This is a genomic window from Faecalibacillus sp. H12 (assembly GCF_013361255.1).
In the GTDB taxonomy this organism is placed as follows: Bacteria; Bacillota_I; Bacilli_A; order Erysipelotrichales; family Coprobacillaceae; genus Faecalibacillus; species Faecalibacillus intestinalis.
In genome coordinates, this window is the sequence record NZ_JABWDK010000002.1 from 1 (window position 1) to 115,343 (window position 115,343).

Annotated in this window: 117 protein-coding genes, 2 tRNA genes, 2 pseudogenes and 1 other annotated feature (1 of these 122 running past the window's edge); of the genes and pseudogenes, 82 read left to right on the forward strand and 39 right to left on the reverse strand. The window is 28.8% G+C overall.

The window, feature by feature from the left end; genetic code table 11:
- Positions 1–144: 144 nt before the first annotated feature.
- Both HUU89_RS03035 and HUU89_RS03040 read left to right on the forward strand, forming a co-directional pair.
- Positions 145–354, forward strand: coding sequence for a cold-shock protein (locus HUU89_RS03035; RefSeq protein ID WP_022002898.1), 210 nt, complete (start codon positions 145–147; stop codon positions 352–354).
- 39 nt (positions 355–393) lie between these two features.
- Positions 394–1,251 (forward strand): DMT family transporter, encoded by an 858-nt coding sequence (locus HUU89_RS03040; RefSeq protein ID WP_175300966.1) that lies wholly within the window; start codon positions 394–396, stop codon positions 1,249–1,251.
- Here HUU89_RS03040 and HUU89_RS03045 read toward each other — a convergent pair.
- The 4 genes from HUU89_RS03045 to HUU89_RS03060 all read right to left on the reverse strand — a co-directional run bounded on the left by HUU89_RS03045 (position 1,248) and on the right by HUU89_RS03060 (position 10,767).
- The gene (locus HUU89_RS03045; protein ID WP_175300967.1) at positions 1,248–2,378 is read right to left on the reverse strand and encodes a glycerate kinase; all 1,131 of its coding nucleotides are present in this window, start codon (positions 2,376–2,378) and stop codon (positions 1,248–1,250) included. The two genes, HUU89_RS03040 and HUU89_RS03045, sit on opposite strands and share 4 nt — an antisense overlap.
- Before the next feature lie 9 nt (positions 2,379–2,387).
- Positions 2,388–5,984: a UvrD-helicase domain-containing protein gene (locus HUU89_RS03050; protein ID WP_175300968.1), complete on the reverse strand. Its 3,597-nt coding sequence runs from the start codon at positions 5,982–5,984 to the stop codon at positions 2,388–2,390.
- Positions 5,971–8,754 carry a PD-(D/E)XK nuclease family protein gene (locus HUU89_RS03055; protein ID WP_175300969.1) on the reverse strand — a complete coding sequence of 928 codons (2,784 nt, stop codon included), beginning with the start codon at positions 8,752–8,754 and terminating at the stop codon, positions 5,971–5,973. The genes HUU89_RS03050 and HUU89_RS03055 overlap by 14 nt, the downstream gene beginning before the upstream one ends.
- Before the next feature lie 108 nt (positions 8,755–8,862).
- On the reverse strand, positions 8,863–10,767 hold the full coding sequence (locus tag HUU89_RS03060) for an NAD(+) synthase (protein ID WP_175300970.1): 1,905 nt from the start codon (positions 10,765–10,767) through the stop codon (positions 8,863–8,865).
- A 104-nt stretch (positions 10,768–10,871) separates the two neighbouring features.
- Here HUU89_RS03060 and HUU89_RS03065 point away from each other — a divergent pair, with 104 nt between their 5' ends.
- The 4 genes from HUU89_RS03065 to HUU89_RS03080 all read left to right on the forward strand — a co-directional run bounded on the left by HUU89_RS03065 (position 10,872) and on the right by HUU89_RS03080 (position 13,520).
- Positions 10,872–11,657 carry a ZIP family metal transporter gene (locus HUU89_RS03065; RefSeq protein ID WP_032090504.1) on the forward strand — a complete coding sequence of 262 codons (786 nt, stop codon included), beginning with the start codon at positions 10,872–10,874 and terminating at the stop codon, positions 11,655–11,657.
- A 12-nt stretch (positions 11,658–11,669) separates the two neighbouring features.
- Positions 11,670–11,885 carry a hypothetical protein gene (locus HUU89_RS03070; protein ID WP_022002891.1) on the forward strand — a complete coding sequence of 72 codons (216 nt, stop codon included), beginning with the start codon at positions 11,670–11,672 and terminating at the stop codon, positions 11,883–11,885.
- Positions 11,886–11,971: 86 nt separating this feature from the next.
- Positions 11,972–12,934: a helix-turn-helix domain-containing protein gene (locus tag HUU89_RS03075; protein ID WP_175300971.1), complete on the forward strand. Its 963-nt coding sequence runs from the start codon at positions 11,972–11,974 to the stop codon at positions 12,932–12,934.
- Position 12,935: 1 nt separating this feature from the next.
- The gene (locus HUU89_RS03080; RefSeq protein ID WP_217498410.1) at positions 12,936–13,520 is read left to right on the forward strand and encodes a methyltransferase family protein; all 585 of its coding nucleotides are present in this window, start codon (positions 12,936–12,938) and stop codon (positions 13,518–13,520) included.
- Positions 13,521–13,528: 8 nt separating this feature from the next.
- Here the strand turns inward: HUU89_RS03080 and HUU89_RS14880 are convergent, their stop codons facing one another.
- The 5 genes from HUU89_RS14880 to HUU89_RS03100 form a co-directional block, all read right to left on the reverse strand.
- Positions 13,529–13,693: a hypothetical protein gene (locus HUU89_RS14880; protein ID WP_227391476.1), complete on the reverse strand. Its 165-nt coding sequence runs from the start codon at positions 13,691–13,693 to the stop codon at positions 13,529–13,531.
- 197 nt (positions 13,694–13,890) lie between these two features.
- Positions 13,891–14,106, reverse strand: a complete 216-nt coding sequence (locus HUU89_RS14885) for a GNAT family N-acetyltransferase (protein ID WP_227391477.1) — start codon at positions 14,104–14,106, stop codon at positions 13,891–13,893.
- Positions 14,103–15,467 (reverse strand): MATE family efflux transporter, encoded by a 1,365-nt coding sequence (locus HUU89_RS03090; RefSeq protein WP_032090501.1) that lies wholly within the window; start codon positions 15,465–15,467, stop codon positions 14,103–14,105. The genes HUU89_RS14885 and HUU89_RS03090 overlap by 4 nt, the downstream gene beginning before the upstream one ends.
- A complete protein-coding gene (locus HUU89_RS03095; RefSeq protein ID WP_147579523.1) occupies positions 15,451–15,894 on the reverse strand; it encodes a MarR family winged helix-turn-helix transcriptional regulator in 444 nt (147 codons plus the stop codon). Before HUU89_RS03095 ends, HUU89_RS03090 begins: the two co-directional genes overlap by 17 nt.
- 71 nt (positions 15,895–15,965) lie before the next feature.
- The gene (locus HUU89_RS03100; protein WP_175300972.1) at positions 15,966–16,514 is read right to left on the reverse strand and encodes a hypothetical protein; all 549 of its coding nucleotides are present in this window, start codon (positions 16,512–16,514) and stop codon (positions 15,966–15,968) included.
- 92 nt (positions 16,515–16,606) lie between these two features.
- On the opposite strand from HUU89_RS03100, the gene HUU89_RS03105 reads away from it, so the two are divergent.
- Positions 16,607–17,374, forward strand: coding sequence for a formate/nitrite transporter family protein (locus HUU89_RS03105; protein ID WP_175300973.1), 768 nt, complete (start codon positions 16,607–16,609; stop codon positions 17,372–17,374).
- Between the two features lies 1 nt (position 17,375).
- Here HUU89_RS03105 and chbG read toward each other — a convergent pair whose 3' ends face one another.
- Positions 17,376–18,104: a chitin disaccharide deacetylase gene (chbG, locus tag HUU89_RS03110; protein WP_175300974.1), complete on the reverse strand. Its 729-nt coding sequence runs from the start codon at positions 18,102–18,104 to the stop codon at positions 17,376–17,378.
- Between the two features lie 89 nt (positions 18,105–18,193).
- Between chbG and rdgB the strand changes: the two genes are divergently transcribed.
- The 3 genes from rdgB to HUU89_RS03125 are packed head-to-tail and all read left to right on the forward strand — an operon-like array spanning position 18,194 to position 19,955.
- A complete protein-coding gene (gene rdgB, locus HUU89_RS03115; protein WP_119363677.1) occupies positions 18,194–18,778 on the forward strand; it encodes an RdgB/HAM1 family non-canonical purine NTP pyrophosphatase in 585 nt (194 codons plus the stop codon).
- Positions 18,779–18,790: 12 nt separating this feature from the next.
- On the forward strand, positions 18,791–19,300 hold the full coding sequence (locus tag HUU89_RS03120; protein ID WP_032090495.1) for a tRNA (cytidine(34)-2'-O)-methyltransferase: 510 nt from the start codon (positions 18,791–18,793) through the stop codon (positions 19,298–19,300).
- Entirely contained in the window at positions 19,290–19,955 is a 666-nt protein-coding gene (locus tag HUU89_RS03125) for a TIGR01906 family membrane protein (protein ID WP_175300975.1), read from the forward strand. Before HUU89_RS03120 ends, HUU89_RS03125 begins: the two co-directional genes overlap by 11 nt.
- Here HUU89_RS03125 and HUU89_RS03130 read toward each other — a convergent pair.
- The gene (locus tag HUU89_RS03130) at positions 19,924–20,595 is read right to left on the reverse strand and encodes a restriction endonuclease (protein ID WP_119363675.1); all 672 of its coding nucleotides are present in this window, start codon (positions 20,593–20,595) and stop codon (positions 19,924–19,926) included. The two genes, HUU89_RS03125 and HUU89_RS03130, sit on opposite strands and share 32 nt — an antisense overlap.
- Positions 20,596–20,634: 39 nt before the next feature.
- Here HUU89_RS03130 and HUU89_RS03135 point away from each other — a divergent pair, with 39 nt between their 5' ends.
- Positions 20,635–21,237 carry a transglycosylase domain-containing protein gene (locus HUU89_RS03135; protein WP_175300976.1) on the forward strand — a complete coding sequence of 201 codons (603 nt, stop codon included), beginning with the start codon at positions 20,635–20,637 and terminating at the stop codon, positions 21,235–21,237.
- A 10-nt stretch (positions 21,238–21,247) separates the two neighbouring features.
- On the opposite strand, the gene HUU89_RS03140 is transcribed toward HUU89_RS03135, so the two are convergent.
- Both HUU89_RS03140 and HUU89_RS03145 read right to left on the reverse strand, forming a co-directional pair.
- Complete coding sequence (locus HUU89_RS03140; protein WP_175300977.1) at positions 21,248–21,646, reverse strand: transcriptional repressor; 399 nt, start codon at positions 21,644–21,646, stop codon at positions 21,248–21,250.
- Positions 21,647–21,701: 55 nt separating this feature from the next.
- Positions 21,702–22,610 carry a hypothetical protein gene (locus HUU89_RS03145; RefSeq protein WP_147579531.1) on the reverse strand — a complete coding sequence of 303 codons (909 nt, stop codon included), beginning with the start codon at positions 22,608–22,610 and terminating at the stop codon, positions 21,702–21,704.
- Positions 22,611–22,650: 40 nt separating this feature from the next.
- Between HUU89_RS03145 and hflX the strand changes: the two genes are divergently transcribed.
- Positions 22,651–23,856, forward strand: coding sequence for a GTPase HflX (gene hflX, locus HUU89_RS03150; RefSeq protein WP_175300978.1), 1,206 nt, complete (start codon positions 22,651–22,653; stop codon positions 23,854–23,856).
- A gap of 20 nt (positions 23,857–23,876) precedes the next feature.
- Here hflX and HUU89_RS03155 read toward each other — a convergent pair whose 3' ends face one another.
- Positions 23,877–25,361, reverse strand: a complete 1,485-nt coding sequence (locus HUU89_RS03155; RefSeq protein WP_032090489.1) for a DUF1846 domain-containing protein — start codon at positions 25,359–25,361, stop codon at positions 23,877–23,879.
- A 123-nt stretch (positions 25,362–25,484) separates the two neighbouring features.
- Between HUU89_RS03155 and argF the strand changes: the two genes are divergently transcribed.
- The 3 genes from argF (at position 25,485) to HUU89_RS03170 (ending at position 28,120) form a co-directional block, all read left to right on the forward strand.
- Positions 25,485–26,483 carry an ornithine carbamoyltransferase gene (gene argF, locus HUU89_RS03160; RefSeq protein WP_175301102.1) on the forward strand — a complete coding sequence of 333 codons (999 nt, stop codon included), beginning with the start codon at positions 25,485–25,487 and terminating at the stop codon, positions 26,481–26,483.
- 73 nt (positions 26,484–26,556) lie between these two features.
- The gene (locus tag HUU89_RS03165) at positions 26,557–27,315 is read left to right on the forward strand and encodes a metallophosphoesterase (protein ID WP_175300979.1); all 759 of its coding nucleotides are present in this window, start codon (positions 26,557–26,559) and stop codon (positions 27,313–27,315) included.
- Complete coding sequence (locus HUU89_RS03170; protein ID WP_175300980.1) at positions 27,308–28,120, forward strand: MurR/RpiR family transcriptional regulator; 813 nt, start codon at positions 27,308–27,310, stop codon at positions 28,118–28,120. The genes HUU89_RS03165 and HUU89_RS03170 overlap by 8 nt, the downstream gene beginning before the upstream one ends.
- A gap of 21 nt (positions 28,121–28,141) precedes the next feature.
- On the opposite strand, the gene argH is transcribed toward HUU89_RS03170, so the two are convergent.
- A complete protein-coding gene (argH, locus tag HUU89_RS03175; RefSeq protein ID WP_032090485.1) occupies positions 28,142–29,518 on the reverse strand; it encodes an argininosuccinate lyase in 1,377 nt (458 codons plus the stop codon).
- Between the two features lie 39 nt (positions 29,519–29,557).
- Positions 29,558–30,769: an argininosuccinate synthase gene (locus HUU89_RS03180; RefSeq protein WP_032090484.1), complete on the reverse strand. Its 1,212-nt coding sequence runs from the start codon at positions 30,767–30,769 to the stop codon at positions 29,558–29,560.
- Positions 30,770–30,955: 186 nt separating this feature from the next.
- Positions 30,956–31,166: a binding site (T-box leader), on the forward strand.
- 39 nt (positions 31,167–31,205) lie between these two features.
- Here HUU89_RS03180 and argC point away from each other — a divergent pair.
- Genes argC through argB form a run of 3 tightly spaced genes read left to right on the forward strand, consistent with a single transcriptional unit; the run spans position 31,206 to position 34,364 of the window.
- The gene (gene argC, locus HUU89_RS03185) at positions 31,206–32,243 is read left to right on the forward strand and encodes an N-acetyl-gamma-glutamyl-phosphate reductase (protein ID WP_175300981.1); all 1,038 of its coding nucleotides are present in this window, start codon (positions 31,206–31,208) and stop codon (positions 32,241–32,243) included.
- Between the two features lie 13 nt (positions 32,244–32,256).
- Positions 32,257–33,480: a bifunctional ornithine acetyltransferase/N-acetylglutamate synthase gene (gene argJ, locus HUU89_RS03190; RefSeq protein ID WP_119363666.1), complete on the forward strand. Its 1,224-nt coding sequence runs from the start codon at positions 32,257–32,259 to the stop codon at positions 33,478–33,480.
- 11 nt (positions 33,481–33,491) lie between these two features.
- The gene (argB, locus tag HUU89_RS03195) at positions 33,492–34,364 is read left to right on the forward strand and encodes an acetylglutamate kinase (RefSeq protein WP_175300982.1); all 873 of its coding nucleotides are present in this window, start codon (positions 33,492–33,494) and stop codon (positions 34,362–34,364) included.
- Positions 34,365–36,101: 1,737 nt separating this feature from the next.
- On the opposite strand, the gene HUU89_RS03200 is transcribed toward argB, so the two are convergent.
- Positions 36,102–38,003, reverse strand: coding sequence for a BglG family transcription antiterminator (locus HUU89_RS03200; protein WP_032090480.1), 1,902 nt, complete (start codon positions 38,001–38,003; stop codon positions 36,102–36,104).
- Between the two features lie 310 nt (positions 38,004–38,313).
- Here HUU89_RS03200 and HUU89_RS03205 point away from each other — a divergent pair, with 310 nt between their 5' ends.
- The 6 genes from HUU89_RS03205 to HUU89_RS03225 are packed head-to-tail and all read left to right on the forward strand — an operon-like array spanning position 38,314 to position 41,935.
- Complete coding sequence (locus HUU89_RS03205; RefSeq protein WP_032090479.1) at positions 38,314–38,715, forward strand: PTS sugar transporter subunit IIA; 402 nt, start codon at positions 38,314–38,316, stop codon at positions 38,713–38,715.
- An 18-nt stretch (positions 38,716–38,733) separates the two neighbouring features.
- Complete coding sequence (locus tag HUU89_RS03210) at positions 38,734–39,210, forward strand: PTS system mannose/fructose/N-acetylgalactosamine-transporter subunit IIB (protein ID WP_032090478.1); 477 nt, start codon at positions 38,734–38,736, stop codon at positions 39,208–39,210.
- 13 nt (positions 39,211–39,223) lie between these two features.
- Entirely contained in the window at positions 39,224–39,976 is a 753-nt protein-coding gene (locus HUU89_RS03215; protein WP_032090477.1) for a PTS mannose/fructose/sorbose/N-acetylgalactosamine transporter subunit IIC, read from the forward strand.
- 1 nt (position 39,977) lies between these two features.
- Positions 39,978–40,394 (forward strand): PTS system mannose/fructose/sorbose family transporter subunit IID, encoded by a 417-nt coding sequence (locus HUU89_RS14655; protein ID WP_217498412.1) that lies wholly within the window; start codon positions 39,978–39,980, stop codon positions 40,392–40,394.
- A complete protein-coding gene (locus HUU89_RS14660; protein ID WP_317992320.1) occupies positions 40,366–40,800 on the forward strand; it encodes a PTS system mannose/fructose/sorbose family transporter subunit IID in 435 nt (144 codons plus the stop codon). Before HUU89_RS14655 ends, HUU89_RS14660 begins: the two co-directional genes overlap by 29 nt.
- 1 nt (position 40,801) lies before the next feature.
- Positions 40,802–41,935 (forward strand): mannitol dehydrogenase, encoded by a 1,134-nt coding sequence (locus HUU89_RS03225; protein ID WP_175300983.1) that lies wholly within the window; start codon positions 40,802–40,804, stop codon positions 41,933–41,935.
- 87 nt (positions 41,936–42,022) lie between these two features.
- Here HUU89_RS03225 and HUU89_RS03230 read toward each other — a convergent pair whose 3' ends face one another.
- The 3 genes from HUU89_RS03230 to HUU89_RS03240 form a co-directional block, all read right to left on the reverse strand.
- Complete coding sequence (locus HUU89_RS03230; RefSeq protein WP_032090474.1) at positions 42,023–42,841, reverse strand: metallophosphoesterase; 819 nt, start codon at positions 42,839–42,841, stop codon at positions 42,023–42,025.
- Positions 42,841–44,613: a ribonuclease J1 gene (rnjA, locus tag HUU89_RS03235; protein ID WP_022002864.1), complete on the reverse strand. Its 1,773-nt coding sequence runs from the start codon at positions 44,611–44,613 to the stop codon at positions 42,841–42,843. The genes HUU89_RS03230 and rnjA overlap by 1 nt, the downstream gene beginning before the upstream one ends.
- A 123-nt stretch (positions 44,614–44,736) precedes the next feature.
- On the reverse strand, positions 44,737–45,594 hold the full coding sequence (locus HUU89_RS03240) for a DegV family protein (RefSeq protein WP_032090472.1): 858 nt from the start codon (positions 45,592–45,594) through the stop codon (positions 44,737–44,739).
- Between the two features lie 126 nt (positions 45,595–45,720).
- On the opposite strand from HUU89_RS03240, the gene trxA reads away from it, so the two are divergent.
- The 3 genes from trxA (at position 45,721) to HUU89_RS03255 (ending at position 48,194) form a co-directional block, all read left to right on the forward strand.
- Positions 45,721–46,026 carry a thioredoxin gene (trxA, locus tag HUU89_RS03245; protein WP_147579543.1) on the forward strand — a complete coding sequence of 102 codons (306 nt, stop codon included), beginning with the start codon at positions 45,721–45,723 and terminating at the stop codon, positions 46,024–46,026.
- Positions 46,027–46,051: 25 nt separating this feature from the next.
- On the forward strand, positions 46,052–46,651 hold the full coding sequence (locus HUU89_RS03250; protein WP_175300984.1) for an HAD family hydrolase: 600 nt from the start codon (positions 46,052–46,054) through the stop codon (positions 46,649–46,651).
- 103 nt (positions 46,652–46,754) lie between these two features.
- Complete coding sequence (locus HUU89_RS03255) at positions 46,755–48,194, forward strand: L,D-transpeptidase family protein (protein ID WP_175300985.1); 1,440 nt, start codon at positions 46,755–46,757, stop codon at positions 48,192–48,194.
- A gap of 35 nt (positions 48,195–48,229) precedes the next feature.
- On the opposite strand, the gene HUU89_RS03260 is transcribed toward HUU89_RS03255, so the two are convergent.
- Positions 48,230–48,430, reverse strand: a complete 201-nt coding sequence (locus tag HUU89_RS03260) for a cold-shock protein (protein WP_022002859.1) — start codon at positions 48,428–48,430, stop codon at positions 48,230–48,232.
- A gap of 223 nt (positions 48,431–48,653) precedes the next feature.
- Here HUU89_RS03260 and HUU89_RS03265 point away from each other — a divergent pair, with 223 nt between their 5' ends.
- The gene (locus HUU89_RS03265) at positions 48,654–48,995 is read left to right on the forward strand and encodes a phenylpyruvate tautomerase MIF-related protein (RefSeq protein ID WP_022002858.1); all 342 of its coding nucleotides are present in this window, start codon (positions 48,654–48,656) and stop codon (positions 48,993–48,995) included.
- 23 nt (positions 48,996–49,018) lie between these two features.
- Here HUU89_RS03265 and HUU89_RS03270 read toward each other — a convergent pair whose 3' ends face one another.
- On the reverse strand, positions 49,019–49,846 hold the full coding sequence (locus HUU89_RS03270; protein WP_175300986.1) for an alpha/beta hydrolase: 828 nt from the start codon (positions 49,844–49,846) through the stop codon (positions 49,019–49,021).
- A gap of 2 nt (positions 49,847–49,848) precedes the next feature.
- On the reverse strand, positions 49,849–50,616 hold the full coding sequence (locus HUU89_RS03275) for a class I SAM-dependent methyltransferase (RefSeq protein WP_117831859.1): 768 nt from the start codon (positions 50,614–50,616) through the stop codon (positions 49,849–49,851).
- A 130-nt stretch (positions 50,617–50,746) separates the two neighbouring features.
- On the opposite strand from HUU89_RS03275, the gene HUU89_RS03280 reads away from it, so the two are divergent.
- From HUU89_RS03280 to HUU89_RS03340, 13 genes and pseudogenes are all read left to right on the forward strand, one after another.
- Positions 50,747–50,822, forward strand: a tRNA-His gene (locus HUU89_RS03280).
- Between the two features lie 28 nt (positions 50,823–50,850).
- A tRNA-His gene (locus HUU89_RS03285) sits at positions 50,851–50,926 on the forward strand.
- A 52-nt stretch (positions 50,927–50,978) separates the two neighbouring features.
- Entirely contained in the window at positions 50,979–51,440 is a 462-nt protein-coding gene (locus tag HUU89_RS03290; protein ID WP_175300987.1) for a GNAT family N-acetyltransferase, read from the forward strand.
- A gap of 75 nt (positions 51,441–51,515) precedes the next feature.
- A complete protein-coding gene (locus tag HUU89_RS03295; protein ID WP_175300988.1) occupies positions 51,516–51,908 on the forward strand; it encodes a hypothetical protein in 393 nt (130 codons plus the stop codon).
- 70 nt (positions 51,909–51,978) lie between these two features.
- Positions 51,979–52,644, forward strand: a complete 666-nt coding sequence (locus HUU89_RS03300; protein ID WP_175300989.1) for a response regulator transcription factor — start codon at positions 51,979–51,981, stop codon at positions 52,642–52,644.
- The gene (locus HUU89_RS03305; RefSeq protein ID WP_175300990.1) at positions 52,632–53,588 is read left to right on the forward strand and encodes a sensor histidine kinase; all 957 of its coding nucleotides are present in this window, start codon (positions 52,632–52,634) and stop codon (positions 53,586–53,588) included. The genes HUU89_RS03300 and HUU89_RS03305 overlap by 13 nt, the downstream gene beginning before the upstream one ends.
- A gap of 54 nt (positions 53,589–53,642) precedes the next feature.
- Positions 53,643–55,946, forward strand: coding sequence for an ABC transporter permease (locus HUU89_RS03310; RefSeq protein ID WP_175300991.1), 2,304 nt, complete (start codon positions 53,643–53,645; stop codon positions 55,944–55,946).
- 1 nt (position 55,947) lies between these two features.
- Complete coding sequence (locus HUU89_RS03315; protein ID WP_175300992.1) at positions 55,948–56,631, forward strand: ABC transporter ATP-binding protein; 684 nt, start codon at positions 55,948–55,950, stop codon at positions 56,629–56,631.
- 179 nt (positions 56,632–56,810) lie between these two features.
- Complete coding sequence (locus tag HUU89_RS03320; protein ID WP_022002849.1) at positions 56,811–56,981, forward strand: hypothetical protein; 171 nt, start codon at positions 56,811–56,813, stop codon at positions 56,979–56,981.
- A 139-nt stretch (positions 56,982–57,120) separates the two neighbouring features.
- Positions 57,121–57,366, forward strand: a pseudogene (locus tag HUU89_RS15410) (cupin domain-containing protein); the annotation flags it as partial.
- A gap of 118 nt (positions 57,367–57,484) precedes the next feature.
- Positions 57,485–58,978, forward strand: a complete 1,494-nt coding sequence (locus HUU89_RS03330) for a UDP-glucose--hexose-1-phosphate uridylyltransferase (protein WP_147579555.1) — start codon at positions 57,485–57,487, stop codon at positions 58,976–58,978.
- On the forward strand, positions 58,975–60,249 hold the full coding sequence (locus tag HUU89_RS03335) for a galactokinase (protein ID WP_119363641.1): 1,275 nt from the start codon (positions 58,975–58,977) through the stop codon (positions 60,247–60,249). Before HUU89_RS03330 ends, HUU89_RS03335 begins: the two co-directional genes overlap by 4 nt.
- 1 nt (position 60,250) lies before the next feature.
- On the forward strand, positions 60,251–61,267 hold the full coding sequence (locus tag HUU89_RS03340; RefSeq protein WP_175300993.1) for an aldose epimerase family protein: 1,017 nt from the start codon (positions 60,251–60,253) through the stop codon (positions 61,265–61,267).
- A 19-nt stretch (positions 61,268–61,286) separates the two neighbouring features.
- On the opposite strand, the gene HUU89_RS03345 is transcribed toward HUU89_RS03340, so the two are convergent.
- Positions 61,287–62,267 (reverse strand): LacI family DNA-binding transcriptional regulator, encoded by a 981-nt coding sequence (locus HUU89_RS03345; RefSeq protein ID WP_119363640.1) that lies wholly within the window; start codon positions 62,265–62,267, stop codon positions 61,287–61,289.
- Between the two features lie 128 nt (positions 62,268–62,395).
- Between HUU89_RS03345 and HUU89_RS03350 the strand changes: the two genes are divergently transcribed.
- The 6 genes from HUU89_RS03350 to HUU89_RS03375 all read left to right on the forward strand — a co-directional run bounded on the left by HUU89_RS03350 (position 62,396) and on the right by HUU89_RS03375 (position 68,576).
- Entirely contained in the window at positions 62,396–65,263 is a 2,868-nt protein-coding gene (locus HUU89_RS03350; protein WP_175300994.1) for an insulinase family protein, read from the forward strand.
- A gap of 14 nt (positions 65,264–65,277) precedes the next feature.
- Positions 65,278–66,021: an alpha/beta hydrolase gene (locus HUU89_RS03355; protein ID WP_175300995.1), complete on the forward strand. Its 744-nt coding sequence runs from the start codon at positions 65,278–65,280 to the stop codon at positions 66,019–66,021.
- An 11-nt stretch (positions 66,022–66,032) separates the two neighbouring features.
- On the forward strand, positions 66,033–66,635 hold the full coding sequence (locus HUU89_RS03360) for a methyltransferase domain-containing protein (RefSeq protein WP_022002841.1): 603 nt from the start codon (positions 66,033–66,035) through the stop codon (positions 66,633–66,635).
- Positions 66,636–66,641: 6 nt separating this feature from the next.
- On the forward strand, positions 66,642–67,067 hold the full coding sequence (locus tag HUU89_RS03365; RefSeq protein ID WP_118462777.1) for a GNAT family N-acetyltransferase: 426 nt from the start codon (positions 66,642–66,644) through the stop codon (positions 67,065–67,067).
- Between the two features lie 9 nt (positions 67,068–67,076).
- Positions 67,077–67,640, forward strand: a complete 564-nt coding sequence (gene yqeK / locus HUU89_RS03370; RefSeq protein WP_175300996.1) for a bis(5'-nucleosyl)-tetraphosphatase (symmetrical) YqeK — start codon at positions 67,077–67,079, stop codon at positions 67,638–67,640.
- 81 nt (positions 67,641–67,721) lie between these two features.
- Positions 67,722–68,576, forward strand: a complete 855-nt coding sequence (locus HUU89_RS03375; protein WP_175300997.1) for an AraC family transcriptional regulator — start codon at positions 67,722–67,724, stop codon at positions 68,574–68,576.
- Between the two features lie 28 nt (positions 68,577–68,604).
- Here the strand turns inward: HUU89_RS03375 and HUU89_RS03380 are convergent, their stop codons facing one another.
- Positions 68,605–69,036, reverse strand: coding sequence for an NUDIX hydrolase (locus HUU89_RS03380; protein ID WP_175300998.1), 432 nt, complete (start codon positions 69,034–69,036; stop codon positions 68,605–68,607).
- 107 nt (positions 69,037–69,143) lie between these two features.
- Between HUU89_RS03380 and HUU89_RS03385 the strand changes: the two genes are divergently transcribed.
- From HUU89_RS03385 to HUU89_RS03395, 3 genes are all read left to right on the forward strand, one after another.
- Complete coding sequence (locus HUU89_RS03385; RefSeq protein ID WP_032090454.1) at positions 69,144–69,767, forward strand: NUDIX hydrolase N-terminal domain-containing protein; 624 nt, start codon at positions 69,144–69,146, stop codon at positions 69,765–69,767.
- A 66-nt stretch (positions 69,768–69,833) separates the two neighbouring features.
- The gene (locus HUU89_RS03390; RefSeq protein ID WP_032090453.1) at positions 69,834–70,523 is read left to right on the forward strand and encodes a M24 family metallopeptidase; all 690 of its coding nucleotides are present in this window, start codon (positions 69,834–69,836) and stop codon (positions 70,521–70,523) included.
- A gap of 24 nt (positions 70,524–70,547) precedes the next feature.
- Positions 70,548–71,123, forward strand: coding sequence for a hypothetical protein (locus HUU89_RS03395; RefSeq protein WP_032090452.1), 576 nt, complete (start codon positions 70,548–70,550; stop codon positions 71,121–71,123).
- Between the two features lie 24 nt (positions 71,124–71,147).
- Here HUU89_RS03395 and HUU89_RS03400 read toward each other — a convergent pair whose 3' ends face one another.
- The 4 genes from HUU89_RS03400 to HUU89_RS03415 all read right to left on the reverse strand — a co-directional run bounded on the left by HUU89_RS03400 (position 71,148) and on the right by HUU89_RS03415 (position 74,829).
- Positions 71,148–72,008, reverse strand: coding sequence for a Cof-type HAD-IIB family hydrolase (locus tag HUU89_RS03400; protein ID WP_032090449.1), 861 nt, complete (start codon positions 72,006–72,008; stop codon positions 71,148–71,150).
- Positions 72,009–72,142: 134 nt separating this feature from the next.
- Positions 72,143–73,351 carry an MFS transporter gene (locus HUU89_RS03405; RefSeq protein WP_032090448.1) on the reverse strand — a complete coding sequence of 403 codons (1,209 nt, stop codon included), beginning with the start codon at positions 73,349–73,351 and terminating at the stop codon, positions 72,143–72,145.
- Positions 73,338–73,895, reverse strand: coding sequence for a TetR/AcrR family transcriptional regulator (locus HUU89_RS03410; protein WP_032090447.1), 558 nt, complete (start codon positions 73,893–73,895; stop codon positions 73,338–73,340). Before HUU89_RS03410 ends, HUU89_RS03405 begins: the two co-directional genes overlap by 14 nt.
- 388 nt (positions 73,896–74,283) lie before the next feature.
- The gene (locus tag HUU89_RS03415) at positions 74,284–74,829 is read right to left on the reverse strand and encodes a hypothetical protein (RefSeq protein WP_032090446.1); all 546 of its coding nucleotides are present in this window, start codon (positions 74,827–74,829) and stop codon (positions 74,284–74,286) included.
- 309 nt (positions 74,830–75,138) lie between these two features.
- On the opposite strand from HUU89_RS03415, the gene HUU89_RS03420 reads away from it, so the two are divergent.
- From HUU89_RS03420 to HUU89_RS03505, 18 genes are all read left to right on the forward strand, one after another.
- Positions 75,139–75,693: a Sir2 family NAD-dependent protein deacetylase gene (locus HUU89_RS03420; RefSeq protein ID WP_032090445.1), complete on the forward strand. Its 555-nt coding sequence runs from the start codon at positions 75,139–75,141 to the stop codon at positions 75,691–75,693.
- Positions 75,694–76,010: 317 nt separating this feature from the next.
- Positions 76,011–76,994: a DUF4365 domain-containing protein gene (locus HUU89_RS03425; RefSeq protein WP_032090444.1), complete on the forward strand. Its 984-nt coding sequence runs from the start codon at positions 76,011–76,013 to the stop codon at positions 76,992–76,994.
- Positions 76,995–77,279: 285 nt separating this feature from the next.
- The gene (locus HUU89_RS03430; protein ID WP_032090443.1) at positions 77,280–78,068 is read left to right on the forward strand and encodes a hypothetical protein; all 789 of its coding nucleotides are present in this window, start codon (positions 77,280–77,282) and stop codon (positions 78,066–78,068) included.
- A 39-nt stretch (positions 78,069–78,107) separates the two neighbouring features.
- Positions 78,108–78,563 (forward strand): hypothetical protein, encoded by a 456-nt coding sequence (locus tag HUU89_RS03435; protein WP_107028958.1) that lies wholly within the window; start codon positions 78,108–78,110, stop codon positions 78,561–78,563.
- A gap of 16 nt (positions 78,564–78,579) precedes the next feature.
- The gene (locus HUU89_RS03440; RefSeq protein ID WP_217498413.1) at positions 78,580–79,479 is read left to right on the forward strand and encodes a hypothetical protein; all 900 of its coding nucleotides are present in this window, start codon (positions 78,580–78,582) and stop codon (positions 79,477–79,479) included.
- A gap of 64 nt (positions 79,480–79,543) precedes the next feature.
- Positions 79,544–79,816, forward strand: coding sequence for a GNAT family N-acetyltransferase (locus HUU89_RS03445; RefSeq protein ID WP_032090440.1), 273 nt, complete (start codon positions 79,544–79,546; stop codon positions 79,814–79,816).
- Positions 79,817–79,942: 126 nt separating this feature from the next.
- Positions 79,943–80,122 (forward strand): 30S ribosomal protein S21, encoded by a 180-nt coding sequence (gene rpsU / locus HUU89_RS03450; protein ID WP_022002829.1) that lies wholly within the window; start codon positions 79,943–79,945, stop codon positions 80,120–80,122.
- Between the two features lie 120 nt (positions 80,123–80,242).
- The gene (locus tag HUU89_RS03455) at positions 80,243–81,505 is read left to right on the forward strand and encodes a dihydroorotase (protein ID WP_032090439.1); all 1,263 of its coding nucleotides are present in this window, start codon (positions 80,243–80,245) and stop codon (positions 81,503–81,505) included.
- Between the two features lie 9 nt (positions 81,506–81,514).
- Positions 81,515–82,267 (forward strand): dihydroorotate dehydrogenase electron transfer subunit, encoded by a 753-nt coding sequence (locus tag HUU89_RS03460; protein WP_032090438.1) that lies wholly within the window; start codon positions 81,515–81,517, stop codon positions 82,265–82,267.
- On the forward strand, positions 82,260–83,177 hold the full coding sequence (locus HUU89_RS03465; protein ID WP_032090437.1) for a dihydroorotate dehydrogenase: 918 nt from the start codon (positions 82,260–82,262) through the stop codon (positions 83,175–83,177). Before HUU89_RS03460 ends, HUU89_RS03465 begins: the two co-directional genes overlap by 8 nt.
- A gap of 73 nt (positions 83,178–83,250) precedes the next feature.
- Positions 83,251–85,401 (forward strand): ATP-dependent helicase, encoded by a 2,151-nt coding sequence (locus HUU89_RS03470; protein WP_175300999.1) that lies wholly within the window; start codon positions 83,251–83,253, stop codon positions 85,399–85,401.
- A 70-nt stretch (positions 85,402–85,471) separates the two neighbouring features.
- Positions 85,472–87,466 carry an NAD-dependent DNA ligase LigA gene (gene ligA, locus HUU89_RS03475; RefSeq protein WP_147579574.1) on the forward strand — a complete coding sequence of 665 codons (1,995 nt, stop codon included), beginning with the start codon at positions 85,472–85,474 and terminating at the stop codon, positions 87,464–87,466.
- Positions 87,467–87,502: 36 nt separating this feature from the next.
- Positions 87,503–88,549, forward strand: a complete 1,047-nt coding sequence (locus tag HUU89_RS03480) for a CamS family sex pheromone protein (protein ID WP_107028963.1) — start codon at positions 87,503–87,505, stop codon at positions 88,547–88,549.
- Between the two features lie 41 nt (positions 88,550–88,590).
- Positions 88,591–89,319, forward strand: a complete 729-nt coding sequence (locus tag HUU89_RS03485; RefSeq protein ID WP_119363627.1) for a hypothetical protein — start codon at positions 88,591–88,593, stop codon at positions 89,317–89,319.
- A gap of 31 nt (positions 89,320–89,350) precedes the next feature.
- Entirely contained in the window at positions 89,351–90,703 is a 1,353-nt protein-coding gene (rlmD, locus tag HUU89_RS03490) for a 23S rRNA (uracil(1939)-C(5))-methyltransferase RlmD (protein ID WP_175301000.1), read from the forward strand.
- A gap of 90 nt (positions 90,704–90,793) precedes the next feature.
- On the forward strand, positions 90,794–91,411 hold the full coding sequence (locus tag HUU89_RS03495) for a flavodoxin family protein (RefSeq protein ID WP_175301001.1): 618 nt from the start codon (positions 90,794–90,796) through the stop codon (positions 91,409–91,411).
- Position 91,412: 1 nt separating this feature from the next.
- Complete coding sequence (locus HUU89_RS03500; RefSeq protein ID WP_175301002.1) at positions 91,413–92,219, forward strand: HAD family hydrolase; 807 nt, start codon at positions 91,413–91,415, stop codon at positions 92,217–92,219.
- A 1-nt stretch (position 92,220) separates the two neighbouring features.
- The gene (locus HUU89_RS03505) at positions 92,221–92,919 is read left to right on the forward strand and encodes a pseudouridine synthase (protein WP_254697690.1); all 699 of its coding nucleotides are present in this window, start codon (positions 92,221–92,223) and stop codon (positions 92,917–92,919) included.
- Between the two features lie 5 nt (positions 92,920–92,924).
- Here the strand turns inward: HUU89_RS03505 and HUU89_RS03510 are convergent, their stop codons facing one another.
- A complete protein-coding gene (locus tag HUU89_RS03510; RefSeq protein WP_117849692.1) occupies positions 92,925–94,109 on the reverse strand; it encodes an MFS transporter in 1,185 nt (394 codons plus the stop codon).
- Between the two features lie 168 nt (positions 94,110–94,277).
- Between HUU89_RS03510 and HUU89_RS03515 the strand changes: the two genes are divergently transcribed.
- The 5 genes from HUU89_RS03515 to HUU89_RS03535 all read left to right on the forward strand — a co-directional run bounded on the left by HUU89_RS03515 (position 94,278) and on the right by HUU89_RS03535 (position 98,158).
- Complete coding sequence (locus HUU89_RS03515; protein ID WP_175301003.1) at positions 94,278–95,069, forward strand: SDR family NAD(P)-dependent oxidoreductase; 792 nt, start codon at positions 94,278–94,280, stop codon at positions 95,067–95,069.
- A gap of 94 nt (positions 95,070–95,163) precedes the next feature.
- Positions 95,164–96,402 (forward strand): aminotransferase class I/II-fold pyridoxal phosphate-dependent enzyme, encoded by a 1,239-nt coding sequence (locus HUU89_RS03520; protein WP_175301004.1) that lies wholly within the window; start codon positions 95,164–95,166, stop codon positions 96,400–96,402.
- Positions 96,403–96,424: 22 nt separating this feature from the next.
- Positions 96,425–96,694, forward strand: a complete 270-nt coding sequence (locus HUU89_RS03525) for an acylphosphatase (RefSeq protein WP_175301005.1) — start codon at positions 96,425–96,427, stop codon at positions 96,692–96,694.
- Between the two features lie 9 nt (positions 96,695–96,703).
- Positions 96,704–97,681 (forward strand): asparaginase, encoded by a 978-nt coding sequence (locus HUU89_RS03530; RefSeq protein WP_032090426.1) that lies wholly within the window; start codon positions 96,704–96,706, stop codon positions 97,679–97,681.
- Positions 97,682–97,894: 213 nt separating this feature from the next.
- The gene (locus HUU89_RS03535; protein ID WP_175301006.1) at positions 97,895–98,158 is read left to right on the forward strand and encodes a type II toxin-antitoxin system HicB family antitoxin; all 264 of its coding nucleotides are present in this window, start codon (positions 97,895–97,897) and stop codon (positions 98,156–98,158) included.
- On the opposite strand, the gene HUU89_RS03540 is transcribed toward HUU89_RS03535, so the two are convergent.
- Positions 98,116–99,540 carry an alpha-amylase gene (locus HUU89_RS03540; RefSeq protein WP_175301007.1) on the reverse strand — a complete coding sequence of 475 codons (1,425 nt, stop codon included), beginning with the start codon at positions 99,538–99,540 and terminating at the stop codon, positions 98,116–98,118. The genes HUU89_RS03535 and HUU89_RS03540 overlap by 43 nt on opposite strands.
- 91 nt (positions 99,541–99,631) lie before the next feature.
- Between HUU89_RS03540 and HUU89_RS03545 the strand changes: the two genes are divergently transcribed.
- The 4 genes from HUU89_RS03545 to HUU89_RS03560 all read left to right on the forward strand — a co-directional run bounded on the left by HUU89_RS03545 (position 99,632) and on the right by HUU89_RS03560 (position 103,574).
- Complete coding sequence (locus tag HUU89_RS03545) at positions 99,632–100,930, forward strand: ATP-binding protein (protein WP_032090421.1); 1,299 nt, start codon at positions 99,632–99,634, stop codon at positions 100,928–100,930.
- 2 nt (positions 100,931–100,932) lie between these two features.
- Complete coding sequence (locus tag HUU89_RS03550) at positions 100,933–101,442, forward strand: nitroreductase family protein (RefSeq protein WP_118469618.1); 510 nt, start codon at positions 100,933–100,935, stop codon at positions 101,440–101,442.
- A gap of 10 nt (positions 101,443–101,452) precedes the next feature.
- Complete coding sequence (locus tag HUU89_RS03555; protein ID WP_175301008.1) at positions 101,453–102,139, forward strand: Bax inhibitor-1/YccA family protein; 687 nt, start codon at positions 101,453–101,455, stop codon at positions 102,137–102,139.
- 70 nt (positions 102,140–102,209) lie between these two features.
- Entirely contained in the window at positions 102,210–103,574 is a 1,365-nt protein-coding gene (locus HUU89_RS03560) for an MATE family efflux transporter (RefSeq protein ID WP_175301009.1), read from the forward strand.
- Positions 103,575–103,731: 157 nt separating this feature from the next.
- Here the strand turns inward: HUU89_RS03560 and HUU89_RS03565 are convergent, their stop codons facing one another.
- The 4 genes from HUU89_RS03565 to HUU89_RS03580 form a co-directional block, all read right to left on the reverse strand.
- A complete protein-coding gene (locus HUU89_RS03565; protein ID WP_175301010.1) occupies positions 103,732–105,639 on the reverse strand; it encodes an FtsX-like permease family protein in 1,908 nt (635 codons plus the stop codon).
- A gap of 1 nt (position 105,640) precedes the next feature.
- Positions 105,641–106,399, reverse strand: coding sequence for an ABC transporter ATP-binding protein (locus HUU89_RS03570; RefSeq protein WP_117849712.1), 759 nt, complete (start codon positions 106,397–106,399; stop codon positions 105,641–105,643).
- Positions 106,400–106,501: 102 nt separating this feature from the next.
- Positions 106,502–107,473, reverse strand: a complete 972-nt coding sequence (locus HUU89_RS03575; RefSeq protein ID WP_175301011.1) for a sensor histidine kinase — start codon at positions 107,471–107,473, stop codon at positions 106,502–106,504.
- On the reverse strand, positions 107,455–108,138 hold the full coding sequence (locus tag HUU89_RS03580) for a response regulator transcription factor (protein ID WP_175301012.1): 684 nt from the start codon (positions 108,136–108,138) through the stop codon (positions 107,455–107,457). Before HUU89_RS03580 ends, HUU89_RS03575 begins: the two co-directional genes overlap by 19 nt.
- A 100-nt stretch (positions 108,139–108,238) precedes the next feature.
- Here HUU89_RS03580 and HUU89_RS03585 point away from each other — a divergent pair, with 100 nt between their 5' ends.
- The 5 genes from HUU89_RS03585 (at position 108,239) to HUU89_RS03605 (ending at position 113,648) form a co-directional block, all read left to right on the forward strand.
- The gene (locus HUU89_RS03585) at positions 108,239–108,568 is read left to right on the forward strand and encodes a cupin domain-containing protein (protein ID WP_022002797.1); all 330 of its coding nucleotides are present in this window, start codon (positions 108,239–108,241) and stop codon (positions 108,566–108,568) included.
- Positions 108,569–108,635: 67 nt separating this feature from the next.
- Positions 108,636–110,030 (forward strand): ROK family protein, encoded by a 1,395-nt coding sequence (locus HUU89_RS03590; protein ID WP_175301013.1) that lies wholly within the window; start codon positions 108,636–108,638, stop codon positions 110,028–110,030.
- 107 nt (positions 110,031–110,137) lie between these two features.
- The gene (gene nadA, locus HUU89_RS03595; protein ID WP_175301014.1) at positions 110,138–111,043 is read left to right on the forward strand and encodes a quinolinate synthase NadA; all 906 of its coding nucleotides are present in this window, start codon (positions 110,138–110,140) and stop codon (positions 111,041–111,043) included.
- A gap of 9 nt (positions 111,044–111,052) precedes the next feature.
- Positions 111,053–113,080 (forward strand): L-aspartate oxidase, encoded by a 2,028-nt coding sequence (locus HUU89_RS03600; protein ID WP_175301015.1) that lies wholly within the window; start codon positions 111,053–111,055, stop codon positions 113,078–113,080.
- Between the two features lie 22 nt (positions 113,081–113,102).
- Positions 113,103–113,648, forward strand: coding sequence for a transcription repressor NadR (locus HUU89_RS03605; protein ID WP_032090410.1), 546 nt, complete (start codon positions 113,103–113,105; stop codon positions 113,646–113,648).
- Between the two features lie 53 nt (positions 113,649–113,701).
- On the opposite strand, the pseudogene HUU89_RS15415 reads toward HUU89_RS03605, so the two are convergent.
- The 4 genes and pseudogenes from HUU89_RS15415 to tnpA form a co-directional block, all read right to left on the reverse strand.
- Positions 113,702–113,770 (reverse strand): annotated as a pseudogene (locus HUU89_RS15415) (IS3 family transposase); the annotation flags it as partial.
- A gap of 139 nt (positions 113,771–113,909) precedes the next feature.
- A complete protein-coding gene (locus HUU89_RS14665) occupies positions 113,910–114,611 on the reverse strand; it encodes a transposase (protein ID WP_254697691.1) in 702 nt (233 codons plus the stop codon).
- Positions 114,569–114,991 carry a hypothetical protein gene (locus HUU89_RS14670; protein ID WP_217498415.1) on the reverse strand — a complete coding sequence of 141 codons (423 nt, stop codon included), beginning with the start codon at positions 114,989–114,991 and terminating at the stop codon, positions 114,569–114,571. Before HUU89_RS14670 ends, HUU89_RS14665 begins: the two co-directional genes overlap by 43 nt.
- 9 nt (positions 114,992–115,000) lie before the next feature.
- On the reverse strand, positions 115,001–115,343 hold the 3' portion of the coding sequence (gene tnpA, locus HUU89_RS03615) for an IS200/IS605 family transposase (protein WP_217498416.1). It continues 50 nt past the right edge of the window; 343 of the gene's 393 nt are visible here — the last part of the coding sequence; its start codon lies beyond the right edge, outside the window; its stop codon occupies positions 115,001–115,003.

A 115,343-nucleotide genomic window follows, 5' to 3' on the forward strand; every position in this document is an offset into this window, starting at 1 on the left:
AAGACTAAAATCCACTTTGTCATATCTAAAGTGGAATTTAACTTTTCACTTTAGAATGTTTTAATTTTAGAATAATGTGGTTGTCTAGATAAGCAATATGATGTAAAATATTAAGTAGATAAAAAAGAAGGAGAAGAAGTGTTCATGGCTATTGGTATTGTAAAGAATTTTAACAAAGATAAAGGTTTTGGATTTATCAACATGGAAGGTGAAGAAAGAGATATTTTCTTCCACTATTCACAACTTGTTCAAGAAGGATTTAAAACAATTGATCCTGGACAAAAGGTTGAGTTTGAATTAGTTGAAGGAGATCGTGGTCTTCAAGCACATCAAGTTGTTAAAATTACTGAATAAGGACAGTGTCCTTATTCTTTTGTTTTAAGGAGGTATTTTATGAACGATACAAAAAAGGGAATGTTATTTATTATGATGGCAGCATTATTTTTTGCAAGTATGAATGTTTTTGTTAAGTTATCAGGTGATTTATCATCTATTCAAAAAAGTTTTTTTCGTAATTTAATTGCAGCACTTTTTGCATTTATTATTCTAATTAAAAGTAAAGAAGGTTTTACCTATCAAAAGAAGGATATACCGATGTTGCTTTTACGTTCTACTTTTGGAACGATAGGTATCTTATGTAATTTTTATGCAGTAGATCATTTATTAGTAAGTGATGCATCTATGCTTAATAAGTTATCACCATTTTTCGTTATTATCTTTTCTTCATTATTTTTAAAAGAAAAAGCAAATACGATTCAAAAAGTAACAGTTGTGATTGCTTTTATAGGAAGTTTATTTGTAATTAAACCTTCTATTCATTTTGTAAGTAATATAAATTCGTTTATTGGAGTTTTAGGAGCGATGGGAGCAGGGATTGCTTATACCTGTGTTAGAAAATTAGGACAACAAGGTGTTGCTGGAGCAAAAATTGTTTTCTTTTTCTCATTATTTTCATGTTTATCTGTTGTACCTTATTTAATTTTTCATTTTCAACCTATGACACTTCAACAAATTGGTTGTTTACTCATGGCAGGATTAATGGCAGCAGGAGGACAATTTTCAATTACGAATGCTTATACATATGCACCTGCTAAAGAAATATCGATTTATGATTATACACAAGTTATTTTTGCAGCTCTACTTGGATTTTTCTTATTAAATCAAGTACCTGATGTTTATAGTGTAATCGGTTATATAATTATCATTGGAGTTGCTTTTTGGAATTTTATGAAACAAAAAAGATGCGTTTAGTGACGCATCTTTTGCCCTAATTGGATACTTCTTGCAAGCCTAAAAGCAGCTTTATAAACATTTTCACCAGCATTTTCTAAAGCTTCTTCTAAAGGACAACAATGATCGATACAACTTTCAATCGTGGTAATACAATCATAAATATCACCAACATTTTCTCCAATAGAGCCAACAATACAAACTGTGTCAACACCATATTTTTTTGCTCTTTGACTCACTCCAGTAGGTACTTTTCCATACATTGATTGATGATCAATACATCCTTCACCGCTAATAACAAGATCACAATCTTTGACGTATTCATCAAAATGAACAACATCTAAAACAGTTTCAATTCCACTTTGTAGTTTAGCATTTAAAAACGTCATTAAACTAAATCCCAAACCACCAGCAGCTCCAGAACCAGCTTCTTCACTATAATCTTGATAGCCTTTTTTAATACATATTTCTACAAGATGTTTTAACCCTTGATCTAAAAATTGAATATCCTTTTCATTAGCTCCTTTTTGAGGGCCATAGATAGTACTGGCACCTGTTTTACCACAAAGTGGATTTGTTACATCACACATGACGATGATTTGTGTATCTTTTATTCGAGAATCAAGTTGATGAGTATCAATATCTTCAATGAAAGGTAAGTTTTCAGGAATAGGTTCTAAAACTTGGTGATTTTTATCTAAAAAACGAATTCCTAAATGATGAGCCATTCCAATCCCACCATCATTGGTAGCTGAACCGCCAATTCCAAGATAGATTTTTTGACAATGACGATCTAGTGCATCTTTAATAAGTTCACCAGTTCCTTTTGTATTTGCTTCTCTAATTTTCTTTTCTTTAACAAGAGGCAGTCCAGAAGCACTTGCCATTTCAATAATAGCTCCTTGACTAGTGATACCATAGCTTGCTTGAATAGGCTCTTGTAAGGCATTATGACAGTCAATTGTTATATATTGACCATTTAAGGATTCAACAATAGCTTGTGTTGTTCCTTCTCCTCCATCAGCCATTGATAGCGTTTTAAAAGAAACATCTTCAAAAACTTCTTTAAATCCTTTTTGAATACTTTTAGATACTTCTAAAGAAGATAAACTTCCTTTATAAGAATCACTTGCAATTAATATTTTCATAGAAACCTCCTAAAGTGTAACATAACGATGAATGTGTAAATAATAAACAATAGCTTCCACTTCTTTATTTGGAAACATTTGCTTCATAATCTTTTTATAATAATACATTTGACCTTGATGAAGTTCTTTTAAGAGTTCATCAGAACTATTTTTAGCTAATGTATCTGTCTTATAATCAATGATTGTTATTTTATCTTCGTTAATACATAAAACGTCAAAAATACCATGAATAATTTGTTTATTTTCATTTAAAAATGAAAATTCTTTTTCTTTATAACAATATGAACTTTTTAACATCAATTGATAAATATCACTTTCAATAAAGCTTTCTAAATGAACCTTATATTGATTTAAAAGAGTTCTCGCTTCTTCATTAAATAAAGATCTTTGTATAATATTTTGAAAACATTCTTCAAAATTTAATTCTTTATCTAAAGGATATAATTCTAAAAATAAATGAACAAGAGTTCCTCGATCAGTTGCTTTCATTGATGATTCATTTTCTTCATCATCTCTTTCAAAAAAACGATTTCCATCATCAATAATAGAAGTAACTGCTACTGTTTTATCAAAAGGTTCTTTGTTTTGATAATTAAATTGACTATTTTTTAAATAAAGTTCTCGATCATTATTTTCTATTTGACTTGTTGGATAGATATATTCATCAATTGTATGAACATCAACAATTGATGTATGAAATTTAGAATGACAGGTATTAAGTTGCATCGTGTTTTCTTGATAAAGTTTTAATTGTAAAGCGTTATTTTTTACTTGATCCAAATCATAATAATTTTTAATTTTTTCATCAAATAATGATAAATCAATACATTGTTGAATAAAATCAGGATGACGTATTAAAGCAAGCATGATCCAATTCAACATTTGATTTGATTTACGAATCGTTGCAGGTAAAAGATGACATGAAGCATCCAGCGCATAATCAATGACTTGTTTTTGCCATTTTTCAATCATATTAATCTCTTTTAAACCCCCCGTTAAAATCAACTTTTGAGATGCTCTTGTAAGAGCTACATAAAGAATACGCATTTCTTCATTAATGGTTTCATTATCAAGAACTGTTGAAAAGATACCACGTAAAGGATGTGGATATTCAATAAGGACATTTTGAAAATCTCCTAAATCTTGTTTTTGATGAGGATTTAAAATGATTCCTAAATTTTTATCTTGAATTAAAGGTGCTTTTCCATCAGCAAAATTAAATTGATGGTTCATTTGATTAACGATTACGATAGGAAATTCAAGTCCCTTTGATTGATGGATCGTCATAAAAGTAACAGCATCACCATCACTTGAAAGGGTAGCAGGTTTATAATCAATTCCTAAAGTCATTGTTTGTTCAAATTTATGAACAATTTGATATAAAGAAAGATCTTCATCTGCTTTCAACATTTCAATTAAAAGTTGAACATTGGCATAGCGTTGTTTACCATTATAAAGAGAACTGATAAATAGATCATATTCGTTTTCTTTAATAAATTTTTCTAAAACTTCATATACTGGATGATTTCTAGCAAATTCTTGCATTTTATGATAATAGTTTAAAAAATCAATCGCTTCTTGATCGGCTGCTTGTTTTAAAGATTCATACATAGATGTATTTTCTATTTTATGAAGGTAAAGCCAGTTTTCATCAAAGCATGTTTTTTTATAATTTCCTTTAAGCAATGAAATAAGTGCCAAATCATCTAAACAATTATCTAATGCTTTTAAAAAGTAAACACAATCTAAAATTTCATTACTTTCAAAAAATCCTTTAGTAAGAACAATTAAATTCGGAATAGAAATAGCATCAAAGACCTTTTTATAAGTTATAAAATTAGCAACATTTCTCATCAAAACAACAACATCTTGATACTTTGCCAAACGATTTCCAGTATAAAAATCAAGTTCAAGATGACCAACCATCTCATGAATTTTTTTTCCAATCATTTTTGCTTCATATTCAATCATATCCACTGTTTCATCTTCGGGTTTTAAAACCAGCATAATTTCACTATCGAAACGTTTTTCTTGATCGTAACGTAACATGGCTTGTTGTAATTTTTCATCAGTATCACATTTTTCTTTTCGTAAAAAGTCGTAATTTAGTTGGGCATGAGGATCATTGTCGTATTCCAAACCACCATAACGACGATCCATAATCGCATTAAAGATATAGTTAATACTATCTAAAACAATTTTATTTGAACGATAATTGAATTTTAAATCGATTCTTTGATTATTATCTTCAAGACCATAAGTGAGATATTTTTCATTAAAAATATCTAAATCCGCTTTTCTAAAACGATAAATCGATTGTTTCATATCCCCAACCATAAAACGATTAATTTCAGGTTCTTGAAAACGAGAAATTAATAAAATCAAATTTTCTTGAATTTCATTTGTATCTTGGTATTCGTCAATCATAATTTCATGAAATTGTTGATAAAGAGTTTGAGCAACCCCTTGATTTTCACTTAATAATTGAAGGGTATATTGTTCAAGGTCATTAAAATCTAAATAAGAAAGAGATTTTTTATAAGCTTGGTATTCTTTTTGAAATTCTTTAAGATATTTTAAATAGATTTCTAAATGGCGATAAGAAACTTTTAAAACCTCACTTAATTCTTCAATCGAAGAAGGCATACATTTTTGATAAGCTTTACTAAAAGTGTTTTTAGTTTGATCTAATAAGGATTTATATGTTTCTTTGATTGAATCATCAACATCTTTATAACTAGCTGCGCGATGTTTTTCAATTTCTATACCCATTGAAAAATATTTTCCTTGATTAAAACATTCTTTTAAATTTTGAAAATAATTTTCTAAAACAGTATGTGGTGCAGGTAATTTCTTTGTTTCTTCAAAGTAAAAACCTAAACCATATGTTTGACAATAATCTTCAAGCTTTAAATAACTATCATAGGCTTCTTGAAAAGCTTCGTGTAATATTTTTTTTAATGGTTTTTCAAAAGGCGTATCTTCAATTGTTTGATCATTGATGACACGATCATAAAGTTTTATTTTCACTTGATCTAAATAATCATCAAAATGATAAACAGTATGTGATAAATTATCTAATTGAAAAAGAATTTCTTTAAAAGAATTAAATTGATAACCAGTATAATTTTCTTGATAAAAATCATAAAATTCTTTTTCTTGAACCCATTTTTCAAGACATTGATTTAAAATATTTTCTTTAATTAAAGTAGGGTTTTCAAGAATTTCAAACTTAGAATCCAAATGAATTGTATAGCCATATTGACTTAATAAATCACTACAAAAAGAATGGAAATTTGTAATATAAGCATCATTTAATAATATCTTTTGTTTTTCTAAATGTACTTTTAAAGAATCATCAACAATATGAATTCTTTTATTTAAACTTTCTACGAGTCTTTGTTTCATTTCTAAAGCAGCTGCTTTCGTAAAAGTTAAAACAAGTAAAGAATCTACACTTACATGATCATCTTCAATTAAAGACATCATACGATTAACAAGAATTTTTGTTTTTCCAGAACCAGCAGGTGCTGAAACTAAAATAGAACTTCCACGACTATAAACAGCGAGATTTTGTTCATCATTTAAACTTTTATCTTTCTTCATTTTGACCTCCTAATTCAATTTGATGATCTTCATTATAGAAAATATCATAATTACAAATGGCTTTATAATGACAAAAACGACAAGGATTAATATGCATATCAATGTTTGGATTATCACTACGTGTTGGATAAATACGAATATCTCCAGTAATCATTTGTTGGTAAAGACTTTGAATGTGTAAAGTGATTTCTTGTAAAAGGGTATCTAATTCATCATGAGAAATAATTTTAGCGTTACTATAAGGACTACCATCTTTTTTAAGTTTGATCTTGATAATATCACTTTCTTGTTCCATTTCATGATCAATTTCTAAATAAGTGTCATCTACACTATAGCCATCCATTTTATAAAGTTTAAAAAAACTTTCAGGATCTTGTTTTTCTAAAATAGAAATCTCACTTTTTAACATTCTTTTCTTTGTATTAAAATACAAAACAGCGCCTTTATCATAGTTTTTATTCTTTGATAACATTTCTAAATAAATCAACATTTGCATATTAAATCCTAAACGTGCTAGTTCTAAATTCAATACTTTATTCGAAGATTTATAATCAATGACTTTTAAATAATTTTGATATAAATCTACACGATCAATAAAACCTTTAAGTTCAATATCTTGAATCTTATCATAAACTCTTTCTTCACAAGCAGAGAGTTCAAATAAACCATGTTGCATCTGTTTTGCTAGAACAATAATTGTATTATATAAATCATCTTCAATCAGTTTTAAAAAGAATTGATTTTTTTTCAAAGTATATTTCTTTAACATATGAGTCTTTAAATAGTTTTGAATATTTAAATGAATATCTTCTTTTAAGGAATCAAAGTTTTTAGCTTGATAGTTATTGAAATAATGATGATTTTTTTCTAAAACATAATGAACTAAAGTACCGATTTCATTACTTTGTATTAAAGAATTATTTATAGAATCTACTTTTAACATATATTGTAGATAGTATTTATAAGGGCATTGGTTATAGACCTCTAATTTACTTGCGGAAAGAGGATTATGTTGATGATTGATATGCATTGGTAATACTTGATGATGGGATTGTTTGTAAACCAAGAGATGATGATTTAAAACAGATAACGAATCATCTTGATGTCCTTTTAAATAATAATCTTCTTTTAATGAAGGATGAATAAGTATATGTTTTTTAAAAGTTGGTATCGTAAATAATTTCGTTAATTTTTGAATAATCGATGAAACAACCAAATCTCCACCATTTAAATCTCTTAATGCATAACTTAAAATGATTTTTTGATGGTGACAAGAAAAAAGATGTCTTAAAGTATTTTGATGTTTATTTAGTGCATCATAGGTTGTAGGATACTTTAATGCAAGTGCTTCTTGATTTAAAAGTAAATTGGTATTTTTAAATTCTTGAGGAATAATTGTTTCATTTAAACCTAAACAATAAACATATTTTGCTTGTAAGAGTTCACTGTAAGGTTGATTGTAATTAAGTAAATAAAGACTGTCATAGCTTTCCTTAAGAGAATGTGTTTTTTTAGAAAACATTTCTTGAAGTAAACTTAAATATTCTTTTAAAGAAAGAGGTTCAGTTCCTTCAAGTTTTAAACTTGAAAGTAAAGCATAAACAAGTTCATTTTTACAAAAAGAGTGTTCAATAAAATCAATCAAAGATAAAGAATAGGATGATAAATCATGACCTTGAATCTTTAAAACTGCTTTTTTTAATGCTCGATAATTTTCATCATCAATAAAACCTTGTAAAGTATATAAATTTTTTAAATAAGATACATATTGATGATCTTGAAAATTTAATAAATATAAAGAACTGATTGCATCTAAAAGATATGTTTCATCTTTACTTAGGCAATATTGTAAAAGCATATTAACGACTTGAAAAGCTTGATTAGTGATTGTTTCTTTTCGATTATATGCAAGGTTAAATTGATCTAAAATACGACAAAGATGACGATAATAATCATCATTTGGGTAATAAATCACAAAATCACGTAAAGCATTTTCTTTAAGTAATGTATTAATATCAAAAACAACTTGTTTGACTTCTTCTTGAATCGTTGATGCTTTTAAGATTTGATAAGGATGTTCAAAATCACTTTTTGTATGTGATGAATCAAATAAATGATTTGTGACATAACCTGTATAATCAAGAATTTCATTTTCTTTTGTATCTTGATAAATAAAAACATGACCATATTGATCAAGCTTTTGAATAAGTGCTTGATTTTTAGGAATTGTTATTTGATTTGTTAGAAAATAATAATAATTGTGGCACTTTTCATCAATAAGTGAATAAATAAGATCATGTTCTAAAAAATGAGTTTGATCAAATTGATGATATAAATTGAAAAGTGTTTTAATTTTTTCTTTTGATAAATCTGGTAACTCTTTTGTTGTTTCTTGAATATTATAAAGATAGAAATTTTTAAAAATATCTAATATTTGTTTAGCTGTTAAAACATGATTAGCGCTTAAATGAAATAAAGAAGAGGTATCTTCTTTATTCATTTTAATAATTTCTAAAAGATTTTGAATATCTGTTTTTTTTCTAAAATCTTGATGATATATTTGTAGAATCTTTTGATAAAACGACGATAATGTCATGAGTTCAATATTAAAAAGGGTATCTGTACATTTTAAGAAAATTTCTTCGTAATATTTAGGATCATCAACAATGACGTAATGAATAGCAAAAGGATTTTCTTTTGCAGAGTGTAAACAATCATTTATGATTTGTTTCATTGTTGAACTATAGTGATTTGAGTTATAAATATGCATAATGTCACCTCTTGCTTTATTTTATCATAGATAGATTTAAATATTTAGTGAAAACTCTTATTAAAAGGATAAAATACGGAGTTAATAAAAAAAGAACTGCAAGCAGTTCTAAATTCTTTCGACTTCATCAAGCCATATTTGAACATTGGCATCACTTGGCATACGCCAATCACCACGAGGTGATAAAGCGACAGATCCAACTTTTGGACCATCGGGGATACAACTACGTTTAAATTGTTGACTAAAGAAACGCCAGTAGAATAAACGTAACCATTTTTTAATTGTATCTTTATCATATTTATCTTTGAAGGCAAGTTTTGTCTTTTTATAAAGTTTACGAGGTTCATCACCAAAACGTACCATATGATAAATAAAGAAATCATGGAGTTCATAAGGACCAACGATATCTTCTGTTTTTTGAACAATTTTATCATCTTCTTGAGGAAGAAGTTCAGGAGATACAGGAGTATCTAAAACATCTTGTAAAATTGTTTCAAGAACTTGACCTTTATAAAGAGAAGAAACATAGTCCACAAGATAACGCACAAGTGTTTTAGGAACTGAAACATTGACAGCGTACATGGACATATGATCACCATTATAAGTTGACCAACCTAAAGCAACTTCACTTAAATCACCTGTTCCAATGACAAGTCCACCAATTTGATTTGCTTTATTCATTAAGATTTCAGTACGTTCACGGGCTTGAACATTTTCATAAGTAACATCATGTACATTTTCATCTTGATCAATATTTTTAAATTGCATTCTTACAACTTCAGCAATATTGACAGTTTGACTTGTCACTCCAAGTTCTTCCATGAGACCTAAAGCGTTATTTTTTGTACGTGATGTTGTTCCAAAACAAGGCATGGTAATTGCATAAATATTCTTTTTATCATAACCTAATTTTTCAAATGCCATGACACAAACAAGGAGTGCAAGCGTTGAATCTAAGCCACCTGAAATACCAATTACGACTTTATTTATATGAGTAGCTTTTAATCTTTGCATTAAACCTCTTGTTTGAATTTCAAAGACTTCTTTACAACGTAATTCTCGAAGGGCAGGATTACTTGGTACAAAAGGATGAGGATCATAGTAATGATTTGTTTCAATATCAATCAAATCCATATCAAAGTAAACATAGTCATAATCATGATGAGATTGATAAGTTGTCATCTTTCTTCTTTCACTAATAAGTTTTTCAACATCTAAATCACCATAAATCACTTCAGCATCAAAACCAGTACTTTCATTAATAATCATTCCATTTTCACAAATTAAATGATGCCCAGAGAAAACTACATCGGTTGTACTTTCTCCACTTCCTGCATTACTATAAACATATCCTGAAACAAGTTTTGCTGATTGCATTGAAACAAGGTTTCTTCGATAATCTTTTTTAGCAGTTAATTCATTGCTGGCAGATGTATTGCAAATGACCGTTGCTCCATTTAAAGCAAGTTCATTACTTGGCGCATTTGGAAGCCATAAATCTTCACAAATTTCTACACCTAATGTAAAACTTGGTAAATTTTGACAAGCAAAAACTACTTTACGACCAAATAAAACAATTTGTCCAAAAAGCTCAATTTCAATATTATCTTCAAAACAAGGTGTAAAACGTCTGCCTTCGTAATATTCATTATAATTTGGAATATGATATTTAGGAATAATTCCTAAAATATTTCCATCATATAAAACAGCAGATACATTATATAAATTATTTTGATAATGAAAAGGTAAACCAATAACGACAATTTGTTGATGTCCTTTTGTATCATGCATAATTTCTTCTAATTGAACAAGACATTCATTTAAAAGACGATTTTGTAAAAATAAATCTTCTAAAGTATAACCACTTAAAACAAGTTCAGGAAAAACAACCACTTGTGCTTTCTTTTCTCTTGTTTCTTTTAAGACCTTTTTAATTTCATTAGCATTATGTTTAACATTGCCAATAAGTGTATCAATTGATGCACTGGCAACTCTTATATATCCATCTTTCATAAAATTCCTCCATTTGTCCTTATTATAACAAAAACATAATTATTTTAGCATATCATTATGCAAAATATTCAAAATCTTTATAATAAAAGAAGAAGGAGAAATTTATGAATACATTATTATATCCATTATTTGGAACCTTATTTACATTTTTAATGACTACTTTAGGAAGTGCGTTGGTTTTTTTCTTTAAAGATGAAATCAAAGATTTTTATCAACAACTTTTTTTAGGATTTGCGGCAGGTATTATGATTGCAGCCTCTGTTTGGTCTTTATTGATTCCTTCCATGGAAATGGCGGAAGCCAATGGTCAAAATAGTGCGCTTATTTTAGGTGGAGGATTTATCATTGGAGCTTTATTCTTGCTTTTTTTAGATCATGTGATTCCACATCAACACTTAAATGAAGACAAGCCTGAAGGACCTAAAAGTATGTTGGGGAAAAATACCATGCTTGTTTTAGCAGTCACTTTACATAATATTCCTGAAGGATTTGCGGTAGGTTTGACTTTTGCGATTGCAGCAAGCAATTCGAGCATTACATTTGCTTCTGCACTTGCTTTAGCTCTTGGAATTGGACTTCAAAACTTACCTGAAGGAGCAGCTATTTCTCTTCCTTTAAAACAGGAAGGAATGTCACGTACAAAGGCTTTTGTTTATGGAAGTCTTTCAGGAATTGTTGAACCTATTGCAGGAGTTATTGCTGGTTTTACAATTCATATTATGCAAACAATATTACCTATTTGTTTGTCATTTGCTGCAGGAGCGATGATGTATGTTGTAGTAGAAGAACTCATTCCAGAAGCACAGCTTGGTAAACATAGTCATGTCGGAACTTTTGGTGTTTTGAGTGGTTTTGTGATCATGATGTTAATGGATGTTTTTTTAGGATAAGAGGAGATTAAAATGTTCTATTTTTTATTTATGATTTTGATGTTTTACATTTTTGGAAAATTATTTTTCTTTGGCTTAAAGGCAGCTTGGGGACTTTCAAAATTTGTTTTAACGATTATTTTATTGCCGATTACTTTAATGGTGATGGTCTCATGTGGTTTGCTTTATTTTGCCTTTGTTTTATTAATTGTTGTAGGAATTATAAGCTTTTTTAAAACAAATATCTAAATGTCAACTGATAGTTGACAAAACGAAAAGTAGAGTTGGTAGTACTTTTTGGATAATTGTTCTAAGATAGAAACAGGAGGGAAGTTATGAATTTATCAGAAAAAATAATGATGTTAAGAAAAAAAGAAGGGTGGTCACAAGAAGAACTGGCTAACCATCTTCAAATCTCAAGACAAGCTGTTTCAAAATGGGAGTCAGGTCAATCGATGCCTGATACCGATAAAATTATTCAACTTAGCCAACTCTTTCAAGTAACGACAGATTATCTATTATTAGATCAGGAAAATGAAGGGAATATTCAAACAGGGATTTATTTATCTTTGACACAAGTACAAGAATATTTAAAGATTAGAAAACAATCATCTTTAAAAATTGCCTTTGCAACCTTTTTATGTGTGATTTCACCTATTCCATTAATTGGTTTTACAACGCTATGTCAGTACCAACGATTTTATATGGCAGAAAATTTAGCAATAAGTATAGGTCTTAGTTTTTTAGTTATTTGTATTACGATAGCAGTTATCTTATTTTGTTTATGTGCTTTTAAAGTTAAAAAATATGATTTTTTAGAAAAAGAAGATTTTTCTCTTGAAAATAGTGTGAAAGAATACGCAGTTAAAGAAAAAGAAGCTTATCAAGATCACTATCACCGTTATCAAATTCTAGGCATTGCTCTATGTATTTTATCAGTTTTACCTATTTTTATCTTTTTAAATTATGAATTTTTAGAAAGTATTGCTGTTTGTTTTCTTTTATTGTTTGTAAGTATTGGTTGTTTTTTTCTTGTTTTAGCAGGAACTTATCAAAATGCATTGGATAAGATTCTACAAACAGGGGATTATACACCTGAACAAAAAAAGAAAAATGCTTTAAAATCAAAAATAAGTGCCATCTATTGGCTTGTTGTGACCGCTATTTTTCTTTATTATACTTTTGGTGAAAATGGTAATGGACAAATACAATATAGTTGGATTATTTGGGCAATAGCTGGTGTTTTATATGGTGTCGTGATGATCATTATAGATTTAATAAGTAGAAGAAGGAATTAAGATGCAAATAGTAGGATATATGATTTTGCTTGTCTTTTATCTTTGTTATTTTATAAAGATGTTTCAACAGAGAAAACAAGGAATTCAAACAGATCATATGGGAAAAGGAAAACAAGGAATTCAAAAGAAGATAGAAATAATGATGAAAGGAGCAACGATTGCTACTTTTATCATAGAAATACTAAGTATTTATTTAAATACAACGACTTTTCCATTGATAATTCGCATCATGGGAATATTTTTAGGAATCATAGGAGATATTGTTTTTATTGCTTCTGTTTTAACAATGAAAGATAGTTGGCGTGTAGGAGTGAGCTATGAAGAAAAAACAGATTTGATTACAGATGGTATTTACCAAATTAGTCGTAATCCAGCCTTTTTAGGTTTTAATCTTGTTTATCTAGGAATGTGTTTAATGTTTTTTAATACAATTTTATTGATTATTTCATTACTTGCAATGATGATGTTTCATCTTCAAATCAAATATGTTGAAGAGCCTTTTTTAAAACAAGAATTCAAAGAACAATACCTTCGATATTACCAACAAGTTAATTGTTATATAGGAAAAAGGACAGGTTTTAAATAACTTGTCCTTTATATGTTTTCTTCAATAAAATGTTCATATTGATTCCAATATTTTTGATAAATCCGTTTCTTTCCATCAAGATTTATTTGATACATTCTAAAAATAACTGGAATATTTTTAGGCATCCAGTGTTCCTTATAAGAATAACAATAATGCATACCTGCTTTTTTCATAACATGACCACTATGAATATTTTTAATATCATGGGTAGCAGTTAAATAATTAAGCTCTTCTTTTTGAGCTTGTTGAATAATGGATTTACAGCTTCACTCACAATTTCTTGATGCCAGTATTCTTTTTTTAGACCATAGCCTAAATCATGACTTTCATCTAAATCAATATTGATATAACCAATGGGAGTATTGTTTTTTTAACAAATAGCGTAAGCGTATCTCTGTTTCTTTTGATAAATAGAAGCATATCTTTCTTGATAAAAGCTTTTAGCTTCATCTAGATTTTTTAAAGGAAACCAAGGAAGAAACTGGTTGACTTCCTTATCAGAAAAAATGTCATAAAAAGCTTCTAAATCATTTTCATTGAATTTTCTTAAAGTCAATCTACGTGTGTTTAATGTTGGGGTATTCATACGGCTTCTTCCTTGCATTTTTGTTGAAGTTTTCTACCAATTGTCAACCACATGGTAATATAACAAGCACCACCACCGATAAAGTTACTGATAGCTTCAGCAATAAAGACACCATTAATACCAATAAATTTTGGTAGAATGACAGTTAAAGGAGCAACAATGATTACTTTTCTAAAGATCGAAAAGAAAATCGCTTGTTTTGATTTTCCTAAACCAACGGCAGTTGATTGTCCAACCATTTGGAAAGTCATCATAAAGAAACCAAAAAAATAAAGATGTAAAGATGTGATACCATGACTAATGATTTTTTGATTATGTGTAAAGATTTGAATGAAAAATTCAGGGAATAGGGTAATTGCAAGCCATATCACAAACATCATTATAAAAGAAACAATTGTGACAAACTTAATACCTGTAAGAACACGTTTATATTCTTTAGCCCCATAGTTATAACCTAAAACTGGTTGACAGGCATTGGCCATTCCTTGACCGGGTAATTGAGCAATTTCACGAATGGAGTTGATAATTGTCATGATGGCGATATAAAGATCTCCACCGTAAGTTTGTAAAGTCGAATTGCAAACAATCGTCACAACAGAATTGGTAATCCCCATCATAAAACCAGCTGTACCAAGTGAAAAAATACGTTTTACATAGTAGAAATTAAGTTTAAAATATTTTTTTCTAAGTTTCAAAATAGTTTGTTTACCTGTTAAAAATTGTAAGGTCCATAAAGCAGAAACACCTTGAGAAATGACGGTCGCAATGGCAGCTCCTTTAACATTCATATGTAAAACAAAGATAAATAGAGGATCTAAAATAATATTTAAAATAGCACCGATAAGAACTGTCATCATTCCGACTTTCGCAAAACCTTGACTATTAATAAAACTATTCATCCCTAGACTTACTAAAACAAAAATAGTTCCAATTAAGTAAATAGATAAATAATCCAAAGCATAACTAATAGTATGTTTACTGGCACCAAAAGCCCATAAAATATCTTCTTTGAAAATAAAACCAACAATCGTAAGAATAATTCCAAAGATGACAAGTAAAGAAAATGAATTACCCATGATTTCTTCAGCGTCATCATTTTTACCTTGACCTCTCGCAATTGAACAAAGAGGGGAACCACCCATACCAAAGAGGTTTGCAAAAGCCATGACAATGGAAATAATTGGTAAACAAATTCCTAGACCACCCATAGCAAGGGTCGCTACATGAGGTATACGTCCAATATAAATACGATCAATAACATTGTATAAAACATTAATGAGTTGAGCGACAATCATTGGTCCCGCAATTGACATAATATGTTTAGGAATACTTCCTATCGCAAAGTTATTTTGTGTTTCCATGTGTATCCTCCTTTTCTAAGGTATTATTCATTTGTTTAAGCAAACTAATAATTTCTCGTTGTTCTTTTTTAGAAAGTCCTTGTAAAATAAATTGGTCGCTTTCTAAACAAATTTGTTTGACAAGTTTTGCTTTTTCTTTTCCAAGTTTAGTTAGATGAATTAGAATAGAACGCTTATCATGATTTTGATTTTTCTTTTCAATATAATTCATCTTTTCCATCTTATTAAGTAAAGAGGTTGTTGTAGATTTATCTACAATACATAGTTTTCCTATTTCTTTAGGAGACAAGGGACCATGCTCATCTAAACATTGAAGGACTTTACTTTGTCCTGGTAAAACATCGATTTGTATTGTTCTTTGATTGATCCATCTTTTTTGATGATTAGAACATTTAAGTAATTGAAAATAAAATTGATCTTCTAACATAAGTGCCTCCTATATAGTTTGGATTCAAACTATATTTTATGCTTCTTTTTTTAGAAGTCAAGACTGATAACTTATTGGTACAAATTTTGGCATTCATAACAAAATGAGTCGTTTTTAAAATAGGAAAGCATTTTTTCTACTTCTTTTAAATTATCATTTTTATTTTTTTCTATGATCCAAGTTTCATTATGATAGGGAATAATAAGTTTGTTGGTTTTTGAAGTAGCATTTTTTAAATAGGATGAAGGAATTTGTACAAGTTGGTTTCCTTTGCGGTCATAAAAAGTTAAACCTGATTGCCAATAGGCAAGTAAATACATTTTATGGACTCTTTTATAAGTAGCATAAAGTAAGAAAATCATTAAAATGCAACATAAAGCAACCATATCAAAATGATGTATTTGAAATTGAATGAAAATGCATAATAATAAAACGATTATTAAAATAGGACATGCGAATAAAAAAGCATAAGCTTGATAATAACCAGATACAAAAAGATGAGGTTTATTAAAGATCACTGCTTCTTGTTGTATCTTTTTTTGTGATTTTTTGGTAATGATTTTTTCTGTTTGCTTTTCAATCGCTTTGGTTATTAATTCTTGAATTATATGATTCAACATAAAATCACCTCATCTATAAAGTAACATAAAAACAATGGAAGAGGTTACATTTATATATTTTTTATGTTATTGTAAGAGACGGAGGAAATTTTATGGATTATGAATTATTAGAGAAAGCTGCCATGACAAAATATGAAATGTCTAAAAAAGATCCATTTCGTTTTTTTATAAGAAGTATTGTGGCAGGTCTTTATTTAGGTCTTGCGACCATTTTATCTTATACATTGGCAGTTTTACTTGTAGAACATCATGTAATTGCGGCTAAGATTGCATTTGCGGGAGCTTTTGGAATTGGTTTAGTGATTATTGTTTTACTTGGATCAGAGCTATTTACGGGAAATTGTTTTACCACGATGTTTCCAGTTTACCATAAAAGATTAAAATTTTTAGATATTTTACCAATGTGGGGAATTTGTTATGTAGGAAACTTCGTGGGAATTTCCTTGATTTGTTTTTTATTTATTAGAAGTGGTGTTAATCATGAAGCGATGAATCAATATCTTGCAAACGTCGTTTCTAATAAATTAAGTTTTGATGGTTTAGAACTTTTTATTAAAGGAATTCTATGTAATTTTATTGTATGTGCGGCTGCATTTGTTGGCATGAAACTAAAAGAAGAAATGGCTAAAACATTTATTATGATGATTATTGTCATGACATTTGTTTTACCAGGATTTGAACATAGCATTGCGAATATGGGAACATTTTCTATGACCTTTACCGCTTTGGGTACAAGCATATCTTGGAGTGGAGTAGGATTACATATGTTACTTTCGACTTTAGGAAATATTATTGGGGGAAGCATTCTTCTTGGCTTACCAATCTATTTAATGATTCGACCAAAAAAAACTAGCGAATAAGCTAGATTTTTTTAATAGCATGGTAATTAATGAATTCAATATCCTTCGTCATTTCTTTAACTTTTTGACTACATAAGAGATCTAATTCATGAGCACGTCTTAAATGATAAGAAGATATTTGGTAAAGTTTCCAATCAATCATGGCAGGATGGCACATCAATTCATAATTTTCAACATCTTTATGTAAAATCATATTAATCATTTCAAAAGTTGCATCTTGATTATAGAAAAGTTCTTCAAAATAAACAGGTTCAAAGTCTTTTTGTAAGTACGTTTCTTGACGAATAGGTAAATCATATTCATAGGCCAGTTTTAAAACGACATCCCTGTTGCTTTTAAGTAAATGAACATGATGATGAGAATCTAAATGGGTTGGTTTATGTCCTGTAATTTTGATGAACTTTTCAATTTGGGCTTTCCATTCTTGATACAGTTCTTCTTGTAATACAATCGCTTCTCGATTTTTATAAGTATCTCTTGATTTGAAATTTCCTTTTTCATCAATAAAGCTAACTTTCGTTAAAGGCTTTCCAACGGTAATATTTAAATGAACTCCTAAACCTAAATTTGGATACGCTTTTGTCATTTCTAAATATTTTTCAATATTTTCCATATTCATCATACAAGTTGTTGAAGTTAAAATACCATCTCTATGTGCTTTTAAAATTCCTAAACATACACCTTCTGATAAACCAAAATCATCAGCGTTAACAATTAATTTTTTAATCATAATGAACCTCCTAAAGATATTATAAAGAAAATAAGTGAACTATGATACAAAAAATGCTAAAATACATACAAAGAAAGTGAGATGAAAATATGAAAGAACTCATAGTGGCGACAACCAATCAAGGAAAAGTCAAAGAAATTCAAGCAATGTTAAAGGATTTAAATATTGAAGTCAAATCTTTAAAAGATGTTTATGATGATGTTCCAGATATTGTTGAAGATGGAAAAACATTTAAAGAAAATGCTTTGATTAAAGCAAAATATGTTGCTGATGATTTACATAAAATTGTTTTAGCGGATGATAGTGGCATTGAAATCGATGCTTTTGGAAAGCTTCCAGGAATCTATTCTGCTCGCTTTTTAGGAAAAGATACCCCTTATCCAATTATCAATCAAGCAATCATTGATGCAATTGAAGGTAAAGAAAGAACATGCCGCTTTGTATGTGCTCTAGCTTTATGTATTCCAGATCAAGAACCTATCTTGATTCAAGAAACATTTGAAGGTGAAATTCATGATCATATTGCCGGGGTCAATGGTTTTGGCTATGATCCAATTTTCTATTTCCCACCTTGTCAAAAAACAAGTGCAGAGATGACTTTAGAAGAAAAAAATAAATACTCACACCGTGCTAAAGCACTCAAAAAATTATATGCAATTTTAAAAGAATTATAGAAGGAGATAAAAATGAACCATATTGTATTAGTACACCCAGCAATTCCTCAAAATACTGGAAATATTATGAGAACATGTGTCGCAACCAATACAGCGTTACATATTATTAAACCTATGTCATTTGAATTAGATGATAAAAAAATGAAAAGAGCGGGGCTTGATTATATTAAAGATTTAGATTTACATGTCTATGAATCTTATGAAGAATTCAAAGCTAAAAACCCAGGAGAATATCATTTTTTTACACGCTATTCAAAACTTTGTTATACGGATCAAGATTATAGTGATAGTTCTAAGGAACATTATTTATTCTTTGGACATGAACATGATGGAATTCCTAAAGAAATTTTAAAAGAAAATTTAGATCGTTGTGTACGTATTCCAATGTCAGATAAAGTAAGAAGTCTTAATTTATCTAACTGTGCAGCGCTTACGATTTATGAAGTTTTAAGACAACAAGATTATCCAAACCTTTCTAAAGTAGAAGTTCAAAAAGGTGAAGAATTTTTATATGACTTATAGTAAAAAAGATATACTGACAAGTATATCTTTCATGCTATTTATCATTTCTTTTTCTGTTGTTTTTGTTGCCTTTTTTAAACCACTTTATTATTTTGATATTCATCATTTAAAACTTGTTGAAAATACACGTTATACATATCAACAAATTAAAGAAAATTATCAAATCTTAATACATTATCAATCTATCTTTTATCAAGGAAAACTTGTTTTTAAAGATTTTATCATGTCAAAAGGTGGACGTATTCATTTTGAAGAAGTGAAACGCATTTTTGAAATAATTCAAATAGTATGTTTGCTTACTTTTTGTACAACTTCTTATTTGGTTTATAGACAAATTAAACAAAAAGAATATCGCTTTTTTAAATTGACAGCCATTTTAACGATTGTCATTCCTTTGATTTTAGGCTTCTTTGCTTTTATTGATTTTGATCGTTTATTTGTGATGTTTCATCAATTGGTGTTTAGTAATGATTATTGGCTTTTTAATCCTCGTCTAGATCCAATTATTAATATTTTGCCTGAAAACTTTTTTATGCATTGTTTTATATTGATTGTTTTTATTGTTTTATTCAGTGCATTTATTTGTTATAAAATCTATCAACATTATCAAAAAATGATTCTAGCTATTGATAATCATGAATCGTATACTCTTTAATTTGATTATATTTTTTATAACGTAATGTTTTAAAAAACATATAAATAAGTAAAAGAAGATGAAAAAGACAGATACTCAAATAAATAAGATCACGCAATTGTAAGTATATATAGTAAAAAAGGCCAATAATGAAGATATCAACAATATAACAATAAAAAGGTATTTGACTAGAAAAGAGTTTGGATTTTTTAAGCATTTTTAAAAGCTTTTGACGATCAATTAATAAAATATCATTGACAGCAGCTAATTGATAAGCGGCTTCTGTAAAATAAGAATTGGTAATAACGATTGCTCGATCTAAATGATAGTAAGAAATACCACCATATGCTTGTTGAATAGCGCTGACACCAATATTTTTTTGATATCTTTTACATTGAAATCCATAAGAAACTTGATTCTTTTTGGCAAGAAGATCAATGCCGTAATCACCACTTGCTTGAGTGATTTTGACAGAATGATAACCGCTTTTAATAAGCAATTTTTGAATCAGTAACTCAAATTCAAAGCCAGAAAGTTGATCAATTTTATTTTCATTGATATGTAAACAAAAAATATTTTTATAAAATTGAAAAATCCAATGAATAAGTGTTTTAATAAACCAATAAGGATATAAAAGAAAAATTTTATAAATAAAAGACATAAATTCACCTCTACGTGATTATAACATAAGGAGTATTCTATGAAAAAACTACTTTTTAAAATGATTATAATATTATTAGTTATTATTACTGGTTTTTGTGGGTACTATGGTTATTTAGGCTATCAAATTTACCAAGATAAAATCCAAGAACAATCTTTATCTGAAAGAGTCAATCAACTAAAGAGTAAAGAAGATTATGTAACTCTTGATCAAATTTCACCGATATATAAAGAAGCAGTATTAGAAAGCGAAGATCGACGTTTTTATCAACATGGTCCTGTAGATTATTATGGTTTAGCACGTGCCATGTTTATAAATATTACAACCTTTTCTTTTAAAGAGGGTGGTTCAACTATTACACAACAACTTGCTAAAAATCTTTGTCTTTCTTTTAAAAAAGATCTTTCACGTAAGTTTGCGGAAGTCTTTATTGCTAAAGATTTAGAAGATCACTATAGTAAAGATGAAATTTTAGAAATGTATTTGAATATTACTTATTTAGGTGAAGGGAACTATGGGATTCAAGCAGCAAGTCAATATTATTATCATATTGACGCAATAGATTTAAATAAGCAACAATGTGATATACTAGTTAAAACTTTAAAAAGACCAAGTGTTTATAATCCATCTAAAGTGAATTAAAAGACAGCAATTAAGCTGCCTTTTTTTCTAAACATTTTTCACAGATACCTGACATATTGATATCAATAACATCAATATGATGCTTGTACGTTTTTTCAAATTGTTTAATAATTTTTTTATCATTATTATCAAGATCATAGATTGTTTGGCAACAGTTACACATAAAGTGCATATGTGGTTGAATATTGCCATCATAGTGAACCATGGTATCTCCTAAATCGAGTTTCTTGATTTGTTTTGTTTCAACAAGTTGATTTAAATTACGATATACTGTTCCTAAGCTTAAATGGGGATAATCTACTTTTAAGTCCTGATAAATCATTTCTGCAGTAGGGTGATCGTATCTATGTTTTAAATTGTTGAAAATGAGCTCTCTTTGTTTAGAGTATCGAATCTTAATTTCTTTCATAATTTTCTCCTAATAGTAATGGTTACTATTATTATAAATAAATACCATACATCTGTCAAATCAATCCAAATTGAAGAAATAGTAAACAAAGAATAAAAGAAAGAATTCCATGATAGAGACGAGAAAGAAAATATTTTTTAAAAGAATAGGGAATAGCTTCTAAGAGATTATCAGCTTGCATCATAACGGAAAAACCACTAAAAGAGAGAAAGAAACATACAAAAGGAAGCATTTTTTTGGACTGATGAATGATCTTTAAAGAGCCACTACTAAATTCTAAAATTCCTTTAAGATAATCAAAAGAAAATTGAGGAAAAACATCTTGTAAAAAAGAAACAAAAAATTGGAAAATCAACATATATCCTAAAATAAAGAGGAAAGCATAGACACTGGAAAGAACACTTTTTTTAAAGGCTTTTACAAAAGAAAGATGTGGTTGTTTTAAAGTTTGTCGTACTTGTTTAAAGGTAAGTTTTTTTTGAGGATGGTGATAAAATAAGGCAAGTATGAGACTTGGTAGAAGATGACAAATAAAAATCAAAAGAGAATAGGGTGTGTTTAAGGAAACAAAAATAAAAGAGATGGAACTAAAAGAAGCAATGGAGAGAAGATGTTGAAGTTCATCAAGATCGATATAATGAAGTTCATAAGCTTCTTTAATAATTTTGATATTGGTTGGATAACCACAAAAAAAGGAGACAAAATAAAGAGAGGACATCATTGGTGTCAATGAAAATAAATTATAAAAAGGAATTTGTAAAAAATAAGCAAGGATATCTAAAATACCTAGGTTTAAACAAAGTGAAACAAGAATCATAAACGGAAGTAAAGAGGGTAGAAGATTTTTAAAGACAATAGTAATGACATCATGGCTGACATCAACAATCGTTGACATATGAAAAAAAGAAAAAAGTGTTAAAAATGTGACAAAGAGTAAAGTAAAATAGTCATTATATCTTTTCATAGCGTCTCCTAATTGGTAGAATAATTAAAGAGGTGAAAGAATGAAAGCAATCTTAGTATTAACATCAACAAATCCTTTTTATGAAGAAGAATTAAAATCTTTATGTGAGGCGTGTCATATTGAAGTGATTGATGTTGTGATTCAAAAATTAGAAAAAATAAATCCAGCAACGTATATTGGTAAAGGTAAAATTGAAGAAATTAAATTAAAACTTCAAGATGAAATGGTTATCTTTGATGATGAATTGACACCATTACAAGTTAAAAACTTAACGGATTTACTTGAAACAGAAGTTACAGATCGAACAGATTTGATTTTACGTATTTTTGATGAGCGCGCTAAAACAAAAGAAGCTAAATTGCAAGTAGAAATTGCTCGTGATCAGTATTTATTACCACGTCTTGTGGGAATGCAAGAACATATGTCTCATCAACAAGGTGGTTCTGGTTTTAGGGGCTCAGGTGAAAAACAAATTGAACTTGATCGAAGAATCATTGCTAGAAAGCTTGCCCGCTCTCGAAAAGAACTGGCTGAAATCGTCAAACAAAGACAAGTACAAAGACAAAGAAGAAAGAATAACCAAATTCCAGTTATTGCTTTAGTAGGTTATACAAATAGCGGAAAATCGACTTTATTGAATACGTTATGTCCTGATAAACAAAAGAAAGTTTTTGAAAAAGATATGTTATTTGCGACTTTAGAAACATCCACAAGACATATTAAAATAAAAAATCATGGTTGTTTACTTACAGATACTGTTGGTTTTATTGAAAGATTGCCTCATCATTTAATTCAAGCTTTTCGTTCCACTTTAGAAGAGGTAAAAGAAGCAGATCTTTTATTACATGTTGTAGATACAAGTTTTGAAGACTATCAAATGCAAATAGAAACAACCAATGAAGTCTTAAAATCATTAGGGGTTGAAAATACACCAATGATTTATGTTTATAATAAAATTGATTTAAATAAATATGCTTATATCCAACCACAATCACCTTATGTTTTTATTTCAGCAAAATATAAAAGAGGTCTTGATTTATTAGAAGATGAAATCTCACATCTTCTCTTTAAAGATTATGAAGTATTTGAACTCTCTATTCCTTATAGTCAAGGAGAAGATTTTAAATATTTACATCAACATTGTTATGTAAAAGAAATAGAATACTTAGAAAAGAGTATTTATTTGAAAATAGAAGCAAGAAAACAAGAAATAAAGAACTATTTACATTATTGTTTAAAACATTAAAAAAATAAGCCAAAATTGGCTTATTTTTGATATATACGATTAAATTGGAATTTATCTTCTGAAGTTAAACGAATACCTAAACGTTTTAAAGTATCGATATCTGTTTCAGATAAGATGACTGATGAATGGGCTTCACAGTATTGTAATTGTTCAATACATGATAAAGCTTTTTTAGCGTTTTCATTATTATTTGCAGAAATAGCTAATGAAAGTAAAATTTCATCTGTATGTAAACGAGGATTCTTATTTTTTAAGATTCCTTTTTTTAGTTTAGCAACAGGTTCAATAACTTCAGGTTCAATTAGTAAAATATCATCATCAATATTGGCAAGATATTTTAATGCATTTAATAAACATGCTGAAGCACTTCCAAGTAAAGATGTTGTTTTACCAGTGATAATATGTCCATCATTAAGTTCAATCGCAAATCCTGGTTCGTTGGTTTTTTCTTCGATTTCTAATGCATGATTGACACATTTACGATCTATAGCTTTTAAATCTAAAGTAAGCATGATGGCTTCAATTTTAGAGATTGCTGATTTATCAACAAGACCACGTTTAAAATCAAGTTTTGTTTGATAATAACGACGAATGATTTCTTGTTTACTTGCTTCTTTACATGCTTCATCATCAATAATTGCATTTCCAGCCATATTGACACCCATATCAGTAGGTGATTTATAAGGACAAGTTGACATGATTTTTTTGAATGTTGATTCTAAAACCGGAAAGATTTCAACATCTCTATTATAGTTGACAGTTGTTTCGTTATAAGCTTCTAAATGGAATGGGTCAATCATATTGACATCATTTAAATCTGCTGTAGCTGCTTCATAAGCTAAGTTTACAGGATGTTTTAAAGGAATGTTCCAAATAGGAAATGTTTCAAATTTTGCATATCCTGCTTTAATACCATGAGTGTATTCATGATAAAGTTGTGATAAACAAGTCGCCATTTTTCCACTTCCTGGACCAGGCGCTGTTACGACAACAAGTGGTTTTGTTGTTTCAATGTAATCATTGATTCCAAATCCTTCTTCCGAGACGATTTTTTCAATATCATTTGGATAACCTGCAATAGGATAATGCCTAAAGACTTTAATTCCTAAGTTTTCTAGTTTCTTTTGAAAAGCAATAGCATGTACTTGGTTTTCAAAACGTGTAATTGTAACACTTCCAACATAAAGTCCAATGTTTTGGAAAGCGTCAATCAATCTTAAAACTTCTAAATCATAAGTGATTCCTAGATCACCACGCATTTTATTGTTTTCAATGTCATTGGCGTTAATGACAATAATAATTTCTGCATCTTGTTTCAATTCTAATAACATTTTTAATTTACTATCAGGTTCAAATCCTGGTAAAACACGAGATGCATGGTGGTCATCAAATAATTTACCACCAAATTCTAAATAAAGCTTATTATCAAATTGTTTGATACGTTCTTTGATATGTTTTGATTGTAATTCAATGTATTTTTCGTTACTAAATCCAATTTTTCTCATCTTTCATTTTCTCCCTGTTCCTTATTATATATAATTTGTCTTATTTTTAAACAAAATAATAATTATTTATCAATATTGAAGAAATATCAATATTTTGATAAAATAATGGTTATTAAAAGGGGGATTATTATGAATCTTAAAAATAGACATTTTTTAACATTAAAAGATTATTCAAAAGAAGAAATTAGATATTTATTGGACTTAGCACATCAATTAAAAGCTGATAAAAAAGCAGGAAAAATTGGACAACATTTATTAGGGAAAAATGTATGTTTGATTTTTGAAAAAACATCAACAAGAACACGTTGTTCATTTGAAGTGGCTGCTTTAGATGAAGGTGGACATGCTACATTTTTAAGTAACTCACAAATGGGGAAAAAAGAATCCATTGAAGATACAGCTAAAGTATTAGGTAGAATGTATGATGGTATTGAATTTAGAGGATTTAAACAAGAAACAGTAGAAGCTCTTGCTAAATATTCAGGAGTTCCAGTTTGGAATGGCTTAACTGATGTTGATCATCCAACACAAACACTTGCTGATTTTCTTACAATTGAAGAACATTTAGATAAACCATTAGAAGATATTAAATTTGTCTTTACTGGAGATATTCGTAACAATGTATGTTATGGTTTAATGTATGGAGCTGTTAAAATGGGAATGCATTTTGTTTGCCTTGGTCCAAAATCATTACATATCGATCCAGAAGTACTTGATTATTGTAAGGAAGAAGCTAAAAAATCGGGTGGAACAATTGAAGTGACAGATAATGTAGATGAAGCAGTAAAAGATGCAGATGTTATTTATACAGATATTTGGGTAAGTATGGGTGAAGATGAAAGCTTGTATAAACCAAGAGTAGAAATGTTGTCACCATATAAAGTTACTCAAGAAATGATGAGTAAAACAGGTAAAGATTCAACATTATTTATGCATTGTTTACCATCATTCCATGATTTTGAAACAACTGTTGCTAAAACAAAACATGACGAAGGAATCGATATTCGTGAAGTTGAAGATGAAGTCTTTAGATCAAAGAATTCTGTTGTTTTTGATGAAGCTGAAAACAGAATGCATACAATTAAAGCAGTTATGGTAGCGACAATTGGAAGAGATGCGTAAGCATCTTTTTAAAATTAACTCTTTTTTAAGCAAATTGTTTAATTTTGTGCTATGATAATTTTAGGTGATCATCATGAAAGGCAAGACATATGTACTTTCTGACATTCATGGTAATTTTGAAATATTCAAAAGAATGTTAGATAAAATACAATTTAATAGTCATGATCAACTTTATATACTTGGAGACATTTGTGATCGTGGACCTTGTAGTTTGGATATTTATTTTTATATTCAAAAATTTGATAATATTACCTTACTCAAAGGAAACCATGAATATATGATGCAAGAGGCTTTAAAAGAAGCCATTGATCACGATGATTTTGATTTTCCAAGTTGTGAATTTAAGCTTTGGTCACAAAATGGCGGAGAAAAAACGATTGAAAATATCCGTTCATATCTACGTAAAAAGAAATTGTATCATTGTGATTACACCATTGTAAGAAATGTTTTTTTAAGAAATCTCTATAATTATCTTAAAAACTTACCTTTGTATTTAGAATTAACAGTCAATAATAAAGATTATGTTCTAGTTCATGCTGGAATTGATCCTGAAAGAAATCTTGATGATCAAGAAGAGGATACTCTTTTATGGATTCGTGATTATTTCTTTTTAAGCGAATGTGATTTAAATAAGACTTATATTTTTGGTCATACCCCACTTTGTTTTATTAATAGAAATCAAAGTTTTAATGTTTGGTATGATGATGAATTTCATAATAAAATTGGAATTGATGGGGGACTTGCTTTAGGAGAAAGAGGTCAACTTAATTGTATTTGTTTAGATGATGGACAAGTATTTGTCCTTAAAATGAGTGAGGTAAACGATGCGTAGTGCTTTTTATGCTTTAATTAATTTTATCAATACATCAAAAGTAGATGATGTTTATTCCAATGCAGCAAAGATGATTTTAGAAAATATTAATAAAATACCAGAATATAATATTACGGATGTGGCAGAAATGTGTTTTGTTTCTACAGCGACGATTTCAAGGTTGTGTCGAAAATTAAATTATGAAAGTTTTAGTGACTTTAAAATGGATGTCACCATGAATTTACGTTATTTTAATCATGACTCCATGCGTATGCAATTTGATCATCAATTGCCTGTTTTTCCTATTGAAGGAAAAACAACCAAAGATTTATTTAGCGATCATTTTGAAAATATTGTACAAAACTTAAGATCAACTTATGAAATGATCGAATTTGAAGAATTAGAAAAACTGGTAGATCTTATTTATCAAAGTAATGAAATTTGTTTTGCGGGAAACTTTTTTACTCAGTCAGTTTCCATGCAACTACAAATTGAATTATCTTATTTAGGAAAGAAATGTACAGGAATGTATCCTTTACAAAGTCAAAAAGAAGTGGTTCATGATTTAACAGAAAATGATTTGATTATTGTTTCTTCGATTGCAGGAGGTTATTGGCAAGATCATCCAGATATGTTAAGAGAGATTGCAAAAAGTAAAGCACATAAAATATGTATTACTCAAGTAGAAAATATACCATATCAAGAGCAATTTGATATGATTATTCAAGTAGGAACAGATCATTTATCTTTGATTGGTAAGTTTTCGATTACGTACATTTTTGAATTATTAGAAGCACTTTATCATATAAAATATGGAAGAGTATAAGAAAAAGGGCAAACGCCCTTTTTAAAATTGTTTTAAATATTCTTCATTTAAAGCGATGACTTTTTTCATCATCTCTTGACCACAGGCACCAATTGTATTTCTTTTGTTGACACAAGTGTTGACATCAATTGCTTGATAAACATCTTCTTCAAAAACATCAGAGATATTTTTTAATTCTTCTAGAGAAAGTTCATCAAGATCTTTGTTTTGGCTAATTGCATATAAAACAAGTTGACCAATAATACCATGAGCATCTCTAAATGGTACACCTTTATTTACTAGATAGTCAGCAGCATCAGTTGCATTTGTAAAACCACCAGTAGCTGATTTTTTCATTTTATCTTTATTAAATGTTGTTGATTTTAACATATCACTTAATAATTGAAGGCATCCTTTAGTTGTATTTAAAGCATCAAAATACATTTCTTTATCTTCTTGCATATCTTTATTATAAGCAAGAGGAAGACCTTTCATAGTTGTTAAAAATCCCATAAGGGCACCATAAACACGTCCTGTTTTCCCTCTGATCAATTCGCAAATATCAGGGTTTTTCTTTTGTGGCATGATTGAAGAACCGGTTGAGAAAGTATCATCTAAATCAATAAATTGATATTCATTTGTATTCCAAATAATCATTTCTTCAGATAAACGTGACATATGCATCATCATTGTAGACATTGCGCTTAAAAGTTCAATTAAATAATCACGATCAGAAACGCCATCAATACTATTTAAACAAGGTCCTTTAAAACCTAAAATTTCAGCACTGTATTCTCTATCTAAGGGATAAGTTGTTCCAGCAAGAGCCCCAGAACCTAATGGACAATAATCCATTCTTTCATAAATATCATGTAAACGTGATTGATCACGCTTAAACATTTCAAAATAAGCTCCCATATGATGAGCTAAAGTAATTGGTTGTGCTTTTTGTAGATGGGTAAAACCAGGCATGATGGTATCGATATGTTCTTTCATGATTTCATGAATGGTTTTTAATAAATCAACAAGTAAAGTATTCAACATTTCGATTTGATCTTTTGTATAAAGCCTCATGTCTAAAGCAACTTGGTCATTTCTACTTCTACCAGTATGTAATTTTTTACCAGTATCACCAATACGATCAATCAATGTTGATTCGACAAAACTATGAATGTCTTCAAAGTTTTCATCGATTTCTAATGTTCCATTTTCAACTTCATTTAAAATTTCTTTTAAAGTTTTTTCAATTAGTTGACCTTCTTCTTGTGTTAAGATTTCTTGTTTTGTTAACATTTTTACATGACCGATACTTCCTTTGATATCTTGACTGGCAAAAGTTTTATCAAATTTAATAGAAGCATTAAAATCATAAACAAGTTGGTTTGTAGGTTTAGTAAATCTTCCACCCCATAAATTCATAAATTTCCTCCTTTAAATAAAAAGAGCAGTGGGCTCTTTTTATTTTTTGTTATTTAATTTCATTGCACGTACTTTAGTTGAAAGACCATATAAAGTAATAAATCCTTCAGCGTCATGATGATCATATAAATCACCAGTTTTAAATGATGCGATATCTTCATCATATAATGAATAAGGAGAAGTTGTACCTTCTTTAATAATATTTCCTTTATATAATCTAAAGTTTGTTGTACCTGTTACATATTCTTGAGTCTTATCAACAAAAGCAGTTAATGCTTCTCTAAGTGGTGAGAACCATTTAGCAGCATAAACAAGTTCAGCAAATTCAACAGAAACAAGACGTTTATATTTAAGTGTCTCTCTATCTAAGATAAGTTCTTCTAATTGTTGGTGAGCTTCCATTAAGATAGTTCCACCTGGTGTTTCATAAACACCTCTTGATTTCATACCAACAACACGGTTTTCAACGATATCGATAATACCAATACCATGTTGACCACCGATTTCATTTAATTTTTCTAAGATTTCTCTTTGAGACATCTTTTCACCATTTAAAGCAACAGGAACACCTTTTTCCCAATCAATTGATAAGTGAACATCTTCTTCTGGAGCTTTTTCTGGAGAATTTGATAATACTAATAAGTGATCATAATTTGGAGCACATGATGGATCTTCAAGTTCTAATCCTTCATGAGAAATATGCCAAATATTTCTATCACGTGAGTAACTATTATCAGCAGAGAAAGGTAAATTGATACCATGAGCTCTACAATATTCGATTTCAGATTCACGAGAATCCATTGTCCATTTTGGATCACGCCATGCAGCGATGATTTTTAAATCTGGAGCTAAAGCTTTAATACCTAATTCAAAACGAATTTGGTCATTTCCTTTACCAGTGGCACCATGACAAATTGCTGTTGCACCTTCTTGACGAGCAACATCAACAAGTACTTTTGCAATTAATGGACGAGCAGTTGCAGTCCCTAATAAGTATTTGTATTCAAATACAGCATCTGCTTGAACAGTAGGCATAATGTAATTTTCTACGTATTCATCAACCACATTTTTGATATAAAGTTTACTTGCACCACAAGCTTTAGCACGTTCTTCTAGACCGTCTAATTCTTCTTTTTGACCAACGTCAATACAGCAACAAATAACTTCACAATCATAGTTTTCTTTTAGCCATGGGATGATCGCAGTTGTATCTAATCCACCAGAATAAGCTAAAACAACTTTTTCTTTCATTTATAGTTTCCCCCTTATTTTTTATCTTATAAATTATTATTATCATAAACTACTTTTTTCAAATATGCAATATACTTGTCGAAATGTTGTAGACCCAAAAAGTAAGCCCCATCTTTATTATATATTAAAAAATTTTTTTCTTAATAAATCATTATTGACAAAATGGAAATTTGTCATATAATGGTTTTAAACTCGAAGACTAAAAGAGTAGTCTTTATGGAAATAAGAGCGATCCTATGTTGATGGAAGATAGGAATGGAAGTAAAGACGAAGCGCATTTACGAGAGAAAAGATGGAAATAGAAGTATATCTTTTGGTAGATCTGCCTTAAAGATGAAAGAGGTTGTAAGGTCAACTTACAACAATTAGAGTGGTAACGCGATCAGTCGTCTCTATTTAGAGACGGCTTTTTATTTTTTATAGGGGGAAAAGTAGAATGATTAATGTCGGAATTGTTGGTTCAACTGGTTATGGAGGATGTGAGCTTGTAAGATTTTTATTAACACATCCCAATGTCAATATTGAATGGGTTTCATCAAGAACATATAGTGATCAAGAATATAGTGATGTTTATAAAAGTTATTTCACTTTATTAGATCAAAAGTGTGTAGATGAAGATATTGAAAAATATTTAGATAATGTTGATGTTGTATTCTTTGCAACGCCTCAAGGGGTCTGTGCAAAGATGGTCAATGAAAATGTTTTAAAGAAAGTAAAGGTTATTGATTTATCTGCGGATTATCGTATTAAAGATGTTGAAACTTATGAATCATGGTATGGAATTAAACATGCTTCACCTGAATTTATTCAAGAAGCTGTTTATGGATTATGTGAAATCAATAGAGAAGATGTTAAAAATGCAAGACTGATTGCTAATCCTGGATGTTATCCAACATGTTCTATTTTATCGATTTATCCACTTGCTAAAGCAGGACTTATTGATATGGATACGTTGATTATTGATGCAAAGAGTGGAACAAGTGGTGCTGGTAGAGGAGCAAAAGTTCAAAATCTTTATTGTGAAGTGAATGAAAGTATTAAAGCTTATGGTGTAGCAAGTCATCGTCATACACCAGAAATTGAAGAACAATTAGGGTATGCTTCTTCATCAAAAGTATTACTTAACTTCACACCTCATCTTATTCCAATGAATAGAGGAATTTTAATTACAGCTTACGCTTCATTAAAAAAAGGAGTAAGTGAGGAAGATGTTAAAAAAGCGTATGATCTTTATAAAGATGAATATTTCGTACGTGTCTTAAAAGAAGGAAATGTTCCAGAAGTAAGAAATGTAAAATGTTCAAACTTTGTTGATGTTGCTTATAAAGTAGATCCTCGTACACATAGAGTGATTATGATGGGAGCCATGGACAATCTAGTTAAAGGAGCTGCTGGTCAAGCAATTCAAAATATGAATATTATGTTTGGTTTAGATGAAAAGACAGGTCTTATGTTAGCACCTGCAGTTTTATAAGGGGAAAAAGAGTATGAAAATAATAGAAGATGGAACAGTTACTAATCCAAAAGGGTATAAAGGTGCTGGATTACATATTGGTATTAAAAAGAGAAATAAAGATTTTGCTTTAATTGTTTCTGATGTTGAAGCAAAAGCAGTAGGAACTTTTACAACAAATATGGTAAAAGCGGCTCCTGTTTTATGGGATAAACAAGTTGTAGAAAACAGTGATACAGTAAAGGCTATTGCGATTAATAGTGGGATTGCCAATGCTTGTACTGGAAAACTTGGTGAAGAAGCAAATGAAAAATTCGCAAATATTGTAGGAAATGCTTTAAATGTAGAAAAAGAAAAAGTATTGATTTGTTCAACAGGAGTCATTGGTAAACAATTATCTACTGATCCAATTGAAAAAGGGATTGATGAAGCTTTAAAACAATTAAAAGATGATCATCAAGCAGGAATTGATGTAGCTACTTCAATTATGACAACAGATACAAAACCAAAACATTTAGCTATTGAAATTGAAGTAAAAGGAAAAACGGTAACTATTGGAGCATGTTGTAAAGGTTCAGGGATGATTCATCCAAATATGGCAACAATGCTTGGATTTATTACAACTGATTTAAATATTTCTAAAGAATTATTAAATAAAGCATTAAAATCAGTTATTCCAGATACTTTTAATATGATTTCTGTAGATAGAGATACTTCAACAAATGATACTGTTTTATTACTTGCTAATGGTTTAGCTGGTAATGATGAAATTGTAAAAGAAGATGAAGATTATCAAACATTTAAAGAAGCTTTATATTATGTTAATGAATACTTAGCTAAATGTATTGCAAGTGATGGAGAAGGGGCTACTAAATTATTAGAAGTAAATGTAAATGGTGCAAAAGATGTTAAACAAGCAAAAGTAATTGCTAAAAGTGTTTGCACATCACCACTTGTAAAAACAGCTATTTTTGGAAATGATGCAAATTGGGGAAGACTTTTATGTGCGATGGGATATTCTGGGGAAGAATTTGATCCTTATCAAGTAGATTTATATATAGAAAGTGAATTTGGCAATTTAAAACTTGTAGAAAATGGGATGGCTACAGATTATAGTGAAGAATTTGCAACTAAGATTTTATCGAGTGATTATGTAAAAACAAATATTGAAATGAAAATTGCTGATGCAAAGGCAACAGCTTGGGGATGTGATTTGACTTATGATTATGTCAAAATCAATGCTGATTATCGTTCGTAGGGGGAAAAGAGATGCAACAAGAGTTTAAGAAGGAAATTAATAAAGCGGAAATTTTAGTAGAAGCGCTTGGATATATGCAAAAATATGAAGGTGATATTGTTGTTATTAAGTATGGTGGAAGTGCAATGACAAATGAAATCATCAAAAAGAGCGTTTTAAAAGATATTGCAGTTTTAAAATCAGTTGGGTTAAAACCAATTATCGTTCATGGTGGGGGAAAAGACATCAATAGAATGTTAGACCGTGTACAAATTAAAAGTGAGTTTAAAAATGGTCTAAGAGTTACTGATAGAGATACTTTAGAAATTGCGGAAATGGTTTTATCTGGAAAAATCAATAAAGGTCTTGTAACACATTTAGAACAAATTGGAACACATGCTGTTGGTCTATCTGGAAAAGATGGCAATATGATCACAGTAGAAAAAGTAATGCCTCAAGGTGAAGATATTGGTTTTGTTGGAAAGATTACTCATGTGGATACAACACTTATCAATACTTTATTAGATCAAGGATATACTCCAATTGTTTCAACAATTGGTCTTGATGAAAAATATCATGCTTATAATATTAATGCAGATGATGTTGCTACAGCAATTGCACGCGCTGTTAAAGCAAGTAAACTTGTTTTCTTGACGGATATTGAAGGTGTATTAGAAGATCCAAATAACTCAGAAACATTGATTTCAAAAATTGATACTGAATCAGCTAAAGAATTATTTGAAAGTGGTATTATTACCGGCGGTATGATTCCAAAACTTAAAAACTGTTTAGAGGCAGTACAAAATGATGTTAAGCGTGTTCATATTTTAGATGGTAGATTAGAACATAGCTTATTAATAGAAATCTTTACTAAAAAGGGTGTTGGAACAATGATAAAAAGATAGTGCGAAAGCACTATCTTTTTATCATTGTGTGTCGTGCATGGCACTAATTCAGTTGGAAATAAACCAACCACAGGTATTTACCGCCAAGTGTAATGAACCACAAGTTGTTGTCAGTGATGGCAAGGATGAAAGAAGTGGTGTAGTGATTCCTTTGAGCGTACGAACAGAAACTTGATATAAGGCTAAATGGTGGATGAGATTGCAGCACAAATCGAAATCCAAAAGGTAAACGTAAAACCAAGACAGTAAATCAAGACGTTGTAAAGGAAATAGGATTAGTGAATTACCCCGGGAGGTCTTGTGAACAACGAAGTCCAGTAAACTTTAAAAGCAGTGATGGTACCGTTGGTCGAAAAAGGTTTATCACAAGAAGTCAGCTGAGGTCATAGTAGGTATAACACCAAATACTGAAGGACCTAATGTTTATATGATGTTTGTTTATCATAAGCAATGTTTGAACAGTTCGAAATCGAGGATAATCTTATAATTGGAAATCGTAATTCCAAGGAGATGAAGGTAGAGGGAATGGTTTCAAATATATTTACAAATGAAGGAAGAAACAACAACATGAGTATACAAGAGTCTGCAACTATTAAACAAGAAATTGCCATACAAGTTCAGTGAAGAACAAATATATGCAGTGGCCAATTCAAGATTAGGTTGGTACAAACGTGCAAATGGAAGTGTAGTTAATTTCTTGATAAATGCGGACATACTAGCCATAAATAAAAGGGAAAGACCAGGTTTGGTCAATTCCATGAAATACTATCTAGGGTAGTTGAATTGCCATATAAATGTAGCGCCGTATACGAGACCTGTACGTACGGTGCAATGAGAGGGGAGAGAATAATTATTCTCCCTCTACTCTATTTAAATAGGGGTACCCTTTAAATATTTATGTGGTACCCTTATTGCATATAAAAAAGGCCTCTCATGATATGATTGTTTTGCCTACTAAAATCATACATGAGAGGAGGCTAATCCCTATTAAAGATATTATCATGAGATCTCTTTCTTTGGAAGAAAATAATGTTGAATAATAAGGTTAATATAAAGATAACCAATTCGGGCGTAGTAAAAATCACCAATAATGGTGAAAATACTACAACTAGATAAAGGTTATCTTTTATTTTTGATACAATCTCCTTAGGATGATTAATCATAATGGAAAAAAATTTAATTGGAGAAATAAGAATTACATAAGAACTAAACATTAAACCAAACATTTCTGCCCTTTCAAGAAAGTACAAAAAAGGACAGGCATACAATCAAAAAATACTATTTTTGAAAAAGACAAAGAATATCTAAAACCATTGTCAAACAAGATAGTGCTTGATTCATATATAAATGAACATTTACGCCAGAATGTACCATCAACACATCTCATATCATACAAAGATAAAAAATATTCCGTTCCACCTGAATATAGACTTTAGGGTTGATATATATGAGGTTGGTGAGAGCTTATATATCTACCACAATAAAAAGATACAGTAGGAGAGAATACGAAAAGAATAAAAAATTATATAGTGAGTCAATTAAAAGATGATCAGGAAAGTGAACAGCTGACACTGGATTTGGAAGACCTGTTTAAAAAAGGAAAAGGGAAAAACTAAGTAAATACAGAGTGCACGCGGTAGCTGTAGGCATAAGGAGTGTCTTGAGACATGCGCTTAGAAAGTAGGGCTATGCCCGCAAATGTAAAACCACCGGCTAAACCGGTGGATATTTATTTGGCTAAAATAAATCTTCATATATTTTTGAAATGACTTTAGAAAGATTTTGAAAAGTAGGTTCTTTTTTGATTTCTTCTAATGTTGTGTTATTTGAGATTAAAAATGATAAGTAAGACCATAATTTAAAGGCGTTAGGATTATTTTTTTGTATTGAAACAAGAAAAACAATATCTACATATTCATCATCCCATAAAATGGGTTTTGGTAATATAGCAACAGAAATGAAAGATGTTTCACTTAAAAAAATTTCAGGATGTGGTATTGCTAAATAATTACCAAAATAAGTGGAAGTAACATTTTCGTGATTCATAATTGAATGATATAGTTTTTCATCTGCTAAGCCTTGCTTATAAGCCATTTCATAAAGCCATTTTATAACGGCGTTTTTAGATGGAGCATCTCCATAATAGAACAAATCTTCACTAAAACAATCCAAAATATCTTTTGGACCATTGAACCCATCTAGAAGTAATTCAATTTTCTTGATATCAGTGTCATTTAAAAAATAAGAAATTTTTTGTATTTTATTATTATTAATGAATATATCATTTTCAGTTGTACATATTACATTATAATTATTCACATTAGTAGTTGATAACGAATTTTTAGAAATAATTTTAACTTCTTTTATTGATGGAAAATTTCTCAAAATATTATTTTGAAGCAAAATAGTCTCACTCCTTCTTAAAGAACTAATGATTAACATTCTTTTCTTTTTTTGTGGAGAATTTTCATCTATATAATTTACAAAATGTAAAGCAACATATGCAATTTCATCATCTAAAATTTTTTTATCACTTGGTATAATTGTATTGGTGAAAGTAGAAGCTAGATCATATGCAAGTGTGTATTTTTGCTTAATATTGAATGTCATAATATTTCTTAACTGCATATTAGTATTTATACGAGTTAAAAGAGGTAAAATATGTAAACCTAATGATATTCGTAGATTGAGATTAGAGGTAAAATCTAAACCAAATATTTCTTTGATTTTATATAAGCCTAAAAAAACTAAATTATTAATTTCATCAGTAATAAATTCTTGTTTATCAAATTCTCTTTTACCATATAAATTTAAAGCTAGAAAAAAGATTTCATCATCATTAAACTCAAAATTATATATATCTGCACATTTTTCTAATATATTTTTTGAAATTTCGATGACATGTGCATACACTGGCGATATGTTTAGTGAATCCATATGAATAAGATGACCTGACTTAATACGATTAACAGCAGTAACAATATGCAAGATAAGGTTTTGAAGGGCAATATCAGAAATTATATAATGTGAATGAGTGAGAATTTTAATAACAATATTATTTATATCATCAATATGTTCATGTGAACTAAAAGAATGTGTAATCTCATCACAAACCAGATTTTTAATTTTTAATTTTTCTTGAATAATATAATTACGAATATCATTTTCTTTGCCAATAATTTTAATACCATAATAAGGTTTAGATATAAGAGTTAAATGATATGAAGATAACATGTTTTTAGCTAATTTAATGTCATTGGATATTTGGGAACGGCTTATATACATTTCATCTGCTAAATCTGCACTTTTTAAATAATCATTTGAATCTAACAACCTAGAAATTATATAGGAAATACGAGAAGATTGATCTTCAAAAAATTGATTAAGGTTATAATCTTGTATGATTGAATTCATAAATATATTAGCAGTTTCTTGATTAGTGATAGACATACAAATACAATTTTTGTTATTTTCGATATATAAACCATGTTCTTTAATGGTTTCCTTTATTTCAGCAATATCAGTTTGTATAGAACGAAGGCTTAAATGAAACTGATCTGTAAAGACCTGTAGAGAAACAGGTGCATCTAAGTTTGAAAATAAATTTAATAATATTTCAATTTGACGTTTGGTGAGCATAAAAAATACCTCCTAATCTAATAATATTATAAGTATATTTATTATATCATAAACCTTAATAGAGAAAAGATTTTACAATTTGATTTTTATTGCACTGTTTTTCATAAAATTTTTGAAAAAAAATACAACCAAATTGTTTCATTAATTTTAGGAAAAAGTATGTAAATATCTAAAAACTGATTTGTGATAAAATCACATTGTAAGGAAAGTAAGGATTATAAGAATAGAATAATGTAGAAGGAGGGTAAAAAATGGTAATAATCATTATGTATTCTTACTTATTTTGAAATAGAGATGGAGGTGATAGTGCATGATAAATATTTTAGTAGTAACTCATGGGAATTTTGGTAACGAATTAATTAAAAGTGCAGAAATGATTGCTGGAAAGCAAGAGAATATTGAGGCGCTAGGCTTATTTGTAGAAGATGATTTTGATATGTTTAAAAGTAAAGTGAAAAATAAAATTAAAGAATTGGAAAATGAAGAAGGTGTGTTAGTGCTTACCGATATGTTTGGGGGGACTCCCTCTAACGCATCATTTGCAAATTTAAATAATTTAGATTTTGAATGTGTAACAGGTTTGAATTTGCCGATGATGTTGGAAGTATTAATTAATAGAGATATAAAAACACTTAAAGAACTCGTGAATATTGCAGTTGATGTTAAAAAGAATAGTATATTTAATTTAAGAGAAATAGTTTTAGAAAAATGATGGAAAGGGGAAACTAAAATGGAAATAGGATTAATTAGGGTAGATAGTAGACTTATCCATGGACAAGTTATTACAAAATGGTTAAATTATTCTAAAGCAAATGTTATTGTTGTTGTTGATGATGAACTCTCAAAAGATAGTTTTATGTCAGAAATATATAAGGCCTCTGCTCCCAATGGAATTATTGTAGAAATTTTAAGCATTGATGATTTTATGAAAAATACTGGCACTCATAAATATAGTAATAAAAGACTTTTAATTTTATTAAAAAACATTGAAACAGTTTATGAACTTTACTTAAGACAATTTAAAATGGAACATATTCAACTTGGAGGATTACCAAGCGGTGTAGGAAAAAAAGCAATATACAAAGCTATTTTTCTTAATGAAGAGGAAATTAATAAATTAAGAGATATTGCCAATTCTGGTGTGTATATTGATATGCAGGTTATACCAGAAGATACAAAATCTGATTTAATGAAAATGATAAAATAAGGGGGATAAAAAAATGGAATTATCATTAGCGATTTGTGCTGGATTATGGTATTGGATTGCCAGAACACAAGTGGGATATACATTACATGCAATTTTATGTCAGCCATTAGTAATGGCGCTACCATTTGGATTGATTTATGGAAATTTATCACAAGCAATGATTATTGCTGCAAGTATTCAAATGGTATATTTAGGATTAGTAGGAAATGGAGGAAATTTGCCGGCTGATGAATGTTTGGCTGGATGTGTAGCAATTCCAATTGCTTTAGTTAGTCAAATGGATCCTGGACAAGCAGTTGTTTTAGCGATGCCCTTTGGATTAATTGGAGTTTTACAAGATCAACTTAGAAGAATTATCAATGCTGTTTTTCTTCATAGAGCAGATAAAATGGCAGAGGTTGGAAACATAAAAGAGATTGAACGTTGTGCAATTGTGTATCCAGTAATTTTAGGATTCTTTTTAAGATTCCCAATTGTATTTGCGATTACATATGCAGGTGCTGGTACAGTGCAAAATATTTTAGCTTCTATGCCTGAATGGATTACACATGGATTAAGTGTTGCAGGAGGTATTTTACCAGCAATGGGATTTGCAATGACAATTTATATTATTGGAAAAAAACAATATTTACCATTTTTCATTATTGCATTTTTCATGGTTCAATATTTAAAAATTAATGTAATGGCCGCTGCTATTTTTGGAACTTGTATTGCATTGTTAATTGTTTTATTGAGAAGAGAAAAAAATATGGAGGGAGCTATTTAATATGGATGAAGTAGAAAAAAACAAAACTGTTGAGAAAGATATGAAAAAATTAGTTAATAAATCATGGTTTAGATATTGGCTTTCAGCTGAGATGTCAAATTCATACGAAAGACTACAATCATTATCGTTTTGTTATAGTATCATTCCTGTTTTAAAAAAATTATATCCAAATAAAGAAGAATTTGGAGAGGCGGTTAAGAGACATTTAAACTTTTTTAATACCGAACCAACTTGGGGTTCACCAATTTTAGGAATTGCAATTGCTATGGAAGAAGAAAAAGCAAAAACTAAGCAAATACCAGGAGAGGCAATTACATCGTTAAAAACAGGATTGATGGGTCCATTAGCACACAATCGATTGGGGCACATTAAAAACAATCATTTATGGTATTGCTGTTACTTTCGCATCATCGGGTAATATATTAGGGGCATTTATTCCTTTGGTATTTACATGTTTAACTTTTATTATTGGTAGGTATTTAACGAATTTCGGTTATACTGTTGGAAAGGATTCAGTAAAATCTATATTACAACAGGGATGGATCAAGGAACTTATTTTTGGAACAAGTATTTTAGGATTATTCATGATGGGGGCATTAACAAGTAATTTTGTTAAAATAATAACACCATTATCTTTTGAAATAGCAAAAGGGCAAACGCTAGTTGTCCAAGAAATTTTAGATAGTATTGTACCAGGTTTACTACCTTTGTGTGCAGTGTTTGGTATTTATTATTTCTTAAAAAAAGGAAAAGTTAATTATGGAGTTTTAGCTATTGGAATTGTAGCTATTTGTTTAGTGGCTTCATTTGTGGGGGTTTTATAGGATGAAAAATGTAGTGATAGTAGGGGCAGGTAAGGAAGGAAAAGGAACATTTGGTGATATATTTTATGAAAATAAATGGAATATAACTTTTATTGATAAAGATGAAAACGTTATTAATTCATTAAACGAGAAGAATAGTTATATAGTTGAAGCCCTATATGAAAATTATAACGAAAAACATATTATTGATCATTATCATGCATATCTTATTGATGATTACACTAATAGTTATGAATCTATCCTTAATGCTGATGTTATCGTTTTGGCATTATATCCTGAAGATATAAAAGAAGCTTTAAGTAAATTGAAGTTTTCTTTACAAAAGAGAATAAAAAGTAATTATGAACAAAAATTAACAATTTTATGTGGAACAAATAAAAATCACATGATGTCAAAATTAGAAAATTTCTTATTAGATGATCTAAAAATCGAAAAGGAATGGTACTGTTCAAATGTTGCGCTACGGGACATGATTATTAGAAGAAGTTCTAATTCAGATGCAAAAGATGCTGTTCAATTAACTACGAAGATAGTACAAACGTTATTAATACAAAGTCCTGTCTATTTTGATGTTTCTAAATTTAAATGGTTTGAATTGAATAATAATTTGGAAATGATGAAAGATATTAAATTATTTACCTATAATTCACCGCATGCAGCATGTGCGTATGTTGGTTATAAGTACGGATATCAAACTATTGAAGAAGCGAGTAAAAATAAAGATATTAAAACAATTATGGAAGCTTGTGTTTTAGAAGCAAAAAAAGGTATTTTATCCTCGTTTGAAATTACAGCAGAAGAATTAGATGATTTTGTTGATGCACCGAAACCAAATGGAGAAGAAAGGGAATATATTACAAGAGTTGCATTGGATCCAATTAGAAAACTATCCAGAAATGATAGATTAACGGGAATAGCGATGATTTGTATGGAAAATAATATTGAATGTCCAAATTTGATTAAAGCAATTGCGTATGGCATGAGTTACGATTGTAAAGAAGACATATCAGCAAAAAAGATTCAAAATCTTATCCTTGAAAAGGGAATTAAAAAGGCAATTAGCAATGTGATTGGTGTTGATGAAATGCATCCAATTATAAAGAAGATACAAAATGAATATTTAAAAATAAGATAAAATCCCGTTTTTGACAGTTAAGCGTGAAAACCGTTGATATCAGTGGCTTTCACGCTTTTTTAAATGTTGTATGGGATGGTTAATTCTCTATCTTTTTAATGTAATTATGTTCACTTCATCACGCGTTAAAAAACGATGATTTTCACTACTTTCTTTATTGAAACCATTAGAAATCAATAAAGTTGTCTTATTTTTTGTATGCTTTCCATTTACATAATTCTTACCTTTATCCTTCGTTTCAATCCCACCAATAAATGGTATTTTATAATAACCACCTAATGTATGCCCAGATAATTGTAATTGAATGGAGTACTGACTTATTTCTTTAAAATAATCAGGTTGATGAATAAGTGCTATTTTATAACTCTTTTCGTTGGTTTCGTTAATCAAACCAGAACAATCTCCTGTATTTTCTAAACCAATTAATTGAATAATATCTTCTTTATAATAGATATTTCTAACTTCATTATGCAATACTTCAAAACCAGCTTCTGTTAAAATATTTGAACAGGTAGAAGAATCATTTTGATCTTTATCTCCTAGTACTGCAAATTTTCCATAATGACTTTGAAGTTTCTTTAATACTTTTGAAACTTGATTGTTTTCAAAACTACTTTCATTAAAAATATCGCCCCCAAAAAGGATCATATCTAAGTTTTTAGCGTTTAAATCTTGAATAATACTGTTTAATCTTGTTAAATCGTTTTTTTCAGATAAATTCAAATCTGAAAGATATCCAATTGTAAACCCATTAAATTGTTTCGGTAATGAATTTTCTGTAAATGTTGTTTTTGTAATTGAACAGCGATCTTGGCTTTGTTCATACCATTGAAAAATACATAAAGCAACAAGAACACAAAGAACAATAAGAAATAGTTTTTTAAATTTCTTGATTAATTTTTTCATTATTTTTTATTCATAATAACAGGAATAATCATTGGATTTCTTTTTGTTTTACGATAAAAATATTGAGAAAGAACATCTCTTGTTGTATTTTTGATTTCACCAAAAGTTGTTTTTCCTGCAAGTAATTGACCTAAAGCTTGGCCAACTAAATTTTCAGCTTCACGAATCATTGGAAAACTATCTTTCATATAGACAAATCCACGAGAAATAATCACAGGTTTTGTAAGTAACTTTCCTTCATGTGAATCCATAGCAATTAAAACAGAAACCATACCATCTTCAGATAAGATTTGACGATCCCTTAAAACAGCAGTTGATAAACCTGAAAGATCATTACCATCAACATAAATATCATCTACATGAATTCTTGGTCCTAAACGAGCAGTTCCTTTATTAAGTAAAATTGTATCTCCATTACTTAAAACAAATGTATTTTCTTTAGGAACACCTACTTCTTGAGAAAGTTCAGCATGAATTTTCAACATACGATATTCTCCATGCACTGGGAAGAAATATTTTGGTTTTGTAAGTAATAACATTAATTTTTGTTCTTCTTGACTTGCATGTCCCGAAGTATGCAAATTATTGAACGCTGTATTGACTAAAACTTTGGCACCTGCTCTAAATAAGCGGTTAACAACAACATTGATACTTGATGCATTTCCTGGAATTGGACTTGATGAAAAGACAACAGTATCTCCAGGTTTGATTTTAACGAATTTATGTGTTCCATTAGCAATACGACTTAACGCAGCCAAAGCTTCTCCTTGACTTCCTGTACATAGAATTAAGATTTCATTATCAGGTAATTTTTTTGCTTCATTATTACTGATAAAGAAAGAATCAGGTGCTTTAATATAACCCATTTGTCTTGATACTTGGATGTTATTTTCCATTGAACGACCAAAAACAAGAATTTTACGATTAAATTTAACTGCTGCTTCTACGATTTGTTGGACACGGTGAACATTGGAAGCAAAAGTTGCTACAATTAAACGTCCTTCAGTTTTTCTAAATTCTTCTTGAACAGCATATGCTACTTGCTTTTCACTTTTAGAAAAAGTAGGAACTTCAGCATTGGTAGAATCGCTTAATAATAAAGTAACACCAGTTTCACCTAAAAACGACATTTTTTGGAAATCAGCAGGATCTCCTACAGGTGTTAAATCAAACTTAAAGTCACCTGTTGAAACAATTCGTCCGTTAGGAGAATTAATAATAATTCCTAAACTTTCAGGAATAGAATGATTGGTTTTAAAGAAACCAATATTAAAATATTTAGTTTTTATTTGATATTCATCATCGATACGAATCAAGTGCGTTGCATTTGTTAAACGCTTTTCCTCTAACTTTCTTGTAATCATCGCACAAGCAAGGGGAGAAGCATAAATGAATGGTATTTTTACAACTTGTAGTAAAAAAGGAATTCCTCCAATATGATCTTCATGACCATGAGTAATCAATAATCCTCTAATTTTGTTTTCATTACGTTTTAAATAACTATAATCTGGAATGACATAATCAATACCAGGTAAACCTTCTTCAGCAAATTTTACCCCAGCATCAATAATGATAATTTCATTATCGTGTTCAACACAATACATATTTTTTCCAATTTCATTTAAACCACCTAAAGCATAAACTTTAGTATCGATTGTTTTATTATGTTTTGTATTTTTATAGTTTTTATGTGTTGATCTATGACGATTAAAATTTTTATTTTTTGTATTTTTATTGCCATTATATTTATTATGGATTGGCTTTTCTTGCATAAATGACCTCCTTATATTTTTTTGTTTTATTATAGCATAAACTTAAAATGTATTATAGACTATCAAAATGAAAAAAGTCAAATTATTATATCCAAAAATAAAAAAGATTCTCAAACGAGAATCTTAAATTTTTTTACATATAGCAATTGCTAGAGAATGAGGTCCAATATGACAAGAAACACTTAATGATAAAGGATCACAAATAATATTTTCACCTGGATAAAGTTCTTCAAGTTCTTTTTTTAATTCTAAAGCGGGTGCTTCATCATAAGTGTAAGCGACACAAATATGCACGTTATGATAGTCATCATCAAAGCGTTCTTTAATATCTTTAGCGATTGCTTCTTTCATGATTTTAGTTCCTCTAGCCATTGTTCTAGTTTTAGCGAAAGAATCTAATTTTTCACCTTGTATTTGTAAAATAGGTTTAATTTTTAACATCCCACCCAATAAAGCAGCAGCAGGGGTAATACGACCACCTTTTTTTAAATAATCAAGTGTATTAACAGTAATATAAATAGAAGCATTTAATTTATTTTCAGTTAAAATATCACAAATTTCTTGTCCTGATTTTCCTTGATCAGCTAATCTTTTAGCATCAATGACATCATATTTTTGAGTAACAGAGATACGTTGACTGTCTACGACAAAAACACGATTATCGTATTCTTGTGCTAGCATCATAGCTGTTTGGCACGAACCACTTAATCCACTAGACATTGGAATATGAACGATTTCATCATAATCTTTTAAAATTTGATCCCATAATTCTTTAACGTTTCCTACAACAGGTTGAGAAGTAAAGATTTCTGCACCATTTAATTGTTTTTCAAAGAATTCTTCATGAGTTAAATTTATATCTTCATAGTATGTTTGATCATCAATAGTAAAAGGCATTGGCAAAACAAAAATACCAAGTTCTTTTGCTTCTTTTTGACGAATACCTGCATTACTATCAGTCACAACTGCGACTTTTTTCATAATACCACTCCATTTCTAGTATAATCACAAGCACATAATAACAGTTATAGCGATAAAATTCAAATAATATAAGCATATCACTTGTAAAAAAAAAGAGTTTTGGCATAATATAATGGAGGTGAAATTATGGAAGTTATTACAAATGTACAATTTGATGAAGTTATTTCTAAAGGTGTTGTTGTGATTGATTTCTTTGCTAATTGGTGTGGACCATGCAAAATGTTAGCTCCTGTTTTAGAAGAAGTTGCTCAAGAGTTACCAAAAGTTACATTTGCAAAAGTAGATGTTGATCAAGATCCTTCATTAGCAGGAAGATATGGAATTCAATCTATTCCACATTTAATTCTTTTTAAAGATGGTCAAGCTGTTGATCAAATTAGTGGTTTTGTTGGAAAAGATGTTATCTTAGAAAAACTTAATCCTTTATTATAATAGGCAGTTTGCCTATTTTTTACATATGATAAAAAATATTGTTTTAGATATGGGAAATGTCTGTTGTAAATGGGATGTTTCCTATATTGCAAGTCAGCTTGCATCTTCTTTAGAAGAAAAAGATTATATTATTAAACATTTATTCCAAACAAAACAATGGGCACAACTCGATCAAGGGGTTCTTTCTTTACAAGATGCCAAAAAACAATTAATTGAACAAATTACTGATGAAAAAAGGGATTTAATTGTGTATGCTTTTGAACATTGGTTTGATTATTTTGATCAGTTTGATGAAATGGAAGAATTTATTAAAAGATATAAGGGTAAAGGATATCAATTTTATTTGTTGTCTAATTGTTCAATGCAATTTTATCAATATTATCAATCAAAATCTATTTTTCAACATTTTAAAGAGCTTTATATATCTGCAAAATATCAAAAAGTAAAACCAAATTTAGATATTTATCAAGATTTTTTAAGCCGTTATCATCTAAAAGCTAATGAATGCCTTTTTGTTGATGATTTAAAAGAAAATATAGACGCAGCTATAAAAGTTGGTATGAAAGGCTTTGTTTATCATCAAAATATACAAGAATTAGAAAAATATATAGAAAATATCTTATAAAAGTATGGATTATCATTTTTTATGATAAATACCATACTTTTTCTTTACCTATAAATATTTTGTGATAAAATAGGTGCGGAAATGTAAGAGAGGGAGAATATTTATGACAAAAAAGAAGAATAATTGGTATTCAAATCATAAAAAGCCTGTTTTAATTTGCGGAATCGTTGTTTTGGTTCTTCTTATTGTTTATTTAGCAGGAATGCTATATTACAATGATAAGTTTTTAAATGGAACAATGGTCAATGGGAGTGATGTTGGAGGAATGACATTACAAAAAGCAAATGATCAATTATCTAAGAAAGTAAATGGACAATCATTAAAATTGATTTTTAATGATGGACAAAGTGAAGTATTACAATCAGCTCAATTAGGTGTATCTTATAATAAAGATAATTCATTGAATCAATTAATGAAAAATCAAAATAAATGGGCTTGGTTTATAGGATTCTTTAAAAATGAAAAAAATACTTTAACTGATTTAATACAAATCAGTGATGAAAACTTAACAAATGGTATAGCATCAATGGAACATGCTAAAGAAGAAAATCAAATTGCACCAACAGATGCCTGTATTCAATATAAAGATGGAAATTTTTCAATTATTGAAGAAACGTTAGGATCAAAATTTAATATTGAAGAATTAGTTAAAAATATCAAGGTAGCTTTAAGTGAAGGAAAACAACAATTAGATGTTACAAAAGCAAATGGTTATGTTAAACCTCAAGTTTACAAAGATGATCAAGATTTGAATAATCAATTAAAGGCAGCAAATGAATATTGTTTATCAGCAATTACATATACAACACCTAAAGGAAAAGAAATTGCTTTAGATGGAAGTACACTTATTACTTGGTTAAATAAACAAGATGATGGAAGTTATACAAAAGATGAAAGTGTTTTTAAAGAAAAATTAACTGCCTTTGTTAAAGAACTTGCAAGTCAATATAATTCCATTGGTGCAACAAGAACGTTTACTGGAAAAGATGGACAAAGTCATACAGTCAGTGGAGGAACTTATGGATTTAGAGTTTCTACTGATAGTGAAGTAAGTGCATTATTAAAAATGATCAATGAAAATAAAAGTGAAAATAATAGAATACCTGAACATACAGGACAACTTCCATCAGGAGAAAATGGTGGACTAGGAACGACTTATTTAGAAATCAATATTACAAAACAACATTTATGGTTTGTTAAAGATGGAAGTGTTGTTTTAGAAAGTGATTTTGTAAGTGGTAAAGAAAGTGATCCTACAAGACTTACACCAAGTGGTACATATTATATTTATAATAAGGAAAGAAATAGAGTTTTAAGAGGAACAAAACAACCAAATGGGAAATATGAATACGAATCACCTGTTTCTTATTGGATGCCATTTAATAAAGGTATAGGGCTACATGATGCTTCATGGAGAAGTACGTTTGGTAGAGATATTTATATTAATAGCGGTTCACATGGATGTATTAACTTACCAACAGGATTTGCTGGAAGCTTATATTCACAAATTTATGTTAATTTACCAGTCGTTGTTTATAGATAAAAAAGAGATTGCATCAGCAATCTCTTTTCTATACATTATTTTACAACAACGTTTTGTGCTTGTGGACCACGATCAGTTTCTACTACATCATAGTCAACAGTTTGACCTTCTTCTAATGTTTTGTATCCATCAGCTTGAATTGCAGAGAAGTGAACGAAAATATCTTTTCCTTCTTCACTAGTGATGAATCCGAATCCTTTTTCGGCATTAAACCATTTTACTTTTCCGACAGCCATGTCTGGTACCTCCTATAAAAATTACAAATGGAAATACTCTATGTATAAAATCGCAAATATGAGATTGTGTACATAAAGTGAAATACAACTTCCTCATATTTGAGATATTTTGGAAAATCATATAAAACCTTTGCATATCTATTATATCATTACAAAAAATATTTTGTAAACAGTTTCAATTTATTTTTTTAATGATAAAATAGAAAGAAGAGGAGGAATTATTATGCCATATATATCATTTAAAACAAATCATAAATTAACCTTAAGACAAGAAAATACAATTAAATCAAAATCGGGGGAACTCATTTCACTTATTCCTGGTAAAACAGAAAAAGCTTTGATGATTCATATGGAAGATGATCAAATTATGTATTTTAAAGGAGAAGAAACTCCTTGTATGATGATTGAAATCAATCTTTATAAAAGTGCAGAATTTGATGATAAGAAAAAATTAACAGAAGCGATGATTCAAATGATTCATGAAACAACGAAAATCGAAGCTGATAATATTTATGTTATTTTCCATGAATTTGATCATTGGGGACTTAATCAAACGTTGATTTAAAATAAGAGCAGGTTATCCTGCTCTTATTTGCTTACGTGGCCACTATTTAAACCTCCATCTTTTTTATTTAAAGGAAGCCAGTCTAAAATTTTTAAAATATAACGATCCCAGAAATCCCATTCATGATTTCCAGGTCCTTCTTCATAAGTTAAATCTACTTTTTCTTCAAGTAAAAAGTCACGATATTTACGATTTGTGGCAAGTAATAAATCATCCGTTCCAATACACATATACATTTTAGGAAGTTGATCATGAGGGATTTTCTTTACTAAAGCATAGTAATCTTTATCACTCTCTTTTAATTTTGTTATATCGCCAAATAAACTTTCATAATATTTTTTAGCGTCAACCCCTTGAATGATAGGAGGTTTACAATCTACCCAATCATCTAACATCAAAGCACTTGAAAGACCGGCAATAAAACCAAAAGTATTGTAATACTTTAAACCATTGACAATAGCACCATAGCCTCCCATTGAAAGACCAGCAATAAAAGTATCTTCTTTTCTATGAGAAAGAGGGAACATTGCACGTGTCATTTCTACAAGTTCTTCCCCAATAAATTGACTGTATAAATTATGCGTATTTTCTTGATCAACGTAGAACATATTTTCTCCACTTGGCATCACGACACATAATCCTCTTTCACTCGCAAATCTTTGAATACGGGTACCATAAAGCCAATCATTTTGATCACCAAAGATACCATGTAATAAATAAAGTGTTTTATATTCCTTCTTTTGATTATATGTCATTGTATCCATATCTAATGTATCTGTTGGTAAAACAACAGTAACATCAACAGTTCTAAGTAATGCTTTTGATAAATAATTTAATTTAATGATTGCCATAACTACACCTTCCTTAATATATCTAAAGTATGAGAACTTACGCCAATCATATCTAATCTTTCACAAGTAGATAAATGGTATTGCATAAAAAGTTCAAATGTTTCGTCATCCATTTTATTTAAAATAGGACGCATATAATCTGCTGGTCCATCAGCAGCAATAATCTTAATTCTTTTTAAATTCAAATCTTGATTTAATTGATTGATCAGTTCGATTCTGACATAACTATAAAGATCATCGATATTGGTTTGTGTTTGAAAATGTTCATCAATTTTCCCACTTTTTAAAGCTTCCTTAATATGACCATCTCTAAAGCCATGAACAAGTACACTATAATCATTCATGACATAAGCAACTAAAATAACTCCTCCTGTTTTAGTTACACGTTTAGCTTCAGACAATGCTTTAAGTTTATCTTCGTAACTAAAAAGGTGATACATTGGTCCAAATAAAAGTGTTAAATCAAAAGTTTCATCTTGATAGCGTGATAAATCTAAAGCAGTTCCTTGATAGGCTTTCACATTACTTTTCTTTGCTTTTAACATTCCAAGATTATATTTCACAAGTTCAATAGCGTCTACTTCATAACCTTCTTGACTTAAAGCGACAGAATATCTTCCTGTACCAGCACCGATATCTAAAATGCGATCACCAGCTTTTAAATAATCATGAATATATTTCATAGAAGTACGATATTCTACTTGTCCATGTTTTCTTAAAAGACGTTTGTCTTCACAAAATTTTCCATAATAATTTTCTAATTCATTCATACACTTATCCTTTTCATTATTATATTCTTTTTTATTGTATAATAAATCTTAAAAAGAATGTAGATATTTTTGTAAAAAATACTTTACAAAATTCATGAAATAGTGTAAATTAATACATGCAGTTGATACGGCGGACGTGGCGAAGTGGTTAACGCACCGGATTGTGGCTCCGGCACTCGTGAGTTCGATTCTCATCGTCCGCCCCATTTTTTAACTGTATAATAATAGTCCATGGCGGACGTGGCGAAGTGGTTAACGCACCGGATTGTGGCTCCGGCATTCGTGAGTTCGATTCTCATCGTCCGCCCCATTAGTGAAGATAAAGTCCTTAATAAAGGATTTTTTTGTTTATGGAGAAGAATATGATTAAATTAGTACAACCTCAAATTGAAGAATTAAAATACCGTAAAAAGCTCTTAAAAGATCCTCAAACCATGTCCTTTAATAAAAACAATGGGGGAACTGTTGATTTCAATGAAAAAATCTGGCAACCTTGGTATGCTTTATGGATGAATGATGCTAAATATTACTATGCCTATATTTATGATGATACTTTAAAAAAATATATTGGAGAAGTTTCTTACTATTTTGAAGAAGAATATCGTGAGTATGTTCTTAATATTATTGTTGAAGCTAAATATCGTCATTTAGGTAAAGGGAAAGAAGCTTTAGAACTTTTATGTCAACAAGCTAAAGAAAATGGTCTTCGCTTTTTATGTGATGATATTGAAACAAATAATCCAGCCAAAAATCTTTTTCTTGATTTAGGCTTTAAAGAAGTTTGGGCAAGAGAAAATATTACAATGTTGAAAAAACGTCTTTAGAACCATTTTGGTTCTTTTTTTCACAAGATTTACACATTTCTTTTATATACTTAAATAAAGGAAGGGTGAAGTCTTATGAAAAAAAAGTTAGGCATGTATTTGATTTATCTTATTTATATTTTTGAATTAATTTATACAATGAGTGCCATGTATTTTAATAGTTTTATGGTAACACATAAAATAGAAATCTTTGAAAATATTTATCAAATCGCTTATTGTATGATTTTTATTGTAGGAATTCTTTATATCTTGTTGCTTATTTATAAAGTAGGGCATCATGAAAGTATTGATTTAAAGAAAAATACAGGTTTATTATTTGGAATCGTTTTTATGGATCTTGTATTATATGGCTTTTTTATTATTCCTATGTTAGTAAGTTCACCTGCTATGAAAATGGTTTGTATTTGTTTTTTAGTTCATTTACTTGTTTATATTAAAGAGAAACAAATATTTGTTTTAGAAAAATAATTTTAAGATGAAAGTGGCTACTTTCATCTTTTTTTCATTTAAGCATGGTATGATAGAGATGGTGATAATTATGAAAAAAATATTAATTGTAGAAGATGATGAAAGTATCGCAGATTCTTTAAAGGAAATGTTGGAGAATAGGGATTATATTGTGGAAGTTTCTTATTCTAAAAAAGAAACTTTAGAGAAATTAAATGAATATATTGATCTCATTCTTTTAGATATTCAATTACCTGATGGTAATGGAATTTCTTTATGTAAAGAAATTAAAGAAAAGTATGAGATGCCAATTATTTTTTTAAGTTGTTTAAATGATGAAGAAACAATTGTAAAAGGATTAAATGAAGGTGGCGATGATTATGTTTGTAAGCCTTTTGGAATTAAAGAACTCTGTGCCAGAATTGAATGTGCTCTTAGAAAGGTAATAAAACAACAAGGAATCTATTATATAGATGACTTAATTATTGATACTTTAAAACATAAAGTATTTAAAGAAAATCAAGAATTAGAATTGAGTGCTATTACTTTTACTTTATTAGTAGCACTTGTCGAAGGACATGGAAGAGTACTTACAAGGGATTATTTATTGATGATGATTGAAGAGATAACAGGACATGTAGTAGAAGATAATACGTTAACTGTTCATTTAAAAAGACTCAGAAAGACTTTAGGGGAATATCAAAACCAAAAATATATTGAAACATTAAGGGGTGTAGGGTATCGATGGAAGATATAAAAAAAGAAAAGAATATTCATATGTATTTCATGGTTTCAATTGTATTAGCTATGTTTATGGAAATATATGCTTTTTTAATGAGATTAAATTTATTGAATATTTTTATTTTTATAAGCTTTATTTTTTATTTGTGGAATCAAAATCATAAAAAGAAACAAATGAATTATTTAATACAATGTTGTGATGCTATTATTGAACAAAAAGATTTTTCGATTATTGATGGTGAATCTAAAGAAAGTCTATTATCTAATAAATTATATGTGCTTAATAAAAGATATCATCAATCATTAGAAGCTGTTAAAAAAGAACAACTCAAATTAAAAGACTATATTGAAGATATCTCTCATCAACTAAAAACACCGATTACCTCTATTCGCATACAAACAGAATTGTTACTTGAAGAAAACCAAAATAAAAAGTTGTATTCTATAGAACATCAAATACAACGAATTCAACTTTTAGTCAATGACTTACAAACCATCGCCTTATTAGATTCTCATAATATCCAATATTGTTTTAAAGAATATGATTTACAAACGCTTATTGATGAAATAGAAGAAGATCTAGACTACCTAAATCCGCAAATTCATTTAAATAAAAATATAAAAGTATTATGTGATGAAAAATGGTTTATAGAAGCATTGGAAAATATTATTAAGAATTGTTTAGAAAAAAATTCTACACCCCTTTCTATTTTTGCTTATGAAAATGAAACAACTTTAAAAATGATGATTCAAGATCAAGGAAATGGTTTTAAGAAAAAAGATCTTCCTTTTTTATTTCAAAGATTTTATCGTGGGGAAAATTCAAAAGGGACAGGATTAGGACTTTATATAGCTAAAGAAATAATAGAGGCTCATCACGGTTTTATGAAAGCTTATAATCAACAAGGTGCTTGCTTTGAAATTGTACTTCCTCAAATGAAAATGAAGAAAAAAATCTAATTTCACTTAGTTTTCATGATTGAATCGTAAGATAAAGTTAGAGGAGGAAAGAATATGTCACATACGATCAATATGCTCGCAAAAAGAAATATTCAAAAGTATAAAAAGCATTATCTTATTGTTTTAATCGTTCTTTTAATTGTTTCTACTTTTATTTTTTCAAGTTTTTTTATTGTTGATAATCTGTATCAAATGAAAAAGAACTATCATATTTCTACCTATGGTTCTTGGTATACACGAATAGAAAATATTGATGAACAAACTCAAAAAGGAATTGAAATCTACAGCAAAGACTATTTTAAAGATATTATTAAATATGGTTATGTAGATTTTCAAGGAAAATATGATAATTACCAAATAGGTCATATTGAAAAGGATATTTATTCATTGTGTCGAGTAAAAATTATTAAAGGAAGAAAAATACAAAATGATCAAGAAATTTTAATCAATCAAAAAGTTTCTAAAAAGTATAAACTTTATGATCAAATAGAAATAGAAGGAAAAAATTATACGATTGTTGGTATTATACAAACCGCCAATAAAAACTTACCTGATATTTACACAAACTTAGAGACGTATCAAACAAAAGATTATTATTCGAATATGTCTGTTTTATCAGATAATCATTATATTCAATTTAATGATGGAAATAACTATCAAGAAATAGAAATTCATTATGATTATAATCCTTATGGTTATGATCATAATGAATTTCATAATCAAGTAGAAAAAGCAACCAATCAACTCCAACAAACGTTTGAATTTATTATAATTACACTTTTTGTTTTATTCGCTTTAACTTCTACTTCCCTAAAGAAGAGAATGAAAGAAATGGCTCTTTATCGAGGAATAGGAATGACAACGAATCAATTAATGATGATGGTCATGCAAGAAAACATGCTGATTTCTTTTTTTTCTATTTTAATAGGATTGTTAATAGGTGTATGTGTATCTTTAGGTTATCTCTATCTTCAAAGTAAAACCTATCATACATTTATTTATCAAATTTCATTTAAAGAAATACTATTTTTAGTATTGGTATTGATGAGTTGTATTTTTATAACGATTCTCATTCCCATTTATTCAAGCTCTAAGAATGCTTTGATAGGTATTTTTGATAGCAAAAAGTTTAATTATATTCAAGTAAGATATAAAAAATTAAAAAAACAAACACTTGCTTCTTTAGCTACAAGAGAATTATGGGCAAATAAAAGAATGAATATCTGTTTTTATGTATTTGTTTTAATACTTTCTTTATATGGACTTGTTTATTTCTATCAAGGACATCCCATTCAAACAAAAGATCAAAATGAACAAAGTCAGGTAGAACTTATTATGGCAACTCAAAAAGAAGCAAATTTATTTTTAAAAGAATTTTCTCAAAATGACATTATTATTAATCATCATTATATTGATGAAGGAGTAACTATGACCTATCGAGAAATTCCTCAATCTGTTTATGAACTTTGCCAACTTTATTATTATCAAAGTAATAAAGATGATTTAAAAGGAAGATTTCCCCAAAAAAGTCATGAAATTGTCGTGGGCAATTATTTTAATCATGTTATTCTTTCAAAAGAACGGTATCCAAATCTTAAAGTTGAAGCGAATCAAGTAACTTTTAAAGGAAAGAAATATCGAGTAGAAAGTTCAACATCTTCTCATAATGATCAAGGAAATTATTTAGGAGATGACAATTATGAGATTGCTCTTGATGAAGTAAAACTCAATGAAAAAGTGATAATTGCAGGTGAAGAATATACCATTGTTGGAATCAATGAAAATGAATATTATAATGATTCAATGATTTATATGTTTGAAGATGATTTAAAACGATTCAATACAAGTGATGAATATTATTCAGGTTACCATTGGTATCCAATAAAAGATGTTATAAAAGTAGAAAAGTTCATGAAAAAACATTATAAAGCAAGAGTTTATGAAATGGTAACAAGTGATGAACTTTCAGTAAGTTTGTTTTCTACATTAAATATTCCTAAACATCTTTTAATACTTGCATTAGCTGTAGGTTTTATTTTAATGATGTTTTTAAATTACACTCATATTGAAAATAATTATCAAGATTATCTTATGTATCATATTATAGGTTTAAGTTATCGAGAAATTAAAATAAAACAAGTATGGAAATCAATAAAAATGTTTTTATATACACTTATTCCTTGTGGTTTTTATGAGTTGATTTTATTAAGAGGAAGTATCGATCATTATTTTCCAATAGCGCAATTAATACTTTTAGTAGGGATTATTTTTCTAGTTTATTTATGTGTTTATAATATTCCTTTATTAATTGTTTTAAAAGCACATCAAAATGAAGAAATAAGAAAGGAAGATGACTAATATGAATGTTATTTTAGAAGCGAAAGATATTGTTAAAACATATGGCTATGAAGATAATAAAATCTATGCAACCAATCATATTGATTTACAAATAGAAGAAGGCTCTTTTGTAGCCATTGTTGGAAGAAGTGGAAGTGGAAAAAGTACACTTCTTCATATCTTGGCAGGTTTAGTAAAACCAACAAAAGGAGAAGTTTATTTAGAAGGAAAGTCTCTTTATGAAATGAATGATCATACTTTAACGCGTTTTAGACGAAGAAAAATGGGTTTTGTCTTTCAATTCTTCAATCTTATTTCCACACAAAATGTTTTAGAGAATATAGTTTTACCAATTCATTTAGATGATGGCGAGATTGATGATGATTATTTAAATGAAATTATTAATCTATTAGGTCTAGAAGAAAAGAAGAATTCTTTTATTTATGAACTTTCAGGAGGACAACAACAAAGAGTTGCCCTTGCAAGAGCCCTTGCAAGTAAACCAGCGATTATTTTCGCGGATGAACCTACGGGGAACCTCGATGCTAAAAGTTCTAAAGAAGTTGTTGATTTATTAAAAATCGCCCAAAGAAAATATCATGAAACGGTTATTTTAGTAACTCATGATCAAGAAATTGCCTCTATTGCTGATCGTGTTATTACGATTGAAGATGGAAAAATTATTCAAGATACAAATCATATTTAAATACGTTTATTTGTGGTTTAACTAAAGATAAAAACATCTTTAATATTTTCTTTTTGTTAGAGTAGAGCTATGGAGGAAAATTATGGATGATTTAACGATTTATGAAACAGAAATAATTGTTGTAAAAATGGACGAAGAGTCCATTTTTTTGATAGAATAGAGAAAAGGAGAGAATAATTATGGAAGTAACAATTAATGGTGTAAAAAAAGAAGTCAGTAAAGAAGAGATGAAAGATCGTGTGATAGGTTATTATGATGCAGTAGGGATCAAACATTTTTATTTAGAAGTTGATGAAATGGATGATGAAGAATTAAAGGCTTTATATGTAAATTCATTTGCGAGAGAATAATTGTATGAAATTAATTAGGAAAAATTAGGCGATTCATGTAGATAAAACAAACGGCACAAAGGTGGACTATTATTTATTAAATGATGCTGAAATTCATTATAATAAAATTAATCCTCGTACATTGTAAGAATGGCATAGACATCATCGTATTTCAGAAAATATTTTTATTTTAAAAGGGGAGCTTGTTTATCGTTATTTAGATGAAATAAATAAGGAACAATCATTAAAATTAAAACAGGGGGATTTGCTTTCTATTGATAAAGATATTCATACATTTGAAAATCAAACAGATGAGGTTGTAGAATTTATAGTGTTTCTGTATCTTCCTTCTTATAAAAATCAAAGTGAAATGATTAAAAATGATAAAGAAATAATTGAAAGGTAATACGGAAGTATTATCTTTTTTACTAAAAACACATTTTATTAACTAATATTTAGTAAAATATATTGATAAAGTTTACTAAAGTGATAAAATGAGATTGAGAAAGAATGGGGGATAGAAAATGAATCATCAAATTAACCGACTTATTTATTTTGGTTTACAACATCATTTAATTAGCGAAGATGATGAAATTTATGCAGTGAACTTATTATTAGATTTATTTCATTTAGATCATTTTACTAAAGAAGAAATGAGTGAAGAATTAGAAGTGGCGACAGACATTTTAGAAGAAATGTTAGATTATGCTTGTCAAGAAGGCCTCATTGAAAATAATATTACAGAACGAGATCTTTTTGATACGCGCATTATGAATTGTTTAATGCCTCGTCCAAGTGAAGTGATTCAAACATTTAAAGAGTATTATAAAGAAGATTCTAAAAAAGCAACAAAGTATTTCTATGATTTATCTATTGCATCGAATTATATTCGAAAAACAAGAACAGATAAAAATATTCGTTTCAAACAATTTTATAAATATGGTGATATTGAAATTACCATTAATTTATCTAAACCAGAAAAAGATCCAAAAGAAATCATGAAGGCAAAAACAATCAAAGCCAGTGGTTATCCCAAATGCCTTTTATGTAAAGAAAATGTGGGTTTTGCAGGAAACTTTAATCATCCCGCAAGGCAAAATCATCGTATTATCCCATTAATGTTAAATGGATATCGTTATTACATGCAATATTCACCTTATGTTTATTATAACGAACATTGCATTATTTTTAATGAAAACCATCAACCAATGGTCATTAATGAAAATACGTTTAGATCATTATTTTCATTTGTTAAACAATTTCCACATTATATGCTAGGTTCAAATGCGGATTTACCAATTGTAGGAGGATCTATTTTAACACACGATCACTTCCAAGGAGGACATTATATCTTTCCAATAGAAGGAGCGACAGTTGTTAAAGATATATCTTTAGACAAATATCCTGATTTACAAATCAGTGTTTTAAATTGGCCTTTATCAACCATTCGTGTACGTTCAACAAATGATGAACAAATGATTCGATTTGCCTTAGATACTTTAAATAAATGGATCAATTATTCTAATGAAAAATTGGATATTATCGCTTATAGTGAAAAAACAAGACATAATACGATTACTCCAATTGTAAGAAAGAAAAATGGCATGTATGAAATGGATCTTGTTTTAAGAAATAATCGAACAAGTGAAAAATATCCTGATGGTATTTTCCATCCTCATCAAAACTTACATCATATTAAAAAAGAAAATATTGGTTTAATTGAAGTGATGGGACTTGCGGTTTTACCAGCAAGATTAAAAGATGAATTAGAAGTTTTAAAAGAATGTTTATTAGGAAAAAAGAATATTTTAGAAATTTCAAATATGAAAAAGCATGAGGCATGGTATAATGAATTAAAGAGCCATGATTTTAATGAAGATACAGTGGATCAATTACTAAAAGAAGAATTAACACATAAATTCGTTAATGTATTAGAAGATGCGGGTGTCTTTAAAATGAATGAAGAAGGGAAAGAAGCTTTTATTAAATTTGTAGAAATGGTAGGAGAAAAAGAATGAAAAAAGCAAGTTTAGTGATTAAAGAAATTCAAGAGGGAACTTATAATGATGTTTTAAAAGAAGTCTATATTGATGAAAGCCGTATTGAAAAACAACCTCAAAGATATGTAGCAGCAATTGAAAAATTTATTTCACTTTATGGAGATCAAGAAATTGAAATCTATAGTACACCAGGAAGAAGTGAAGTCAGTGGGAATCATACGGATCATCAAAATGGTGAAGTTTTAGCGGCAGCCATCAACTTAGATATAATTGCGGTTGTTTCTAAAAATGATGTCGTTAAAGTTTTATCGGATGATTATGATTTAAAACCTATTTCTTTAGATGATTTATCAAAAAAAGAAGACGAAGTGGGCACATCTGAAGGACTAATGAGAGGAGTTCTTGCCCGTTTTAAAGAATTAGGTTATGCCATTGGTGGATTTAACGGCTATATGACAAGTGATGTTTTACAAGGCTCAGGGTTATCTTCATCAGCAGCCTTTGAAGTTATGATTGGAACCATTCTTTCAGGTCTTTATAATGAAATGAAAGTCGATCCTGTCGTGATTGGACAAGTGGGACAATATAGTGAAAATGTATATTTTGGAAAACCATGTGGTTTAATGGATCAAAGTGCTTGTTCAGTAGGAAGTTTGATTCATATTGATTTTAAGGATAATAGTAAACCTGTTGTCGAAAAAGTAGATGTTGAATTTTCTTCATTTAAACATAGTTTATGTATCGTAGATGTCCATGCGTCTCATGCAGATTTAACAGATGATTATGCAGCTGTTCCTTATGAAATGAAAAAAGTAGCTCAATTCTTTGGCAAAGAATTTTTAAGAGAAGTGGATGAAAAAGATTTTTATAACCAATTAGTCGCAGTAAGAAAAGAAGTAGGAGATCGTGCGATTTTAAGAGCAATTCATTTATTTAATGAAAATAAACGTGTGGAAAAAGCAGTATCTTCTTTAAAAAATAATGATTTTGATACGTTTAAACAAGTTATTAAAGATTCAGGAGATTCTTCATATAAATACTTACAAAACGTTTATTCAAATAAATATCCAGATAATCAAGCTGTTTCTTTGGCCCTTGCTTTATCAGAAGGTATTTTAGAAAATCATGGTGTATGTCGTGTTCATGGAGGTGGATTTGCGGGAACGATCCAAGCCTTTGTGGAAGATGAATACGTTGATCATTATAAAGAAGAAATTGAAAAGTATTTTGGTGAAGGTTCCTGTCATGTCTTAAAAGTAAGAAAATTTGGTGGAATGAAGGTACTTTAAGATGATTAAAATAGAGAAAGTAGAAAATAATATTGATTTAATTACACTTAAAAATGATGAATTAGAAGTTGTTGTTTCTAATTATGGATGTACACTTGTTAAAGTGTTGATGAAAGATCAAGCAGGAAATGTTGATGATGTGGTTTTAGGATATGATGATTTTAAATCTTATCAAACATTAGATGCCTATATTGGGGCGCTTGTTGGAAGAGTTGCTAATCGTATTAAAAAAGGAACTTTTGAATTAAACGGTCAAACTTATCATTTACCAATTAATAATGGACCTAACTCCTTACATGGAGGAATCAAAGGCTTTTCTTATCAAGTATTTGATTATCAAGTGCTTGATGAAACAAGTGTTGAATTCTATTATGTTTCTAAAGATGGGGAAGAAGGATATCCTGGTGAGTTAGATTTTAAAGCAATCTACTCACTTGAAGGCGATACACTTACCATGCATTATCATGCAACTACTTCGAAAGATACGCTTATTAATATTACGAATCATTCGTATTTTAACTTATCTGGCAAAAAAGAAAATGTATATCAACATTTATTAAAAGTTCATGCTGATCGTTTTGCTTGCATTGATCCTGATGGACTTCCTACAGGTGAAATAAAAGATGTCAAAGGAACATCTTTTGATTTCAATGAATTTGCCTATATTGGAGATCGTGTCGATAATGATGATGAACAATTACAACTTGGTAAAGGATTTGATCATCCAATGATCTTTAATACAAAAGAAAACCAAGTTGAATTGGTTCATGAAAAAACAGGAAGAAAATTAACCGTTTCAACGACTTTACCACAAGCACAAATCTATACAGCAAATTATTTAGATGGTCGTCTTGGTAAATATGGACAACATTACAATGCCCGTGATGCCATTTGTATTGAAACACAAAATATGCCGGATGCGATTCATCTAGAAGAAAACCCAAGTACGATTTTAAAAGCAGGCGACACTTATGATGAAAAAACATCTTATAAATTTGAAGTTATAAAAAATCTCTAGAGAAAAAATCTAGAGATTTTTAAATACATGAATTTCTTTCAATTAAAAAACAAGGTAAAAGAATTTTAATCGGTGAAATATTTTCATTATGTTTAAAAGCATCAAAAAGTTGTCTAGCAGCCATAAAGCCCATATCAAACGTTGGCGCAAAGACTGTTGTAAGCGGTGGATCGGTATAATTGGTTGTTTCAATATTATCAAAACCAATGATTGATATATCTTCAGGTATTTTGATGTCATATTGTTTTAAAGCACGCATGGCACCAATAGCGATAGGATCGCTTGCTGCAAAAATGGCGGAAGGAAGTTTCTTGTTTTTAATAAGTTCATAAGTCATATTAAAACCAGATTCAATTGAAAACGTTTCTTCGCTTATAGAATAATCAATGTTGTATTCTTTACAATAGTATTCAAAATATTCTTTTCTTTGATCATGATAGAGCTTATCATGAATTATTTCTTTACCACCTAAATAGGCAATTGAAGTATGTTTTTGACTTAAATAAGAAACCGCATCTTTAACTGCATTTTTAAAATCAAGTAAAATACAACATTCATGAATAGGATCAATATTCATATCTAAAAAAATAACATTTGAACATATCTTTTTATATGTTTCAATATCTTCTTGACTGTATTTCCCAATACAAACTAAACCTTGAATATCTTCTAATTGATTTAAATAATCAACATCTGTTTTAAAAACACGTTTGATAGCAATCTTGTTTTTAAAACAATATTCTTCTACTCCTTGACGAATACTTAAATAATAAGGGTCATTGGATTCTTCAATAGGAGATATCCATTGAATGATTCCTAATGTCATCACTGTATCATAGATTTTTTTATTTTTCTTTTTATAACCAAGCTGATTAGCTGCATCAAGAACACGTTGTCTTGTTTCTTTAGGAACAGACAACGTAGGATCATTATTTAAAATACGTGAAACACTGGCGCTTGATACTTTCGCTAATTCAGCAATATCTTTTATTGTTGCCATAAGAACCTCCAATCTATGGTTATTTTATCATTTAGTAAACTTGAAATCAATATTTACTAAAATATCATCTCCGTTTACAAAACGTTTATTCAAAGGTAAAATAAGGTGTAAAGAAATGAGGTAGTACAATGAAAATAAATGAATCAAAACATGGCTTTGTCGTTAAAAAAAGGACAGAAGTCAGTGAACTTAATGCAACAATGTATGAAATGGAACATATAAAAACCCATTTAAAACTTGCTTGGTTAAAACGTGATGAAGAAAATAAAACATTTGGTATTGCGTTTAAAACCTTACCAAGTGATGATAGTGGGGTTTTTCATATTTTAGAACATTCGGTCTTATGTGGATCTCAAAAATATCCTGTCAAAGAGCCTTTTGTAGAATTAATGAAAAGTTCAATGAGTACTTTTTTAAATGCCTTGACCTTTGAAGATAAAACCTTTTATCCTATTTCATCTAGAAATAATCAAGATTTTATGAATCTAACAAAAGTTTATTTAGATGCAGTTTTCAATCCTTTGATTTTAAATAAAAAAGAAATCTTTTTACAAGAAGGCTGGCATGTTGAAGCTACAGAAAAACCAACTTATAAAGGGGTTGTTTTAAATGAAATGAAGGGGGCTTTTTCAAGTCCTCGTGAAATTATGATGAATGCGTTGAATCGTGCTTTATTTAAAGACAACTGTTATCAATATGTTTCAGGAGGTGATCCTGAATCCATTACCGATTTAACCTATGAACAATTTATCCAAACTTATCAAAAATATTATCATCCTTCTAATGCCTTTGTCTTTTTAGATGGAGATGTCCCACTTGATGACGTTTTAGAACTTTTAAATCAAGAATATCTTTCTTCAATGGAAGCGAATTTACCAATAGAAGGGCCAATTTATCAACAACCTGTTCAAATTTCTAGACAAGTGGTAGATTATGAAATAGGGGAAGAAGAAAACGCTGAAAATAAATATCGCATGGCCTGGGGAAATGTGATTGGAAGTTATCAAGACTATGAAAAAGTCATTGCGATGCAAGTATTAAGTGATGTTTTATGTGGTGATAATCAAGCGGTTTTAAATAAAGCCCTTTTGGAAAAAGGACTAGCTGAAAATGTTTATTTAGCGATTAATGATGGTGAATTACAAAATTGGTGTCAATTAGAAGTTGATCATATAAAAGAAGAAAACTTAGATCAAGTTAAAGAAATTGTTTTTGATACGCTTCAAACATTGATTAAGAAAGGTATTGATCGTCAACAACTTGATGCGACACTTGCTTATTTAGAATTAAATTTAAAAGAAAGAAACTTTGGGGGATATCCTCAAGGAATTATTTTTGGTTTCCAAGTATTAGAAAGTTGGCTTTATGGAGGTAAACCAGAAGCCCATTTAGAATATGGAAAGATCTTTGATGATTTGAAAAAGAAAGTAAATGAAGGGTATTTTGAAAACCTTATCCAAGAAGTTCTTTTAGAAAATAAACATAGTTGCGAAATTGTATTAAAACCTTCAAAAGAGTTAGGAAAGATTCGTCGTGAAAAAGAAGAAAAGAAATTAACAAATGTTTTAAATTCTATGACAGATGTTCAAAAACAACAATTACAAATAGAACAAAAACAATTAGATGCTTTCCAACAAGCACCAGACACTTTAGAAAACTTAAATACTTTACCAAAATTAAATCTTGAAGATATTGAAGCAAAAGTACAAAAGATTCCTTCAAAGTTGATAGATTTAGAAGGATGCAAAGTTTTAAAACATTCAATAGAAACTAATGGTATTTATTATTATGCTCTTTATTTTAATATAGATCATTTAGATTTAAATCAAATCAGTACCTTATCTTTTATTTGTTCCTTATTAGGAAATATCTCTACAATAAAACATAGTGCTAAAGATCTTTCTACAAAGATTCGTCTTCTTTGTGGAACAATGAATTATTCTATTAATACATATGAAACAACTAATAAAGAAAATCAAGTTTACTTCAAAGCAACATTTTCTACTTTAGAAGAAAATGAACAAGAAGCTTTACAACTTCTTGTTGAAATCTTACAAGAATCTGTTTTTGATCAAGAAAAAATGATTCGTGATATTTTAAAACAACGTATTATTTCCTTAAAACAAGCGATTACTATGTCAGGACATAGTTTATCTATGAAAAGAGTTTTAGCAATGGTAAGTTCTTCGGGTGTTATTGATGAATATAGTAGTGGAATTGCTTATTATAAATGGTTAAAAGAATTAGATGATCATTTTGATTTTGTTGCTTTAAAACAAAAATTAGAAAGTGTTTATCAAAATGTTTGTTTCTATAATCGTTTAACTTTATCTTTTACTGGAAATGATGATACAAACTTAGAAAAACAAGCTCTTTATTTAAAAGAAACATTAAAAATCTCTGATGCTTTAGAAAAAGCAATCATAAAACCTTTTTCTATTAAAAAAGAAGGAATTATTATTCCTTCAGATATTGCTTATGCCTCTAAAGGAGGTTATCTATTAGAGACTTCTAAAATAACACCACTTGCTTCAAACATTATTTCTTTAGCGTATTTATGGAATGTAGTAAGAGTACAAGGAGGTGCTTATGGTACAGGTTTAGTATCGCGTGCTTCAGGATTTACATGTTGTTATTCTTATCGTGATCCAAATGGAAAAGAATCTTTAAAGAAATATGAAAAATGTGGAACATTTTTAAAAGATTATTTAAAGGAAAATCATGAGTTAACAGGATTTATTATTGGCACACTTTCAGGATTAATGCCACTTATGATGCCTTATAATATTGGCAAATATGGTGATTTATATTATTTTAATCAAAAAGATGAAAAAGCAAGACAAGAACAATTGGAAGCTATTTTAAATGTAGATAAGGATGAGCTATTAGAAATTGCGAAAGAAATCGATGAAACTTTAGAAAAAGGTGGGATATGTATTATTGGTGGTAAAAATCAAATAGATCAATGCGATCTTGATGAAATTATTTCATTATAAAAGAGGTATTTTCAATGTTAGAGAAATATGATGTTTATTTAAGACCATTTAACTGTCAAAGAACATTGCATATTTATTTACCTAATGATTATTATCAAAGTGATGAAAGATATCCGGTTGTTTATATGTTTGATGGACATAATTTGTTTTTGAATAGTGATGCTACTTATGGTAAATCATGGGGCTTAGCTGAATTTTTAAATCATTATGATAAGAAATTGATTATTGTAGGGATTGAATGTAATCATGAAGGGAATGAAAGATTAAGTGAGTATTGTCCTTATAACTTAAATAGTCGTTATTTTGGACGCGTTCAAGGAAAAGGTATTCAAACATTAGATTGGCTTGTTTATGAACTAAAGCCGATGATTGATCAAAAATATAGAACATATCCTTTTAGAGAATGTACAGCCATTGCAGGAAGTTCTATGGGTGGTTTGATGGCTTTTTATGGAGTTATCAAATACAACCAATATATTTCTAAAGCCGCTTGTTTATCACCAGCCTTTGGCTTATGTAAAAAACGTTTAGAAAGAGATCTTCCTCAAAATTTAAATCCTGATACACGTATTTATATGTCTTTAGGAACGGAAGAATTTAAAAGACCACAACACTTTATTAAAAATATTCAAGAGTTTAATGATTATATTGTATCTAAAGGTGCAACAAGTTATATCAATATTATTCCCGGAGGTTATCATAATGAAGCTGAGTGGGAAAAACAAAATGAGTTGTATATGAATGTGATGTGGAAATAAGGAGATAAAAAATGAAACCATTTTGGGAAGATGAATATTTAAATAAAGAAAAATCAACATTTGGAAATCCAAGTAAAGAGGTTAAAGAACTTGTTCCGTATTTAAAGAAAGATGCAAAGATACTTGATGTGGGTTGTGGCGATGGAAGACATGCTTTATACCTTGCAAGCTTGGGTTTTCAAGTAGATGCATTTGATTTATCAAAAAATGCGATTGAAAAAATAGATTATTTAAAACAAAAGAATAATTTAAATATTCATACATGGGTATGTGATGTGTTAGATTATCCCTTTAGATATTCCTATGATTTAATCATTGTTCATGGTGTTTTACAATTTATTGATAAAACAAAACAACCACAAGTAATAGAGTTGTTAAAGAAATGGACAAATGTAAATGGATATCATGTTATTGCTTTATTTACAGATGAAGAACCTATTCCAGATGATTTAAAAGATGTTATGGTAGGTGTCTTTAAAAATGAAGAAATTAAAGATTATTATATAAACTGGAAAACCCTAATGTTTGAAAATAAAAAATTTCATGATGAACATGAAAATGGTATTAAGCATCTTCATGCTATGAATAAATTAGTGGTAAAGAAAATAGGGTAAGCAAATATGAAAATAAGATGCTTTGAAGAAAATGATATAAAACCTATTTATGAATTATTAAAAAATGAATTAGGGTATGAAGTTGATTATAGTTTGTTTGTTTTAAGAGTACAAGAAATGATTAAAAATAATTATTTGATTTATGTTGCTTGTATAGAAAATAAAGTTGTTGGTTTTATTGGAATAGAAGTAAGTTATGTCTTTGAACTTCCAAAACAAATAATGAGGGTAAATGCTCTTGCTGTTGATAAAAATTATCAAAACAAAGGGATTGGAAAACATCTTATACAAGAGGTTGAAAAATATGCCAAAATAAATAACATGGCTGCGATTACTTTGAATAGTGGGATTTCTAGAAAAACAGCGCATATTTTTTATGAAAAACAAGGGTATTCTAAAAAAGGTTATAGCTTTGTTAAATATCTAAAATAGGGGTATAAAATGAATATTGAATTATACGATAAAATCAAAATTCTTTATTTAAAATATCATAAAGAAAAAACATGGAATCATGTAGAAAATGTAGCCAAAGAAGCTAAAAAGCTTGCAATACAATATCATTTAGATATTGAAAAATGTAAGATAGCTGCTTTGTTGCATGATATCAGTGCAATCCTTTCACCAGATGATATGTATAAATACGCTAAAGAATTAAGATATCAAATAGATCCAAGTGAAGAAAAATATCATTTCTTATTGCATCAAAGAATTTCTAAAGAAATTGCATATGACTATTTTCATATTGAAGATGAAGATATTTTATCAGCAATTGAATGTCATACAACTTTAAAAAAAGACATGAATGATTATGATAAAATTATTTTCTTAGCTGATAAGCTTAACTGGGATCAAGGAGGAATACCTCCTTATTATCAGCAATTAAAAAATGCAATCAATATTTCTTTAGATAAAGGATGTTATTGGTTTATAAGTTATCAATTTGAAACACATCAACTTCTTATGCCTCATACTTGGTTATTAGAAGCTTATGAAAAATTAAAATAGACAAATGAAGGCAAATAGTGTCGGGAGAAAATCTTTTTTCTTAACTATAATACAAGTACAGTAGAGAAAAGGAGAAAAGATATGGATTGGGTAAATGCAATTGAAAAAGCAATTCAATATATTGAAAACCACTTAGTAGAAGATATAACAGTGAAAGATGTTGCAAAATATGTTCATATTTCTGAATTTTATTTTCAAAAAGAATTTGCTATGTTATGTGGATTTACTATTAGTGAATATATTCGTAAAAGAAGATTATCGCTTGCGGGTAATGAAATTGCTGGAAGTGACATAAAAATTATTGATATTGCCATAAAGTATGGCTATGATTCGCCAGATAGTTTTACCAAAGCTTTTACACGTTTTCATGGTGTAACACCAACAGTTGCTCGTAAGAAGCATACAACTTTGAAATCCTTTGCTCCACTGAAACTAACAATAGCTTTAGAAGGAGGATATCTTATGGATTACAAGATTGAAAGAAAAAAAGCGTTTAAAGTTATCGCAAATGAAAAAACGTTTGCTTATGAAAATGCTAAAAAAGTCATTCCTGATTTTTGGAAAGAGCATTATCAAACAGGTAAAGGAAAAGTTGTTAGAGGAGTTTATGGAATTAACATTGATAAACAAATGGGGCAAGAAAAATTTGACTATTTAATTGCAGATCCTTATCAAGAACAAGTTATTCCAGAAGGCTTTGTGTTAGAAACTATTCCTGAGTTTGAATGGGCAGTTTTTCCGTGTGTTGGAGCAATGCCTAGAGCTTTGCAAGATGCAAATGTTAAAATATTTACGGAATGGTTATCGGCGTTAAAAGATTATGAATTTGCTGCTGGATATTGTGTAGAATATTATGATGATCCAACAAAATATCTTAAAGGTACATTGGATGAAAATTATTATTGTGAAATATGGATTCCAATTAAAAAAAGATAAAAGAAATCTCTAATAGAGTTATTTTCTATTAGAGATTTTTATTTGATAAGATATCCATTAAAAATGGAACAACTTTTTCATCAAACATTTCATCTAGAGAAGAAATAAGACGGTATTCACTATGTTCTTCAGGATCTAATTGAATTACATAATCATTTGTATTTTTTAAAGTACAAATATAAACAAGTCGAGTAAACATCGTATTTTTACCTTTATCAAAATTACTATCTTCATGAATGATTTGTTTTACTTCAACATCTAAATTAACTTCTTCTTTGGCTTCTCTAATTAAAGCTTCTACAGGTGTTTCAAAGTCTTCTACAGAACCTCCAGGAATATCCCAATATTCAGGATATACATTTGGTTTTCCTCTTTTGATAATACTTCTTTTAATGATAAGATACTTGTTATTGATTTTCATTAAACCGTGTACAATAAGTTTGTTTTGAAATTCTTTCATATGATTTTCCTCCTTATGGGTAAATTTTATTATAAATCTGTTTTCAATAAAAATGCAATGAGAAAAATATGATATAATAAAATCAATAAAGATTAGAGGAAATGTGTATGGATAAAAATAAAAAATGGATTGATTATATTATTGAATTACAAAGTTTAGCACAAGCTGGACTTACTTATGGAAAAGATGTTTACGATAAAGAACGCTATAAGCGTATTCGCCAACTTTCCGCTATAATGATGGCAGATCTTTCAAATAAGCCATTAGAACAAGTAGAAGGACTTTTTTGTAATGAAGTAGGGTATCAAACACCCAAAATTGATACACGTGCTGCTATTTTTAAAGAAGATAAAATCTTACTTGTACAAGAGAAAAATGGAACATGGGCATTACCTGGTGGTTGGTGTGATGTCAATGTCTCAGTTATGGAAAATACGATAAAGGAAGTAAAAGAAGAAGCCGGACTTGATGTTGTTGTTAAAAATGTCATTGCAATTCAAGATAGAGAAAAACATAATCAACCAATCTATGCTTATAAAGTATGTAAAATATTTATGCTTTGTGAAGTAGAAGGTGGTGTTTTTAAAGAAAATAGTGAAACAATAGGTTTTGATTATTTTACAAAAGACAATCTTCCTATACTTGCTACAGAAAAGAATAATGAAGAACAAATTCAAATGTGTTTTGATGCTTATAAAGCAGGAGAAAATTGGAAAACATATTTTGATTAGAAATTATTTATAAAATCTTTTTATGAAGGAAAAATAATGTTTTAATGATAAAAAAGGAGAAATATTATGGAAAATAAAGATGTTCAAAAAATAGCAAAAATGACAATACAATATGCAAAAGAAATTATTAAACCTGGTATGTCCCTTATTGATTTGAGAAATGATTTAGAGAAGAAAATGCTTGAGTTGGGCGCAGATTCTTTTTGGTATTGGGATGTAGGAGCATTTATTTTTTCAGGAGATGAAACAAATGTTTCAATATCAGGTAAACATTATGTAACTGCAAATAAAACTATACAAAATAATGATATTATTACGATTGATTTATCACCTCAAAATAATAATGTTTGGGGAGACTATGCAAGAACAATTATTATTGAAAATGGGATAGTTGTTGATTGTGTAGGAAATATTGAAAATGAAGAATGGAAAAAAGGATTACAAATGGAAGATAGACTTCATCAAGAATTATTGAAATATGTTACTGTTGAAACAACCTTTGAAGATCTTTATTTTCATATGAATCACTTGATAAAGGAATATGGGTTTATAAATTTAGATTTTTTAGGAAATTTAGGACATTCTATTGTAAATAGAAGTGAAGATAGAATTTATATTGAAAAGGGAAATAAAACAAAATTAATAGATGTAAATTATTTTACGTTTGAACCACATATAAGTGTTTTAAATTCTAAATATGGTTATAAAAAAGAAAATATTTATTATTTTGTTGAAGAAAAATTAGTTGAATTATAACTTATATTTAATGGGGAGTCGTCAATGAAAAAAGATTTTGAAAATTTAAAAAAAATATTTGAACAAGCAAATGAACAACTATTAAATCTTGATATTGATTTATTTGAATCACAAGTATCTGAACAAACAATTTGTGGAGCACTGGCTATAAGATTACATGATATATTAAAAGATACCCAATATTCCAAGTATTATGTTGATATTGAATATAATCGCAATAGAGGTGGAAAATTTAAAAAAATGTCTAAAAGTATACAGGGTCCAGGCGAAGAAATAATAAGAATTAAAACAGATTTAATTGTACATAGTAGAGGAGAATGTGTAGAACGAGATAATTTACTTGCACTTGAAATGAAGAAAAGTTATCGACCTAAAAAGGAGAAGGATGCAGATAGGAGCCGATTAAAATGTTTAACTAAAGATAGCTTTAATCATGAGTGGTCTTTTGATGGAACAGAACCTCCTGAACATGTTTGTCGATATGCTATAGGCATATATTATGAGATTGATTTTGATAAAAATACTATCTCAATAGAATATTATCGTAAAGGAAAGTATCATACGAAAGATAAGAAACTCATTAAAAAAGGAACAGATTAATTAAACAAATGTTCCTTTTTTACTTTATTTCATAATGTGATATGCAAAGTTAGCAAAACCATTTTTATCATAAGAAGTAGAAATGTAGTTTACAATTTTCTTTACATCATCTACTGCGTTATTAACAGCACCACTATAATTTACTTTTTTTAACATTTCTAAATCATTTAAATGATCTCCAATTGCATACGTATTTTCTAAATTAATATTAAAATGTTTGCATAAAATATCAATAGCATTTGCTTTTGTTACCGATAAAGAAGATATCTCGGTGTTTAGTTGACCTGAAGAAGTGATTTTGAAATCTTTGTCATATTTTTTATTTATACTTTCTATAAATTTAAAATCATGAGTAATGATTTCTAATTTAAATAAATCTTTATCTTTTGTTTTAAAGTCGTTGATAATTTGCTTAGTAAGAGGGACACTTGAAAATATAATATCATAGTAAACTTGCATACCATAAAGAGCATAATCAATATCAGTAGTTTTAGTCATTGCTAATTGATAAAGTCTTTTTATTAATTGTTTAGATTTATGATAATAAAAGTGACATTGATCGTAAAGAATATAATAGTAATCTAATTTATTACATTGATCGATAATATCAAAAATCTTGTTTTCTTTAATAGGCATATTTGCAAGTAAGAAACCATCTTGTAAATAGATTTGAGCACCATTTAAAGCAATAACAGGTATTTGTAGATGATATTTTTCTAATAGATTTATTTTAATATCATTATAACTACGCCCAGATGCAAAGACGACAATAAAACCTTTATTTTGTAATTGATATAAAGCTTTTAAATTTTCTTCACTAATTTCATGTTGAGCAGTTAAAAGAGTTTTATCTAAATCAGTAAATATAATCTTTTCTTTATTCATAAAAACCTCCTTAATCGTTTGACAATGTTTAAAAATTAAGATAGGATTTTTTTAACTTTAAATTAATATATTTTCTTTAAAACATCATGTTTATAGGTGAGAGTGTAAATAAAATGTCTTAGAATTTATATGATTTAAAGTTTTTCTTTTTCTAACCATTGTACTTTTTTGTTAATGATAAAGTGATCGATAAGCCATAATGTTCCATTAAAAATAATAAGAAAACGATAAGCATTATTTAATGAAAATAATGAGCAGGTAATAAGTGAAATTGAAAGACCAATAATTCTTCCTAGGGCAATTGGAAATTCAGATGCAACAATATATTCGTATTGGTTATAATCGTTGTTTGCTATTTTGGCTAATTGGAATTTAACGGATTGAAAGATTGTTTGATTCCAACAGTAGACAACACCAAGTAAGATATAAGTGATTAATAATATTTTAGGCGATTGAAAAATTCCTAATAAGGACATTATTCCAAAATAAATCATAGAAGCAATTAAATGATAATTCTTTTGATTGGTTCTATTAAATTTACTAGCAATTAAACTTGAACTGAAAATACCAATACAAGCCATAATTGAATTAAATTGACCGATAATTTGTTCGTTAGAAATAATTGTATAAGCAAAAACAGTAAATATCTGATTAAATATTGAATCTCTAATACCGTTACTAAAATTATAATATTTATTAGCATTCCAATATTTGTTACCTTTAAGTTTTAAAACTTCTAATAATCTAATATTTTGATTTAAAGTAAGTCCTTTTATAAAAATAGACATATAAATACCAATAATAAGTAACAAAGCGGATATAAAAAATAAAATATAATAACCTGTTAGTTTAGTATAAATGGAAATAATATAACCTGAAAGTGAAGGCATAATAATTCCAAAAAGATAACTGAATGTTTGTTGATATGAAAAGAAGCGACCTTGTTCACTTTCTTTTACGAGTTGTCCAGTAAGTAGGTTAAACGAAAAATAGTAAAAACCTTGACCAATTCCATTAAAGATACCTAATGGAATTAAAAATAATTGGGCTTGTTCTTTTAATGATAAAATAAGCAAATAATAAGCAATCATTGAAAAGATGCCAGTTTTAAGAAAAGTAACAAGATTTATTTTTGATATAAATTTTGTTCCAATAATAAAAGCAATAAGCAAAGAAACATAGTTAAGAATATTTTGAAATAAGATAATAAATATACTATTTGTTAGTCTTACTAAATAAACATTCAAAAAAACTGAGGCAATATTTGAACCAGCAAGGAATAACATTCCTACAATAAGTAAATATTTTGTTTCCTTTGTTAAAGTATTTTTAATTTTTAGCATTTCTAAAATTTTTAATTGCTATTTTTAATAATTCTGAAACTTCTTCTTGCGAAAGTGAAATGCTATCAACAAGAACATAAGTTGCAATACCATGCGTATAAAATCGAATATTTTGAAAAAGTTGGCAAGCTTCATCAAATGAAATTTGATACTGTTTTTCAATCTTTTTAATAATATTTTGATTGTACGATGATTGAATTATTTGTGATAGCGTTCTTTGACCACCAATATCTGAAATATAAACAGCTTTGAACAGATTTTTTTCTTTTCTTGCAAATTCGATATAGGCATAGCTAACGCGATACAATTCATCATTTTCATCAACATAAATATCTGTAAATTCTCGATAGTATTTATATATTTCTTCAATAAGTTCTTCTTTTAATTCATCCATATTTTTGTAAACCCTAAAAATAGGATTTGTAGAACAATTCATTTCTTTTGCAATACTTCTTGCATTAACTTCCTCAAAACCACTTTTTCTTATTATTTCAAGAGATGAAGTTAAAATATCTTGCTTATTAATTTTTGATTTTGGTGGCATAACAAAACTCCTTTCTTATAAAATAACATTTGTTACGTAACATATGTTATTTTATAATTAAAAATTAAATTTGTCAATGGAACACATCATAGAAGATATTTTAATTCCTCTTTTTTATTATTTGTGTAATATTATAATTCTATTTAGTTAAAGATGTTGATTTATACGGAAATATTAGCTTTTACAGGAGTAGGAATATCAAAATAAAGTAATATGCCGATATCTATAGAAAAGCAGAAGTAGGGTTTAATGATAAAAAAGAGATATTACAGAAAATAGGAATGTTCAAAAAAAAGAAAAATGACAATTCGATGTATAAAAGGAATTATTAAATTTGGTTGTTGATATATAAAAAGTTTCCCATTATGAGAAACTTTGATTTTAAAACTTAATGTTTTTTAATTTTCTTTTTAGCTAACCTTACCATGCTATCATCTAATGTAGTACGTGGGTTTTCTAAATTATAAGTTTTTGCCAAATCTTTGTAATGTTTATCCATGTAATCTTTTATTTCATTAGTTGATTTTGTTTGGAATAGGGTAATTAAGTTTACATCATCTTCTATTTTAAAAATATCATTTAATTTCAAAATAAATTTAGATGTATTTTCTTCGATGTCTGAACTTTCAAAAAAGTAATTTCCTGTGTTTGTATAGATGTTTAAATCTACAAAATAATTAAAGTAAATACTAAATTTTCCAGAATTACGGTGTGACATAAAACCTTTGAAACCATCTTTTAAAAGACCTACAGATGGATTGTAGATTCTATTAACAGGTAAAATTTTGATATTATTAATACTACTAAACGGAATGGTAATATCTACGTTGGATTCATTTTTAATTACTAAAGCATCTTCGTTTAAAATAAGTTGTTGTACATCATCAGAAATACTTGTTACTGAAAATTGTGCTTTTATTCTTTTTTCTTCCATTGCAAAAACCTCCTTTTTAAAAAATAAATTTATTACATCAAAGAACTTTAAATTATGAATAGTCATTTTATCTTTATTCAATTATACCATATAACATGTAGAAATATTGTGATTTAATCAGCTTTTTTATTTGTTGAAATGTTTTTAATGGGTTATAATAAGCACTAATATCATCTATAACAGTATATATCGATTCTTTAAGTTAGATACATTCAAATATATAGAGAGATTGGTTTTAATCATTGCACTTTATAGATAACCAATAGAAATATGTGATATAATTTCATGTAGTTAAGGGAGTTGATTTATATGAAAATATTAGCTTTTACAGGAGCAGGAATATCAAAACAAAGTAATATTCCAACATTTATGGAAAGACCAGATGTAAGGGAAAAACTATTTAGAAGTTATGCCAATACACATCATGAAGAATATAATGAGGTTATTAAACAGCTTAAAGCCAATATGAACGGTGCTAAACCGAATGATGCTCATATTGCTTTAGCTGAGTATCATATACCAATTATTACCATGAATATTGATGGATTGCATAAATTAGCTGGAAGTGATGCTTTAGAATTACATGGTGGTTTACCAGAAGATGATGAAATGGATATTGCGTATTCTTTATATAATAAACCGGTACTTTATGGTGATCCAGCACCAAATTATCAAAAGGCTTATGAAATGGTTTATAAATTACAACCAGGAGATATCTTTTTGGTAGTAGGATGTTCATTTCATACAGGAATATCTGTTGATTTAAGAGAAGTTGCGAAAGCTAGAGGAGCAAGAATTATCGAAATACAGGAAGATGCTGCTCATAATGTAAGAAAAGTATTAGAAGAATTAAAGAAAGGATGATTTAAATAGAATTATTTCAAGGTGATAATACAATTATAAATCAACCTAAAATTATTACGGATGGTTATTATAAAGATTTTGGCAATTTGTTTACTGATTAGCTATATTGTATTTTATATTGGAGAAATCATATATATTTAGATACTATATAAAATAGTTTACATATATCAAACAAATGTTGGAAAGAAATGTTAATAAATATCTTATAATTATCACAGGTATTAATGAAAAACCAAGTGGTTTTCTCAATCGTATTGTAAAAATACAAAAATTAATTTATTTTTATATGGAGTGTAAAAAGGTAAAAGGAGAGTAATATGTCAGTTGAGAGAATAGGCGTTTCATCGGTAGAAAAAATTATAAATCAAATGGGAATGATTTTTAGAGAGCAGCCTGTGGATGATTATGGAATTGATGCGCAAATTGAAATTGTTGAAAATAAATGTGCTACCGGAAAATTAATTGCTGTTCAGATTAAATCGGGTAACAGTTATTTTAAGGAATTAACACCAAATAGTATAATATATAGAGGAAAACGAAAACATTATGATTATTGGTTGAATCATTCTTTACCGGTGATAATCGTTTTGTATGATCCAGAAAAAGATAAATGTTATTGGAATATAGTTAACAAAGAAACAGCAATTTTATCTGAACAAAATTGGAAGATTGAAATTTCTTTTTCTAATCTTTTAGAAAACTCTAAATCATCTTTGATTAAAATTGCAGACAGATTAACAGAGTATGAAAAAAAGTTCAATACTTTTTTATTTGCAAAGCCATGGATGAAACAAATTATTTATGGAAATAGAATTGTTTTAAATGTTGAAGAATGGATAAATAAATCATCCGGTAGAGGTACTTTTAAGCTGAAAATAATTGATAAAAATGGTAATGATAGGCAGGTTGTTAATAGTACATTTATTGGGTTTGGAACAAAGCCGTATAATCAAATTTTTCAAGAATTATTTCCATGGGCATTTATTACTATAGATTACAATTATTATAAAGATTATGATAGCATAGCAATGCGTGATAATGATTATGAAGCAGCTGAATATACTTATTTTGATTCTGTTGGTGCGGTATTTGATATGAGTGAATTTAAATATATTGTTCCCAAAGACGCACTACCAATAAAAAAATGGATGTGTGATCCTTGTAATATAAGACCGTACAGCATAGGTGGAGGGGAAGTAGCGTTCTATCAATTAATATTAGAATTAAATGATGTTGCAAAAGCATTTTTAATTTTAGATGATTTCATTAATGAGACAAATTTTTATACATTATTAAGTTAGATAAAAAATATTATAGTGAAGAATTTTTTGAAATTATAATAAATATTTAACATGATTAATAATGTAACATATTCTTAAAAAGTATGAGATAAATAAAATAACATTGATAAAGTATTAAGTGATTAACCGAAGAATAAACAATTGTTTATAAATTTTTTTTGATTTAAAAAATTACTAAATCTAAATAAGTAGGAATTGTAAAATGTATAAATGAAGTATTTATATTGTGAAAAATTGGATGATATAAATATTTTTTAATTAAATGAGAAGAGGAGATTAAAGCAAATGGAGACACATATTCATAATCCGTATAAAGTAAATTGGAAAATGTACGGGCTTATAGGTGTGATATCAATTTTAGTAATGATTTTTGCTTCTTTTTGTTGCCCTAATGCACAAAATGTACAAAGTATTATTTTTGATATAATTAGAAATTTATCTTACGGAGGTGTTGCATCTGTTTTTATTGCTTTATTAATTGAAATAGGAAATGTCAAAGAGAAAAATAATAAAGCTAATAATTTGTATGAAATGATTTATAGTGATTTAAAAATTAATATTTTGTGGTATTTGAATGGTTGGGCACAATTTTGTAATATAGTATACAAAGATAAAGAATACAAAGATGAAAAACATACTTGGACTGAATGGTATGGCATTGTTAAAAATCGTTTTATAGAATTAGATGACAAAAGACAAGAACAAGCACTAGAATTCTTTAAAGATGAATTAATATATAATTTAGATGTAATAGAAAAATCTATAGATTATATAAATAAACAACAATTTATTTTGAGTATTAATGAATTATACGATGAAAATTTAAAATCAATTATTGAGAATTTTAAATTTGAATGTTATGGTGCAAAGTCATTTTTAAAAATAAATTTTAATAGTGAAAAATTTTGGAAATCATTTGATGCAATAAATGAGGATTTAAAAAAATATATATGTAGTTGGACGGATATACAATATTATAATTATTATAAATTTAAACCTTTTGATATTTTAACTAATAAAAGTGATATTAGAACCGCAATTATCGAGAGTAAAAAACATAATAAATTAAAGTAATTTTATTACACGAATTGTTTTAGAAAGGAAGATTAATTAATGAACTCAATTTTAATTAAACCACATCATTTTATTGATATTATTAAATTATATGGATCTGGGATAGATAGATTTGTTCCTGATGAAAAAATGGGACATGATTTTTATAAGGTTGCTAATGAAATTATTGATAATCCATCTGTTGATTTAAAATTAACAATTGATGGAGATGATATTTGTAAACCTTGTAAAAAGTATCACGAACAATGTATAGATCCATTAACACATATACAAGGATATACGAGTAAAGATGTTTATAATAAAACTTTAGATAAAAGAATTATAAAATTATATAACTTAAATGATGAATATTATACGGCAAAACAATTATGCTCTATAATTCAAAATAATAAAGAATATATCTTTGAAGTCTGGGATGAAGAAGATAATGAGGTAACACAAAAAAGATATGAATTATTTTTACAAGGGGCTCATAAATTTTTAGATAACATTTAAAGAAGAGGTGATAGAATTGTCAAAAAAGGAAAAAGCGTATTTTCATTTACCAGGATTATTTGAATTTTATGAATTATATAAAGTCTTTTTACCATTATTCTATCATCATCGTGAATATTTTTATGATTGGTGTGAAATAGGTTCTATTTATGGAAGTCCTGAAGATTGCTTATGGGGTGGAGGACGTCTTGGTGAAGGAAATCAAAATCCTTATGAAGTTCTTTCACTTATGAATCAATACCATATTTCTTCACGACTTACTTTCAGTAATTCATTACTTCAAGAAAAACATCTTCAAGATAAAAGATGTAATGATCTTTGTGCTTTATTTGAAAAAAGTGAGGTTCAAAGTGGGATTATCATTCATTCTGATTTGTTACTAGAATATTTAAAAAAACAATATCCACGTTTTTATTTTGTTTCTTCAACAACGAAAGTTCTTACAAAATTTGAACAATTAGTAGATGAGTTAAAGAAAGATGACTTTTTATATGTTGTCCCTGATTTTCGTTTAAATAAAGTTCAACAATTAGAAAATCTTTTACAAAAAGATATGGATAAAGTTGAATTTTTATGTAACGAATGTTGTTTTATAGGCTGCCTTGAACGAAAGAAATGTTATGAAACGGTTAGCCGTCAAAATCTTGGAGAAGATTGTTTAGATCATGTATGCAAAGCTCCGAATTCTCATGAGGGGTATCGTTTTTCTAAAGCTATGCAAAATTCGAGTTTTATCAGTGTTGAAGATATTCAAAATAATTATCTACCAAAAGGCTTTTCTCAATTTAAAATAGAAGGTAGAAGTTTAGGGAGTGCTTTAGTGTTAGAATTTTTACTTTATTATATGGTAAAACCTGAATATCAAATACATGTAAGAGAAGCTATTTATTTAGATAATATGTTAGATTTGTTTTAAAAAATAAGAAGGATAAAACATGTAAAGTGTATAAATTATTAAAGAAATAAAAAGGAGAACATATATGAAAATAGAATATAAAGAAGGTCTTATTGTTTTAAAAGATCAGGATGAAGAAGTCGGTTATATTAAATATGTTAGAAAAGAAGAAAATGTGATTGATGTTATTTCAACAGTTGTTCATGAAAAATATCAAGGTCAAGGAATGGCAGGAAAGCTTTTTGATGCTTTGATGGACTATGCAAAAGACAATTCTATGAAAATAATTCCATCTTGTAGCTATATTGAAAAGAAGCTTATGAAACTACCAAATTCGTGTGACTTTTTGCATAAATAGGGCAAAAAAGTATATTATACGCAAAAAATTAATATTTATGCGTAAAAATAACAATATTTTCTTGCAATTAGGAAAGATTCTCTATATAATACTTTTGTAAATTAAGAGTCAAAGGGGGGAATCATCATGGCAAAAACTGTAGTAAGAGAAAACGAATCTTTAGATGACGCTTTACGTCGTTTTAAAAGACAAGTATCTAGAACAGGTACCCTTGCTGAAGCTCGTAAAAGAGAATTCTATGTTAAACCAGGATTAAAAAGAAAATTAAAATCTGAAGCAGCAAGAAAAAATAATAAAAAAAGATAATAAAAATACAGCCTTCTTGGCTGTTTTTTTATGCCGTTTTTTCATTGAAAAAATAAGTATCATTTAGTATACTTTATATGATAAAAATAAAGATGTTTTTAATCGAAAAAGGGAGAAACTATGAAAACTGTATTAAAAAATGGAAATGTTTTTTACCAAAATAAAATTCAAAAATTAGATGTAGAAATTGATGGTGAAACAATTAGTCAAATAGGTCATGATTTAGATGGTGAAAATATAATTGATTGTACAGATCTTTTAGTAACACCAGGTTTTGTTGATCTTCATGTTCATTTACGTGAACCAGGATTTGAACATAAAGGAACTATTAAAACAGAAACTTTATCTGCTAAATATGGAGGATATACGCATATTGTAGCGATGGCTAATACAAATCCATGTATGGATGATAAAGAAACTATTGAAGATTTTATTCAAAGAGTTCAAAAAGATAGCTCTATTCATACATATACTTATAGTGCTATTACGAAAGATTTAAAAGGACAAGAGCTTGTTGATTTTAAAGAAAATAATGCTTTTGATATTGTACAAGGATTTTCTGATGATGGAAAAGGTGTTCAAAGTAAAGAAATGATGGCAAAAGCCATGAAAGAAGCAAAAGCAATCAATAGTATTATTGTTGCTCATTGTGAAGATGAAGGAGAACTTGAAAAAGGAGCATGTATTAACTTAGGACGTGTTTCTAAAGAAAATGGTCTTGTAGGAATCAATAATGCTTCAGAATATAATCATGCTTTACGTGATTTACAATTATCTAAAGAAATTGGTAATCGTTATCATATTTGTCATATTTCTACTAAAGAAACTGTGGCAGGATTAAGAGAATATCGAAAACAAGGACTTCCTGTTTCGGGAGAAGCTTGTCCACATCATTTGATTTTAACAGATGAAAATATTAAAAACTTAAATCCAAATTATAAAATGAATCCACCACTTCGAAGTAAAGAAGATTTAGATGCTTTAATTGAAGGACTTAAAGATGGAACAGTGACATGTATCTCAACAGATCATGCACCTCATAGTGATGAAGAAAAATTAAAACCAATTGATCAAGCACCATTTGGTATTATTGGTAATCAACATGCTTTTAGTCTTGTTTATACATATTTAGTTAAGAAGAATTTGTTAGATTTAGAAACTGTTTTAAAATGTATGACAGTCAATCCAAGTCAAGTAATTGGATTGGATCATGATATGGCTGTTGGTAAAAAAGCTAATATTGCTATCATTGATTTAAATGAAGAATATACGATTACGAGAGATAATATTTATTCAAAAGCAAAAAACACACCATTTTTAGATACAAAATGTTTTGGTTTAGTGAAGTATCATATTTTAGATGGAAAAATAGAAAAATTATAGGAGGAATTTATGAACTATCAAGGGTTAATGGAAATTACAAAAATTGAAAACATTGCAGATGATGTTTATGAAATGACTTTAAAAGGAGAAGGGGCTAAATATATTAGCCAACCAGGTCAATTCATTAATATTAAGATTAATGAAAGTTTACAACCTTATCTTAGAAGACCAATGTCTATTTCTGATTATGATGAAAATACAATTGTGATTGTTTTTAAAGTTGTTGGTCAAGGAACAGAAATTTTAAAGAATAAACAAATTGGAGATCAATTGGATTGTTTAATTGGTTTAGGAAATGGTTTTACTGTTCAAGAAGGAAAAGCTTTACTTATTGGTGGAGGACTTGGAACACCACCTCTTTATAACTTAGGTAAAAAATTAAAAGAAAAAGGTGTAGAAGTCACAACTGTTTTAGGATTTTCTTCTAAAAAAGATGTTTTCTATATTGATAAATTCCAAGAATTTGGAGATGTATTAATTGCGACAATGGATGGTTCTTTAGGTGTTAAAGGAACAGTTATTGATGTTATTAAAAAAGCTAATTTAACATTTGATCATTATTATACATGTGGACCTGAACCAATGTTAGATGCGCTTGCTTTAAATTATCCAGAAAACGGACAACTTTCTTTTGAAGCAAGAATGGGATGTGGTTTTGGAGCTTGTATGGGATGTTCATGTAAAGTGAAAACAAAACCTTATAAACGTATTTGTGTAGAAGGACCAATTTTATTAAGTGAGGAGGTTATTGTAAATGGTTAATTTAAAAGTTAAACTTCCAGGTTTAGAAATGAAAAATCCAGTTATTCCAGCATCAGGAACTTTTGGATTTGGATATGAATTTACAAGATTTTATGATATTAATGTTTTAGGAAGTATCATGATCAAAGGAACAACGCTTGAACCGCGTTATGGAAATCCTTTACCACGTATTGCGGAAGGGCCAAGTGGAATGCTTAATGCAATTGGACTCCAAAATCCCGGTGTTGATGCGGTCATGTCTCATGAGCTAGAAGAACTTCGTAAATGTTATAATGATAAAGTCATCGCTAATATTGGTGGAAGCTGTATTGATGACTATGTTGAAACCGCAAAACGTATTTCAACACATGATATGGTAGGAGCATTAGAACTTAATATTTCTTGTCCAAATGTTCATAGTGGAGGTATTCAATTTGGAACAAATCCACAAATGGCTGCGGATGTTACACGTAAAGTAAAAGCCGTTTCTCAAAAACCGGTTTATGTTAAACTTTCTCCTAATGTAACAGATATCGTTGAAATGGCAAAGGCTGTAGAAGAAGCTGGAGCTGATGGAATTACAATGATCAATACTTTAGTAGGTATGCGTTTTAATATCAAAACTGGAAAACCGATTATCGCTAATGGAACAGGTGGTTATTCAGGACCAGCTATTTTCCCAGTAGCTTTACGTATGGTTCATCAAGTAAGTAAAGCTGTTAAGATTCCAGTAATTGGTATGGGTGGTATTTCAAGTGCCCATGATGTTATTGAAATGATGGTTGCAGGCGCAAGCGCTGTGGCGATTGGTTGTCAAAACCTTGTTGATCCATATGCTTGTTATAAAATTATTCAAGATTTACCAAAAGAACTTGAAAAACTTGGTGTTGAAGATATTAATGATATCGTTGGCTTATCACATCAATATTAAAAAGAGAAATGAAAGATTTCTCTTTTTCTATCATTATCCATGTAATATAATAAGATAAATAGGGGTGAAATAAATGGATTTAGATACATTGTTAAATAAAAATCAAAAAGAAGCAGCAACGTATTTAGATAGTCACTTAAGAATTATTGCGGGGGCAGGTTCTGGAAAAACAAGAGTCGTGACTTATCGTATTGCACATTTAATACAGGATGTAGGAATTGATCCTCGTTCTATTTTGGCAATTACTTTTACCAATAAAGCTGCTAACGAGATGAAAGAAAGAGTGAATGAAGTTGTAGGTATTCATGGAAGTGGAACACTTATTTGTACGATTCATTCTTTATGTGTGAGATTTTTAAGACAACATATTAATGTTTTAAATTATCCAAGTAATTTTACAATTATGGATGAAGAAGATCAAAAAGCACTTATTAAAAAGCTTTATACACAATTAGAAATAGATGCAAAAGTTATTTCTATTAAAAGCATGATCAATACAATTTCTTCATATAAAACAGCGAGAGTTTCTCCACAAAGAGCTATTGAATTAGCTGGACAATTTTCAGGAGAACTCAAAAAAGCAAAAGTCTATGAAGCCTATGAAAACTATAAAGAAGATCATTTCTTATTAGATTTTGATGATTTATTATTAAAAGCAGTTTATATTTTGGATAATTATCCAGATATATTAGAAAAATGGCAAAGAAAATTCCAATATATTCATGTAGATGAATTCCAAGATGTAGGTGAAATTGAATATCATTTAGTTCAATTATTATCAAAATATGCCATTGTTTGTGTCGTTGGAGATCCTGATCAAACAATTTATAGCTTTAGAGGAGCAGATGTTCATTTTATTTTAGATTTTGATAAAGATTTCAAACCTAATAAAACAATTATTCTTGATCAAAACTATCGTTCAACTGGAAATATATTAAAAGTATCAAATAATTTAATTCGTAAAAATAGTCAACGTTTAGAAAAGAATCTTTTTACAAAGCAAACAGGTGGAGAAGATGTGATTCACCATGTTGCTAAAAGTGAAGAAGAGGAAGCTAATTGGATTGCTAATAAAATCGAAGATATTGTAAATAATCAAGATGGGGTTAATTATCGTGATATTGCAATTTTATATCGTGCAAACTATTTATCACGTACGATTGAACAAGTATTGATTCGTAAAGGAATTGATTATCGTATTTTTGGAGGATTAAAATTCTTTAATCGTAAAGAAGTTAAAGATGCTTTAAGCTATTTAAGACTTGTTTGTAATCAAGAAGATTTAGCGTTTGAAAGAATTATTAATACACCAGCTAGAGGTATTGGTAAAAAAACATTAGAAAATATTCAATTAGTAGCACTTAATCATCAAATTTCACTTTATGATGCTTTAACGCTTCATAGTGATGAAATTAGACTTTCTAATAAATCAAAAAAAGAAGTGCGAATTTTAGTTGAAGCAATTGAAAAAGCAAGACGTTCAACTTTACCATTACATGAAATGTTTGAAAATTTAATGATTGATGTTGGTTATATTGAAATGCTCAAAAATGATTTAGAAGATAATCGTATTGATAATATTCATGAATTACAACGTTCAATTTATGATTTTCAAGTTTCTCATGAAGATGCACCAACATTAGAAAATTATTTACAAGATATTTCTTTATATACAGATAATGATGCAATTGATCAAGGTCAATATGTTTCTTTAATGTCTATTCATATGGCTAAAGGTCTAGAATTTGATTATGTCTTTGTTTTAGGCTTATCTGAAGGTATTTTCCCAAGCTTTAGAAGTTTAACTGAAGATGGAGATGATGGTCTTGAAGAAGAAAGAAGACTCGCATATGTAGCCTTTACAAGAGCGAGAAAACAGCTTTTCTTAACAGATAGTGAAGGATTTAGTTTTGTAACAGATTCACCTAAAATTTCTAGTCGTTTCATTGATGAAGTAGGAAATGAAGGAATTATTCATAGCGGAAGTAAGCCTCGTTTTAAAACAACAGATTATGTACCTAAACAAACAGTGTCTAAAGCAGAATTGATTGGGGATAATAAGGTTGATGATTGGAAAGTTGGAGATCTTGTAAATCATGATATTTTTGGTAAGGGTGTTGTTGTTAAGGTCAATAAGAATATTTTAGATATTGCTTTTGAACTTCCAGCAGGACTTAAGTCTTTAATGGCCAATCATAAAGCATTAAAAAAACTTACAAATTAGAGAATTCTTTGAATTCTCTTTTTAGTATTATTTTGTTATAATGAAAAAGATTTGAAAAAGGAGTAAGAATATGGATGATTTAAAAAGATATGAAGAATTAGTAAAAACAATTGAATATCATAATGATCGTTATTATAACCAAGACGATCCAGAAATAAGTGATTATGAATATGATATGATGATGAAAGAACTTAAAAAAATAGAAAAGGATCATCCTGAATTTGTCACACCAAATTCACCAACACAACATGTTGGAGGAAGTGCTAAAAGAGAAGCAGGAGTTTTAGTAAGACACCGTGTTCCTATGCTTTCTTTACAAGATGTTTTTTCTAAAGAAGAAGTCCAAGACTTCGTAAAATCAATGCAAGAAACATTAGTTGATCCTGTGTTTGTTGTTGAATATAAAATTGATGGTTTATCAATGGCTTTAAGATATGAAAATGGTCTTTTAACAACGGCTATTACTCGTGGAGATGGAATCATTCAAGGAGAAGATGTAACCGTTAATGCTAAAGTAATCAAAGATGTTAAAAATAAATTAAAGGAACCTATTGAATATCTTGAAGTACGTGGTGAAGTTTATATGACAAATGAGGCCTTTGATAAAGTTAATGAAATTCAAGAGCTTAATAATAAAAAAACTTTCGCAAATCCTAGAAACTGTGCGGCAGGAACATTACGTCAATTAGATAGTCGTATTACAAAACAAAGAAATCTTTCTATGTTTATTTTTAATATTCAAGATATTCGAGGAAAAGAAATTACAAGTCATAGTCAAGGCTATGAATATTTAAAAATTCAAGGCATGAAGGTAATTGATAATTATCAAGTATGTCACAATTTTGAAGAAGTATGGAAAGCAATTGAAATGATTGGTGAAAGCAGAGATCAATTAGGCTATGATATTGATGGAGCAGTTGTTAAAATTGATAGCTATGCACAAAGACAACAATTAGGGCAAACAGCCAAAGTGCCTCGTTGGGCCGTGGCTTATAAATATCCACCAGAAGAAAAAGAAACAAAGCTTTTAGATATAGAACTTTCAGTTGGAAGAACAGGTAGAATTACACCAACAGCTATCTTTGAACCAGTCCGTTTATGTGGAACAACGGTTTCAAGAGCAACGCTTCATAATCAAGATTTTATTGATAGTTTAGATGTACGTCTTGGCGATACGATCATTGTTTATAAATCAGGAGAAATCATTCCTAAAGTTAAAGGTGTCAATAAAGATAAAAGACCTGCAGGAAGTGTTCCTTATCAAATAGGAAATACGTGTCCTGTATGTGGGGCACCAACGTATCAAGAAGAGGGGACAGTTGATATTAAATGTTCTAATCCTACATGTCCAAGTAAACTAGTTAGAAATGTTGTTAATTTTGTAGGAAGAGATGCCATGGATATTAAAGGTTTTGGTTTATCGTATGTTGAAACTTTAATAGATCAAGGGTATATTCATGATGTCAGTGATATTTATATTTTAAAAGATAAAAGACAAGAACTTTTAGATAAAAAGGTAATTGGTCTTGTTAAAAGTACAGATAATTTATTAAATGCCATTGAAAAAAGTAAAGAAAATGATGCAACGAAGGTTTTAACTGCTTTAGGTATTTCAAATATTGGTAAATCGGCTGCAAAATCTTTAATGAAGAAATTTAAAACGATGGATCAATTGATGAATGCTTCTTATGAACAACTTGTTGAAGTCAATGATATTGGTGATACCAGTGCACAAATTTTAATTGATTATTTTAAAGATGAAAAGAATAAAGAAATCATTCATAAATTAGAGCACTATGGATTAAAGATGGAAATTGAAGATACTCAAAGTTCGTCTATATTAGAAAATATGACTTTTGTTGTTACAGGAACGCTTCCTACATTATCTAGAAAAGAAGCAGCTACTTTAATAGAAAATAATGGTGGTAAAGTTTCTGGATCCGTTTCTAAAAAGACAACCTATTTATTAGCAGGGGAAAATGCAGGTAGTAAGCTTACAAAAGCACAATCTTTAAATATTCCAGTTTTAACGGAAGAAATGTTTATGGAAATGATAAAATCATAATTTTATGCTATAATGTGCCAAAAAAGGAGGGTGCTCATGAAAAAACTATTTACAGTTATATTATGTTTACTTCTTTGTACAGGATGTACGTCAAAAACAAGTAAAAAAGAAACAAAAAGTAGCCAAGATACATCATCTACTGATTCTTTAGATGATTCATTTTATCCTATTGTTAATTTAGGAACGAATCTTGTAAGAGAAACTTTTTATCAAGATTTTTCTTCTTCTGAAGATTTTCAAACAATAGGAAGAGAATTACAAGCTTTATCGACAGATTATTTCTCTACTTCAGATTATTATATGTCTGAGGGTCTACAACTTGTTCAAAATGATAAAAATCAACTTTTAAAGAAAGAAAAATATTCTTTACAACCACTCAATGGAGAATTAGTTGATGGTCAAGAAATTAATAAGATGGTAGAAAATATTAGTGAACAAGATTATTATGAAAAAAGTGGAGATAAGTATACTTTAAAAGGGATGTCTATAGCGATTATTCTAGATCCAAAAGGTGGAACGAATGCAACTTTATCTGAAGGAAGTATAGACAGTTACGCAAAAGAAACGATTTCTAGATTATATAAGTACTTACAAACAAAAAAATCTGTGAAAGATATTCCTACTTTTATTGCTGTTTATCGTCAAAATGACAGTGAAGAAAATAGTTATAATGGACGCTTTATTTATAGTAGTTATTGTCAAAATGGAAAAGTTGGAAATATTAAATCTTTAGATTATGCTACTTATATTTTTACAAGTGATGAAGCAAATAAAGCAGATGAAGCTCTATATTCACAATTTTCGGTTTTTAAAAACAATGTAAAAAATGCTTCAACTGAAGCTGTTGGTGTTGTAGGTTATGGGAAATATAAAGATGGTTCAATTCAAAGTTTAAAAATTCAAATTACTGCGAGTGTAAAAAGTTATACAGAACTTATTTATGTAGTAGAAACAGTTGCAGACCAAATGGATAATCATTTTTCTGGATTTGATAGTTATGCAGTGATTAATGATCAAGATGGATTGAAAGCTGTTGTGATTAAAAATGCTGGAAAGGATGCACAAAGTACATTGTTGTATTAATGATAGACATTTGATACAATGATAGAAGAGAAGGTGAAAGAATGGCAAGAGAAAGATTTTCTTTTGATGATACAATCGAATTTGATAAAGATGAATTAAAACCAAATAATGATATTCATGCAAATCATACAGGGAAATTTACATTTGATGATGAAGTAAAGGAGAAAAAGGTGGCTAAACCAAAAAAGAAAAAGAGAAAGCTTAAAATATGGCATGTTGTTTTAACTTTATTTGTTGTTGCAGTAGTTGCTTTTTTCCTTTATATTTTTGTTTTTTCAGGAAATAATAATGGACCTGTTTATGGAGAAAGATGTGTGAAATTATTATCTGTTGATAAAAATGCAATTACTCAAGTTGAATCACAAATAGAACAAGATGAAAATATTCAAGATGTTGCAATTAAAGTTGGTTGTCGTACAATTAAGCTTACTTATCAATTATCAGATAATATTCAAGTTGATACTGCTAAATCTTTAGTTGAAAATTCTTTGCATACTTTTGATGATGCAATGGGACAAAGTAAAGAAGATGGTGCTGCATGGTCACAACTTTTAAATAAAGCAAATGGACGTTTACAATATGATTTAGAAATTATTGTAAAATCTAATGGTGAAAGTGATTTCCCATTATTTGGAACAAAACATGCAGGTGTTGATGCAATTACCTATACAGGTCAAAATGTTAAAGACCAAGCATCAGCAGATAAAGCAATTCAAAGACAAGCAGAAGTCGATGCAGCAAATAAAGCTGCCGCAAATAATAATCAATAAACGAGCTCAGCTCGTTTTTTTGGAGGAAAAAATGAAGAAAAATGATTATTTTATAGGAGAATGTGTTGATCAATCTCATGATGGAAAAGGAATCGTTAAATATGAAGGATTTACTTATTTTGTAAATGGCATGATTACAGGGGAAGTTGGACAAATTAAATGTATTAAAATGTTAAAAAATTATGGGGTAGGACGTTTAATTGAATTACAAAAACCTTCACCTGAAAGAGTGAATCCTAAATGTCATATTTATCAAGGATGCGGTGGATGTCATTTAATGCATTTATCAAGTAAGGGACAACAAGAATTTAAAACAAAAAGAGTAAAGGATTGTATGGAAAGAATTGGACATTTAGAAGTTGATGTACAACCTTGTTTGATGCAAGAAGATCCTTGGTATTATCGAAATAAAGTTCAAATGCCTTTAGGTTATGATAAAAATGGTCAATTAGTAACAGGTTTTTATAAACAAAGAACAAACGATATTATTGCTTGTGATGAATGTCTTATTCAAAATAAAGAATCAAATGCAGTGATTCAAAGAGTGAAAGAACTCTTTGTAAAATATGATATTAAACCTTATGATAAAACAACACATAAAGGTAATATTAAACATGTTCTTACTAAAAAAGGCTATCACAGTGAAGAATTTATGCTATGTTTTATTACTTATCAAAAGACAATTAAACATATTGATCAAATTGTTGAAACACTTGTTAAAGAATTTCCACATATTAAAACCATTATTCAAAATATCAATGAAAGACATGATAATGTTATTTTAGGTGATGAAGAAAAGATACTTTATGGAAAAGGTTATATTTATGATACATTATTAGACAATCAATATAAAATTTCCTTAAAATCATTCTATCAAATCAATCCTATTCAAGTAGAAAAACTTTATCAAACAGCGATTGATTTAGCACATCTTACAAAAGAATCAACTGTTTTAGATGCGTATTGTGGAATTGGAACCATTACCCTTTCACTTGCAAAGCATGTAAAGAAAGTCTACGGAGTCGAAGTTGTTCCACAAGCCATTGAAGATGCTAAAAATAATGCTTTACTTAATAAAATAGATAATGCTGAATTTGTCTGTGATGATGCTGGAAAATATATGGTTGAGCTTGTTAAGAAAAATACCCATTTAGATGTTGTTTTTGTTGATCCACCACGAAAAGGATGTTCAGAAGAATTCTTAGAACATTTATTACAGGCAAATCCTAAAGAAATTATTTATATTTCATGTGATGTAGCCACTCAAGCAAGAGATGCTAAGTATTTGAATGAACATGGTTATACAATTACGAATTGTCAACCCGTAGATATGTTCCCACATACCTTTCACATTGAAAATATTTTAAGATTTGAGAAATCCTAGCGATTTCTTTTTCTTATATCAAGTTATAACAAATAACTATTTGTCATATTATAAAGAGTGTTTTACAATAAAAACAGGAGGAAAAAGGAAATGAAAGTATTATTAGTTAATGGAGGACCACATCCTAAAGGATGTACAAATCGTGCTTTAGAAGAAGTAGAAAAAGCATTAAAAGAAGAAGGAATAGAAACGCTTATTTATCATATTCCAAATGTTCCTTTACAAGATTGTATTGCTTGTGGATCATGCGCTAAAACAGGTAAATGTGTTTTTGATGATTGTGTCAATGAATTTGCCTCAATGGCAAAAGATGCTGATGGCTTTATCTTTGGAACACCTGTTTATTATGCACATCCAACAGGTAAAATTCAAAGCTTTATGGATCGTGTTTTTTATAGTGCTAAATCTGCATTTGTTCATAAACCAGCAGCAGTAATTTCTTCATCAAGAAGAGCAGGAAGTGTCACAAGTATGGATGTTTTAAATAAACATTTAAGTGTTTCTGAAATGCCTATTGTCACATCAAACTATTGGAATGAAGTGCATGGACATACACCAAGTGATGTTGAACAAGATAGAGAGGGATTAGATACAATGTATGCTTTAGGTAAAAATATGGCTTGGATGTTAAAATGTATTGAAGCTGGTAAAAAAGCAGGAATTGAAGTTCCTCAAAATAAAAAGAGAACGACAAACTTTATTCGTTAAAATGAAAACACTGTATGTTTCTGATTTAGACGGTACGCTTTTAAATAGTCAACAACAAACATCAACTTATACTAATCAAACAATTGAAAAACTTGTTGATCAAGGAATGTTGTTTTCTTATGCAACCGCAAGATCTTATTATTCAGCCAAACCAGCAACCAAAGGCTTAAGTGCAAAAATTCCTTTGATTCTTTATAATGGCGCCTTTATTATTGATAACCAAAGCCAAGAAATTTTAGTATCTAATTTCTTTTTAAAAGAAGAAGTCAATGATTTAGCTCATTATTTTAATCAAAAAGACTTTTATCCTATTGTTTATGCTTTTATAAATGAACAAGAAAAATTTAGTTATATTCCTAGTAAATCAACCAAACAACAACTAGATTTTATAAGTACACGTAATGATAAAAGAAAAAATCCAGTTGAAAATAATCTCTTTCAAGGAGATGTTTTCTATGTTTCATGTATTGCTTCCAAAAAACAACTAGAAAGTTTTTATCATGATTTAAAAGATCGATATCAATGTTTATTTTCTAAAGATATTTATAGTCAAGATTGGTGGCTTGAAATCTTACCTAAAAAAGCAACCAAGGCGCATGCTATTTTACAATTAAAAGATTATTTAAAATGTGAGAAGGTTGTTGTGTTTGGCGATGGTTTAAATGATTTATCGATGTTTGAAATAGCGGATGAAAGCTATGCGGTAGAAAATGCCTGTGAAGAGCTTAAAGAAAAAGCAACAGGTGTTATTGGTCGTCACGACCAAGATGCGGTAGCACGTTGGTTAGAAGAAAATTATAAGGATTAGTATGAAAGATTTATATTATATTTTAATGTACAATAATTTAGGTAATGTTAAAGAATGTAAAACACTTATTAAACATGGTTTGATCCAAGTGAATGGTGTTGTTGAAACCAATTGTAAAAGAAAGATCCAAGAAGAGGATGTTCTTATTTATCAGGGAAAAATGTTAAAGAGTCAACCATTTCATTATCTTATGCTCAATAAACCACAAGGTTATCTTTGTGCCAATAAAGATGAAAAGGAAAAATGTGTTGTTGATTTAATTGATTATCCAGATTGTTTTTGTTTAGGAAGATTAGATCGTGATACGACAGGACTTTTGATTCTTACTAATGATAAAAGTTTAAAGAAATTATTGTTACCACAAAATCATGTAGAGAAGACCTATCTTGTTGAAACAAAAGAAAGACTTAATAAGGAAGATCAAGAAGCTTTTAAAAGGGGAATCATCATTGATCAGAAGATTCAATGTTTACCAGCAAAACTTGAAATTATAGATGATTATCACGGGTATGTGACAATAGAAGAAGGAAAATATCATCAAATCAAAAAGATGTTTTTATCATTGAAGAATGAAGTTGTTTCTTTAAAAAGAATTTCATTTGATGAAATTCTTTTGGATGAAAACTTATCAGAAGGTATGTCACGTCCTTTAAATAAAGAAGAAAGAAATAAGCTCATAAAAAAAGCGGCTCAATATTGAGTCGCTTAAACTTTTTCTGTCGTTAAAATAACAATAACAGCACCGACGATCGATAAGATGACACCAGCAAGTAAAACATGTCCAACACCTAAAGCATCAAGCATAATTCCACCTGCGAAGTTTGCAAATACTCCTGATAAAGTCATTGAAGTTGTAACAAGCGATTGTCCTTTAACACGATCGGCAACAGCAATTTTTTCATTAACATAATAAACAGAGGCTGGAACAAATAAAGCATAGGCAAACATTTGACATACTTGGGCAAGATAAATCATAATCATGTTTGTCGCAAAATATGTAAGTGCATGTTTTACACAGAACATTAAAATTGAAAATTTAATAAGTGTTCCACAATTAATTTTTTCAGACATCTTTGTAAAGAAAGCCATTGTTGGAAGTTCCAACATTGCTGCAACGAAAACAGCATTTCCCATATCAGCACTTGTTCCACCGATATTTGTAATAATTTGAATAAAGAAGTTATTGATAATTGTATGCGCAAAATAGACAAGTACAAAACCAACTAAAAATAAAATAAATTTTTTATATTTCATACAGAACTTACCAAAAGAAAGTTGTTCTGTTTCTTCTTGTTTTGTATCTTCTTTGACTACTTCTTTTTCATAACCTTTTGGTAAAACAAACATTTTAACAACAACAAATAATAAAGCTGTAAAAATAATATAGAATAGAGGTAAAATACCCGGTGAAAAACTTTCGACAACATGTCCTAAAACAAGAGAAGCAATTGCATAAGCTACAGAACCTAATCCACGAGCAAGACCATAGTTGATTTCAATACCATGTTGTTCAAAAACAAAGGCAAGAGAATTCATTAGGGGCATGATTGATGACATGATTGAAAAAATAGTAACTACTAAAAATAAAACAAATAAAGCACTTCCTGGAATTAAATAAAGAATTGCGGATAAAGCAATGACTAATAAAACAATTGGTGCAATGATATTTCGCATTTCAATATTTTTATGATTGTCTGCAAAAGAAGCAAGCATTGGTTGTAATATAACAGCGATAATACTTGAAAGGGCAAGAGCAATACCAATTTGTGAGTTTGTACATCCTTTATCTAATAAAAAGACAGAAGCATAACCCATCATAGAAGCAAAAGCAGCAAAGTAGAAAATTTGACTACCAGCATACTTCAAGTTTAAACTACGATTTTTTTTCATAAACATTTCCTTCCTTAAATAATAATCATATTGTATGTTTAAATATAAATAACTTATCTATATTCTATCATAAAAAGAATAATTGTAAGCGCTTTTTTATATTATGAAAAAAAGGAGAATATTTTGACTTACTTCGAAAGAAACTTATAATAGAAGTGGTGATAAAAAATGAAAGAAATAATAATTGTAACTGGAGCAAGTTCTGGTATGGGAAAAGAATTTGCTATGCAAATTGAAAAGAAGTATCAAGTAGATGAAATATGGGTGATTGCTAGAAGAAAAGAAAGATTAGAATGTTTAAAGGAAAAACTACAAACAAAGGTAAAAATTTTTGCTTTAGATTTAACGCAAAAAGAATCTTTTGAAATTATTCAAGAAGCTTTATTTCAAGAAAAACCTAGAGTAAAAGCATTGATTAATTGTTCAGGATATGGAAAATTAGATCATTATGAAAATATGTCAATTGAAGTTATTGAAAATATGATGAATTTAAATATGCTTGCAGTTGTTAAAATGGTCAATAGTGTTTTACCTTATATGCATAAAAAAAGCTATATTGTTAATCTTGCTTCATGTAGTGGTTATATGCCAATCCCTTATTTAAATATTTATGCTTCGACCAAAGCATTTGTCTTAAGTTATTCAAGAGCTTTAAATGAAGAATTAAAATATCGACAAATTCATGTTTTAGCTATATGTCCTTATTGGGTAGAAACAGAGTTCTTTGATCGTGCAGTTGAAAAAGATAAAAAGCCTGTTGTGATTCGTTATGGAAAAGTTTATAAAGCAAAAGATGTTATTAAAAAAGCGATTAAGGATATGGAAAGTTCTAAGGATGTTTCTTTATATGGAACAATCAATCGAATACAAATCTTAGGAATGAAGGTTTTGCCACATCGTTTAGTTAAGAAAATTTGGATGATTTATCAAGAGTTAGATGGAACAAAAGAAATAAGATAAATTGTATTTAATTAAAAAAATCTTTAAAATTAGAGAATTTTTTATTAAAGTATGATAAGATACAAGTAATAATGAATATGAAGAGGTATGTGTGATGAAAAAATTTATTAGAGAAAATATTGATCATCAACCAATTGTTGATAATGTTTTTAAGATTGTAAATCTAGCAAATGATGCAATTGCTAAAAAAGGAAAAGAAAATATTGTCAATGCGACAATTGGTTCATTATATGATGAAGATGGAAATTTAGTTGCATTAGATACCGTATTTAATACGTATAACAGTTTAGATAATAGAACAAAAGCAAAATATGCTTCTAGTTTTAGTGGAAATCCAAATTTTAGAAAACAAGTTTATAATTGGGTCGTACAAGACACAAAACTTGATTTATGTCATAGTGTTATTGGAACACCTGGAGGTTCAGGAGCCGTAAGTTCAACGATTTTAAATGTGTTAGACGAAGGTCAAACTTTAATTATTCCTCATATTGCATGGGGTAACTATAAATCAATGGCAACGATTGCTAATTGTAAAGTACAAGCCTATCAAATGTTTGATGGAGATGCATTCAATATTACAAGCTTTAAAGAAACTTGTCATGAAGTAATGGCAAGACAAGGTAAAGTTTTAGCGATTATCAATGACCCATGTCATAACCCAACAGGATATTCTATGACAGTTGAAGAATGGAATCAAGTGATTGATTTTTGTAATGAATTATCAAATGAAGGACCTGTTATTATCTTAGATGATATTGCTTATATTGACTATTCTTATAACTTAGAAAGATCAAGAGATTATATGAATGCATTTAATCGTATGAATGATCAAGTCATGATTGTTGTAGCGTTCTCTTGTTCTAAAACACTTACATCTTATGGTTTAAGATGTGGGGGTGCTGTTATTTTAGCAAGAAATCAAGAAGATGTTCGAGCACTTGAAATCTTAATGGAAAAACATGCAAGAGCTTCTTGGTCAAATATTCCTAATGCAGCAATGGAAAACTTTGTTAAAGTTACAACAGAACATAAAGATGAATTTAACGAAGAAAAAGGGAAATATGTTGATTTATTAAGACAAAGATGTGAAGTCTTTAAAAAAGAAGCAGATGAATGTGGTTTAACTTATTATCCATATAAAGAAGGTTTCTTTGTTACTTTAAAAGTAGAAGATGATGATTTATTAACACGATTCCATGAAGCAATGCTTGCTCAAGATATTTATACAATTAAAGTCAATAAAGGTATTCGTGTTGCTTTATGTTCTTTATCAGTAGAAAAATGCCAAGGACTTGCCTTTAAAATGAAAGAAATTTTAGATAGTTTAAAATAATCGGGGGAACCGGTTATTTTTTATGGAAAGAAGAAAGTATATATTTAAAGGCAGAGTTCAAGGTGTTGGTTTTCGTTTTCGTTGCTTTTCTATCGCAAATGAATTAAAATTAACGGGGTTTGTAAAAAATGAATATGATGGTTCGGTTTCTATGGAAGTTCAAGGAGAAGGAATGCAAATAGAAAGAATGATTGAAAAGCTCTATCAACAACCATTTATTGAAATAGAACAAATCCATTATCATTTATTAAATATAAAAGAGTATGAAAAATCTTTTGAAATACGATATTAAGGAGGAACTATGAAAACAATTGCTATTGTAGCAACAGGTGGTACAATTGCTGGTACTGGAAAAAAAGGGAAAACTGCAGCATATCATGCAGGAGAAATTGATATTGATTCAATTATTGAAACAATTCCAGAAATCAATGAAGTGGCGCATATTAAAGAATATCAATTAATGAATATTGATAGTAATGAAATGACTCATGAAAAATGGTTGATTTTAAAAAATAATATTGAAGAAATTTTGTCGGATGATACGATTGATGGTGCGGTTGTCACTCATGGAACAGATACTTTAGATGAAACAGCTTATTTTTTAACTTTAACATTAAATACCCCAAAACCTGTTGTTTTAACAGGAGCAATGCGTCCAGCAACAGCAACGAGTGCAGATGGTCCATTTAATCTTTATCAAGCTATTTGTTTAGCTTGTCATGGAGAATCTTATAACCGTGGGGTTCTTGCTTTATTTTCTAATACAATTTATTCAGGAAGAGATATTGAAAAAGTTAATAATTTTAAAATTGATGCCTTTGATCAAAGATCTCTTGGATGTTTAGGATATATGCAAGATCAAGAAGTCTATTTCTATACACAAACAAGTAAGATTCATACGATAAAATCACGTTTTAACAAACGTATTGATTCTATTAAAAGTGTAGCGATTGCTTTTTATTACAGTGGTGCGGATGCTAAAATCTTATATGATCTTGCAAGTGATCATGAAGGGATTGTTATTGCAGGGTCAGGAAGTGGAAATTATAGCCAAGCTTGGTTAAAAGCAATCGAAGAACTTTCTGAAAAGGGTACAATTTTTGTACGTTCTTCACGTATTTCACAAGGAATTGTTTTTGATGATGAAATCTTTGATCCACATCATTTATGTATTTCATCAAATACCTTATCGCCACAAAAAGCGAGAGTTTTATTAATGCTTGCTTTAACACAAACACATGATCGTGATGAAATAAGAGAAATCTTTTTACAATATTAGAAGGAGAAATCCTTCTTTTTTTAAACATATATGAAAAGAAGATAGATTTATGGTACACTCTACTTGCAATAGAAATTTGTTAATTGGGCTGGTCGTAAGACCAGGGTCCCTCAATTTGCGGGTAAGACACCCGTTTTTTTTAGGAAAGAATAAATTTTGAGAGGCTTAAGTACAAAAATAATTTCAATGAAAAATATAAGAAGGAGAAAGAGTATGAAATTATATTATCCTGTCATTTTCTTAAAAGAAGATGATGGAAGATATTTGGTTTCATTTTCTGATGTTCCAGAAGCAATAACATGTGGGAATGATTTTGAAAATATTGATATAAAAGAAACTGTTGTAAAGATTGAATTGAATTTAACTAGATTAGATGACAAAAAAACTAATTTTATAATTATAAAAAAGAGTAATGAATCAGTAAAACTGAATCATTACTCTTTTACGTATACAGCAAAGTTTTTATCCTCACAATAAAAATCACCGTAACCATCTTCATTAATAAGAACTCTTTGATAACCATTAAAGACATTGACATAATAACAATGACGATCTTCTTTACCAACATACATTGATTTAATACCACCAGTTGAATTCGTCATAATAATAACCATTGCTTTTGTTTCAGTATGTCTTGTCCAACCAATTAAATGAGGATGATCGAAATAATCCTCTTGATTTCCTTCGATATATTGTTTTCTTAAAGAAAGGAGCTGTTGAAGCATTTCTTTTTTTGAAGAAACATTTTCATAATCAATACCTTCTAAATCACCATAGAAAACACAAGGATACCCTGCTTTTCTTAAAAGAGTTAAACAATAAGCATGTCCTTTAAACCAATCAGGAATGAAAGAAGCTAATGATTGACTTGGTTCCGTATCATGATTATCGACAAAGGTAACTGCATTTGAAGGATACATGGAAACAAGCGTTTGATCAAAAATATGAGAAAAATCATAATTTTCATTATGACTTGCATCGTAAAAATGATAGTGAAGAGGAACATCAAATAAAGACATTTCAAAATTGACTTCTTTTAAATACTTTTCTAAATGATACACATCTCCGTGCCAATACTCACCAACCGTAAATAATTCTTTATTAAAATCGTGATATATTTTTGGCAAGAGGTTTTTATAAAAAGAAGCGGGAATATGTTTAACAGCATCGAGACGTAAGCCATTGATTTTAGTTAAATTTATATACCAATAAAGCCATGAGGTAACTTCTTGAACGGTTTCTTCATTTCCAAAATCTAAATCCGCTCCCATTAAATAATCATAATTGCCATTTTCATCATCGACTTCTTGATCCCAACTTTTTTGATCAAAAAGGAAAATGGTATTACGATGGGTCTTTTCATCATAATCAATCCCATCAAAATGATACCAATGCCAAATAAAATCAGAATATTTTTTATTTCTACCAGGAAAAGTAAAAAGAGTATAGACTTTAATTTGTTCATCACCAGAAATGATTTCATTAGTATTTTGACGATTGACTTCTTTTGCGTTAACAATTTCAGTACCGTCAGCGCCCATTTTATGATTTAAGACAATATCTCCATAAACATCAATTCCTGCTTTTTGAAAAGCTTGAATACACGCTAAATAGTCCTCTTTTGTCCCATATTTTGTTTCAATACTTCCTTTTTGATTAAATTCTCCCAAATCATAAAGATCATAAACACCATAACCATTATCATTGATACCACCAACGCCTTTATAAGCAGGTGGTAGCCAAATAGCTGAAAAACCCATTTCTTTATAAGATTTTACTTTTTCTTGAAGTTGTTTCCAAAGTTTTTCTTCAGGTTTTATATACCAATGAAACCCTTGTAATAAAACACCATTTTCCATTTTTTTCACCTCATTGAAACTATTATACATCATTTTATTTCATTTTCCTAAAAGATGCGGTAAAATAAAGAAAATTAGGGGGATTATATATATGTATGAATTAATATCAAACTTAATTCTTTATGGGAATTTACCAGAGGATGAAATTTTAGTACAACTTGCTAAGTTGTTATCAGATGATGAAAAATCAAATCATGAACTTCGTCAAGAAATTTATGGACAAATAAAAAGATTATTAGAACTTGCAACTCAATATGGATTTAATGATAATTTATGGCATAATTATTTAACTTATTTATTAATGACAAATGAAAATCCATTTAGTATGACTTGTGAAAAACAAGGAGCAAGAGAAGGAACTGTTAATCATTTTGCTTTAAATGATTTTAAAGTATTTTATGATCTTTTCCATTATGATTTTAGGAGTATTGAAAAAGAATTAAATATTGATTGTTTTTCAACACTTGCTGATTATAAAGCTTTATCTAAACCAGAATTGATGTACAATAAGAATGTTTCTTTAAAAGTCCAAGAACTTTCTAAAAAATTAGAAGAAACAAAGAATGAACAAGAATTCTTTGACGTTGTAACGCAATTCTACAAAGATTATGGTGTAGGTATGTTTGGTTTAAATAAAGCCTTTAGAATTGCGACAAGTCATGAAAACTATGTAGAATTAAAACCAATTAATAATATGGATGAAGTTGTTTTAGATGATTTAGTTGGGTATGAAATTCAAAAGAAAAAGTTATTAGATAATACTGTAGCTTTTGTTGAAGGAAGAAAAGCAAATAATGTTTTACTTTATGGGGATAGTGGAACAGGGAAATCAACAAGTATTAAAGCAATTGTAAATGAATTTTATGATCAAGGTTTAAGAATGATTGAAATCTATAAACATCAGTTTAAAGATTTATCAAATATTATTGCGATGATTAAAAATAGAAATTATCGTTTCATTATCTATATGGATGATTTATCATTTGAAGAATTTGAAATTGAATATAAATTCTTAAAAGCAGTAATTGAAGGCGGGGTTGAAACAAAACCTGAAAATATTCTTATTTATGCAACAAGTAATAGAAGACATCTTATTAAAGAAAACTGGTCTGATCGTAATGATGTTGTTCAAGAAAATGGAATGCATCAATCAGATACCATGGAAGAAAAACTTTCATTAGTTAATCGTTTTGGAGTTAAAATCAATTATTCTAAACCAATGAAAAAAGAATTTAATCATATTGTTTTAGAATTAGCACATAAAAATAATATAGAAATGGATGAAAAAGAACTTTTATTAGAAGCCAATAAATGGGAATTATCTCATGGTGGAACTTCAGGAAGAACTGCTCAACAATTTATCAATTATATTTTAGGATTGGAGAGATAAAAATGGATGCAATCGAAGCACTTACAACAAGAAGAAGTTGTCGTAGTTTTAAACAAGAACAAATTAAAAATGAAGAATTACAAATGATTTTAGCTTGTGGTTTAAATGCCCCTAGTGGTAAAAATAAACAATCAAGTAAAATTGTGGTTGTTCAAAATCAAGAAGAAATCAAAGAACTTTCAAAACTTAATGCGATTATTTTTGGAAAAGATGTTGATCCTTTTTATGGGGCACCAACAGTATGTTTTATCTTTGTCCCAAAAGATGAAAGTAATGGTATAAAAGATGGTTCATTAGTGATTGGTGCTATGCAAACAGGAGCTTATGCTTTAAATATAGGTTCTTGTTGGATCAATCGTTGTAAAGAAATGTTTGAGTTAGAAAAGGGACAACAATATCTTCAAAAATGGCATTTAGAAGATTATGTTGGTGTTGGTTGTTGTATTTTAGGATATGTTGAAAAAGCTTTACCTGAAAAGAAAATTTTAGAAAATCGTATTATTCAAGGATAGGAGAATGAATATGGATAACAAAACTTATGAATATGTTGAAGATCGTTCAATGACGATACAACAATACATTAACAATATTTTTAAATGGATGATTATAGGTGTTTTAACAACTTTTGTGACGGCCTTTGCTTTAGAAAAATCATCATTTATGTCTTATGCAGGAATGCTTCCTTTCATTTTAATTATTTTTCAATTTACGGTTGTTATTGGTTTATCAAGACGTTTAATGACAATGAAACCAATTACGGCAAAAGTTCTTTATATGATCTATTCAGTCATTACTGGTGTGACATTTTCTTATGTTATTGCAAGCTATACTTCCTTTAGTGTTGCACTGGCTTTTTTAGTAGCAGCTATTTACTTTGGTGTGCTTGTTGTACTAGGAACAGTGATTAAAATGGATCTAACAAGAATTGGAACAATCTGTTTAGCAGGATTATTTGTTTATATTATTTTTTCAGTTATTGTGATGATTTTTCATTTAGGTGTGGGAACACTTATTATGCCACTTATTTCACTTGCATTATTTGCAGGAATTACGGCATATGATATGCAAAAATCATTACAACTTTATAATTATGCTTCATCTAATCCAGAAATGTTAGAAAAATTAAGTATTTATGGAGCATTTAATCTTTATTTAGACTTTGTTAATATCTTCTTAGATATTCTTCAATTATTAGGAGATAATAAATAACCAAAAGAGCGAAAGCTCTTTTTTTTAAATGCAAAATCGATTATAATGTCTTTTACACATAGGAGGGAATATGAAAAAACTAATTGGAAGTAAAGGATTTTATAAAATGGTTCTTGCGATTTGTATACCCATTGTTATTCAAAATGGTTTTACAAATCTTGCAAGTTTATTAGATAATATTATGATTGGACAATTAGGAACACTTTCTATGTCAGGAGTTTCTATTACTAATCAATTATTACAAGTATTTAATGTTACGATTTTTGGCGCTATGTCAGGTCCAGGAATCTTTATGGCACAGTTTTATGGAAAGAAAAATAAAGAAGGAGTGGAGAATTGTTTTAGGATCAAATTGATTATAGGAATTATAATTGCACTGCTAGCTATTTTTTTATTCTATACATTTGGACAACAATTGATTTCTTTATATTTAAATGATAATCCGCAAGATAGTTTAAAAACATTAAATTACGGGATGAATTATCTAAAAATTATGCTTGTTGGATTGATTCCTTTTGTGATTACACAAGTTTATTCATCATCACTTAGAGAAACAGGAAATACGATTTTACCAATGATTGCGAGTGTGGTCGCCGTGATTGTCAATTTCTGTATTAATTATATTTTGATCTTTGGACATTTTGGATTTCCACAATTAGGGGTTTCAGGCGCGGCGATTGGAACGGTTGTTTCTCGTGTGATTGAAATGAGTATTAATATTATAGGGGGTTCTCGAAATCTTTATTTAAAAGATGCTATTAAGATGAAGAAAGTTCCTTTTGATACAACTAAAGAAATGTTGAAAAGAGGATTACCTCTTTTATGTAATGAAATCTTATGGTCTATTTCTATTGCCTTGATTTCTCAAAGCTATTCTACAAGAGGACTTGTTGCTGTTGCAGCGATTAATATTACCACAACCGTTACTAATTTCTTTATGATTGTTTGTTATGCTATGGGAAATTCTATTTCAATTGTTGTTGGACAACAACTTGGTGCAGGTGAAATTGAAAGAGCGAAAGATTATGATTTGAAAATGGTGTTTATGAACTTTATCATGTGTTTTACGTTGGCTGTTGTTTTATTTAATGTTTCTATTTATATTCCACAAATTTATAACACATCTGTAGAAGTAAAAAATCTTGCAACATCTTTACTTAAAGTAGCAGCATGTATGCTACCTGTTATTTCTGTTTATTATAGTAGTTATTTTACTATGCGAGCAGGTGGAAAAACGTTTTTAACATTCTTATTTGATAGTGGTTATACATTTGTCTTTACTTTTATGGCTGCTTTATTACTAACAAGGCTAACAAGTCTACCAATTCTTATAATTTATATACTTGTTCAATGTGTTGATATTCCTAAGGCAACACTTGGTCTTATTCTTGTAAGAAAAGGAATATGGGTAGATAATATTGTTAATGATTTATAGGGCTATTGTGTATGAATACACAATATGTTATCGTTCTTGTAGAAAGACCATGCTTTAGTTAGACATAAATCGGAGAACTAGAGCCTTAGTTGGATAAACAGAGAATTTTTCTCTGTTTTTTTATTATAAAAGCGAACTTGTTAAGTCCGCTTTAGATTTATCTTTTAACAATACGATAATAGGCCTTAGAAGTCATCAAATAAACAATCGTATAAATAATAATGAGACCTGCAATGCAACCAGTAGTTGAGATAAGATAAACGTTGTCATTACATTGTAATCCTTTTAAAATACGAAGGATTAAAGGATAGGCAAAGGCTAAATGAATGATGGCAACAATCAATGGAACAAAGAAGAAAATCAATACTTGGAATTGAATCGTCTGTTTAACTTCTTTTTGTGACATACCAACATTTTGTAAGATTTCAAATTTATTTTGATCTTCAAATCCTTCAGAAATTTGTTTATTATAAATAATTACGATTGCTGCTACTAAGAACATCATTGATAGAAAAATTCCAATAAATAATAATGAACCATATAATTCATAAATAACATCAATATCTTCATAACTATTTTGTATACTTACATAATATTTATTTCCTAAGTAATTATAATCTTTATGAATAATAGCAGTAGTTACTTCATCTACAACTTTTTTACTTGCATTAAAACCTATGAAATAACTTTTTGATTTAAGCTTATAGTTATTTAAAGCACTTTGATTGATTACTATTGAGATATTATTTGGAGCAAAACAATTATTTGCTTGAAGTTGACGATTTTTAATTTGTCCTTTTATAGTATAAGGAATATTCTCTAATGAAATGGTAGGGTTATTATAACCTTCATAACTATAAAGATAAGCTTCATTATTATTTAAAGATAAATTTTGATTAAAATAATGATTATAATCCTCCAAAGAAATAAGATTAATAGAAGCTAAATGATTATAGTCATAATCATTTAGATGTACTTTATTTTTCTTTAAACTTCCTGTGTAATTATAATAAGAAAGAGTGTAAAGAGAATCATATTTTTTATTTTTTAATAATCCTTTAACATCTTCATAGACTTGGTCTGGATAATCCGAATCAGTTACAGTAATAGTTCCATCCATGTAAAATTGTCTTTTGATACTATCTTGAATACCCTTATATAAACAAATTGTTGAAGAAAGTGTCACTAAAACACAAGTACATAAAATACAAATATTAGCAAGACCAACAGCATTTTGTTTCATACGATATAAAAGACCTGAAATAGAAGTAAAGTGTGTTGGTTGATAATAAAAGTTTTTTCTTGATTTTAAGAACTTTAATAAAGCAATACTTCCTGCTGTAAATAAACAATACGTACCAATCATGACTAAAATAACAGCAACAAAGAATAAAGCCATAGCTTGCATAGGATCGGTAATGGACAAAGCAATATAATAACCTGCACCTAAAGCAATAATCCCTAAAAGTGTTAAAAAGATTTTTGTTTTAGGTTCTTTTTCACCAATATTCTGTCCTTTTAAAAGTTCAATGGGATTACTTCTAACAACAACAGAAATATTATAAATAAGTGATAAAAAGAAAATAATACTGAAAATAATAATCGTTTTTATAAAAGCATCTATTGAAAAAATAAGAGAAAAATGAATACTTTTATGAATGATTCTTAAAATAATGACAGATGTAATTTGCGAAAGAAGCATTCCAATAACAATACCACTTACAAGAGAAATAAGAGCAATAACGATAGTTTCTAATAACATCATAGAACGCACATTTCTTTTTTCCATTCCTAATATATGATAAAGACTGATTTCTTTTTTTCGATTCTTTATCACAAAACTATTGGTATAAAATAAGAAAATCAAAGAGAAGAGGGCAATCACATAGCCTCCTAGGTTTAAAAACATAGTAATTGAATCTTGACCCTTTAAAGTAGGACTATTTCCTACAGTTTTAATAATGAAATAAAGGGCGATAGAGAAAATAGTAGAAATAAAGTAAGAACTATAAAGCTTTTTATTCTTTTTGATATTTCCTAAAGCCAATTTTAAATAAAATTTCATTTTATTGACCTCCCGAAAGAAGCATTGTTAGAGTATCGCTAATAGCTTGATACATTTCTTGATTAGACATATCTCCTTTATAAAGTTGATGGAAGATTTGTCCGTCTTTAATAAATAAAACACGACTGGCATAACTAGCTGCTTTACTACTATGAGTAACCATTAAAATTGTTTGTCCACTTTGATGAATTTGATCAAAAATAGATAAAAGTTGATCGGTTGATTTTGAATCAAGAGCACCTGTGGGTTCATCGGCTAAAATAATTTTAGGATGGGTAATTAAGGCTCTTGCAACCGCAACTCTTTGTTTTTGACCACCAGATATTTCGTAAGGATATTTTTCTAATAAATGATTAATTCCTAATGGTCTTGCAAGTTTTTCTAGTTTTGGTTTCATTAAAGCATAGGGTTCTTTTGATAAAACAAGAGGTAAATAGATATTGTCAGCGACATTAAAAGTATCTAATAAGTTAAAATCTTGAAAAACAAAGCCAAGATTATCTCGTCTAAAAGCTGAAATATGTTTATCAGAGATTTTTGTAAGATCTTTTCCATCTAATAAAACCTCTCCACTTGTTGGTTTATCTAATGAAGCAAGAATATTTAAGAGTGTTGTTTTTCCACTTCCAGATTCACCCATAATGGCGATATATTCTCCTTCTTCAACATCAAAAGAAACATCTTTTAAAGCTTCTACCTTTTGGCTTGAAAAACGCGTTGAATAAATTTTTTGTAAATGTTTAACGTTTAATAATGACATTTTTGTGTCCTCCTTTTTACACACTTATTGTATTCTACTTCTAAAATATGACCTATCGATTTATCTTACAAGTAAGTAAAATAATCTTACATTTTTGTAAGATTATTCAATAAATATTTCTTTTTTACTAAAATCAAGACAAACAGTTGTTCCTTGACCTACTTTTGATTCAATAGAAATCGAATGATCCAATTGATTAAAAATATTTTTACATAAATAAAGACCTAAACCACTGGCTTTTTTATCATTTCTTCCTTGAAAACCTGTAAATCCTTTTTCAAAAACACGTGGTAGATCACTTTCTTTAATACCAATACCACTGTCTTGAATATAAAGCTTTTCACCTTCATTATAAAAAGTAATACTTCCTTCTTTCGTATATTTTAAAGCATTAGAAAGAACTTGTTCAATGACAAAACCACTCCATTTTTCATCTGTTAAGATTTGTAGGTCTTTAATTTGATAATCTACTTTTAAATTTTTTTGAAAGAAAAAGAGTGATTGTTTTTTGATTTCTTGACTAACAAGATGATCTAAAGAAACTTTTTGAAAAGAAAGATCATGGTGAATAGAATCTAAACGTACATATTGTAAAGCCATATTGACATATTGTTCTATTTTTAAAAGTTCTACAAGCATTTTTTTATCTGGGTAATCATTTTGAATGATGAGTTTTAATCCAGCAATAGGAGTTTTGATTTGATGGACCCATTTTGTATAATAATCTATCGTGTTATTGTATTTTTGTTGATTTTCTTGTTTAAGTTGAAATATCTTTTTTTGTAATATTTGAAGCATTTCTTGATACGTTTTTTCTTCAAGATAGCTTTCTTGAGGTAAATTATCAAACAATTCAGGATTGTCTTTTAAATAAATCAAATATTGATGATGTTGTCTGTATTTTCTATAATCAAGTAAAAAATAAAGAAGGATGATAGAAAAATAGAGACTTAACATATAAATAATTAAATCTGAAATCATTTGACATATCATTAAAACAACAAAAGTACATAAGACAAACAACAAATAAAGAAGATAGACGGGATATGTTTTCTTTAAATAGTCTTTAAACATAATAAATAACCTAAGCCTTTCTTAGTATGAATAAAATCATGTAAACCAATATCTTCTAATTTTTTTCTTAAACGATTCATATTAACACTTAAAGTATTATCATCAATAAATTGGTGATCATCCCATAAATGATTCATTAAATCAATACGAGAAACAATCACTTCCGCATGTTCAAATAAATATTCTAAGATTTTTAATTCATTTTTAGTTAGAATAAGTTCCTTTTGTTGATAAGTAATTTTTCCAGCTAAAATATCTAAATGAACATCTTGATAAGTTAACAAATGAAAATCTTTAGAAAAACTATAAGTTCTTCTAAGAATCGCTTGTAATTTAGCTTGTACAACCTGTAAATCAAAAGGTTTATTAATAAAATCATCACCACCCATATTCATTGCTAAAACAATATTCATATTTTCATTAGCGGAAGAAATAAAAACAATAGGGATTTGTGAGATTTTCCGAATTTCTTGACACCAATAATAACCATCAAAAAAAGGAAGATGGATATCTAATAAAACAAGATCAGGTTGAAACTCTAAAAATTCATCTAAAACATGTTCAAAATCTTCTATATATTGAACATCATAATGATATTTTTCAAAATGTTTTTGTAAGCCTTTTGCGATAATAAAATCATCTTCAACAATTAATAATTTATACATAAGATCACCTTCTTTTAATATTATATAGAAAATCATGCAATTCGTCATCTTACATTTCTGTAAGATATGTTATAATGAAAAGCGATTGGGGGATATAAAAATGATTTTTGAATATGATGAAAATAATTTAGACAAATTTGAAAACTTTAAAGGTGGCGAAAAATACATTGAAGCAAAAATGTATTTTGATGGTTTGAATCGTTTTATGATTGGACATATTCCAACTGGTGGAAGTGTTGGAGAACATGTTCATGAAACAAACAGTGAGGTGATTTATGTCATCTCTGGTAATGGTTATGTTATTTATGATGGACAAAGAGAAGAACTTCATAAAGGAAGTGTTCATTATTGTCCTAAAGGTCATAAACATACAATGGTCAATGATCATGAAGAAGACCTTGTTTATTTCGCAGTTGTACCTGAACAATAATTCTTGATTATTATCAAGAATTTTAATTTTTGGATGAAAAAATGTATAAAAAAAAGAGGTGAGGACGATGGATTCTTTTTTAAAAGAGATTGATACAGAACTTTTAAAGAGATGGCTGTTGAATCAAAATGAAGATGATTGGGATGTCAAAGAAGTAAATGATAATATTGTGATTGAAACAAAATATGGTTTAGGATTCATTAATTTTTATCCTGATTGTATTATTGAACTCGATGTTGAAAATAAGATGACTAAAGAAAAAGTCTTCTTTATTCATTTTCAAATGAATAATTTTCATCACGCTTTAGGTTTACTTTATGACATGCGTCTTTGTTTACAAAGGTTGACAACTTCTAAAAAAACAAAAGTACTTCTTTCGTGTACAAGTGGACTTACTACAGGTTTCTTTGCGGAAAAATTAAATGAGGGTGTACAGCTTCTAAATAAAGATTTTGAATTTAATGCTGTTTCTTATGGGAATCTTTATGACATGGCGAAAGATTATGATGTTATTCTACTAGCACCACAAGTATCATTTCGTTTATCTGAAGTAGAAGGAGTCTTAAAAAATAAGCGTGTTTATGCTTTATCACCTGCATTATTTGGAAAATATGATGTGGGAAATACGATTACTTTTTTAGAAGATGAACTTTATAAAGAAAAAGAAGTTCAAAGTCAACAAGAAAATCCTTTACCTATTAAACAAATGTTGAAAGCTCATCAACAAGTTTTAGCACTTGCTTTTATTCAATTAGATCAAAAAGTAAGACTTGTAAGTCGTCTTTATGATGAAAATAATATGATTTTAGAAGATTTTGAAGTCTATAAAAACACTATTTCAGTCGATGATATTGTTGATTTAATTAATACGATTTTATATGGATATCCTGATATAGAACTCATTAGTCTTTCACTACCTGGGGTTGTTTATAATGGGGTAGTAACTTTAAAAAAATATGGCTTGAATGAATGTCATTTACAAGCTTTTCTTGAAGAAAAATATAGTCAAAAGATTGTCATTAATAATGATGTTAATACAATTGTGATGGGATATTTTGCTTCACAAGATGACTATGAATCTGTTTCATTCCTTTATCAAGCACGTATTGGTGGAACGGGAGGAGTAGGACATATTCATCGAGGACATTTAATTAAAGGAAGGCATAATATTGCGGGTGAAATTCAGTATTTACCGATTTCTTTTAGTGAGAATTATCAAGAAATCAAAAAAACTCCAGAAGGAGCTCTTGAATGGACAATGAAGTATTGTTTAGGGATTACTTCGATGGTGGCACCGGATGCAATCATTATTTATAATCGGTTGATTTCTAAAAGTGATGATGTAAAAAAAGAAATGGAAAAATATATGCCAAAGAGTTATATCCCTGATTTGATTAAGATTGAAAGCTTAAAGGAATATATGCTGATTGGATGTATTTTATTAGGGTTAAAAGAAATGTAAGAGGTATCTTTGAAAAAAGATATCTTTTTTTATATTTATTTTTGACAACTGTCTTGTCAGGTGTAAACAAAAGGAGTATACTCTCCTCGAGAAAAGGGAGAAGTTATATGGATAATATAGGAAAAATTAAAAAGTTAAAAGAAGAAAAAAATGCGATTATTTTAGCACATTATTATGTAGATGAAGAAGTGCAAAAGATTGCTGATTATATTGGAGATTCATTTTATCTTGCTAAAGTTGCAAGTCAAACAGAAGCTGATCGTATTGTTTTTGCAGGTGTTGAATTTATGGGGGAAAGTGCCAAAATCTTAAATCCAAATAAAAAGGTTTTAATGCCTGATGCTTTTGCGGATTGTCCAATGGCACATATGATTACAATTAAAGAAATTAAAGAGATGAGAGAAAAATATGATGATTTAGCAGTTGTTTGTTATATTAATTCGACAGCTGAAATCAAACAATATGCGGATGTCTGTGTGACATCTTCAAATGCGGTAAAAATCGTTAAAGCATTACCACAAAAAAATATTTTCTTTATACCAGATCAAAACTTAGGAGATTTTGTAAGAAGACAAGTCCCTGAAAAAAATGTGATGACAAATTATGGACATTGTCCTCGTCATACCAATATTACTTTGGATAAATTAAATGAAGTGAAACAAAAATATCCAGAGGCTAAAATTGCAGTGCATCCAGAATGTAAAAGAGAAATCGTTGAAGCTGCTGATTTTGTAGGAAGTACTTCTGCCATTATTGATTATGTTGTTCAAACAGAAGCGAAAGATTTTATTATTGGGACAGTAGATGGTGTTTTTGCGAAAATCAAAGAATTAGCACCAAATAAAAATTTACACACTATTATGGATGTACAAGTTTGTCCAAATATGAAAAAAGTGACATTAGAAAAAATCGTTGATGTTTTAGAAAATGATACAAATGAAGTGATTTTAAATGATGACTTTATGCAAAAAGCATTAAATCCACTTAAAAAAATGTTAGAACTTGCAAAATAGGAGTAGAATATGAAAACAGATGTATTAATAGTAGGAAGTGGATGTTCAGCCCTTTATATGGCTTTACATTTACCAGAAGATTTAAATATTTTAATGGTTACTAAAAAAGAAGCAGAATTAAGTGATTCATTTTTAGCACAAGGTGGAATCTGTATGCTTAGAAATGAAGATGACTATGATAGTTATTTTGAAGATACGATGAAAGCAGGTCATTATGAAAATGATGCTTATTCAGTTGAATTAATGATTAAATCATCACCAGATGTTATTCAAGATTTAATTAATTATGGGGTTGATTTTGAAAGAAATGAAGACGGAAGCCTTGCTTTTACAAGAGAAGGGGCTCATAGCCAAAAACGTATTCTTTATCATGAAGATATTACAGGTAAAGAAATTACGAGACATTTATTAGAAAAAGTAAGACAAAAAAAGAATGTGACACTTTTAGAAAATACACCTCTTGTTGATTTAATTGTTCGAGGAAATGTTGCTTTAGGTGGTGTGATTAAAAGAAATAATCAAGAAGAAAAAGTTTATGCTAAAAAAGTTGTTTTAGCGACAGGAGGAATCGGTGGACTTTATAAACATTCTACAAATTATCCTCATTTAACTGGAGACGGCATTGAACTTTCTAAAAAATATCAAATCGAACTTAAAAACTTAGATTATGTACAAATTCATCCAACAACTTTATATACAACAAATCATGAAAGAAGTTTTTTGATTTCTGAATCTGTTCGTGGTGAAGGAGCTATTCTTTTAGATAAAAATGGAAATCGTTTTGTCAATGAACTTCTTCCAAGAGATGTTGTGGCAGAAGCTATTTTTAAACAAATGGAAAAAGATCAAACTGATTATGTTTATGAAGATTTAAGACCAATTGGTAAAGAAGAAATCGAAAGTCATTTTCCTCACATTGTTGAACATTGTAAAGAAAAAGGATATGACGTTTTTAAAGAACCTATTCCTGTTGTACCTGCACAACATTATTTCATGGGTGGTATTAAAGTAGACTATGATAGTCATACCAGTATGAAACATTTATATGCTATTGGAGAAACAGCATGTAATGGTGTTCATGGAAAAAATAGACTTGCAAGTAATTCACTTTTAGAAAGTCTTGTTTTTGCTAAACGTGCTGCCAAACGTATTGAAAAAAGTTTAAAGGAGAGAGCTCATTATATGTTTGATCAAACAACTTTAAAATTAAATGTAGACCCACTTATTATCAGTGCTTTAAAAGAAGATATTACTAGTGAAGATGTTTCTACAAATAGTGTTATGCCTTTTTCTAAAACAGGTGTCGTTGATTTAATTTGTAAAGAAGATGGTATTATTTGTGGATTACAAATATTTGAACGTACTTTTGAATTATTAGATGAAGCGTGTGATGTTGAATTTTTTGCAAGTGATGGCGACCATGTAGAAAAAGGGCAACTTTTAGGACGTGTCAAAGGGGATGTTCGTATTTTATTAAGTGGAGAACGTGTTGCTTTAAATTATTTACAAAGAATGAGTGGAATTGCCACTTATACAGCGAATGTTCAAGAATATTTAAAAGATTCTTCTATTCGTTTATTAGATACTCGTAAGACAACACCAAATAATCGTATTTTTGAAAAATATGCAGTAAGAGTTGGTGGTGGACATAATCATCGATATAATTTAAGTGATGGTGTCTTATTAAAAGATAATCATATTGGTGCTGCTGGTGGAGTCAAAGAAGCCATTATGCTTGCTAAAGAGTATGCGCCATTTGTTAGAAAAATTGAAATTGAAGTAGAAAATATGGAAATGGTCAAAGAAGCAGTAGAAGCAGGGGCAGACATTATCATGCTAGATAATATGGATGATGATATGTTAAAAGAAGCTATTGCTTATATTGATCATCGTGCTGAAATTGAAGTTTCAGGAAATGTCACAAAAGAAAACATTGCAAGACTTACAAATTTAGGAGTAGATTATGTTTCAAGTGGTGCTCTAACACATTCTGCACCAATATTAGACCTTTCATTGAAGAATTTACATGTGCTATAATATCAATTAAGGAGGGCGAGTTATGGATGGAAATAAAAGAAGACAAGCCATTATTGATATTTTAAAAAACAGTTTACAACCTGTATCAGGAACATATTTAGCGAAAACCCTCCAAGTAAGTCGACAAGTCATTGTTCAAGACATTGCTTTACTTCGTGCTGGTGATTATGATATTTATTCAACACATAAAGGATATGTTTTAAATACACAAAAAGTTTGTAAACGTATTTTTAAGGTACATCATGATGATAATGAAGTAGAAAAAGAACTTTCTTTAATTGTTGACTTAGGTGGTTATGTTGAAGATGTCTTTGTTTATCATAAAGTTTATAATATTGTAAAAGCAACATTAAATATTGCCTCAAGAAGAGATATTAAAAATTATATGACAAATCTACAAACAGGACATTCAAGCTTACTAAAAAATGTCACATCAGGATATCATTATCATACAGTTCATGCAGACAATGAAGAAATTCTCGATGAAATTCAAGAAGAACTTCAAAAAGCTGGATTTCTTGCACAGTTACAAGAATATGAACCTGTTGATTTTTGGAAAGATAAATAAAATAAAAAGCGTCAATAGTTGTGTAGTGCACTGAAATAGTTGGACTATAAAATTTAAGATAGGGATTGTTGTCTATAAGCTAATGGACTCAATCCTTTTCTTTTTACATTGATTCTTTTCTCATTTTGACACTCCCCATGTCTAAAGACAGGGGATTCTTGCTACCTGCCAACATTGTTGGCTGACCAGTTCATTTCTGATAGGTCGCAGTGCAAGTTAGAGGTATGCCATTGCCCTTCCTAGGGCAGAACCTATAGTTCTCTAGGCAGTATATCTGTTACCAATATACTCAGTTGAGTTGCATATATTTATTGCTCCCAATAAATCCCTATGTGTATGAAATCCACATCTGCACGTATAATTTCTGTCATTTGCATGATGAACACTTCCACATATCGGACAGATCTGACTTGTATATGCTGGATCTACATACTCAACTTTTATGCCTGCAAGTTTTGCTTTGTATTCTATAAACTGTGCAAGTCTATAGAATGACCATGTATGCAGACTATGATTGTTTTTTCGACTTGTTCTTGTCGTAGAACGTATGTTTTGAAGTCGTTCTAATTTGATTACGGATACGTCATGAGTTTTTGCTGTATTTACGATTTCACGACTTAGCTTATGATCTATATCTTTCATGATACGTTGTTCTTTGTTGTTGATTTTGACAACCGCCTTTGGCTTCTTAGCTTTTTGAAATCTTTTTCTAAGATTATTGTAGTGTCTTCTTATATATTTGTTTTTTCTACCATTTCCATAAAACTTGACACTTCCATCTGGACAATAGCTTACAGCAGGACATTTGATTCCAAGATCAACACCCATGACATTATTATTTGAAGAAGCAGCATCTTCTTTGGCATCATAGACGATCTGTGCTACTAGATCATGTCCTTTTACAACAATGCGCATCGTTCCTAATTTACTGGATGAAAAAATTGATTTCTGTCTTTCTGACATTTTTTTTTGACTGATATACGTTTTGACTTTCCATTGATGATTACTGGAAAGCGTATACAGTCATCACTGATTCTAAAATTTTGATTGTTGATATAACAACACATTTTTTTCAAAACAGGAAGTCTTACTTTAGTATTTGAATTTCTTAAAGCCTTATTATATTTTCTTATGATGGACTTGGCATCTCGAATACATTGATTGCATAAGGCACTTGGAAGAATAGCATTTACATCTGCTGTTGTTATTTTTGTAATAGCTCTTCCATTGATTGCATCAAAAACAAGCTTGTTGACTGTAGAAATATATTCTGACATCGTTGCCTTGATTAATTCTGTCTGATATTTATTTGGATAAAGCTTGACTGTTTCTGTTAATTGCATAGATATCACCTAAACGTTTTTTTGATCTTCAATATACTGCTTGATTACAGAAAGGGGTGCACCACCTACTGTAGATACAAAATAACTATTGGTCCATAGTGTTGGGATTCTTGATTTCAACCAAGGAAATTCCTGCCTCAACACTCTGGAAGAGTAACCCTTGATTTTTTTAACTGCTTTGTGAATACCATATTGTGGATCTACTTCCATAAGCAAATGTACATGATTGGGCATGATTTCCATTTCAATGATTTCGACATTCAATTGATCACAGGTTTCTTTAATCAACTCCTTTAAGCGATCATCCACACCGTCTACAAGAACGGGACGTCGATATTTTGGACAGAATACA

Coding starts and splice junctions, on each gene's coding strand:
- HUU89_RS03035 (WP_022002898.1), top strand. CDS start 145: ATGGCTATTGGTATTGTAAAGAATTTTAACAAAGATAAAGGTTTTGGA.
- HUU89_RS03040 (WP_175300966.1), top strand. CDS start 394: ATGAACGATACAAAAAAGGGAATGTTATTTATTATGATGGCAGCATTA.
- HUU89_RS03045 (WP_175300967.1), bottom strand. CDS start 2,378: ATGAAAATATTAATTGCAAGTGATTCTTATAAAGGAAGTTTATCTTCT.
- HUU89_RS03050 (WP_175300968.1), bottom strand. CDS start 5,984: ATGAAGAAAGATAAAAGTTTAAATGATGAACAAAATCTCGCTGTTTAT.
- HUU89_RS03055 (WP_175300969.1), bottom strand. CDS start 8,754: ATGCATATTTATAACTCAAATCACTATAGTTCAACAATGAAACAAATC.
- HUU89_RS03060 (WP_175300970.1), bottom strand. CDS start 10,767: ATGAAAGATGGATATATAAGAGTTGCCAGTGCATCAATTGATACACTT.
- HUU89_RS03065 (WP_032090504.1), top strand. CDS start 10,872: ATGAATACATTATTATATCCATTATTTGGAACCTTATTTACATTTTTA.
- HUU89_RS03070 (WP_022002891.1), top strand. CDS start 11,670: ATGTTCTATTTTTTATTTATGATTTTGATGTTTTACATTTTTGGAAAA.
- HUU89_RS03075 (WP_175300971.1), top strand. CDS start 11,972: ATGAATTTATCAGAAAAAATAATGATGTTAAGAAAAAAAGAAGGGTGG.
- HUU89_RS03080 (WP_217498410.1), top strand. CDS start 12,936: ATGCAAATAGTAGGATATATGATTTTGCTTGTCTTTTATCTTTGTTAT.
- HUU89_RS14880 (WP_227391476.1), bottom strand. CDS start 13,693: ATGAAAAAAGCAGGTATGCATTATTGTTATTCTTATAAGGAACACTGG.
- HUU89_RS14885 (WP_227391477.1), bottom strand. CDS start 14,106: ATGAATACCCCAACATTAAACACACGTAGATTGACTTTAAGAAAATTC.
- HUU89_RS03090 (WP_032090501.1), bottom strand. CDS start 15,467: ATGGAAACACAAAATAACTTTGCGATAGGAAGTATTCCTAAACATATT.
- HUU89_RS03095 (WP_147579523.1), bottom strand. CDS start 15,894: ATGTTAGAAGATCAATTTTATTTTCAATTACTTAAATGTTCTAATCAT.
- HUU89_RS03100 (WP_175300972.1), bottom strand. CDS start 16,514: ATGTTGAATCATATAATTCAAGAATTAATAACCAAAGCGATTGAAAAG.
- HUU89_RS03105 (WP_175300973.1), top strand. CDS start 16,607: ATGGATTATGAATTATTAGAGAAAGCTGCCATGACAAAATATGAAATG.
- chbG (WP_175300974.1), bottom strand. CDS start 18,104: ATGATTAAAAAATTAATTGTTAACGCTGATGATTTTGGTTTATCAGAA.
- rdgB (WP_119363677.1), top strand. CDS start 18,194: ATGAAAGAACTCATAGTGGCGACAACCAATCAAGGAAAAGTCAAAGAA.
- HUU89_RS03120 (WP_032090495.1), top strand. CDS start 18,791: ATGAACCATATTGTATTAGTACACCCAGCAATTCCTCAAAATACTGGA.
- HUU89_RS03125 (WP_175300975.1), top strand. CDS start 19,290: ATGACTTATAGTAAAAAAGATATACTGACAAGTATATCTTTCATGCTA.
- HUU89_RS03130 (WP_119363675.1), bottom strand. CDS start 20,595: ATGTCTTTTATTTATAAAATTTTTCTTTTATATCCTTATTGGTTTATT.
- HUU89_RS03135 (WP_175300976.1), top strand. CDS start 20,635: ATGAAAAAACTACTTTTTAAAATGATTATAATATTATTAGTTATTATT.
- HUU89_RS03140 (WP_175300977.1), bottom strand. CDS start 21,646: ATGAAAGAAATTAAGATTCGATACTCTAAACAAAGAGAGCTCATTTTC.
- HUU89_RS03145 (WP_147579531.1), bottom strand. CDS start 22,610: ATGAAAAGATATAATGACTATTTTACTTTACTCTTTGTCACATTTTTA.
- hflX (WP_175300978.1), top strand. CDS start 22,651: ATGAAAGCAATCTTAGTATTAACATCAACAAATCCTTTTTATGAAGAA.
- HUU89_RS03155 (WP_032090489.1), bottom strand. CDS start 25,361: ATGAGAAAAATTGGATTTAGTAACGAAAAATACATTGAATTACAATCA.
- HUU89_RS03165 (WP_175300979.1), top strand. CDS start 26,557: ATGAAAGGCAAGACATATGTACTTTCTGACATTCATGGTAATTTTGAA.
- HUU89_RS03170 (WP_175300980.1), top strand. CDS start 27,308: ATGCGTAGTGCTTTTTATGCTTTAATTAATTTTATCAATACATCAAAA.
- argH (WP_032090485.1), bottom strand. CDS start 29,518: ATGAATTTATGGGGTGGAAGATTTACTAAACCTACAAACCAACTTGTT.
- HUU89_RS03180 (WP_032090484.1), bottom strand. CDS start 30,769: ATGAAAGAAAAAGTTGTTTTAGCTTATTCTGGTGGATTAGATACAACT.
- argC (WP_175300981.1), top strand. CDS start 31,206: ATGATTAATGTCGGAATTGTTGGTTCAACTGGTTATGGAGGATGTGAG.
- argJ (WP_119363666.1), top strand. CDS start 32,257: ATGAAAATAATAGAAGATGGAACAGTTACTAATCCAAAAGGGTATAAA.
- argB (WP_175300982.1), top strand. CDS start 33,492: ATGCAACAAGAGTTTAAGAAGGAAATTAATAAAGCGGAAATTTTAGTA.
- HUU89_RS03200 (WP_032090480.1), bottom strand. CDS start 38,003: ATGCTCACCAAACGTCAAATTGAAATATTATTAAATTTATTTTCAAAC.
- HUU89_RS03205 (WP_032090479.1), top strand. CDS start 38,314: ATGATAAATATTTTAGTAGTAACTCATGGGAATTTTGGTAACGAATTA.
- HUU89_RS03210 (WP_032090478.1), top strand. CDS start 38,734: ATGGAAATAGGATTAATTAGGGTAGATAGTAGACTTATCCATGGACAA.
- HUU89_RS03215 (WP_032090477.1), top strand. CDS start 39,224: ATGGAATTATCATTAGCGATTTGTGCTGGATTATGGTATTGGATTGCC.
- HUU89_RS14655 (WP_217498412.1), top strand. CDS start 39,978: ATGGATGAAGTAGAAAAAAACAAAACTGTTGAGAAAGATATGAAAAAA.
- HUU89_RS03225 (WP_175300983.1), top strand. CDS start 40,802: ATGAAAAATGTAGTGATAGTAGGGGCAGGTAAGGAAGGAAAAGGAACA.
- HUU89_RS03230 (WP_032090474.1), bottom strand. CDS start 42,841: ATGAAAAAATTAATCAAGAAATTTAAAAAACTATTTCTTATTGTTCTT.
- rnjA (WP_022002864.1), bottom strand. CDS start 44,613: ATGCAAGAAAAGCCAATCCATAATAAATATAATGGCAATAAAAATACA.
- HUU89_RS03240 (WP_032090472.1), bottom strand. CDS start 45,594: ATGAAAAAAGTCGCAGTTGTGACTGATAGTAATGCAGGTATTCGTCAA.
- trxA (WP_147579543.1), top strand. CDS start 45,721: ATGGAAGTTATTACAAATGTACAATTTGATGAAGTTATTTCTAAAGGT.
- HUU89_RS03250 (WP_175300984.1), top strand. CDS start 46,052: ATGATAAAAAATATTGTTTTAGATATGGGAAATGTCTGTTGTAAATGG.
- HUU89_RS03255 (WP_175300985.1), top strand. CDS start 46,755: ATGACAAAAAAGAAGAATAATTGGTATTCAAATCATAAAAAGCCTGTT.
- HUU89_RS03260 (WP_022002859.1), bottom strand. CDS start 48,430: ATGGCTGTCGGAAAAGTAAAATGGTTTAATGCCGAAAAAGGATTCGGA.
- HUU89_RS03265 (WP_022002858.1), top strand. CDS start 48,654: ATGCCATATATATCATTTAAAACAAATCATAAATTAACCTTAAGACAA.
- HUU89_RS03270 (WP_175300986.1), bottom strand. CDS start 49,846: ATGGCAATCATTAAATTAAATTATTTATCAAAAGCATTACTTAGAACT.
- HUU89_RS03275 (WP_117831859.1), bottom strand. CDS start 50,616: ATGAATGAATTAGAAAATTATTATGGAAAATTTTGTGAAGACAAACGT.
- HUU89_RS03290 (WP_175300987.1), top strand. CDS start 50,979: ATGATTAAATTAGTACAACCTCAAATTGAAGAATTAAAATACCGTAAA.
- HUU89_RS03295 (WP_175300988.1), top strand. CDS start 51,516: ATGAAAAAAAAGTTAGGCATGTATTTGATTTATCTTATTTATATTTTT.
- HUU89_RS03300 (WP_175300989.1), top strand. CDS start 51,979: ATGAAAAAAATATTAATTGTAGAAGATGATGAAAGTATCGCAGATTCT.
- HUU89_RS03305 (WP_175300990.1), top strand. CDS start 52,632: ATGGAAGATATAAAAAAAGAAAAGAATATTCATATGTATTTCATGGTT.
- HUU89_RS03310 (WP_175300991.1), top strand. CDS start 53,643: ATGTCACATACGATCAATATGCTCGCAAAAAGAAATATTCAAAAGTAT.
- HUU89_RS03315 (WP_175300992.1), top strand. CDS start 55,948: ATGAATGTTATTTTAGAAGCGAAAGATATTGTTAAAACATATGGCTAT.
- HUU89_RS03320 (WP_022002849.1), top strand. CDS start 56,811: ATGGAAGTAACAATTAATGGTGTAAAAAAAGAAGTCAGTAAAGAAGAG.
- HUU89_RS03330 (WP_147579555.1), top strand. CDS start 57,485: ATGAATCATCAAATTAACCGACTTATTTATTTTGGTTTACAACATCAT.
- HUU89_RS03335 (WP_119363641.1), top strand. CDS start 58,975: ATGAAAAAAGCAAGTTTAGTGATTAAAGAAATTCAAGAGGGAACTTAT.
- HUU89_RS03340 (WP_175300993.1), top strand. CDS start 60,251: ATGATTAAAATAGAGAAAGTAGAAAATAATATTGATTTAATTACACTT.
- HUU89_RS03345 (WP_119363640.1), bottom strand. CDS start 62,267: ATGGCAACAATAAAAGATATTGCTGAATTAGCGAAAGTATCAAGCGCC.
- HUU89_RS03350 (WP_175300994.1), top strand. CDS start 62,396: ATGAAAATAAATGAATCAAAACATGGCTTTGTCGTTAAAAAAAGGACA.
- HUU89_RS03355 (WP_175300995.1), top strand. CDS start 65,278: ATGTTAGAGAAATATGATGTTTATTTAAGACCATTTAACTGTCAAAGA.
- HUU89_RS03360 (WP_022002841.1), top strand. CDS start 66,033: ATGAAACCATTTTGGGAAGATGAATATTTAAATAAAGAAAAATCAACA.
- HUU89_RS03365 (WP_118462777.1), top strand. CDS start 66,642: ATGAAAATAAGATGCTTTGAAGAAAATGATATAAAACCTATTTATGAA.
- yqeK (WP_175300996.1), top strand. CDS start 67,077: ATGAATATTGAATTATACGATAAAATCAAAATTCTTTATTTAAAATAT.
- HUU89_RS03375 (WP_175300997.1), top strand. CDS start 67,722: ATGGATTGGGTAAATGCAATTGAAAAAGCAATTCAATATATTGAAAAC.
- HUU89_RS03380 (WP_175300998.1), bottom strand. CDS start 69,036: ATGAAAGAATTTCAAAACAAACTTATTGTACACGGTTTAATGAAAATC.
- HUU89_RS03385 (WP_032090454.1), top strand. CDS start 69,144: ATGGATAAAAATAAAAAATGGATTGATTATATTATTGAATTACAAAGT.
- HUU89_RS03390 (WP_032090453.1), top strand. CDS start 69,834: ATGGAAAATAAAGATGTTCAAAAAATAGCAAAAATGACAATACAATAT.
- HUU89_RS03395 (WP_032090452.1), top strand. CDS start 70,548: ATGAAAAAAGATTTTGAAAATTTAAAAAAAATATTTGAACAAGCAAAT.
- HUU89_RS03400 (WP_032090449.1), bottom strand. CDS start 72,008: ATGAATAAAGAAAAGATTATATTTACTGATTTAGATAAAACTCTTTTA.
- HUU89_RS03405 (WP_032090448.1), bottom strand. CDS start 73,351: ATGCTAAAAATTAAAAATACTTTAACAAAGGAAACAAAATATTTACTT.
- HUU89_RS03410 (WP_032090447.1), bottom strand. CDS start 73,895: ATGCCACCAAAATCAAAAATTAATAAGCAAGATATTTTAACTTCATCT.
- HUU89_RS03415 (WP_032090446.1), bottom strand. CDS start 74,829: ATGGAAGAAAAAAGAATAAAAGCACAATTTTCAGTAACAAGTATTTCT.
- HUU89_RS03420 (WP_032090445.1), top strand. CDS start 75,139: ATGAAAATATTAGCTTTTACAGGAGCAGGAATATCAAAACAAAGTAAT.
- HUU89_RS03425 (WP_032090444.1), top strand. CDS start 76,011: ATGTCAGTTGAGAGAATAGGCGTTTCATCGGTAGAAAAAATTATAAAT.
- HUU89_RS03430 (WP_032090443.1), top strand. CDS start 77,280: ATGGAGACACATATTCATAATCCGTATAAAGTAAATTGGAAAATGTAC.
- HUU89_RS03435 (WP_107028958.1), top strand. CDS start 78,108: ATGAACTCAATTTTAATTAAACCACATCATTTTATTGATATTATTAAA.
- HUU89_RS03445 (WP_032090440.1), top strand. CDS start 79,544: ATGAAAATAGAATATAAAGAAGGTCTTATTGTTTTAAAAGATCAGGAT.
- rpsU (WP_022002829.1), top strand. CDS start 79,943: ATGGCAAAAACTGTAGTAAGAGAAAACGAATCTTTAGATGACGCTTTA.
- HUU89_RS03455 (WP_032090439.1), top strand. CDS start 80,243: ATGAAAACTGTATTAAAAAATGGAAATGTTTTTTACCAAAATAAAATT.
- HUU89_RS03460 (WP_032090438.1), top strand. CDS start 81,515: ATGAACTATCAAGGGTTAATGGAAATTACAAAAATTGAAAACATTGCA.
- HUU89_RS03465 (WP_032090437.1), top strand. CDS start 82,260: ATGGTTAATTTAAAAGTTAAACTTCCAGGTTTAGAAATGAAAAATCCA.
- HUU89_RS03470 (WP_175300999.1), top strand. CDS start 83,251: ATGGATTTAGATACATTGTTAAATAAAAATCAAAAAGAAGCAGCAACG.
- ligA (WP_147579574.1), top strand. CDS start 85,472: ATGGATGATTTAAAAAGATATGAAGAATTAGTAAAAACAATTGAATAT.
- HUU89_RS03480 (WP_107028963.1), top strand. CDS start 87,503: ATGAAAAAACTATTTACAGTTATATTATGTTTACTTCTTTGTACAGGA.
- HUU89_RS03485 (WP_119363627.1), top strand. CDS start 88,591: ATGGCAAGAGAAAGATTTTCTTTTGATGATACAATCGAATTTGATAAA.
- rlmD (WP_175301000.1), top strand. CDS start 89,351: ATGAAGAAAAATGATTATTTTATAGGAGAATGTGTTGATCAATCTCAT.
- HUU89_RS03495 (WP_175301001.1), top strand. CDS start 90,794: ATGAAAGTATTATTAGTTAATGGAGGACCACATCCTAAAGGATGTACA.
- HUU89_RS03500 (WP_175301002.1), top strand. CDS start 91,413: ATGAAAACACTGTATGTTTCTGATTTAGACGGTACGCTTTTAAATAGT.
- HUU89_RS03505 (WP_254697690.1), top strand. CDS start 92,221: ATGAAAGATTTATATTATATTTTAATGTACAATAATTTAGGTAATGTT.
- HUU89_RS03510 (WP_117849692.1), bottom strand. CDS start 94,109: ATGAAAAAAAATCGTAGTTTAAACTTGAAGTATGCTGGTAGTCAAATT.
- HUU89_RS03515 (WP_175301003.1), top strand. CDS start 94,278: ATGAAAGAAATAATAATTGTAACTGGAGCAAGTTCTGGTATGGGAAAA.
- HUU89_RS03520 (WP_175301004.1), top strand. CDS start 95,164: ATGAAAAAATTTATTAGAGAAAATATTGATCATCAACCAATTGTTGAT.
- HUU89_RS03525 (WP_175301005.1), top strand. CDS start 96,425: ATGGAAAGAAGAAAGTATATATTTAAAGGCAGAGTTCAAGGTGTTGGT.
- HUU89_RS03530 (WP_032090426.1), top strand. CDS start 96,704: ATGAAAACAATTGCTATTGTAGCAACAGGTGGTACAATTGCTGGTACT.
- HUU89_RS03535 (WP_175301006.1), top strand. CDS start 97,895: ATGAAATTATATTATCCTGTCATTTTCTTAAAAGAAGATGATGGAAGA.
- HUU89_RS03540 (WP_175301007.1), bottom strand. CDS start 99,540: ATGGAAAATGGTGTTTTATTACAAGGGTTTCATTGGTATATAAAACCT.
- HUU89_RS03545 (WP_032090421.1), top strand. CDS start 99,632: ATGTATGAATTAATATCAAACTTAATTCTTTATGGGAATTTACCAGAG.
- HUU89_RS03550 (WP_118469618.1), top strand. CDS start 100,933: ATGGATGCAATCGAAGCACTTACAACAAGAAGAAGTTGTCGTAGTTTT.
- HUU89_RS03555 (WP_175301008.1), top strand. CDS start 101,453: ATGGATAACAAAACTTATGAATATGTTGAAGATCGTTCAATGACGATA.
- HUU89_RS03560 (WP_175301009.1), top strand. CDS start 102,210: ATGAAAAAACTAATTGGAAGTAAAGGATTTTATAAAATGGTTCTTGCG.
- HUU89_RS03565 (WP_175301010.1), bottom strand. CDS start 105,639: ATGAAATTTTATTTAAAATTGGCTTTAGGAAATATCAAAAAGAATAAA.
- HUU89_RS03570 (WP_117849712.1), bottom strand. CDS start 106,399: ATGTCATTATTAAACGTTAAACATTTACAAAAAATTTATTCAACGCGT.
- HUU89_RS03575 (WP_175301011.1), bottom strand. CDS start 107,473: ATGTTTAAAGACTATTTAAAGAAAACATATCCCGTCTATCTTCTTTAT.
- HUU89_RS03580 (WP_175301012.1), bottom strand. CDS start 108,138: ATGTATAAATTATTAATTGTTGAAGATGATTTTATTATCGCAAAAGGC.
- HUU89_RS03585 (WP_022002797.1), top strand. CDS start 108,239: ATGATTTTTGAATATGATGAAAATAATTTAGACAAATTTGAAAACTTT.
- HUU89_RS03590 (WP_175301013.1), top strand. CDS start 108,636: ATGGATTCTTTTTTAAAAGAGATTGATACAGAACTTTTAAAGAGATGG.
- nadA (WP_175301014.1), top strand. CDS start 110,138: ATGGATAATATAGGAAAAATTAAAAAGTTAAAAGAAGAAAAAAATGCG.
- HUU89_RS03600 (WP_175301015.1), top strand. CDS start 111,053: ATGAAAACAGATGTATTAATAGTAGGAAGTGGATGTTCAGCCCTTTAT.
- HUU89_RS03605 (WP_032090410.1), top strand. CDS start 113,103: ATGGATGGAAATAAAAGAAGACAAGCCATTATTGATATTTTAAAAAAC.
- HUU89_RS14665 (WP_254697691.1), bottom strand. CDS start 114,611: ATGTCAGAAAGACAGAAATCAATTTTTTCATCCAGTAAATTAGGAACG.
- HUU89_RS14670 (WP_217498415.1), bottom strand. CDS start 114,991: ATGCAATTAACAGAAACAGTCAAGCTTTATCCAAATAAATATCAGACA.